The organism is Plectonema radiosum NIES-515 (genome assembly GCF_025753815.1).
GTDB classification, from domain to species: Bacteria; Cyanobacteriota; Cyanobacteriia; order Cyanobacteriales; family Nostocaceae; genus Hassallia; species Hassallia radiosum_A.
Genome location: NZ_JAOWRF010000250.1, coordinates 1 through 115,343 on the forward strand (window position 1 = coordinate 1; position 115,343 = coordinate 115,343).

Annotated in this window: 100 protein-coding genes, 2 tRNA genes and 1 pseudogene (1 of these 103 running past the window's edge); 51 read left to right on the forward strand and 52 right to left on the reverse strand. The window is 41.3% G+C overall.

Annotation, left to right across the window (positions count from 1 at the left end; genetic code table 11):
* The 11 genes from OGM63_RS16875 to cpcG4 form a co-directional block, all read left to right on the forward strand.
* Positions 1-786: HEAT repeat domain-containing protein (locus OGM63_RS16875; RefSeq protein ID WP_263746760.1), on the forward strand; the 786-nt coding region annotated here is incomplete at its 5' end.
* Between the two features lie 118 nt (positions 787-904).
* Entirely contained in the window at positions 905-1,540 is a 636-nt protein-coding gene (locus OGM63_RS16880; RefSeq protein ID WP_263746761.1) for a HEAT repeat domain-containing protein, read from the forward strand.
* 683 nt (positions 1,541-2,223) lie between these two features.
* The gene (cpcB, locus tag OGM63_RS16885; RefSeq protein ID WP_263746762.1) at positions 2,224-2,742 is read left to right on the forward strand and encodes a C-phycocyanin subunit beta; all 519 of its coding nucleotides are present in this window, start codon (positions 2,224-2,226) and stop codon (positions 2,740-2,742) included.
* 79 nt (positions 2,743-2,821) lie between these two features.
* Entirely contained in the window at positions 2,822-3,310 is a 489-nt protein-coding gene (cpcA, locus tag OGM63_RS16890) for a C-phycocyanin subunit alpha (protein WP_263746763.1), read from the forward strand.
* Positions 3,311-3,470: 160 nt separating this feature from the next.
* Entirely contained in the window at positions 3,471-4,331 is an 861-nt protein-coding gene (locus tag OGM63_RS16895) for a phycobilisome linker polypeptide (protein ID WP_263746764.1), read from the forward strand.
* A 142-nt stretch (positions 4,332-4,473) separates the two neighbouring features.
* Positions 4,474-4,737, forward strand: coding sequence for a rod-capping linker protein CpcD (cpcD, locus tag OGM63_RS16900; RefSeq protein WP_263746765.1), 264 nt, complete (start codon positions 4,474-4,476; stop codon positions 4,735-4,737).
* 23 nt (positions 4,738-4,760) lie between these two features.
* Positions 4,761-5,591, forward strand: a complete 831-nt coding sequence (gene cpcE / locus OGM63_RS16905) for a C-phycocyanin alpha-cysteine-84 phycocyanobilin lyase subunit CpcE (protein ID WP_263746766.1) — start codon at positions 4,761-4,763, stop codon at positions 5,589-5,591.
* A gap of 79 nt (positions 5,592-5,670) precedes the next feature.
* A complete protein-coding gene (cpcF, locus tag OGM63_RS16910) occupies positions 5,671-6,276 on the forward strand; it encodes a C-phycocyanin alpha-cysteine-84 phycocyanobilin lyase subunit CpcF (RefSeq protein ID WP_263746767.1) in 606 nt (201 codons plus the stop codon).
* Positions 6,277-6,355: 79 nt separating this feature from the next.
* Positions 6,356-7,189: a phycobilisome rod-core linker protein CpcG1 gene (gene cpcG1 / locus OGM63_RS16915; protein WP_263746768.1), complete on the forward strand. Its 834-nt coding sequence runs from the start codon at positions 6,356-6,358 to the stop codon at positions 7,187-7,189.
* A 95-nt stretch (positions 7,190-7,284) separates the two neighbouring features.
* Complete coding sequence (gene cpcG2, locus OGM63_RS16920) at positions 7,285-8,028, forward strand: phycobilisome rod-core linker protein CpcG2 (RefSeq protein WP_263746769.1); 744 nt, start codon at positions 7,285-7,287, stop codon at positions 8,026-8,028.
* A gap of 149 nt (positions 8,029-8,177) precedes the next feature.
* Positions 8,178-8,942, forward strand: coding sequence for a phycobilisome rod-core linker protein CpcG4 (gene cpcG4, locus OGM63_RS16925; protein ID WP_263746770.1), 765 nt, complete (start codon positions 8,178-8,180; stop codon positions 8,940-8,942).
* Positions 8,943-9,267: 325 nt separating this feature from the next.
* Here cpcG4 and OGM63_RS16930 read toward each other — a convergent pair whose 3' ends face one another.
* The 5 genes from OGM63_RS16930 to tnpA (OGM63_RS16950) all read right to left on the reverse strand — a co-directional run bounded on the left by OGM63_RS16930 (position 9,268) and on the right by tnpA (OGM63_RS16950) (position 12,327).
* Positions 9,268-9,420, reverse strand: coding sequence for a hypothetical protein (locus tag OGM63_RS16930; RefSeq protein WP_263746771.1), 153 nt, complete (start codon positions 9,418-9,420; stop codon positions 9,268-9,270).
* A gap of 10 nt (positions 9,421-9,430) precedes the next feature.
* Complete coding sequence (locus OGM63_RS16935) at positions 9,431-9,748, reverse strand: hypothetical protein (protein WP_263746772.1); 318 nt, start codon at positions 9,746-9,748, stop codon at positions 9,431-9,433.
* A gap of 484 nt (positions 9,749-10,232) precedes the next feature.
* Entirely contained in the window at positions 10,233-10,862 is a 630-nt protein-coding gene (locus tag OGM63_RS16940) for an HD domain-containing protein (RefSeq protein ID WP_263746773.1), read from the reverse strand.
* 107 nt (positions 10,863-10,969) lie between these two features.
* Positions 10,970-11,671 carry a GAF domain-containing protein gene (locus OGM63_RS16945; RefSeq protein WP_263746774.1) on the reverse strand — a complete coding sequence of 234 codons (702 nt, stop codon included), beginning with the start codon at positions 11,669-11,671 and terminating at the stop codon, positions 10,970-10,972.
* A 248-nt stretch (positions 11,672-11,919) separates the two neighbouring features.
* A complete protein-coding gene (gene tnpA / locus OGM63_RS16950; RefSeq protein WP_263746775.1) occupies positions 11,920-12,327 on the reverse strand; it encodes an IS200/IS605 family transposase in 408 nt (135 codons plus the stop codon).
* A 76-nt stretch (positions 12,328-12,403) separates the two neighbouring features.
* On the opposite strand from tnpA (OGM63_RS16950), the gene OGM63_RS16955 reads away from it, so the two are divergent.
* The 7 genes from OGM63_RS16955 (at position 12,404) to OGM63_RS16985 (ending at position 18,301) form a co-directional block, all read left to right on the forward strand.
* On the forward strand, positions 12,404-13,921 hold the full coding sequence (locus OGM63_RS16955) for a transposase (RefSeq protein WP_263746776.1): 1,518 nt from the start codon (positions 12,404-12,406) through the stop codon (positions 13,919-13,921).
* Between the two features lie 162 nt (positions 13,922-14,083).
* A protein-coding gene (prfB, locus tag OGM63_RS16960; protein WP_263746777.1) for a peptide chain release factor 2 occupies positions 14,084-15,200 on the forward strand; the annotation gives its coding sequence in 2 pieces (ribosomal slippage) (positions 14,084-14,155 and positions 14,157-15,200; 1,116 coding nt in all).
* Positions 15,201-15,404: 204 nt separating this feature from the next.
* Positions 15,405-15,560 (forward strand): DUF3285 domain-containing protein, encoded by a 156-nt coding sequence (locus tag OGM63_RS16965; protein ID WP_263746778.1) that lies wholly within the window; start codon positions 15,405-15,407, stop codon positions 15,558-15,560.
* A 42-nt stretch (positions 15,561-15,602) separates the two neighbouring features.
* Positions 15,603-16,130, forward strand: coding sequence for an rRNA maturation RNase YbeY (gene ybeY, locus OGM63_RS16970; RefSeq protein ID WP_263746780.1), 528 nt, complete (start codon positions 15,603-15,605; stop codon positions 16,128-16,130).
* A 142-nt stretch (positions 16,131-16,272) separates the two neighbouring features.
* The gene (locus OGM63_RS16975; protein WP_263746781.1) at positions 16,273-16,734 is read left to right on the forward strand and encodes a diacylglycerol kinase family protein; all 462 of its coding nucleotides are present in this window, start codon (positions 16,273-16,275) and stop codon (positions 16,732-16,734) included.
* Positions 16,735-16,928: 194 nt separating this feature from the next.
* Positions 16,929-17,531 (forward strand): anthranilate synthase component II, encoded by a 603-nt coding sequence (locus OGM63_RS16980; RefSeq protein WP_318528479.1) that lies wholly within the window; start codon positions 16,929-16,931, stop codon positions 17,529-17,531.
* The gene (locus OGM63_RS16985) at positions 17,531-18,301 is read left to right on the forward strand and encodes an MBL fold metallo-hydrolase (protein WP_263746782.1); all 771 of its coding nucleotides are present in this window, start codon (positions 17,531-17,533) and stop codon (positions 18,299-18,301) included. The genes OGM63_RS16980 and OGM63_RS16985 overlap by 1 nt, the downstream gene beginning before the upstream one ends.
* A 222-nt stretch (positions 18,302-18,523) precedes the next feature.
* On the opposite strand, the gene OGM63_RS16990 is transcribed toward OGM63_RS16985, so the two are convergent.
* The 4 genes and pseudogenes from OGM63_RS16990 to OGM63_RS17005 form a co-directional block, all read right to left on the reverse strand.
* Positions 18,524-19,702, reverse strand: coding sequence for an FG-GAP repeat domain-containing protein (locus OGM63_RS16990; protein ID WP_263746783.1), 1,179 nt, complete (start codon positions 19,700-19,702; stop codon positions 18,524-18,526).
* A gap of 230 nt (positions 19,703-19,932) precedes the next feature.
* Positions 19,933-21,114: an FG-GAP repeat domain-containing protein gene (locus tag OGM63_RS16995; RefSeq protein WP_263746784.1), complete on the reverse strand. Its 1,182-nt coding sequence runs from the start codon at positions 21,112-21,114 to the stop codon at positions 19,933-19,935.
* Positions 21,115-21,792: 678 nt separating this feature from the next.
* A pseudogene (locus OGM63_RS29850) lies at positions 21,793-22,257 on the reverse strand (KGK domain-containing protein).
* Between the two features lie 545 nt (positions 22,258-22,802).
* Positions 22,803-25,265, reverse strand: a complete 2,463-nt coding sequence (locus OGM63_RS17005; RefSeq protein ID WP_263746787.1) for a dynamin family protein — start codon at positions 25,263-25,265, stop codon at positions 22,803-22,805.
* Between the two features lie 101 nt (positions 25,266-25,366).
* Here OGM63_RS17005 and OGM63_RS17010 point away from each other — a divergent pair, with 101 nt between their 5' ends.
* The 3 genes from OGM63_RS17010 to OGM63_RS17020 all read left to right on the forward strand — a co-directional run bounded on the left by OGM63_RS17010 (position 25,367) and on the right by OGM63_RS17020 (position 28,520).
* Positions 25,367-25,768: a PPC domain-containing DNA-binding protein gene (locus OGM63_RS17010; RefSeq protein ID WP_263746788.1), complete on the forward strand. Its 402-nt coding sequence runs from the start codon at positions 25,367-25,369 to the stop codon at positions 25,766-25,768.
* A gap of 343 nt (positions 25,769-26,111) precedes the next feature.
* Positions 26,112-27,527 carry a DUF2157 domain-containing protein gene (locus OGM63_RS17015; protein WP_263746789.1) on the forward strand — a complete coding sequence of 472 codons (1,416 nt, stop codon included), beginning with the start codon at positions 26,112-26,114 and terminating at the stop codon, positions 27,525-27,527.
* Positions 27,528-27,800: 273 nt separating this feature from the next.
* Positions 27,801-28,520 carry a GDYXXLXY domain-containing protein gene (locus tag OGM63_RS17020; protein WP_263746790.1) on the forward strand — a complete coding sequence of 240 codons (720 nt, stop codon included), beginning with the start codon at positions 27,801-27,803 and terminating at the stop codon, positions 28,518-28,520.
* Here the strand turns inward: OGM63_RS17020 and OGM63_RS17025 are convergent.
* Complete coding sequence (locus tag OGM63_RS17025; RefSeq protein ID WP_263746791.1) at positions 28,517-28,756, reverse strand: hypothetical protein; 240 nt, start codon at positions 28,754-28,756, stop codon at positions 28,517-28,519. The genes OGM63_RS17020 and OGM63_RS17025 overlap by 4 nt on opposite strands.
* A 694-nt stretch (positions 28,757-29,450) precedes the next feature.
* Between OGM63_RS17025 and OGM63_RS17030 the strand changes: the two genes are divergently transcribed.
* From OGM63_RS17030 to OGM63_RS17050, 5 genes are all read left to right on the forward strand, one after another.
* Complete coding sequence (locus OGM63_RS17030; protein ID WP_263746792.1) at positions 29,451-30,614, forward strand: helix-turn-helix domain-containing protein; 1,164 nt, start codon at positions 29,451-29,453, stop codon at positions 30,612-30,614.
* 50 nt (positions 30,615-30,664) lie between these two features.
* Positions 30,665-30,796, forward strand: a complete 132-nt coding sequence (locus OGM63_RS17035) for a hypothetical protein (RefSeq protein WP_263746793.1) — start codon at positions 30,665-30,667, stop codon at positions 30,794-30,796.
* Positions 30,797-30,800: 4 nt separating this feature from the next.
* Positions 30,801-31,082, forward strand: coding sequence for a glutaredoxin family protein (locus OGM63_RS17040; protein WP_263746794.1), 282 nt, complete (start codon positions 30,801-30,803; stop codon positions 31,080-31,082).
* Between the two features lie 65 nt (positions 31,083-31,147).
* Positions 31,148-32,653, forward strand: coding sequence for a UDP-N-acetylmuramoyl-L-alanyl-D-glutamate--2,6-diaminopimelate ligase (locus tag OGM63_RS17045; protein ID WP_263746795.1), 1,506 nt, complete (start codon positions 31,148-31,150; stop codon positions 32,651-32,653).
* Between the two features lie 251 nt (positions 32,654-32,904).
* Positions 32,905-33,780: a DUF928 domain-containing protein gene (locus OGM63_RS17050; protein ID WP_263746796.1), complete on the forward strand. Its 876-nt coding sequence runs from the start codon at positions 32,905-32,907 to the stop codon at positions 33,778-33,780.
* Positions 33,781-34,031: 251 nt separating this feature from the next.
* On the opposite strand, the gene OGM63_RS17055 is transcribed toward OGM63_RS17050, so the two are convergent.
* From OGM63_RS17055 to OGM63_RS17070, 4 genes are all read right to left on the reverse strand, one after another.
* The gene (locus OGM63_RS17055) at positions 34,032-34,367 is read right to left on the reverse strand and encodes a XisI protein (RefSeq protein WP_263746797.1); all 336 of its coding nucleotides are present in this window, start codon (positions 34,365-34,367) and stop codon (positions 34,032-34,034) included.
* On the reverse strand, positions 34,355-34,771 hold the full coding sequence (locus OGM63_RS17060; RefSeq protein ID WP_263746798.1) for a XisH family protein: 417 nt from the start codon (positions 34,769-34,771) through the stop codon (positions 34,355-34,357). Before OGM63_RS17060 ends, OGM63_RS17055 begins: the two co-directional genes overlap by 13 nt.
* Before the next feature lie 173 nt (positions 34,772-34,944).
* Positions 34,945-37,101: a CHASE2 domain-containing protein gene (locus OGM63_RS17065; protein ID WP_263746799.1), complete on the reverse strand. Its 2,157-nt coding sequence runs from the start codon at positions 37,099-37,101 to the stop codon at positions 34,945-34,947.
* A gap of 86 nt (positions 37,102-37,187) precedes the next feature.
* Entirely contained in the window at positions 37,188-42,200 is a 5,013-nt protein-coding gene (locus OGM63_RS17070) for a CHAT domain-containing protein (protein ID WP_263746800.1), read from the reverse strand.
* Between the two features lie 145 nt (positions 42,201-42,345).
* On the opposite strand from OGM63_RS17070, the gene OGM63_RS17075 reads away from it, so the two are divergent.
* The 6 genes from OGM63_RS17075 (at position 42,346) to ctpC (ending at position 51,493) form a co-directional block, all read left to right on the forward strand.
* Positions 42,346-44,070 carry a ShlB/FhaC/HecB family hemolysin secretion/activation protein gene (locus tag OGM63_RS17075; protein WP_263746801.1) on the forward strand — a complete coding sequence of 575 codons (1,725 nt, stop codon included), beginning with the start codon at positions 42,346-42,348 and terminating at the stop codon, positions 44,068-44,070.
* Between the two features lie 81 nt (positions 44,071-44,151).
* Complete coding sequence (gene fni / locus OGM63_RS17080; protein WP_263746802.1) at positions 44,152-45,198, forward strand: type 2 isopentenyl-diphosphate Delta-isomerase; 1,047 nt, start codon at positions 44,152-44,154, stop codon at positions 45,196-45,198.
* A gap of 265 nt (positions 45,199-45,463) precedes the next feature.
* Positions 45,464-47,302, forward strand: a complete 1,839-nt coding sequence (gene sppA / locus OGM63_RS17085) for a signal peptide peptidase SppA (protein ID WP_263746803.1) — start codon at positions 45,464-45,466, stop codon at positions 47,300-47,302.
* Positions 47,303-47,438: 136 nt separating this feature from the next.
* Positions 47,439-48,413, forward strand: coding sequence for a 7,8-didemethyl-8-hydroxy-5-deazariboflavin synthase subunit CofG (gene cofG / locus OGM63_RS17090; RefSeq protein WP_263746804.1), 975 nt, complete (start codon positions 47,439-47,441; stop codon positions 48,411-48,413).
* Positions 48,414-48,637: 224 nt separating this feature from the next.
* Positions 48,638-49,864, forward strand: coding sequence for a (E)-4-hydroxy-3-methylbut-2-enyl-diphosphate synthase (ispG, locus tag OGM63_RS17095; protein WP_263746805.1), 1,227 nt, complete (start codon positions 48,638-48,640; stop codon positions 49,862-49,864).
* A 345-nt stretch (positions 49,865-50,209) separates the two neighbouring features.
* A complete protein-coding gene (gene ctpC / locus OGM63_RS17100; protein ID WP_263746806.1) occupies positions 50,210-51,493 on the forward strand; it encodes a carboxyl-terminal processing protease CtpC in 1,284 nt (427 codons plus the stop codon).
* A gap of 56 nt (positions 51,494-51,549) precedes the next feature.
* On the opposite strand, the gene OGM63_RS17105 is transcribed toward ctpC, so the two are convergent.
* Together OGM63_RS17105 and tnpA (OGM63_RS17110) are read right to left on the reverse strand one after the other, a co-directional pair.
* Positions 51,550-51,738 carry a DDE transposase family protein gene (locus tag OGM63_RS17105; RefSeq protein WP_263746807.1) on the reverse strand — a complete coding sequence of 63 codons (189 nt, stop codon included), beginning with the start codon at positions 51,736-51,738 and terminating at the stop codon, positions 51,550-51,552.
* A 150-nt stretch (positions 51,739-51,888) separates the two neighbouring features.
* Entirely contained in the window at positions 51,889-52,323 is a 435-nt protein-coding gene (gene tnpA / locus OGM63_RS17110; RefSeq protein ID WP_263746808.1) for an IS200/IS605 family transposase, read from the reverse strand.
* 52 nt (positions 52,324-52,375) lie between these two features.
* Between tnpA (OGM63_RS17110) and OGM63_RS17115 the strand changes: the two genes are divergently transcribed.
* On the forward strand, positions 52,376-53,536 hold the full coding sequence (locus OGM63_RS17115) for an RNA-guided endonuclease InsQ/TnpB family protein (protein WP_263746810.1): 1,161 nt from the start codon (positions 52,376-52,378) through the stop codon (positions 53,534-53,536).
* A 364-nt stretch (positions 53,537-53,900) separates the two neighbouring features.
* Here the strand turns inward: OGM63_RS17115 and OGM63_RS17120 are convergent, their stop codons facing one another.
* The 3 genes from OGM63_RS17120 to OGM63_RS17130 all read right to left on the reverse strand — a co-directional run bounded on the left by OGM63_RS17120 (position 53,901) and on the right by OGM63_RS17130 (position 55,348).
* Positions 53,901-54,077, reverse strand: a complete 177-nt coding sequence (locus OGM63_RS17120) for a hypothetical protein (RefSeq protein WP_263746811.1) — start codon at positions 54,075-54,077, stop codon at positions 53,901-53,903.
* A gap of 103 nt (positions 54,078-54,180) precedes the next feature.
* Positions 54,181-54,918: a sensor histidine kinase gene (locus OGM63_RS17125; RefSeq protein ID WP_263746812.1), complete on the reverse strand. Its 738-nt coding sequence runs from the start codon at positions 54,916-54,918 to the stop codon at positions 54,181-54,183.
* A 10-nt stretch (positions 54,919-54,928) separates the two neighbouring features.
* Positions 54,929-55,348, reverse strand: a complete 420-nt coding sequence (locus tag OGM63_RS17130; protein ID WP_263746813.1) for a sensor histidine kinase — start codon at positions 55,346-55,348, stop codon at positions 54,929-54,931.
* Positions 55,349-55,521: 173 nt separating this feature from the next.
* Between OGM63_RS17130 and OGM63_RS17135 the strand changes: the two genes are divergently transcribed.
* The 4 genes from OGM63_RS17135 (at position 55,522) to OGM63_RS17150 (ending at position 60,613) form a co-directional block, all read left to right on the forward strand.
* Positions 55,522-55,674, forward strand: a complete 153-nt coding sequence (locus OGM63_RS17135; RefSeq protein ID WP_263746814.1) for a hypothetical protein — start codon at positions 55,522-55,524, stop codon at positions 55,672-55,674.
* Positions 55,675-56,295: 621 nt separating this feature from the next.
* Positions 56,296-57,441 (forward strand): SpoIID/LytB domain-containing protein, encoded by a 1,146-nt coding sequence (locus OGM63_RS17140; protein ID WP_263746815.1) that lies wholly within the window; start codon positions 56,296-56,298, stop codon positions 57,439-57,441.
* A gap of 393 nt (positions 57,442-57,834) precedes the next feature.
* Positions 57,835-59,349 (forward strand): radical SAM protein, encoded by a 1,515-nt coding sequence (locus OGM63_RS17145; protein WP_263746816.1) that lies wholly within the window; start codon positions 57,835-57,837, stop codon positions 59,347-59,349.
* Positions 59,350-59,752: 403 nt separating this feature from the next.
* The gene (locus tag OGM63_RS17150; RefSeq protein ID WP_263746817.1) at positions 59,753-60,613 is read left to right on the forward strand and encodes a sterol desaturase family protein; all 861 of its coding nucleotides are present in this window, start codon (positions 59,753-59,755) and stop codon (positions 60,611-60,613) included.
* A gap of 415 nt (positions 60,614-61,028) precedes the next feature.
* Here OGM63_RS17150 and OGM63_RS17155 read toward each other — a convergent pair whose 3' ends face one another.
* Positions 61,029-62,294 carry a hypothetical protein gene (locus tag OGM63_RS17155; RefSeq protein ID WP_263746818.1) on the reverse strand — a complete coding sequence of 422 codons (1,266 nt, stop codon included), beginning with the start codon at positions 62,292-62,294 and terminating at the stop codon, positions 61,029-61,031.
* A gap of 207 nt (positions 62,295-62,501) precedes the next feature.
* On the opposite strand from OGM63_RS17155, the gene OGM63_RS17160 reads away from it, so the two are divergent.
* A complete protein-coding gene (locus tag OGM63_RS17160; RefSeq protein WP_263746819.1) occupies positions 62,502-62,981 on the forward strand; it encodes a hypothetical protein in 480 nt (159 codons plus the stop codon).
* A gap of 81 nt (positions 62,982-63,062) precedes the next feature.
* On the opposite strand, the gene OGM63_RS17165 is transcribed toward OGM63_RS17160, so the two are convergent.
* Positions 63,063-65,261: a GumC family protein gene (locus OGM63_RS17165; RefSeq protein WP_263746820.1), complete on the reverse strand. Its 2,199-nt coding sequence runs from the start codon at positions 65,259-65,261 to the stop codon at positions 63,063-63,065.
* 1,111 nt (positions 65,262-66,372) lie between these two features.
* Positions 66,373-66,444 (reverse strand) — tRNA-Gln (locus tag OGM63_RS17170).
* 224 nt (positions 66,445-66,668) lie between these two features.
* Here OGM63_RS17170 and OGM63_RS17175 point away from each other — a divergent pair.
* The 10 genes from OGM63_RS17175 to OGM63_RS17220 all read left to right on the forward strand — a co-directional run bounded on the left by OGM63_RS17175 (position 66,669) and on the right by OGM63_RS17220 (position 76,605).
* Positions 66,669-66,992 carry a hypothetical protein gene (locus OGM63_RS17175; RefSeq protein ID WP_263746821.1) on the forward strand — a complete coding sequence of 108 codons (324 nt, stop codon included), beginning with the start codon at positions 66,669-66,671 and terminating at the stop codon, positions 66,990-66,992.
* Between the two features lie 45 nt (positions 66,993-67,037).
* Positions 67,038-67,166, forward strand: coding sequence for a hypothetical protein (locus tag OGM63_RS17180; RefSeq protein ID WP_263746822.1), 129 nt, complete (start codon positions 67,038-67,040; stop codon positions 67,164-67,166).
* Between the two features lie 764 nt (positions 67,167-67,930).
* Positions 67,931-68,245 (forward strand): PqqD family peptide modification chaperone, encoded by a 315-nt coding sequence (locus OGM63_RS17185; RefSeq protein WP_263746823.1) that lies wholly within the window; start codon positions 67,931-67,933, stop codon positions 68,243-68,245.
* Positions 68,220-68,666, forward strand: coding sequence for a lasso peptide biosynthesis B2 protein (locus OGM63_RS17190; RefSeq protein ID WP_263746824.1), 447 nt, complete (start codon positions 68,220-68,222; stop codon positions 68,664-68,666). Before OGM63_RS17185 ends, OGM63_RS17190 begins: the two co-directional genes overlap by 26 nt.
* Positions 68,663-70,684, forward strand: a complete 2,022-nt coding sequence (locus tag OGM63_RS17195) for a lasso peptide isopeptide bond-forming cyclase (protein WP_263746825.1) — start codon at positions 68,663-68,665, stop codon at positions 70,682-70,684. The genes OGM63_RS17190 and OGM63_RS17195 overlap by 4 nt, the downstream gene beginning before the upstream one ends.
* A gap of 138 nt (positions 70,685-70,822) precedes the next feature.
* Positions 70,823-71,038, forward strand: coding sequence for a lasso peptide (locus tag OGM63_RS17200; RefSeq protein WP_263746826.1), 216 nt, complete (start codon positions 70,823-70,825; stop codon positions 71,036-71,038).
* 685 nt (positions 71,039-71,723) lie between these two features.
* Positions 71,724-71,918, forward strand: coding sequence for a lasso peptide (locus OGM63_RS17205; RefSeq protein WP_263746827.1), 195 nt, complete (start codon positions 71,724-71,726; stop codon positions 71,916-71,918).
* A 430-nt stretch (positions 71,919-72,348) separates the two neighbouring features.
* Positions 72,349-73,299 carry a phosphoenolpyruvate carboxykinase (ATP) gene (locus OGM63_RS17210; RefSeq protein WP_263746828.1) on the forward strand — a complete coding sequence of 317 codons (951 nt, stop codon included), beginning with the start codon at positions 72,349-72,351 and terminating at the stop codon, positions 73,297-73,299.
* A gap of 181 nt (positions 73,300-73,480) precedes the next feature.
* A complete protein-coding gene (locus tag OGM63_RS17215) occupies positions 73,481-75,328 on the forward strand; it encodes an ABC transporter ATP-binding protein (RefSeq protein WP_263746829.1) in 1,848 nt (615 codons plus the stop codon).
* Between the two features lie 29 nt (positions 75,329-75,357).
* Positions 75,358-76,605, forward strand: coding sequence for a nucleotidyltransferase domain-containing protein (locus OGM63_RS17220; protein ID WP_263746830.1), 1,248 nt, complete (start codon positions 75,358-75,360; stop codon positions 76,603-76,605).
* Here the strand turns inward: OGM63_RS17220 and OGM63_RS17225 are convergent.
* The 5 genes from OGM63_RS17225 to OGM63_RS17245 all read right to left on the reverse strand — a co-directional run bounded on the left by OGM63_RS17225 (position 76,564) and on the right by OGM63_RS17245 (position 83,254).
* Positions 76,564-77,844, reverse strand: a complete 1,281-nt coding sequence (locus OGM63_RS17225; protein ID WP_263746831.1) for a glycosyltransferase family 4 protein — start codon at positions 77,842-77,844, stop codon at positions 76,564-76,566. The two genes, OGM63_RS17220 and OGM63_RS17225, sit on opposite strands and share 42 nt — an antisense overlap.
* Positions 77,845-78,141: 297 nt before the next feature.
* Complete coding sequence (locus tag OGM63_RS17230) at positions 78,142-79,488, reverse strand: hypothetical protein (protein WP_263746833.1); 1,347 nt, start codon at positions 79,486-79,488, stop codon at positions 78,142-78,144.
* Positions 79,485-80,720 carry a glycosyltransferase family 4 protein gene (locus tag OGM63_RS17235; protein WP_263746835.1) on the reverse strand — a complete coding sequence of 412 codons (1,236 nt, stop codon included), beginning with the start codon at positions 80,718-80,720 and terminating at the stop codon, positions 79,485-79,487. Before OGM63_RS17235 ends, OGM63_RS17230 begins: the two co-directional genes overlap by 4 nt.
* Positions 80,721-80,735: 15 nt before the next feature.
* Positions 80,736-81,869: a glycosyltransferase gene (locus OGM63_RS17240; RefSeq protein ID WP_263746836.1), complete on the reverse strand. Its 1,134-nt coding sequence runs from the start codon at positions 81,867-81,869 to the stop codon at positions 80,736-80,738.
* 269 nt (positions 81,870-82,138) lie between these two features.
* Positions 82,139-83,254, reverse strand: a complete 1,116-nt coding sequence (locus OGM63_RS17245; protein WP_263746837.1) for a glycosyltransferase — start codon at positions 83,252-83,254, stop codon at positions 82,139-82,141.
* A 655-nt stretch (positions 83,255-83,909) separates the two neighbouring features.
* Here OGM63_RS17245 and OGM63_RS17250 point away from each other — a divergent pair.
* Positions 83,910-85,946 (forward strand): glycosyl hydrolase family 28-related protein, encoded by a 2,037-nt coding sequence (locus OGM63_RS17250; RefSeq protein WP_263746838.1) that lies wholly within the window; start codon positions 83,910-83,912, stop codon positions 85,944-85,946.
* Between the two features lie 710 nt (positions 85,947-86,656).
* Here OGM63_RS17250 and OGM63_RS17255 read toward each other — a convergent pair.
* Positions 86,657-87,112: a hypothetical protein gene (locus tag OGM63_RS17255; protein WP_263746839.1), complete on the reverse strand. Its 456-nt coding sequence runs from the start codon at positions 87,110-87,112 to the stop codon at positions 86,657-86,659.
* 28 nt (positions 87,113-87,140) lie between these two features.
* Here OGM63_RS17255 and OGM63_RS17260 point away from each other — a divergent pair, with 28 nt between their 5' ends.
* Complete coding sequence (locus tag OGM63_RS17260) at positions 87,141-89,075, forward strand: glycosyl hydrolase family 28-related protein (RefSeq protein WP_263746840.1); 1,935 nt, start codon at positions 87,141-87,143, stop codon at positions 89,073-89,075.
* 444 nt (positions 89,076-89,519) lie between these two features.
* Here the strand turns inward: OGM63_RS17260 and glf are convergent, their stop codons facing one another.
* From glf to OGM63_RS17285, 5 genes are all read right to left on the reverse strand, one after another.
* On the reverse strand, positions 89,520-90,641 hold the full coding sequence (gene glf, locus OGM63_RS17265) for a UDP-galactopyranose mutase (RefSeq protein WP_263746841.1): 1,122 nt from the start codon (positions 90,639-90,641) through the stop codon (positions 89,520-89,522).
* A gap of 6 nt (positions 90,642-90,647) precedes the next feature.
* Complete coding sequence (locus OGM63_RS17270; protein ID WP_263746842.1) at positions 90,648-91,562, reverse strand: hypothetical protein; 915 nt, start codon at positions 91,560-91,562, stop codon at positions 90,648-90,650.
* 105 nt (positions 91,563-91,667) lie between these two features.
* Complete coding sequence (locus tag OGM63_RS17275) at positions 91,668-93,011, reverse strand: glycosyltransferase (RefSeq protein ID WP_263746843.1); 1,344 nt, start codon at positions 93,009-93,011, stop codon at positions 91,668-91,670.
* Between the two features lie 37 nt (positions 93,012-93,048).
* The gene (locus tag OGM63_RS17280) at positions 93,049-93,903 is read right to left on the reverse strand and encodes a glycosyltransferase family 2 protein (RefSeq protein ID WP_263746844.1); all 855 of its coding nucleotides are present in this window, start codon (positions 93,901-93,903) and stop codon (positions 93,049-93,051) included.
* Positions 93,904-93,997: 94 nt separating this feature from the next.
* A complete protein-coding gene (locus tag OGM63_RS17285; protein WP_263746845.1) occupies positions 93,998-94,402 on the reverse strand; it encodes an acyltransferase in 405 nt (134 codons plus the stop codon).
* Between the two features lie 415 nt (positions 94,403-94,817).
* Here OGM63_RS17285 and OGM63_RS17290 point away from each other — a divergent pair, with 415 nt between their 5' ends.
* The gene (locus tag OGM63_RS17290; RefSeq protein WP_263746862.1) at positions 94,818-95,024 is read left to right on the forward strand and encodes a type II toxin-antitoxin system HicB family antitoxin; all 207 of its coding nucleotides are present in this window, start codon (positions 94,818-94,820) and stop codon (positions 95,022-95,024) included.
* Positions 95,025-95,219: 195 nt separating this feature from the next.
* On the opposite strand, the gene OGM63_RS17295 is transcribed toward OGM63_RS17290, so the two are convergent.
* From OGM63_RS17295 to murA, 19 genes are all read right to left on the reverse strand, one after another.
* Entirely contained in the window at positions 95,220-96,152 is a 933-nt protein-coding gene (locus tag OGM63_RS17295) for a class I SAM-dependent methyltransferase (protein WP_263746846.1), read from the reverse strand.
* Positions 96,153-96,347: 195 nt separating this feature from the next.
* Positions 96,348-97,295: a glycosyltransferase gene (locus OGM63_RS17300; protein WP_263746847.1), complete on the reverse strand. Its 948-nt coding sequence runs from the start codon at positions 97,293-97,295 to the stop codon at positions 96,348-96,350.
* A gap of 75 nt (positions 97,296-97,370) precedes the next feature.
* Positions 97,371-98,390, reverse strand: a complete 1,020-nt coding sequence (locus OGM63_RS17305; protein ID WP_263746848.1) for a glycosyltransferase family 2 protein — start codon at positions 98,388-98,390, stop codon at positions 97,371-97,373.
* A gap of 31 nt (positions 98,391-98,421) precedes the next feature.
* A complete protein-coding gene (locus tag OGM63_RS17310) occupies positions 98,422-99,495 on the reverse strand; it encodes an acyltransferase family protein (RefSeq protein WP_263746850.1) in 1,074 nt (357 codons plus the stop codon).
* A gap of 122 nt (positions 99,496-99,617) precedes the next feature.
* Positions 99,618-99,989, reverse strand: a complete 372-nt coding sequence (locus OGM63_RS17315; protein ID WP_263746851.1) for a glycosyltransferase family 2 protein — start codon at positions 99,987-99,989, stop codon at positions 99,618-99,620.
* Between the two features lie 5 nt (positions 99,990-99,994).
* Positions 99,995-100,780 carry a glycosyltransferase family 4 protein gene (locus OGM63_RS17320; RefSeq protein ID WP_263746852.1) on the reverse strand — a complete coding sequence of 262 codons (786 nt, stop codon included), beginning with the start codon at positions 100,778-100,780 and terminating at the stop codon, positions 99,995-99,997.
* 640 nt (positions 100,781-101,420) lie between these two features.
* Positions 101,421-102,485, reverse strand: a complete 1,065-nt coding sequence (locus tag OGM63_RS17325) for a glycosyltransferase family 2 protein (protein WP_263746853.1) — start codon at positions 102,483-102,485, stop codon at positions 101,421-101,423.
* 40 nt (positions 102,486-102,525) lie between these two features.
* Positions 102,526-103,833, reverse strand: a complete 1,308-nt coding sequence (locus OGM63_RS17330; protein WP_263746854.1) for an ABC transporter ATP-binding protein — start codon at positions 103,831-103,833, stop codon at positions 102,526-102,528.
* A 16-nt stretch (positions 103,834-103,849) separates the two neighbouring features.
* On the reverse strand, positions 103,850-104,038 hold the full coding sequence (locus tag OGM63_RS17335) for a hypothetical protein (RefSeq protein WP_318528480.1): 189 nt from the start codon (positions 104,036-104,038) through the stop codon (positions 103,850-103,852).
* Between the two features lie 186 nt (positions 104,039-104,224).
* Positions 104,225-105,319 (reverse strand): glycosyltransferase family 4 protein, encoded by a 1,095-nt coding sequence (locus tag OGM63_RS17340; protein ID WP_263746855.1) that lies wholly within the window; start codon positions 105,317-105,319, stop codon positions 104,225-104,227.
* A gap of 62 nt (positions 105,320-105,381) precedes the next feature.
* On the reverse strand, positions 105,382-106,335 hold the full coding sequence (locus OGM63_RS17345; RefSeq protein WP_263746856.1) for a GDP-mannose 4,6-dehydratase: 954 nt from the start codon (positions 106,333-106,335) through the stop codon (positions 105,382-105,384).
* A gap of 134 nt (positions 106,336-106,469) precedes the next feature.
* On the reverse strand, positions 106,470-107,321 hold the full coding sequence (locus OGM63_RS17350; RefSeq protein WP_263746857.1) for a class I SAM-dependent methyltransferase: 852 nt from the start codon (positions 107,319-107,321) through the stop codon (positions 106,470-106,472).
* A gap of 332 nt (positions 107,322-107,653) precedes the next feature.
* The gene (locus tag OGM63_RS29590) at positions 107,654-108,931 is read right to left on the reverse strand and encodes an ABC transporter ATP-binding protein (protein WP_318528481.1); all 1,278 of its coding nucleotides are present in this window, start codon (positions 108,929-108,931) and stop codon (positions 107,654-107,656) included.
* 16 nt (positions 108,932-108,947) lie between these two features.
* Positions 108,948-109,775 (reverse strand): ABC transporter permease, encoded by an 828-nt coding sequence (locus tag OGM63_RS17365; RefSeq protein WP_263746858.1) that lies wholly within the window; start codon positions 109,773-109,775, stop codon positions 108,948-108,950.
* Between the two features lie 831 nt (positions 109,776-110,606).
* Entirely contained in the window at positions 110,607-111,416 is an 810-nt protein-coding gene (locus OGM63_RS17370; protein WP_263746859.1) for a WecB/TagA/CpsF family glycosyltransferase, read from the reverse strand.
* Between the two features lie 459 nt (positions 111,417-111,875).
* Positions 111,876-112,103, reverse strand: coding sequence for a hypothetical protein (locus OGM63_RS17375; RefSeq protein ID WP_318528482.1), 228 nt, complete (start codon positions 112,101-112,103; stop codon positions 111,876-111,878).
* A gap of 1,020 nt (positions 112,104-113,123) precedes the next feature.
* A tRNA-Leu gene (locus OGM63_RS17380) sits at positions 113,124-113,207 on the reverse strand.
* Positions 113,186-114,061 carry a M48 family metallopeptidase gene (locus tag OGM63_RS17385; RefSeq protein ID WP_263746860.1) on the reverse strand — a complete coding sequence of 292 codons (876 nt, stop codon included), beginning with the start codon at positions 114,059-114,061 and terminating at the stop codon, positions 113,186-113,188. The genes OGM63_RS17380 and OGM63_RS17385 overlap by 22 nt, the downstream gene beginning before the upstream one ends.
* A gap of 218 nt (positions 114,062-114,279) precedes the next feature.
* On the reverse strand, positions 114,280-115,343 hold the 3' portion of the coding sequence (gene murA / locus OGM63_RS17390; protein ID WP_318528483.1) for a UDP-N-acetylglucosamine 1-carboxyvinyltransferase. Its footprint extends 289 nt past the window's final position; the window shows 1,064 of its 1,353 coding nt (coding positions 290-1,353); its start codon lies off the right edge, out of view — the gene reads right to left on this strand; it ends in the stop codon at positions 114,280-114,282.

Sequence of the window (115,343 nt, forward strand, 5' to 3'; positions counted from 1 at the left end):
CCCCCACTCCCCACTATGACTACTCAACACCCCGAACCAATTTTGTCTCCGTCTTCAGCGATCGCCGCTCTGTCTTGCGAAGATAATCAAATCCGTTATTATGCTGCTTGGTGGCTGGGGAAGCATCGCGTCCAATCCGGCTGTGAGGCTCTGTGTGCTGCCCTTTTGGATGTAACCTATCGCATCCCCTCAGGCGGGTATCCCCTGCGCCGTCAAGCCGCACGAGCGCTGGGACAACTGCAAAATCCCCAAGCCGTTAGCGCGTTAATTGGAGCGTTAGAATGTGACACGGATTTACGTCTGCGGGAAGCCGCAATTCAAGCTTTAGCCGCTATTGGTGACGAAAAAGCGGCTACACCTTTGCTTGAACTTTTGCAATCTAGCCTTGAGCAACCTTATGAAGCCCTAATAGAAGCCCTAGCCACTTTGCAAGTTTGGTCAGCTCGAAAGTTAGTTGAGCCTTTTCTTCATCATTCTTCTGAACGGGTACAATGTGCAGCAGCGCGGTATATGTATCTTTTGACTCAACAGCCACAGTACATTGAACGTATTGTTAAAAATCTCAACCATGAGAATATGTATTTGCGCTGGGCAGCGATTTTTGATTTAGGATCTGTTGGTCATCAACAAGCTGTAGAGGCGATTTTGACGGCTAAGGTTCCTAACAGTTTGAAGCTGTTAAATTTGAAGCGAATTTTAGAAGCAGTTTTGGATAATCAGCACTCACAAAAGGAAACATCGCAGTTAATTTTCAAAGCAGTTGATGATTTGTTATTTCAGCTTTGAGATTAGGGACTAGGAATTAGGGATAGGAATTAGTTTTTAATTCAAAACTTCTAACTCTCTAACCTCCAGTCCTTTTTTTAATGGAATTTTGATATCAGTAATTCAGTAATATTTAACCATGAATAGAATCAATGACGATATTGACGGCTTGATAAAGCAATTAAACCACGCCTCGACCCCAACGGATGCGATCGCTTCAATTTCTGCCATCGCTGCTACTGGTATAAAAGAACAACCAATTATCAAGGCGTTAATTTCCGCTTTGAGTCATCACCATCCTTCTGTTGGTGCTGCTGCTGTTGAGCTTTTGGTACAGTTAGCACCTGCATCAGTCAAACCATTAATTGCTGCTTTTGATACTTCTAGCGATCAAGGGTTGCAAGCTCATATTATTCAGGCTTTAGCCCAAATTGGCGACCCGGAAGCAATTGAACTATTAGCTGAAGTTATCGGTACATCAGTTGCCAATCACTGTCAGGGAAATGTCCGTCGCATCGCTGCACGAGGACTGGGACGAATCGGTAGCATTTCTAACAACCCAGAAAACATCCGCCGTACTCTCGACAAGCTAACTTGGGCGTTGTCCTCTCCCGAAGATTGGGGACTCCGTTACGCTGCTGTAGTTTCTCTGGCAGAAATTGCAACACCAGAGGCTCTAGTAGCCCTAGAACAAGCTTTAACCCAAGAAACCGATAAAGTTGTCCTTCATCGCATTACAACCGCCTTAGAGGCGCTAGAGGTTGGCGTAGGGTAGGGGCAGGGTGACAAGGGGGACAAGGGAGACAAGGGGGACAAGGGGGACAAGGGAGACAAGGGAGACAATGAGAATAATTCTTTCCCCCCCTGTCCCCCTGTTCCCCTCCCCCCCTCCCCCTTGGGACAAAGAATCCAAAAAATTTCCAACCAACTTGAGAAAGGTAAATTTAACTTTTTGTAATAAATCTGCCCAGAGCAGCAAAGACTATATGAGACTGTAATATGTGCCTTGTAAGGGTTTTTGCCAAACTTAAGAAAATATTAAAACAGTGATATCTTGCCTAAATATCCCCTGAAAATTAAGTTTTGTTACTGAAAATATTTGCTTTTCTCAGTTGCAAGCCTTGTATGTAAAGGATTTGAGGCTTTTCTTATCTGTGCAACTTATTTCTTCACAATTTGTAACAAATAATGGATCTATGGCGTTGTATAAACATAAGCTGGAGGGGTTAAAGAACAGACAAAAGTTAAACGAGGCAATCAATTCATAAAGGTTGCTGGTTTCTCATAAAATCACCCCAGTTTCTCATAATTTTTCTTTCAGACAGTGAAAGAGGAATGTGAGAGGAGTTGAGAAACAGTTTTATTTTAAGTCAGTTGTTTAGCAGTTCCGCATTGATAAAACATTGCCAGTTTTAGTCAAGACAGCACTCAAATTACGGAATTAGGAGAAAACAGTCCATGTTAGACGCATTTGCAAAGGTAGTTGCTCAAGCTGATTCTCGTGGAGAATTCCTAAGCACCGAGCAACTCGATGCTCTCACCAAGTTGGTAAAAGACGGTAACTCCCGTTTGGATACCGTCAACCGCATCACCAGCAATGCTTCGGCGATCGTTACCAACGCAGCTCGTTCTTTGTTTGAAGAACAGCCTGGATTAATTGCTCCTGGTGGTAATGCTTACACCAATCGTCGCATGGCAGCTTGCCTACGCGACATGGAAATCATCTTACGTTATGTAACCTACGCGGTGATGGCTGGTGATGCTAGCGTGCTTGATGACCGCTGCTTGAACGGCTTGCGCGAAACATACCAAGCTTTGGGTACACCTGGTTCTTCCGTGGCAGTTGGTGTTCAAAAAATGAAGGACGCAGCAATCAAGATTGCTAACGATCCTAACGGTATCACCAAAGGCGATTGCAGCCAATTGATGTCTGAAGTAGCTAGCTACTTTGATCGCGCGGCTGCTGCGGTTGGTTAATTTAAAACAAAAAAAGTCCGAAGCCTAAAGATTTAGGTTGATAGACAAAAGCTACGAAAAAAGAAGGAGATTATACATCATGAAAACACCAATTACCGAAGCGATCGCAGCTGCTGATACCCAAGGACGTTTCTTGGGCAACACGGAACTCCAAGCCGTTAACGGTCGTTTTGAACGCGCAGCGGCGAGCATGGAAGCGGCTCGTGGATTGACCTCCAACGCTCAACGCTTAATTGATGGTGCAGCTCAAGCTGTTTATCAGAAGTTCCCCTACACCACCCAAATGAGCGGTCCTCAATTCGCTGCTGATTCTCGTGGTAAGTCGAAGTGCGCCCGTGACATCGGTCACTACCTGCGGATGGTAACCTACTGTTTGGTAGCTGGTGGCACCGGTCCAATGGATGAATACCTAATTGCTGGTTTGGATGAAATCAACCGCTCCTTCGACTTGTCCCCCAGCTGGTACGTAGAAGCTCTGAAGAACATCAAATCAAATCATGGTTTGAGTGGTCAAGCAGGTAACGAAGCCAACACCTACATCGATTACGCAATCAACGCATTAAGCTAGATAGCGATCGGGCCCGGAGAGGGATGCAAGTGCTAGATGAAATCACCTAGCAGTTGGATCTCGCTCCGGGCATCGTTTTATCTGGAATATAGATAAAAAATACTTATCACGCGCCCGGAGCAACAGCAGCCGACGTAGTGCTTTCAAGGGGGAAATAAAAATGGCGATTACAGCAGCAGCATCCAGGCTAGGAACAGAAGCTTACAGTGAAACAGGACGAGTTGAATTGCGTCCCTATGCTACGAAAGAAGACATCGAAGGAGTGATTCGTGCCGTGTATCGGCAAGTGTTGGGAAATGACTATTTGATGGCATCAGAACGCCTCAAAAGTGCAGAATCACTTCTGCGAGATGGCAACCTGACAGTGCGGGAATTTGTGCGTAGCGTTGCTAAATCCGAACTTTACAAAAACAAGTTTTTCTACAATAGTTTCCAAACCAGAGTCATCGAACTCAACTACAAGCATTTGTTGGGTCGCGCTCCCTATGATGAGTCAGAAGTGGTTTATCACTTAGACTTATACGAAACCCAAGGATACGACGCGGAAATAGACTCATACATAGATTCAGCCGAGTACCAAAGCAGCTTTGGCGAGAATATTGTGCCTTACTATCGCGGCTTTGCCACCCAACCAGGGCAAAAAACCGTAGGCTTCAACCGGATGTTTAGGTTATACCGAGGTTACGCCAACAGCGATACCTCCCAAGTAGAAGGCACTAAATCTCGTCTAGCACGGGAATTAGGCAATAATAGCGCTTCCTCAATTGTGGGACCATCAGGTAGCAACGAAAACTGGAATTTCCGCGCCACTGCGGATGTAACACCCAGAAGAAATATGGGTAACGCAGTCGGTGTAGGCGATCGCGTTTACCGCATCGAAGTAACCGGACAGCTAAGTCCTGGGTATCCCCGCGTGCGTCGCAGCAGCTACGCAATCGTCGTCCCCTACGAACGCCTTTCCGAAAAGATGCAGCAAATTCAAAAGCAAGGTGGCAAAATCGTCAGCGTGTCACCAGCTTAAGAAAGTTAGGAGTGATGAGTTAAAAGTGATGAGTTAAGGGTTATGAGTTAAGAGTAGTGAAGTGATAAATTCCGCTCCTCCGCTCTTTTGCTCCTCCGCTCTTTTGCTCCTACTAATTCATACTAAAGGAGAAATTAATCATATGTTCGGTCAAACCACAGTTGGTACAGGTGGCATTTCTACTGCCAGTAGCCGGATGTTCCGTTACGAAGTCACAGGCTTGCGGCAGAACTCCGAAAACGACAAAAATAGCTATGAAATCCGTAACAGTGGCAGCGTGTATGTCACAGTTCCATACAACCGGATGAACGAAGAAATGCAGCGGATTACCCGTATGGGCGGCACCATTGTCAAAATTGAGCCGTTGACAGCTCAATCAGCACTAGGTGCAGATAGCGAATCTTAAGGGCATAACTAAGACTCTTGGCAATGAGAGAAAATGGCGCGGAAGAATATCTAGCAGAAAACGCACCACCGCTAAACTCTGAACAAGCGATCGCTAATCTGACATCACCAGATATAAGTCTTCGCTATTACGCCGCTTGGTGGTTGGGCAAATTCCGCGTTAATTCCTCTTCTGCTGTAAATGCTTTAATTGCAGCGTTAGAGGACGAAGCCGACAGAACAGAACTCGGAGGCTATCCTCTGCGACGCAATGCGGCAAGAGCGTTGGGGAAATTAGGCGATACACAAGCCGTTGATGGGTTAATTAAGTCCTTGGAATGCTCCGACTTCTACGTGCGCGAAGCATCTGCCCAGTCTCTGGAAATGTTGCGCTCACCAGTTGCCGTACCAGCACTGGTTTTACTGTTAGAAGGGGGTGTTGCCGCAGCCGTCCAAGTACCCGGACGCCCGCACTTAATCCAACCCTATGAAGCAGTATTAGAAGCTTTGGGAGCGATTGGGGCAAAAGAAGCTATTCCCCTAATTCAACCGTTCCTAGAGCATCCACTACCACGAGTGCAATGCGCCGCAACTAGAGCAATGTACCAACTAACACAAGATCCCAGCTATGGCGATCGCTTAGTTCTCGTATTGGACAGCGACGATTTGAAATTGCGCCGCGTTGCCCTGGGCGATTTGGGTGCAATCGGGTATCTAGCAGCAGCAGATGCGATCGCTCAGGCAAAAGTGGAAAATAGCTTCAAACTCATCGCCCTCAAAGGATTGTTAGAGCATCAACTGCCATCAGAGTTAGATGCACTTTCCCTTTGGGAGGATACCATCCGCGTAATGAACCTGATGGATGCGCTGTTGTAAATGAGGAGCGGAGGCGCGAAATTATGAGTTTTAACTCCTCACTCATAACTTATAACTCCTAACTCCTGACTTGTGACCAATGACTAAAGAACTAATTCGCGCGGTCGAGTCGGCTGATTCACCTGCTTTGATGGTGGCAGCAGTGCAAAAGTTGGCAAGAGCGAAAGATGAAGCGGCAATTCCTACCTTAATTGCGGTGTTTGGTTATAACAACCCAACCGCAGCAGTAGCCGCAGTTGCCGGACTGGTGGAATTAGGCTACTTAGCAGTACCACAGCTGCTCTCTCAAATTGATGATTATAACTATGGCGCACGGGCTTACTCGATTCGTGCTTTGAGTGCGATCGCTGACCCCCGCGCAATAGAAATATTACTCAGCGCTGCTGCCACCGACTTTGCCCCAAGTGTCCGCCGTGCCGCTGCCAAAGGGCTAGGAAACTTACACTGGCATCAACTGAACGATCAAGATCGCCCATCTGCCCTGTCTCGATGTTTGGAAACATTACTTAATATTTCTACAGACTCAGACTGGTCAATTCGTTATGCCGCTGTCGTCGGGTTGCAAGCATTGGCGAAAATTCCTGATTTGCGATCGCCTATTCAGGCTAGATTCAAAGAAATGCTCTTCACCGACACCCAGAAAGCAGTTTGTGCCCGCGTACAACTAGCGCAATTAAAAGTGTAGAGACGCGATAAATCGCGTGTTGTAGAGACGCTATTTATCGCGTCATGGATTTATATCATAAAAAAAGGCAAAAGTCAAGATGTCAATCCCACTACTTGAATATACTCCCAACTCGCAAAATCAGCGTGTTGAAGGGTACGAAGTACCTAGCGAAGACACCCCACAACCTTATCGGTTAACACCAACCTCTGAATATGCAGATATTGATGCGATAATTTGGGCAGCATATCGGCAAATATTCAGCGAACACTTAATTTTAAAAAAACATCGCCAACCCTTTTTAGAATCACAACTACGAAATCGGGCGATTACCGTTCGCGATTTGATTCGCGGATTAGGTAAAACTGACGTTTATTGGGAGCTAGTTGGAGAAACCAACTCTAACTACCGTCTAGTTGACATCACCTTAAAGCGGTTTTTAGGACGTGCTAGCTACGGCAAAGACGAAGAAATTGCTTGGTCAATTGTAATTGCCACCAAAGGCTTGCACGGTTTCATCGACACCTTGCTTGACTCCCAAGAGTATCTAAACAACTTTGGCAGCGACATTGTACCCTTCCAACGCCGCCGCTTCAAAGATAGACCCTTCAACTTAGTTAACCCCCGGTACGATGGAGATTATCGCAATCGCCTATTGGGACAATACTTAGAGGGACGTTCCTTTTATCAAGCGGTACGTACAGGCGAATCTGGACAACGCGGAGTTCGTCAAGCAATTCCGGACACATTCTTGTCAATGGCAGCGAGTGTATCACCAGGCGGGATGGAATACCAGCGATCGAGCGATCGCGCCAGAAATTACATCTCAAATCTCAAGCTGCCTGAAATGTCAAAACAAGTTACAGAAACTACCGTCAAACCTACGGAAGTTGCTTTGCCTTACCGTTACATCCCAGGAAACAAAACAACCTGACTACGAGTTAAGAGTTAGGAGTGAGAAGTTAGGAATTAACAACTTATGACTCATAACTCATGAAGGAATAACTCATAACTCAACACTTATTAACTATGTCAATCCCTTTACTACAATACAAACCCAGTTCTCAAAACCAGCGCGTAGCCGGTTACGAAGTCGGTAACGAAGACACCCCCAGAACTTACCGCATAGAAAACACTGGTAATGATGGCGAAATCCAAGACTTAATTTGGGCTGCTTATCGGCAGATTTTCAGCGAACACGAAACCCTGAAATTTCATCGCCAAAAAAATCTCGAATCTCAGTTGAAGAACCGCGCAATTACCGTGCGCGACTTCATTCGAGGTTTGGCAAAATCTGAGGCGTTTCGGCGTTTGGTAGTAGAGACAAACTCTAACTACCGCATCGTCGAAGTTTGTCTCAAACGGCTTTTGGGGCGCACGTCTTATAATAAAGACGAAGAAATCGCTTGGTCAATCAAGATAGCAACCCTCGGTTGGGGTGGCTTTGTCGATGCATTGCTAGATAGCGAAGAGTATCAGACCAACTTTGGCGAGAATACAGTTCCCTATCAACGACGTCGCTTCAAAGACAGACCCTTTAACTTGGTGACACCTCGCTACGGTAATTACTGGCGCGATAAGGAAGAAAATGAACGTTACAAGTCTGGCGATATCAGTAACTTCCTAGATATGGCGAGTGGAATTCAGATTAGGACTGTTAAATCTACACCAGTTAACACTGCTAATATCCAAATTCCTGACATGACGAGGAATACCTTGCCCCAGGGTATTCCCGTTTCTGTTAGTCCCAGCGCTAGTTTTCCCGTGCGGTAAATCGATTTGAGATTTTAGATTCAATCCCAAATCCAAATAAGGGACAATAAACAAAGAATCAGGATTTTGAGCAATCAAGCCTCTTTCAGTTTTCAGTTTCTCTTGGAATGACGTTTAATTCATTAATAAATTACGAGGAAGATTGCAGCATGGCACTGCCATTACTTCAATACAAACCCAGCAGTCAAAATCAACGAGTCAAAAGCTTTGGCAAAGCTGATTTAGATGAAGATACACCATACATCTACAGAATAGAAGATGTCAGCAGCTATACTGACATGCAAAATATCATTTGGGCGGGCTATCGCCAAGTTTTCTCAGAACATGAGATTCTCACCTTTAACCGTCAGAAAAATCTCGAATCTCAACTGAAAAATGGCTCCCTAACTGTACGCGACTTCATCCGTGGTTTAGCCAAATCTGAGGCTTTCTACCGTTTGGTTGTCTCAGTTAACAACAACTACCGCTTAGTAGACATTTGCCTCAAGCGCTTTTTAGGTCGTTCTTCTTACAACAAACAAGAAGAAATTGCTTGGTCAATTGTGATTGGTACTAAAGGCTTTAGCGGCTTTGTAGATGCCTTAGTTGACAGCGCAGAATACACCAGCGCATTTGGTGAGAACACCGTGCCTTACCAACGCAAGCGCATGGAAGGACGCCCCTACAACTTGGTAACACCTCGCTACGGCGAAGACTTCCAAGAAAGAGAAGGCACCGTTCAAACAGACTGGCGCTTCACACTGGACAAATACTACAGCAGCAAGTCCAAAGAACGCCGATTGGCAGAAGGCGACCCCCGCAAATATGCGGATATGGCAGCCTCCATCGATACTTCAAATAATTACGCGCAAAAGATTTCTTCTTTTGACCTCGGCGATTTTCTCAGCCTCGTGCCATCTCGTGGTAGACGCTAGGATTTTAACTAGAAATACCTAAAATTTTATACTGGGTCTGGTTTCTGTGTTGATGTGACAATTAGCTGATAGTTTCTCTGTTAGCTCGGCGTTGCGTTAAGTGGAGACTAGACCCAGTAGTTTTTTTGGTGTTGAATATTTTACCCTTATTTTTTCTCTGTTATCTAAAGTACGCTTATAAAGCGCACAACAAAATTACCAAGTAACTTTGTAAAATTATAAATTTGGATTAGTACAAAAAGAAGCCCTACACCTGACCTGAAAGGCAGTGTGGGATGAATTTTTGTATTAGCTAAAATGTATCCAATTTTCTCTCTCCTCATCTCTAGTCAGACGTTTTCCTCAATGGTGGTAATGGAACAAACACATCTTTTGGAAAATCAACTGGCATCCGGTCTAACGGAACATCAAAATCGGCAAAGGCATAAATCATACCGTCGGGTTCGGTTGCAGCTAACATTTCGGCATACCACTGCACATATTCGGGGTCATCTAACTTGCCGGCGTTGCGCTAGTTCCTGAAAGCGAGCAATAAATTTTTCGGCAATTTGTTGGGGTGTGTCGGATTCAACCGTGCCTAATTCAAAATAGTTATAACCATTTCCACTAGTATAAGTTGGGATACCCGAATGTCTAGAAAGGTAGATAGACCTTGCTCCATGTTTGGGACTAATATATTCTACTGGAACGATTTGGGCACGCCAATACATCCCAGAGGGAGCTAGGTATGGGGCAAGTCGCAATCCTTCGTACTCCATCACGTGAAGTTCACGGACAACCAACATCAGTTTGCGGGGGGGATTCATCTATTGATTGAAGATTTGAATAAGTGCGATCGCTCTTGTAAAATATAAAGATATGGGCGTACAGCCGAGCTATGCAAGAGAATATACAGGTTATGGTATACCGTAGCATTGAGAAATTTTGGTCAGTTGTTGCGCGAACTGACTTCTAAAATAATTCATTCATCATCGTCCATCCATTTAATCGCACTGATTCCACTTTTATTTGTACATTAGCAGAAATTAAAGTCATAAGTCAGTAATAAGCGCGATACAAACAAATTGCTTCCACTTACTAAAATTATGGCGTTGCAGAATCTGGAGATGAATCCTAGAGACGTACAGAAAGGAACGTCTCTACAAAATGTCGAATTTATCGAGGTGTATTGTCAAATCATCCCGCTTTCTCTGCAACGCCAAAATTATTCAGCTATTCTACAAAATGTCGAATTTATCGAGGTGTATTGTCAAATCATCCCGCTTTCTCTGCAACGCCAAAATTATTCAGCTATAAAGATTGAATTTCTGCATTAAGATTGCGACGAGCAGCTTTTTCCCCAACCTCGAACATCAAAGTTGTGAAGTAAATACGCTGATGCAAAAAGCTCTCTAAAACATGAGCGCGACCCACAATATATTCTGCTTCTGACACCCAAGCATATTCCTTGCGAATGCTATTAGCATATTCTCGATATTGGACTGGGTTAGCAGCCAAAATTGCCAAATCAGCATCAAGTAGGACTTGACTATCAAAGTCATCTGCCGCAGCTTGATGATTTTTGGTATTTATAATCAGACGAGTTACAGCACTAATATTACTGGGGGGAATGCCCAAACTACTCAGCAATTCACAAGCATAATCAGCGCTTCTTTCTTCATTATTTTGAGCTTTAGTGTCATAAACTACATCGTGAAACCAGGCAGCAAGTTGAACCGCAGCTAGGTTTCTCGTATGTGCTTGCAAATTGTCAATAATTTTGAGAACGTGGTAAATGTGTTTTAGGGTATGGTAATAGCGATCGCTACTAGAGTAAGCCTCAACTAAAAGATTAAATGCGTTGCACTTTTGCACTTGGTCTACTTCAAAACCTTGGAGTGTGTGCTGCCACTGACAAAATAATAATGAGTCAAGTTTCATTTAGACAGTATATCTGTCACAAAAGGTTTAATTGCCGACCCAATGCGATCGCCTAAAAGTTGCAGTCGCTATAGATCATCTTTGGTGAATTCACACTTACGAAACGATTAGATGAAGCCAAATACATAAATATATATCTGAATAGATGAATTAGAGAAAGTTTTAACGAGGCTTTTGAATTTAATAATTTGCTTTCTCAAGGCAGATAAATTCAGCAAAAATTCCCGATGAATAATATTAATGTAAGATATAAATTTTCCGACATTGTGATGCCTCGCGCACTCGAAATTTAACACATCTCCCGAAGCGATCATCAACTTCAAACGATGTGCAATTAATTCCAGTTGCTGTACATCGCGTTCGTTAAAGTCATGAAAATCAAACGTACCGACGTGTATAACCCCAACCAATTGTTCATTGATCGGTATTGGGATACCGACAAGCGATCGCAGACCTTTGTGACGGAGAATTGGACTGAACACTTCCACCGCCGACGACATATCATCAATTATCATCGGCTGCATACTAAGAGCAATGCGACCAGCAATTCCTTCCCCAATGGGGATACGGATCTCTTGTTCAATCTCCTCCTCTAGTCCCAAAGTTGCGTATACCAACAGATGCTGTTGATTTTCCACAGGAAGCAGGAGCGTTACTGTATCTACCGATATATACTCTTGCAGCCACTTAAGTAGCTTGTTAATAGAGGCAGCAAATTTAGCTTTTGTGTTAATTTGCCTGTCACCTACAATTACATTCCAGCCTCTATAAGGCATCGGTTGACCAGTGTGATTTCCCCAAAATATCATATTTAACAAAGAGTCTTTTTCAGCAAATTATAACTTTTTCATCCAGAAAAATCGGCGGAAATCCCACCAAATCAAGTTGTCAGGCAAAGCGATCGCTTTTAGCGTCGTCAAAATAATGAAGCAGAAAGAATCACACGCAAAAATACCGGGAGCTTGGTAGCCCCTGAGGTACAGGTGCGTAGCACCGCTTACCGTGCAATAGCTGCGGGGTGGAAAAGCGACACGAGCAGATTTATCTGCCTTTAATATTAATGTCGTTCGTGATGTGGGTCATTAATATAAGCCATAACATTGCTAGTGCTTACTTTACCAGAAGTATCGTAAAAATAACTTCTAGTCCAGAGAGACGGAAGTTTTTTTAATTCTGGGAATTCATCTCTCAATAACTTAGAGCTACGTCCTTTAAAAGCTTTGACGACATCTATTGAGGTTTTTTCATCATACTCGACAAGTAGATGAACATGATCTGACGCTATTTCTTTAGCTTTGATAATCCAATTCTTGTCATGTGCAACAGAATCTAAGATTTCAGACAGACGTAACTTAATATCACCTTTTAATACAGGCTTTCTGCGTTTAAGTATCCAAACTAAATGTAATGTAGCGAAACCAACAGAATGCTCACTGTGTCTATAACCGATAGAATCTTTTCTCATTCCTTTAGTTGATGGGTTGTCATCTATCAACCAATACTATATATTTAAATAGTTGAGATGTAAAGGAGTTCTTTTAATGCCACGGGCTACCACGCCATCATTCATTACTACGATTCCATTAGTTGTTACCAGTCAGAATGAAGCTGAATTACTGTCTCGTTTTCAAGCGGGGCGTCAACTTTATAACGCGCTGCTTAACGAATCAATGGTTCGGTTGAATTTGGTGTGTTGCTCAGAATTATTCCAAGCCGCAAAAAAATTGCCTAAAGGTAAAATCCGTAATGATGCTTTCGATGCTGCAAAAAAAGAATATCGCTATTCTGAATACGATATTCAAGCTTATGCAACGATTGTCTCTAACCGAGCAAAATGGATTGCACAAAAAATTGATTCTAATACTCAACAAACTTTAGCTAAAAGGGCTTTCCAAGCTAGTCAAAAGGTAATGTTAGGACGTGCTAAAAAAGTACGTTTAAAAGTACCTAATCGATTTAATAGCGTAGAAGGTAAAACCAACAAGCAAGGTATTCGCTGGGTTGTAAATCAACTTGTTTGGGGTAAACTTAAGTTTAATGCCATGATTGACTCTACAAACCCAGTGACGAGTCACGGTTTAGAGTCTAGGATTAAATATGTCAGGCTACTGAGAAAAGAGATTCGCGGCAAACAAAGATGGTTTGCTCAGTTGATTTGTGAAGGTATCCCTTTTCAAAAAACTGCAAACTTTACAGAACAAGGTATTGTCGGGCTTGATTTGAACATTTCTAACGTTGCTTACGTTGCGAATAACAGCGCTGGGTTGTTACCATTTGCTGAGAAAGTTTCTACTTTTGAGCGTCAAATTAAAGCGTCTCAACGCCAAATGCAACGTTCTCAAAGAGCATCTAACCCAAACAATTACGAACCTGATTTTAATGGTCGCAAAGGTCGTAAAACGGTAGTCAAAAAAGGAAAAGCAAAGAAAGGTTGTCGCAAGTGGAATAAAACTAAGCGGTATTTAAAAATTACTTCTAAAAAGCGAGAATTGGAACGGCGTAAAGCTGCTTATTCTAAGTCGCAAAATAGAAAATTGGTAAACGATATTCTTCGGAATGGAAACCAAATTAAAACCGAAAACGTATCGGTCAAGGGTTGGCAAAAGCGTTATGGTAAAGCCATATCAGCTAAGTCACCTGGATATTTTCAAAGCGAATTGAAACGCAAGGCTGAAAGTGCTGGCGGTTCATTTACAAAGTTTTCTACTCAGAAAACAGCATTGTCTCAAACTCATCTGACAGGTAAACGCATCAAGAAAACTTTGTCAGAACGCGTTCATTATGATGAAACAGGAATTGTAATGGATAGAGATTTGTTCAGTGCGTATCTGGCTAGATATGTTGATGAGAATCAGTTGTCATTGCAGGATGCGGTTAAATCGTATCCGGGGATGGAATCATTCTTGCTAGAGGCATGGCAACGTCATAAAACAAACCGCAAGCAAGTAAGCATTGCTGAAAACAGGAAGGCTCATCCTCCCTCAGAGCGGTTCTCTAGTAACTCAGAAAAGATTAACCAGATAGACGATTTTAACGAATCAGGTCGAAAAGTTAATTAAAGGTTCTGTGGAATCCCCCGCGCTTCAGCCGGGGGAGGATTCAACGCTTTTCATTTATCATGAAAGCAACGCTTGGGTGATTGTGTCGTAAACTATACTAAAATCAAGAGAATAAAGGCGCGATCGCCTAAAATGTAAAGCACTCTATTTTCATTGAAGCCTATGGAAGTTTTAGAACTCAAACGCGAAATCGAAACGTTGTATAATCGCCTGGGTAAAACTCAGGACTATCTTTGACATTCCTGCACTGACAGCGAAAATTCAAGATTTAGAACAAATATCCGCTCAACCAGAATTTTGGGACGACCAAACCCAGGCTCAAGAAACTTTACAAGAACTCGACAACCTGAAAGTACATTTATCGCAGTATCATCAGTGGCAAGCCAGCTTAGAAGATACGAAAGCAGTTTTTGAGCTTTTGGAGTTAGAAACCGATGAGGGACTACTCACTGAAGCACAAATCACCGTCACCAAGCTGAATCGCGAACTCGACCAATGGGAGTTACAACAGTTACTTTCCGGTCAATTCGACGAAAAAGGTGCGGTACTGACGATTAACGCCGGCGCTGGTGGAACAGATGCCCAAGACTGGACAGAAATGCTGTTGCGGATGTACACTCGTTGGGCAGAAAGGCAAGGTTATAAAGTCACCTCCAGCGAACTTTCTGAAGGTGATGAAGCGGGGATCAAATCAGTAACCATAGAAATTACAGGTCGCTATGCCTACGGCTACTTGCGATCAGAAACAGGCACTCATCGCTTAGTGCGAATTTCACCCTTCAATGCCAACGGCAAACGCCAAACTAGTTTTGCCGGGGTGGAGGTGATGCCGCAAATAGATAATACCGTCAAACTAGATATTCCAGATAAGGATTTGGAAATTACCACATCTAGAGCCGGTGGTAAAGGTGGGCAAAATGTCAACAAAGTCGAAACAGCAGTCCGAGTTGTTCATCTTCCCACAGGTCTTGCCGTCCGCTGTACAGAAGAACGCAGCCAACTGCAAAATAAAGAGAAGGCTCTTGCCCGTTTGAAAGCAAGGCTGTTAGTTATTGCCAAAGAGCAACACGCTCAAGAAGTTGCCCAAATTCGGGGTGATATGGTCGAAGCTTCTTGGGGAAACCAAATTCGGAACTATGTGTTTCACCCTTACCAAATGGTGAAAGACTTGCGTACTAATGTGGAAACGACGGCGATCAGCGATATAATGAACGGCGAAATTGACATGTTCATCCAAAGCTATCTGCGGCAAGAAAACCAGTTGGTAGAAAGTAAATAGGAATTGGGCAATGGGCAATGGGCAATGGGCATAGGGCATAGGGCAATGCAAATTAAAGACGCTCGATTTTTGATGTGCGTTCTAATAGGATTCTTTCCATGCCCCATGCCCCATGCCCAATTCCCCATTCCCAATCTGCGATCGCTGGCAACTGTCGCCTCACCAAACTGTTACATTTATAAATGAGTTTGTGATCAAATCATCATGAGCAACTCTCATAAAACCGAAACGAAACCAAGCTACGTCAAACTCGCCATGCGAAACATGGTGCGTAAGGGTGGCACTTCTGTGAAACATTTTGCCCTAACCGCAGTCGGACTTGTGGCTGTCTTGGTGGGTCTTGCTTATCTGACTCACTGACGATACCGAAGCCGATCGCACCGTCTTACTTTATGGAGAAAAGTGCAAGTCGAATTATATGTAGAAAATTGTTTTGATGAGTCTCCCCCTTACCTACCTCTAAATCTTGGGGAGGCTGAGATTCCAATTGCAGCTGAAACTTGGTCAACCTGGTTTCGTCGCTGGTTGGAAATATTACAAGCTGAACTTTACCAAAAATCAATTTATGAAATCGGCTTACGTTTGACAGACGATGCAGAAATTCAGGCTTTAAATGCCCAGTATCGTCACCAAGACAAGCCCACAGATGTTTTATCTTTTGCAACATTAGAGGTGGACTTTCCTCAAAGTCAGGAAATAAGTGGAGCAATGCCTTTATATCTAGGTGATATAGTTATTTCTGTAGATATGGCTAAACGTCAAGCTCAACAGCAGGGACATAGTTTAGCAACGGAATTAGCATGGTTAGCGGCTCACGGTTTATTGCATCTACTAGGCTGGGATCATCCTGATGAAGAAACAGAAATGCGAATGCTGAAACAGCAAGGGATATTACTGAAGGCAATTGGTATTCTCATTGACATAGAATAACACTTGCCTGCGTGACCGTAAGTGTTAAGTTTTAGTCATTGTTTATATAAGACTTCTATATAAAATTACCGAAAAATTGATTGGGCGATTAAAATCAGCTAAGATTCCCACTTTATTTAATCTGCTGTTATATTTTCAGCCTATGTCCAAACAAGTTTCTTCATCACCCACGCCAAACCACTTAGAAACAATTGTGACCAACGATCGGGAACTCTCCTGGCGCGTTGCCTCTAATTTATTTGTTAGTTTTAAGTATGCCTGGGCTGGAATCAGTTACGCTTTTCAAAGTCAACGCAACTTTCGCATTCATGTAGGTGTTGGTGCCTTAGCAATCGGCTTGAGCCTTTTTTTACATCTACAACCAGTGGAAATAGCGGTGATTGCCTTAACTAGCGGTTTAGTTTTGGCGTTAGAGTTGCTAAATACAGCGCTCGAATCTCTAGTAGATTTAACAGTCAAGCAAACGTATCATGATTTGGCAAAAATTGCTAAAGACTGTGCTGCTGGTGCTGTGCTAATTGCTGCTTTAGTTGCGGTGCTGGTTGCTGGTATACTTTTACTTCCGCCAATGTATACCTTAATTTTGTTGGCATTGAAATCCTGACAAGCGATCGCCCTTTATATCGGAGGTGACTGCGTTGCCCAGATAACCTCCCAATAAATCTGATATAATATTAAATCTTATATTAATTAGGCACGATTAATCGTGTTTTATATTGACGTGTCTAAACAACTATTAAAATCTGGCTAAAAAAAAGCTCATTATATTTCACTTATAAAAACCAGGAGTTAATCGCTGTGCTTATAGTCATCGATAATTACGACAGCTTTACCTATAACTTGGTGCAGTATTTGGGAGAACTAGCAGCACAGTTTCCAGTCGCAGCCGATATTAAAGTTTTTCGTAACGATAAGATATCAGTTTGCGAAATTCAATCACTAAAGCCGGATGCAGTCGTGATTTCCCCCGGACCTGGACGACCAGAAAATGCGGGAATTTCTCTAGATTTGATTGAAAATCTCGGATATAACTTGCCTATTTTGGGCGTATGTTTAGGACATCAAAGCATTGGTCAAGTATTCGGTGGTAAAATCGTTTCTGCCCCTGAATTGATGCATGGCAAAACTTCTCTTGTATCTCACGCAGGAGTAGGAGTTTTTCGGAGTTTAGAGAATCCTATGACCGCAACCAGATATCATAGTTTAGTGATTGACCGCGAAACTTGCCCGGAGGTGTTAGAAATCACTGCTTGGGTAGAAGACGGAACCATTATGGGAGTGCGACACCGGAACTATCCTCACATTGAAGGCGTCCAGTTTCACCCAGAGAGTGTCCTGACATCTTCAGGTAAGCAGTTATTGCGAAACTTTCTGGAACAATTACAGTCGAGAAGTAATTAATGAAACGACGACAATTGATAAGCTCTGCTGGGGCAGGGTTACTAACAGCCTTGGTTACTGAATTTAGTTCACACCTTCAAGCAGAAGCACAATCTAGCGGTTCATTATCAGTTCAGTGGTTGGGTCATTCTTGCTTTCTGTTTACTGGTGGTGGGACAAAAATTCTCGTAAATCCGTTTCGGTCGGTGGGTTGTACTGCTAAATATCGTCCTCCCCAAGTCACCGCAGATTTAGTACTGATTAGTAGTCAACTGCTGGATGAAGGTGCGGTGGAAGGATTACCGGGAAATCCAAAACTAATCTACGAACCGGGAGTTTACGAATTTAAAGGCATAAAATTCCAGGGAATTGCCATAGACCACGATCGCAAAGGTGGTAAGCAGTTTGGCATTAACACAGCTTGGCGTTGGAAGCAAGGCGGAATTAATATCTTACACTTAGGAGGAGCCGCCGCACCGATTTCAATTGAACAAAAAATCCTTATGGGGCGTCCTGATGTGGCATTCATCCCCGTAGGAGGTGGTGCTAAAGCTTACAATCCCCAAGAAGCCAAGCAAGCAGTTCAGGTGTTAAATCCCAAGCTGATAATTCCTACCCAATACCGTACACAAGCTGCCGATACTGCTACCTGCGATATTTCGACACTTGATGATTTTTTAACTTTGATGGAGGGCGTGAATGTACTTCGTAGCAATAGTGACACTCTTGCTATTAGCTCTGGTAGTTTACCAGAAAAAGGCGCGATTCAACTTTTAAGTTACAAATATTAAGATGATTGATGTAAAACGAGTTTCTGAAGTGAGAATTTAGCTATTATATATAGCAGCCTATCGCGATAAGATCGAATATACGTAGAGACGTAGCATTGCTACGTCTTAGAGCGGGTTTTGGGTTTTACGCATGTACCTCCGAAACCTGAAATTTGCTGTATGAGTTAAGAGTAAACAACTCCTAACTCCTAGTTAGACAGATACCATCACGACCAAATTGGATTAAGAATACCACTCTAAAGGAACTTGGTCTAGATTGGTGGGAGTAGCTATGGTATCATTCATTTGCCAAATGGTATTATCGCCGGTTTGAGTATTGCGCCAGAAGATGTCGGTCTTGCCATCACCGTTAAAATCGCCAATACTAGAACTCCAGGCTGGGTCAACTTTCGGCATAAAAGCAGAAGTATCAATGTTTGTACCATTCATCAGCCAAGCAGTGTTTTCCCCTGTTACAGAATTGCGCCAAAAAATGTCAGTCTTGCCATCACCGTTAAAATCGCCAATACTAGGATTCCAGTTAGCATCAAGTGTTGTGAGAGTACCTTCATTGATGAGGATGCCATTCATCGTCCAAACTTTGTTTTCTCCGGTTTGAGCATTGCGCCAGAGTATGTCAGTATTAGAATCTCCGTTGAAATCCCCAAGGGTATAATTCCAGGATGGGTCGAGTTGGGATAAAGAATACTCACTTTCTTTCGTCCCATCCATAAACCAAACTTTATTCTCACCAGTTAGATTATTACGCCAAAAGACATCAGTCTTGCGATCGCCATTAAAATCAACAATACTACGAGTCCAGTTGGCATCAGATGTCGGTAAAAAAGCCGCAGTAGTAACTGTTGTGCCATCCATCACCCAAGCGGCATTTTCACCAGTTTGAGCATTACGCCATAAAATGTCTGTTTTGCCATCTCCATTGAAATCGCCAATGTCACTATTCCAAGATGGGTCAACTTGCAACACGGAAGTATTAGAGGCAATTTTTGTGCCATCCATCAACCAAATAACATTGTCACCAGTTTGACTATTACGCCATAATAGATCGCTTTTACCATCGCCATTGAAATCAGCAGTCTTAAAATTCCAGGCTGGGTCAACTTTATCCAAATTACTTGTTTCGGCAACTCTTGTGCCATCCATCAGCCAAATTGAGGTATCACCAGTTTGAGAGTTGCGCCATAATTTATCTGTCTTACCATCACCGTTGAAATCAGCAAGAATTGCCGGACTGTTGAAAATTGAATTCGGATTTTCTGCTGCTTGTGCTGAATCTGAGGATTTACCCAAACCTAAATAATTAGTATTTAAATTAAGGTTGTCTCCCAAATCTTTTACAGATTCAAATGAATTTAAGGCACTATCTGTAGAAACAATTAAGGAATTTTTAGATTCAAACATCGATTTTCTTTTTCGCGAATTCTCATAACTATTTTTAACTTTTTATTTTGGAGTTTTCTGTTACTTTATGACATCCAATATTTTTGTTTTGTTAAACCGTATGCCATTTTTATATTTTATATATATATGGTAAAAAATATGACTTGTGTATCCATCTGGATATACAAGTCATATTAGATCGTAGTCAGGACTTCAGTCCTTAATTTAAGCGTTAAAACGCTGACTACGAATTAGAAGGTATACCACTCAGGAGAAAGTGCATCCGTAGGAGTTTCAGTTGCATTCGTTCCATCCATTGTCCAAATGGTGTTGTCACCTGTTTGGTAATTGCGCCAGAACACGTCACTCTTGCCATCGCCGTTGTAATCGCCAATGCTAGCTACTGAAGATGGATTAGATTGCGCTAGAACAGCTTCGCTGCTAACTGTAGTGCCATCCATCAACCAAGCAGTGTTCTCACCGGTTTGCTTATTGTGCCACAAGACATCAGTCTTGCCATCACCGTTGAAATCGCCAATGCTAGAAGTCCAGTTGGCATCAAGGGTTGTTAGAGCACCCTCATTAACGAGGACACCATTCATCGTCCAAACTTTATTTTCTCCGGTTTGAGTATTGCGCCACAAGATGTCAGTCTTGAAGTCACCGTTGAAATCACCAAGGCTAGCAGTCCAAGCTGCATCCTGTGATTGAAGATCAAACGGACTCGCTTGAGTGCCATCCATAAACCAAACTTTGTTTTCTCCGGTTGTCGCGTTACGCAAGAAGATATCGCTCTTACCGTTGCCATCAAAATCAACAATGGTAGGAGTGAACGCTGGGTCTGACTTATCTAAAGCAGTAGAAGAAGTGACTGTTGAACCATCCATCAGCCAAATGGTATTTTCACCGGTTTGGGCATTGTGCCACAAGATATCGGTTTTGCGATCGCCATTGAAATCCCCAATGCTAGAAGTCAACGCTGGGTCAACCTTTTCTAAAGAAGCTGAACTCGCAACTTTTGTCCCATCCATTAGCGCTAGGACATTTTCACCCGTATTCTTGTTGTGTAACAAAAAGTCGGTCTTACCATCACCATTGAAATCGGCAATATTATAAGTCCATGAGGATACGTCATAAGTCCCCAGAGAACCCTTTTCGGTAACTGTTGAACCATCCATCAGCCAAACTTGAGTTTCACCAGTGGCACTATTCACCCAGACTTTATCCGCTTTACCATCACCGTTGAAATCAGGAACAATCGCTGCACTGGTTAAGTAAGGATTGGGATTGGGGTTTGCTGTTGCCAACGGTGATTCTGAGGCTTGCGACTGGTAAGAAGAAGTATCTAAAGGATTTTTGCTCGAAGTATTTGAAGTTATGTCTGTTGTTAATGCACTAGTTGTCGCACTTTGGGGATTTTTCGCTTCAAACATGTTGTTTGTTTATCACGCCGTTTCATCAAGTTTTAGCTGGTTTTTTCAAGTGAATTCAAGTGTTATTTAAACACTTTTATCGTTGTTTAATGTTTTCTTTAGGACTGTTATGTTTTTGGGATAAATATCTAACAATTAAAGCTCAGTTTTTCCGTCAAATATGAACAAATTTTGTATCCGTTGAGGGGGGGCGATCGTCAGAAAAACCCCTGTCTGAATTTTTGGTGTGCGATCGCTCCTCTGTAGGAGATCGTTAGAAAAACTCCTGTCTCAATTTTTGAGCCAGTTCACAGGAGTTGAAACGCTACTGTGAAAAATAGGTATATGTAGATGGTAGATTAAGAGGCATGGATGAAAACTGCCTCGCCTACGGAATTGAAATTTCCGACTCAGATTGGGAAAAAACTCTCTTACTGTGTCAAACAACTGGTGAAGAAAATGGGGGTTCCAAAAAGTCAGACAAAAAAGGATGCGCCTTGTTTTAAAGATCCGCGATACCCAACGATACCCTCGATAGAAGGCTGTCCAATTTTGTCCAGTTTTAGTGCAGGGCCATGACTCGCGAGTGGCTCAATCTTTTTTGGGTGTTTTTGCTCGCGATTACCCCAGACGATAGCGAAGCACTGACAAGTCAGTTCGCGCACCAAAAATTTAGACAGCGGTTTTTATAACGATCTCCTACAGAGGAGCGATCGCACACCAAAAATTCAGACAGGGGTTTTTCTGACGATCGCCCCCCCTCAACGGATACTCTAAATCTTCCTCTTCTAGATAAAATTCAACGCTGATTTTAAATCTTAGTTTTCCTTTTTTCCAACCTTTAGAGCCAAGGTTGAGAACTTCACAATAGACCTCTTGCATAAATATTTTTTTCTCACGCAAAGGCGCAAAGGCGCAAAGAAGATAATGAAAATAAGGACTTTTGCAAGAGGTCTAATCTATACCTTCTTTCAAACAATTATCATAAGTAGCATAACAACCATCAGGATGCATTTTATCCGGATTAATATTCAGACCTTTAGACTTTAATTCATTAATAAATTTTTCTGCTACTGAGCGATTAGATGATTCATTTACTGCTTTTCTGAGTCTCCCAATTTTGAATGTATGTATCATCTCCAAAAGCCAAAACATCTTCATCATGGCAGTTTACGAGTTTAGATACATCTTTCATATTAATCTCCATTATTGAAAATAATCTGACAACTATACTCAACAATTGTATTCGCATCAAATATAAATTGTCAGTATATAAGTATTCCAATAAATAAATGATCCAAAGCTTGTCCGAAGCGAGCGTAACGTAGTGAAGAGAAGCAATCGCAGGGACTTTGAGATTGCTTCTCCTGTCGGAGATGCTGCGCGAACATTCCGCTTCGCTCCATTCGCTTCGGACAATTGGGCATTTTTTTTACTTGGAGTACTCTATAGACAAAACGCCCTCAGAATAGAATTCTGGGGCTATACAAACAAAGTCCGCATGACAAGGACTTAAAACTCAAAATAACTCTTATATTTGCGTGATAAAAAAAGATATTTAACCGCAGATGAACACAGACAAACACAGATAATTACCTGTGTTTATCTAAGCGCATAAACAAAATATTAACGAATTAAATTCCGAAAAACCTCTGCGCTTACTTTGCGTTCCTCTGCGCTTAAAAACGCTACAAATTCACCCTTAAATTCTAACCCTCCTCTACAACATCCGATACCAGAAAACCATTACTCAAAATAGCATCCGAAACCTCATAAATTTTCAGCGAATCATCAACTAAAGGTAACAAACAATCATATAATCGCATCGCTTGCAAACAACTATTAATTGCCGAAACCGCTGAATTATACCCCTCAATCTTTTGTTCAACAGCAGATAGTAACCGTCGATTATTTAATATTTTATTCTCAGCTTCTTGTGCAAGGGTTTCTTCCAAATAAGCACGCGCATGAGAGTATTGTTGCAAAATTTCATCTGCTTGCTTATCTGCCATTGGTAACAAATGACTTTTGATAGTTTGGTTCACAGTCTGGCGGAAATTTTTGCGGATGGTTTCGGATACTTTCGGCTCAAAATCTAACTTCAATAATTGCCTAATTGCGGGTTCAGCTTCAACCATGCTTTCGCAGTCGTAACCTTGAGAAGTTTGCAGCAATGTTTGCCGAAACTGATATATTGAAAAAGTGCCTTCATCGTAAAATCTGGGACTTTCTCTGACAAAGCGATCGCATTCAACCCGTGCTGCATTTACAAGAGCTTCAGAGACGGCTTTTTCTAACGCTTTTAACTCAACTTCAATTCCGCCATCATTACCTAATAAGCGATACAATTGACGGTAATATTCAGATTTACGAATTCTTTCCATCAACCCTTGAAATAGATTAGCTATTACTTCCTGTGAAGACTCTACTAAAATATCTTCCAACTGATTCGCCAAATAATAAAAAGCCTCTACTAAAATAGCAATTAATGGTGCAGTCGCATTACGAGGATGAGTCAAAGTTGCGCGTCGATAAGCATTACTCACAGAAAAGGTATGTAACAACTCATCTAAACGGTGAGTCATGCGTAATTGCAAGTGACGAAAATCATCTTCAAAAGCATCACAAGCGTTATTAATGACGTTGTTTACTTCTTCTGTCATATGCTGGCGAAAATCATTGCCAACTTGCTGTAATTGCTGATTGAGGCGTTGTAATTCCTGCGTTTTCATCGCTTCAATTTCTCGCGGTTGACTATCTAATTCTCGCTGTATAGATTGGTAATGTTTTTTGATTTGGATACAAACATCTTCCAAATCGTCGGCGAGATTTTTGAATAGTAACGGACGCTTTTCTTCGGTAAGATAGCGAGTAATGGCTGTTCTAAATCCTTCAATACCGCTATCTTGAATTAGTTGATTAATTAATGGCATTCCCTGTTCAGCAATAATTCTCACATAATTCTCATTCGGAGTTTCAAAACTGTTAACCGAAATTCTAAATTGACTAGGTGATAACTTACCAGAGTTTGCACAATAACGATTGAACTCATTCACAAATTGCGGCGTTTGTTCGTTATCATTCTGTGAGGGCAGATAAACCCCGTTCCTACTAGCCAAAATCGAATCTAAACCAAATCTATCTTGTAGGCTTGTCTGTTTAATTTGACTGCCGTAAAATCCTAGTAAAGCACTAGTTTTATAAACTCTAGTTGTATCTCGAAACTGCCCATTAATCAAATCATCCAATCTTTGTCTTAGCTGGTTGTTGTACCAAGTTTCATCAATGCGGTTGAAAATATAAAATACGCGATCGCGAATTCCCCCATTCCCTCGCATCGTTTCCAAAAGTTCCGTTTCTTCCTTCGTCATATCACCCGCTGAAGCCGGTTTCAGCACACACACCACCGCAGATGTATCAGAATGTTGAATTTTCGCGTAAGTTAACTGTGCATCTTTTTCAACTGGTGCATCAATTCCTGGTGTGTCGATAATCACATTTCCATCCTGCAACAAAGGATGATGACAGTAATATTCAATGCGTTTTAAAACAGCACTGTTGCTACCACGACGTGCATATCCAGCAGCTTCCTTCAAATTAGAAAAATTAAATTGCTCCATCGAATATATGGCATTATTAACTGTATGAATGCGTTCTCTATTTGCCACATATCCATCAAGCAATAAAATTAACGCTTTCGCTTGTTTCGCACGTTCCGATTTATTCTCACCACCCTCTTGCTGAATAATTGCTTCACATCCTTGATGCAACAAATCAATCACTTCAACTTGATTTATATTGACTCCTACCTTAAATCCCAACAGTTGACATAAACAAGTTGCTTGTTCTCGAATTTCAACTTCACTTAAAAACGTTAAAACAACTCGTTCTTTATTAACTTCCGCATACTCAATTTTGCATTCCGTGCCAGTAGCATGTCCCTCTGCACTATATAACAATTCCCGCTCCAACAGCGCATTAATTAGCATCGACTTACCTGCGCTAAATGCACCCGCAAACACAATTTCAAACTTCGGAGAAATCGCTTTACCCAAAGAAGTTTGCACTGATGTAATATCATGCGATCGCAAACTTGCTTCTTGCTGTAAAAGTTTTAATATAAACTCAACTTGTTCTTTCAGATTTTTACACTGAAGCGGTAGATATGACATCTTCGACACCTAAAAATATATTAATATAGTTTAAGAATATTTCTCTACTTAATGGTTCAGTAAAATTACTAGCTTAATTTCTCATTCCTAACCGCACAAAAATGAAAATCTATCCCCTCAGACTCAAACCCAACCAAGATTTAAGACAAAGTTTAAAAAACTTCGCCAATCAAGAAAATATCAAAGCAGGTTTTATATTAAGCGCTATTGGTAGCCTCAAACAAGCAAAAATCCGCTTTGCAAATCAATCAGATAGCATATTATTAATAGAAAAATTTGAAATTCTTTCCCTCAACGGAACAATAGCAACTTCCGGCGTACATTTACATATTGCTATTTCCGATAAACAAGGTAAAATTATCGGTGGACATCTTGACAATGAATGCATCATTTACACAACCGCCGAAATAATAATTGGTACAACAGAACAATTCATCTTCAATAGAACTATCGACGAACAAACAGGCTATAAAGAACTAGAAATCATCCCCAATAACTCTTAACCTCTCTTCCCTCCTTCTCTGCGTCCTTGGCGCCTCTGCGGTTCGTATTCTTATCAGTAGTAAGCGATTTATCGCTTATTATGAGCACTCTTCGTGCTCACTACGAATTAAAATTTACATTTCCTTTTCACAACACCATCAGTCAAAGTGTCACATAAGAACAATTTAATAAAACTGTTGGCATCATACTAATAATATTATGACCGCCATAGCAATCCACATAGTGATTCGTGAACGGTGGTAGGTGGGGATTGTCTTCTGCGTTACATCCATCTCTGCTCACCCTGTCAAGTCACAACATAAAATGGAGTATTGCTATGACTAAACGGCATTGGAGATTGTCATGGTATTAGACAATTTTCGCCGAAAATTACGCCAAGAAGCACAAAAATGGCGGGATGAAGGAATTATTAGTTCTTCATGTTACCAAGACCTGGGAAAACGTTATCAATTTGATAACCTGGAAATAGCTGCACGCGATCGCTTCGTTTTTCTTGTCATTGCGATCGGCAGCATTTTGTTAAGCTTAGGCATAATTACCTTTGTAGCCGCAAACTGGCAGGCATGGTCACGAGATGTCAAATTTGTGATTTTGATCAGTTTGTTTTTCGCAACTACCATCACAGGTTTTTACTCTTTTAGAGAACCTACATTTAATGCCGAAGGAAAAAAGCAACCACGCAGCAAACAACTATTAGGAGAAAGTTTGCTAATTTTAGCTGCTTTGATATTAGGTGCAAATATTGCGTTGATGGCGCAAATGTTTAATATCAGCGGTTCAACTTCCCAACTATTTCTTTGGTGGGGGTTGGGTGTTTTAATCATGGCATATGGACTTAATTTGACTTCCTTGGGAGTCCTATCAATCATCCTCATCCAAATAGGATATTGGACGGGATTAGGAGAATTGTCTTACTCTGCAACTGACTTCAGTTGGTCGCGATTATTGGTGCAACACATGCCATTATTTATTTGGTTACTGTTTGTACCCTTAGCTTATTTATGTCGATCGCGTTGGATATTTGCACTCGCAGCGATCGCCTTTACCATCTCCTTACAATTCAACCTCAATCCTCTACAACGTTTAGCTTACTCTAATAATTCAGCTCCTTGGGTTGCATCTTTTGCTTTTGCACTTCCAGCCGCACTATTTTGGAGTTACGATGACCTACTATTCCCCACAATCAATTTTAGGTTATTTCAACCCCTCGCCCAAAGTCTCTCGCTATGGTTTTTCGGAACCCTATTTTACGTCCTTTCCTTTTATTGGGTTTGGCAATATCCATCTTCCGGATTTTATCCCCTAACAACCAACTCACAAATTCAGTCATTTCCCCTAATTGATTTAGGAATCCTCAGCGGTTTAGTAGTATTGCAATGGCTGTTTATGCTGCGTTATCGCAACAGCCTAACCCGTAGAGGAATGGATATTACCAATGTCTTTATTACCAGCTTTATTGTCATCGTCGCTTTGATACCTTTTTGGCATCAAGCTGTTACTCGTATTCCCGGTTTAGCAGTTTTTATCTTCAATATTCTTCTGGGAATATTTGCCTTTGGACTAATGCGGCACGGCATAGAATACGGTGATAGACGCACATTTTGGGGCGGAATGCTGTTATTAACCCTGCAAATTATTAGCCGCATGTGGGAATATGACACCGACTTAATTTTCAAATCATTTGTCTTTGCTATGTGCGGTGTCGGTATAATTAGCGCCGGACTTTGGTTTGAACGGCGTTTAACAGTTAGGAGTTAGGAGTTAGGAGTTGGGAGTTGGGAGTTTGGAGTTGGGAGTTGGGAGTTGGGAGTTTGGAGTTAGGAGTTAGGAGTTAGGAGTTAGGAGTTAGGAGTTAGGAGTTGGGAGTTTGGAGTTGTAGAGACGCGATATATCGCGTCTCTACGAGTTAGTAGTTATACCATTTATTGCACGAAGATGCGCCTAATTAGCCTGGGTCGGCAATAGCCCCACCCTTCGCTTGGTGAGGGCAATGTAGAGCAACCATCAACCATCAACCATCAACCATCAAAAATGAAAAGCAATTCCAACGAATCTAACAAATCTTTGACACCGGAAATGGAATTTTCCAAAAAGGTGACTTTTGACGATTACATTCAGGCAAATGAACAAAAATCAACAAAGCCTTTACCATTTTTGCGGCTGATAGTTCCGCTGCTGATTCAAACAGCATTGATTATGGCAATACCATTTCAAGCGATGTTTACTCATTTCACTGGTAAAACAGTAATCTTGCAAACTGTACCAGTCAACCCTAACAATGCGCTACAGGGAAATTCGGTGAACCTTGATTACAACATCGCTCGTTACGACACTTTGAGAAGATTACCAGGATGGCAAGAATTAGTTAGACGCCGTTCTAATAGAAACAGACAATACGTTTCTTTAGCTGAGGGAACCAATTTTTATGTGACTTTGCAAGAGCAAGAATTTCCAGATTCTCGTAATCCTAGGGCTTGGAAGCCGGTGCGGGTTAGTGCTAATCCCCCTAGAACTTTAGCGGCAAATCAGGTAGCTTTAAAGGGTGTTTATGAGAATAAAGCTATTAACTATGGTATAGAATCATATTCCATCCCAGAAGACCAAAGGCAGCAAATTAACAATAATCTGTTTCAGGCAGAGCAAACCCAACAAAGACGGCAACAACCGATTTTAGTTGAAGTTAAAGTAGATGCAGAGGGTAACGCTGTCCCCGTTAGTATGTGGGTACGCGATCGCAACTACCGCTTTTAATCTTCACGTTTTAACTGCCATGCGGCACCAAAAGCTGCCCCAGCCCCAGCTAGCAAACCAGTACTCATTCCTTCTATAGTTTTGTTAATGGGGTTTCGGGTCAAGCATTCACTCGTCACGGTGTCGGCTTGCAAGCAAATAGTGCTTTCTGCCCAACTTGCCGTACCTCCTAAAACTACACCGGTGACACTACAGGAAACAATTAGCAGTAAAAGGCGTTTGATTTTTCTATCCATAGAGGGTTGTGGAAAATCTTCTTGATGGTATAGGACTCTCAACTACTTTACACATACGTGGAAATAATGTCAGCTGTTCGTGTCTAAAAAAAGCGATCGCAATCCATAATACCGTTTCGGCTTTTGCTTACCCAGCCGCAACCAAAACCCATACCCAAGCCCGCTGAGTGCTCATTACCGCTTCTCGCTTTTTCTGGGAGAAGTTAGGTTTTTCCTTGGGACGTTGCCAGATGAAGATTACCCTGGTCTGATCCCTGACCTAGAGTTCATTTAAACCCCAATCAAACAAGTTCTCTAGAAACATAGATTTATGCTCATCTTCGCCTGAATATGCATAGAGCGATCGCGCCACTTGCAAACAGTAACCCAATAGTAGTAAAATTACACCATAAAGATTACGGCTGTACCTCTGTTTATTGTGCTCAAAGCTAGTTAAATAGAAGAGTTTTCCCGAAAATACAGACCTAAATTATACACAGTAGTTCATCTCAGATGTGTCCGTAATACCTGTATAAATCTTGCTAGTTGCTTGATCCTAAACCCAAACTATTTATCAAGTTGCAACCGAAAGCTACCTTAGGGGTAGAAGTCAAAAAACATTATAATATTTAGTCTGTTCATTAAGAGGCAATAGCCTGAACAAGAAATATATCTATACATTTTGTTGGTGAATTGTCTAAGGTGTAAATTTCAGGTGAACATAGAAAAGTTTATTCAACGGACAGAAGCATTCCACAGGCGTTTAGCAGATTTGAACCAAACTGCCAATGCATTGCCTTGGATAACGTCGGACATGTTACCCCAAGCTTTTAAGGAACTCGGTAGCAACTCCAGAATGTTGCAGTTGGCAGCGGAGGAATTATATTTACAAAATGAGGAATTAATCCGTACACGAGGTTTGCTAGAAGCAGAATGCCAACGCTACCAGAACTTATTTGAGTTTGCACCAAACGCCTATTTATTAACTAATATTGAAGGCATAATTCAAGAAGCTAACGGTCTTGCCACTAGATTGCTTAACGTTCCCAAACATTATCTAATAGGCAAACCATTAATTAACTTTGTTCCTTTAGAAGAACGTCGGCGCTTTCGCAATGAATTAAGTGAAGTATTTCGCTCAGACAGCAGTAGAGAATTATTAGTGCGCTTGCAGCAGCGCGATGGCAAATCTTTTCATTCAGCTTTGACAATAGCCGCTGTTCGCAACGAGTACGGTAAACCGATAAACTTACTTTGGGTGTTACGTGAAATTCCTGAGAGCGAGCAACCCCAATTACCTAATAATGAATTTAACTTCAGCAAAAACCGCTCTAGATATGAACATTGTAAAGGAGAAACTATAAGCCTCAACCCATCACAAATTTTTTATGTTTGTCAGGGTTTAGTTAAACTTAGTACATTTTGTGAAACTGGCGAAGAAGTGCTGACAGGATTAGCAAGTGAAAAAATGGTTTTTGGCTCTAGTTTAACTTCTTTACAAACTTACGAAGCAACAGCCCTGACGGAAGTTGAGTTAGTTTCAATTGATGTTGCAGAAATAGCACAGTCTCCGGCATTGAGTCATGCGCTTTTACCAAAATTTAATCAAAGATTGCGGCAGACAGAATCTTTTTTAGCTATTTCCGGAAGGCAACGAGTGCAAGATCGTTTACATTATTTATTCCGACTTTTGAAACAAGAAATCGGTCAATCTATCCCGGAAGGATATCGCTTAAATGTTCGTCTCACCCACGAAGAACTTGCTAGCGCTTGTTGTACTACCAGAGTGACAATTACGCGATTGATGGGGAAGTTACAACAAGAAGGTGTAATTAGCTTTGATTCAAAAAAGCATATAATTTTACAAAATTTGAGTTAGGGTAATGGGCATGAATGTGAAAAATTAAAAATTCACGCATTGAAGAAAGTTTGACTATTATCTCAAGCCCCACCGAAACTGAAGCTACGTGTAGACTGCTGCGATCGCCTATTTCTTTGGGAGAAGGGATTTTAAATCCTTTAATTGAAGATAAAGAGGTTTTTTTAACTAATTGGTATTGAAGAAATGCGATTAATTTTATACAGCAAACCAGGTTGCCATTTATGCGAAGGGTTGCAAGAAAAGTTAGAACAAATCCTACAGACGCGAAATACGAAGTCTGTACAACTGGAAATTCGCGATATTATGACTCGTGATGATTGGTTTGCTGCATATCAGTATGAGGTGCCGGTGCTTTATGTAACGAACCGCAGAGACACAGAGGAAGCAGAGGAGCAGATGATACCGCGTCCTTCGCCGCGTGCAACCGTGTCACAATTGGAAAAAATGCTCCGGAAGTATTTATAGGTGTTTGATAAACTGAAAAATAGTGCAAAATAGGCGCAATGTTAGCGGGTGACGAGGTTAGTAAAATGAAGCTGCGTGAATTATTAACGGGTGTAGAGGGGATTGGACAATTACCTGGAGATTCAGCGATGGATGTAGAGGTAAAGGGTTTGAAGACGAATTCTCATGCTTGTGGTGTGGGAGATTTGTTTATTGGTATGCCAGGAACACGGGTTGATGGTGGGGAGTTTTGGGAAAGTGCGATCGCATCCGGTGCTGTTGCTGCTATTATCTCACCTGAAGCGGCAGAAAAAAATCCTCCCACGACTGACGTTTGTGTGATTGTTGCTCTTGATATCACTAAGGCTTGTGCTCAAATTGCAGCAGCCTTTTACAATTATCCTGGGCAAAAACTCAAACTGGTGGGGATGACGGGTACGAATGGCAAAACTACTACTACTCATTTGATTGAATATTTGCTGCACAAGGCAAATAAAAATACGGCTTTGATGGGAACTCTCTACACTCGTTGGGCAGGTTTTGAGCAAACTGCTGTCCACACTACCCCATTTGCGGTCGAGTTGCAGCAGCAGCTGGCATCGGCTTTAAATGCTGGCAATGAGTTCGGGGTGATGGAAGTTAGTTCTCACGCTTTGGCGCAGGGTAGGGTGATGGGTTGTCAGTTTGAGGTGGGGGTGTTTAGTAATCTAACTCTTGACCATCTTGACTATCACCGCGATATGGAGGATTATTTTGCGGCGAAGGCACTACTTTTCAATTCTGATTATCTCACGGGACGGGCGATAATTAACAGCGATGATGTTTATGGAAAGCGATTAATTTCGTCTTTGAATTCAGATAAAGTTTGGAGTTACAGTGTTAACGATTCTACGGCTGATTTGTGGATGAGTGATTTAAATTACGAGCCGAATGGTGTAAGTGGTACAATGCATACACCTCATGGTGAAGTTGCTTTTCAATCGCCTCTAGTCGGTCAATATAATTTAGAAAATCTCCTAGCAGCAGTAGGGGCTGTTTTACATTTAGGAGTCGAAGTGGAGTTAATTGCTTCTGTGATACCTGAGTTTCCGGGAGTTCCCGGACGAATGGAACGAGTGCAAATTAGTTCCAAGCAGGAAATTAGCGTGATTGTGGATTATGCTCACACTCCCGATAGTTTGGAAAATTTGCTGAAAGCCGCACGTCCGTTTATACCTGGAAAGATGATTTGCGTGTTTGGTTGTGGAGGCGATCGCGATCGCACTAAACGTCCGAAAATGGGTAAGATAGCTGCTGATTTAGCTGATGTAGCTGTGGTGACATCAGATAATCCGAGAACTGAAGACCCAGAACGAATTTTAGCAGATGTTTTGGCGGGAATTCCTGATACAATTAATCCTACAGTTATATGCGATCGCGCTACTGCCATTCGCACCGCAATTTTACAAGCTCAACCCGGAGACGGTGTGTTACTCGCCGGTAAAGGTCACGAAGACTATCAAATTCTCGGTACCGAAAAAATCCACTTTGACGACCGTGAACATGCTCGCAACGCTTTAGAAGAAAGAATCAAGACCTTGGGTAATATCTAATAGACATCTCCAGAAAAGAATGTAGAGACTCCGGACGATCGCGTCTCTTGGGGTTTGGTTTACGCATATTAAAAGAGCGTTCGATGTCTATTAGACACACAAAGTGAAAATGAATGTAGAGACGTAGCACTGCTACGTCTTGTAGGGGTTCTGGATAACTCCTAATCCCCATTACCTATTCCCATTTATTTGCGGAATTAACTTTAATTTAACTGTAGTAAATAATATAATATAAATATCCGGGAAGAATCATGAAAAAAATATTCTTTAGGAGATATCTGTCTGTATTCTTGGCATTAGGGCTATCTGTTAGCTGTAGCAAAGTTTTGCTTGCTCAAACACAGTCAGCTTACGACCAGTATATGCAACTTGGTTACGCCGCAACTGCTCAAAGAAATTATTCAGGTGCTTTCAATTATTTCCAGCAAGCATTACAGCAACGTCCTGGAGATATATACGCAAGTACAGCAGTAAATAACATTCAAAGTTATATTAAAAATCGTCGTCAAGCTACTTTAGGCTTTGTTTCTAGCATAGGGCGTCCTGGTAGACGCCAATCAGCAGCATCACGGGCAGGATCTTGTGTGGAAACCGGACAATCTCTTACACCCCTGACACCAAAAACAGATCCGCAACTAACAACAGCAGCGTATCCAAGTTTCTTTGTTTATGTTCCGCAAAACTCTGCACAAGCGTTAGAGTTTGTTTTACAAGATAATACCACCAACCGGGAATTATACAAAACAACCTTAAAGCCCAATAAACAATCTGGTGTTGTTCGTGTTAATTTCCCGAATAATGCAAATTTACCATCTTTACAAAATGGCAAAGAGTACGCTTGGAGTTTTTCGGTAGTTTGCGATACTCAAAGTCGTGATAAAGATATAGAAGTAACAGGCTCAATTCAACGCATTCAAGCTGACCCTAATTTAGCGATTCAGCTAGAAAAAGCACAACCCAGACAGCGTGCTGCTTTATATGCAACATCAGGGATTTGGCAAGATACTTTAACAACTATAGCAGATTTACGACGTACCAATCCTAACGATTTAGGAATTAAAACTGATTGGGAAGATTTGTTGAAATCAGTCGGTTTAGAAAAAATTGCTTCATCACCTTTACTATAGTGTTTCTTATAACCGTTATAAGAATGCTCGCTGAAAACCCTTGAAAAAGTGGCACGTGACATCTCTACAGCCTAGGACAAGGGTAGCTTCCCAACCTTAATGCCCACCTTATCTGCGACGCGCACTCGCGTTCGTGGGCTAATTAGGTGCATCTTCATAAAGAAATGATGCCGTACTCAAAGCAGCTACACATCCTTGTATATTGAAAGAACATTTCAAGGCAGGGCTAAAAGATTAGCAAAAGTCTATAGTTACTCCACAGCATAGGCTGTAAATTGACGTTTAAACGGTGAATGAAAACCAACCACAATATCAGAAGGAGGCACACCCAACTCAACTAATCTATCCGCAACGAGTTCCTCCGTACCGTTATATTGAATCCATATTTTCCCATTTACAATATCAAAATGCATCACCGGACCGAATACACGTTTATCTCCCTGCCACCCAACATAAGCTAATTGATAATGATCGTGCTCCAAATCAAAAATTAATTCAGGCTTGACAGTATCTTTCCCCGAACTAATTTGTGCATGTTCCGTCAAAATTTGTTTAATATGCTGCCGATATAAATCTATTTTATCCATTGTCTTATTTCCTCCTGCTTTGGGTCATAAATTATCAACTTCACTTGATAACGCTGAATAGCACGTTGGATAAAAGGAAGCTGAAAAAAGTCGAAGTAAGTTTCGGATGGAACTGCTAAGAAAAGGATTCTATCTGGTTCATTTTCCTCCAATGCTTGACAATAATTAAGGTATTGACCGAGTGCTGTGTGAAATTCGTTAATATCAGAGCTTGCTATAAAACTTTTAATTTCAACCGCTATTTTTTCTGTATTTCGTTCCGCAGCAATAGCGCTTTCTGCCGCTAAATCTATATGTACTTTTACTGCTTCGCTAATACGAATTATCAATGGGTCATTTGTAATTATCCACCCATCTTTAATTAAGGCATTTTTCACTTGTTGATGAAAAGCATCTTTAGCCATTTAATATTATATATTATTAATAGCAGCTTTTTTATCTCAAAAGGCTTTTATTGACAGCATGATAACACATGAGGCATGGGTGTAGCGAGGCTGTTGACTTTGTGATAAATCCCACGATAAATTTCAATACCCTCAGATATGAATCCTTACCGCAAGGAAATTGCGTTACTACTTCACAACGGCAATAAAACACTTTCCAAACTCTGTAAAACCTCTTCGGCTGACTGATATCTTTGGATATAGTCGTAAGCTATCATCTTATCTAACACAGTAGCTAATTTTTCACTAATATTATCTAGCTTGCACCAAATTACTGCATCGGCATGTAAGTCACCTTTGAAAATTAATGCTCCATGCGGATTTCTTTGAAATTGTCTTGGAGGTATTCCAGTTAGCGCTTCAATTCCAATCATTCCCAAAGCATAAATATCACTATTTAGTCTGGGATGCCCTAATAGTTGTTCTGGAGGAGCATAACCAGCAGTACCAATTGCAATCGATTGATTATCTTCAATTTGTTGAGATTGAATTTGCTTGACAGCACCGAAATCAATTAAAACTAAGCGATTATCTTGTTGTCGTCTAATCAGATTAGCCGGCTTGATATCTCGATGGATCACATGATGACTGTGAACGAAAATTAGCACCCGCAAAACATCTTGGAGTAAATCAATCACTTGCGCTTCTGATAGACGTTTACCAGATTTAATTTCTTCGCTGAGAGAATGTCCGGGAATAAATTGTTGCACTAAATAAAATTGTTGATTTTCTTCAAAATAAGCTAACAATTGGGGAATGCGATCGCTCTTACCCAAAAGTTCTAAAATTTCTCCTTCCGTTTTAAATAAACGTCTAGCGACTTCTAAAAATTCTTCATCTTGACGAGCGGGTTGCAAGTGCTTAACTACACATTCTGGATTGCCTGGACGCTGAGTATCTGAGGCTAAATAAGTTTTCCCAAATCCTCCAGAACCCAGAGGTTCAGTAACTTTGTAGCGTCGGTTGAGTAAAGTGTCTTTTTCAAACAGAGGAATTGCTGTCACATCATTATCTGTGTTTCCATCCCCCTGCAAAAGTGCTTGCAATAACTTGATGGTTCTTTCTTGCTCTCGAATTTGTCGTGCGATTTTTTCTTGCTCTCGTTTGTTGCAAAATGCGCTATAGGCAACGACACTTCCTGTCGCTACGATCAAACCTAATGCGGGAGAGACAACCGGAATCCATCCGGCTTGGGTAAATATGATATAATTGATTAGTAACAATAAAGTTAAAGTGACTCCACTCCCAAGAGTCAAACGCAGTGGATGTTGAATTCTCCATGCGATAATTCCTCCTGCTAAACTCCACACCCATATCCAAACAACTTCACCCCACTCAGGGAAAAACCAAAATAAAGGTTGTTTGTTGACGACAGCGCTGAGAATCTGACTCACCATTTGCGCTTGGACAACAACTCCAGGCATTTTTTGGTTATCTTGTTGATTGGCGCTATAAGGTGTGTTAAAAATATCTTTGATGCTGGGTGCAGTTGAGCCAATGAGAACGATTTTATCTTTGACTAAAGCTGGATCGATTTGATTTGCCAGCACTTCGCTAACAGTAACAAGTTTGACAGGGTTAAGAGAACGGTAATTCAGCAGAATTTGAAAGCCATTTGTATCTACTTTCTGATAACCTCCAGAGTCACTCTGTAACGGTTTAAATATAGTATTACCAATTTGCAGTTCTTTCTTGGCAGAAAATTTGGGTTGAATGTTTCCCAAATAGCGCAGTGCTAGTTGTAAGCTTAGAGAGTAAGGAGTTGCACAAGCTGAGGTGGATTCTGGTTGGATCAGTAGTAGATTTCGACGAATAATATCATCTGTGTCTGCAACGACATCGCTAAATCCGACTTGCTCTATTTGTGTTCCTGCTGGCGGTGGTGTGGGAGAATTAAGAGAATCAGAATGTTTGCAGACAGAAATAATGCGATCGCTCTTCTGGAAATGTTGCAGTAGTTTATCATGACCTGGCTCGACTCGCAAATCGCGAAAGATATCCAAACCAATTACTCGTGGTTGATATTGTTCTATTTTGGTAAACAGCTTATCGATAATTTCTCCTGATAATGGCCATTTTTGGAAGTTTTGTAAATCTTTTTCAGTTACTCCCACAACCAAGATGCGAGGATCTAAACCAGGATTGCCCCGCATTTGAATCATCCGGTCAAAAACCTTCAATTCTATTGGTTCTAGTATTCCCAAGCGCTGAATCCCAAAGAGCAAGATTGTCGCGATCGCACTAGAAATAATCGCCGGCTGGATGAGGAAACTTTTCACTTTTGCCAGCATAGTTTAGCACCTTTTGAGCTAACAGTTTTAGATTTGGTCTCACGCACTCGGAGCAAAGACGCAAAGTAAGAAATCCAGAAATCGAATCACCAAGGATTGCCAACCATTGTAAATGCTGCCCAATAATAAGGATGGGATAATGGTCCATCAGGTTGCTGGATACTATCAGCGGGTAAAGGTAAATTTCCAACTTCTCCTAAACCTTGTATTTGTCCGTTTTTTAAGTAAATCTCTCCTTTTGCCATCGCTACTTGAGCTTCTCTTAAAGCTTCTGCCCGAATTCTAGAGGTTTTCAAGCTTTGGTAAAATTTTGTCATCAAAGCGGCAGAACCAGCATCGTTGACTGCCCACAAACTCGCAACACTCGTTTTTACACCTGCGAGCACTGCTAATCCAGCAAATCCAATTTCTGCCTCTTCGTCTCCTAAAGCTGTTCTACAAGCACTTAGTACTAGCATTTCTACTTGAGGTTCATTAAAACCTAATTTCCGAATTTGGTTTAAGCGTAATTTGTCTTCCCAGAGTTGAATATATGAATTACTCAGCGTACCCGTGTTAAAATCAGCATGGGTTGCCATGTGAATAATTCCGAAAGGTTGTTGACGACGGATAGCTCTAAGATTATCTAAAGTCGCTTGCTTATTGAGAAATAATTTCCCTTGCCAAAGCTTAAACACCAATGTAGATAATTCAACGGGAACTGCTGGTAAAGGTGTTTGTCCTTGAGTTGTTTGAGAAACTCCCATCGCTAAAAGTTGAGATTTTTTAATGTCGGTGTAGAGTGTGTTGGTTAAGGTGAGACTGGGCATCAAGCCAATACTGTATTTTTCTACCAAAAATCCTTTACCATTGTGTAAGGCAGCCATCGGGGTAGAACGTAGACCAACATCAGGCAGAAAAACTAGATTGTCGATACCTCGTGCTTCTAAATCTGCTTCTAATGGGGAAATTATCCAGCGATAAAGTTGTTGAGAGAAAGGTAAATAACCGTCACTGCGACGATTTCGCGGAATCACGATTTGGTTGCGAAATTCTTCAGCAATTTTGAGAACTTCGGCTTTTGTCGCTTCGGGAATCCGTTTGCGTACAGGATTTCCTGTTCCTGTCACCATGACTAATTCGAGTTGTTGGCTGTTTTGCTCTGCTATAGTATTTAACTGTTTATTACCCAAAACAGATAAAGGAGTAATTTCTACAGGAACAAAACTGATGTAGATAAATGCAGGTTTGACACCAGTAGCTTTTTCAATCTTTTGAGCAATTGCTTTACCATCATCCAATGTTTTCAGGTTGGGAATCGGTATACCTAACTGAGTCGCAATCCTACTGGTAAACTTATCCTCAGGAGTGGGATTAGTATCCAGCAGTGCTCGATTACCATCAGTTGGGATGGTGATAGAAACAGGATTATCCCGCTTAACGGGATTATTATCGCATTGAACTGTGCAGGGGGGAGGAGTTGGAGTTGGAGGTGGAGGTGGAGGTGGAGGTGGAGTTGCAGGTGGAGTAATATTAAGTCCTACTTGTTGAGGTGCAGAAAAAGAAACGCGATCGCTTGCTCTAACTGTGAAAGCATTAATTCCTCCATTGGCATTACTTGGTGATGTATAATTAAGAGTCTCGCCAGGAATTAAGGCATCTCCTGGATTTAAAACGGTTTGCGATCGCCTTAATGTTCCAGCAGTAATCGCATCAAGGACGATAGAGGTGTTATCAAGATTGATATCGCTGGTGTTTGCTGTAAAAGTAAAAGGAAAAGATTGACCAGCTTGAGCATTATTTGAGAGTGTGGGGTTTGTCGTTAGTGTTGGTGCGCTGTTGACAGAATTAATTGTAATCCCCGCAGGAGTACCAATAGCAGTTCCACCATTAGACAAAACTGGAAAACTACCCGCAGAGATAATTGAGGTTCCACCCGCATTAATACTTCCTGTTGTACCATTGAGAGTTGTCAGAGGTGGAGCACCCACGATAAATGGTACATTATCTGCTCCGCCATCATGTTGAATTCTAACAGTTCCTCCACCAGTGGCGATGGTGTCCCTACTTTCCCCAATCGTTCCTGTACCTTGAACAAGTCCGTTTGTGAGCACTTGCACATTACCATTTTGAATAGTAATACCAGCTTCTGCGCCACCTTGGTCAGTTATAGCTTGAGAGTTAATGCTATCAAAACGAATCGTGCTACCAGCTGCATTAGTTGTTTGTAAGGTGACATCACCACCTGTAGCAGTTCCACCACGTTGGTTAGTATTGACGTTTGCGGAAGAGTTTATTGCTCCTGTAGTAATATTACCACCGCTGGTCGTGGCTATAACAGCGCCACCTGTACCCAAACCAAAACCATTATTGGAAGAAGAATCAATCGTATTAGTCTGGATGTCACCTGCGGCAGTTAAAGTTATTGTTCCTGCCGCATTCCCATTAGTAAAGCCGTTATTATTGCTTGTATTTAGTTGATCAAGAGTTATTCCGCCGCTGGTGGTGGTAACATTAATATTGCCAGAGCCATAGCCGTTTCCGCTAGCAATTATATTCCCTGCATTAATATTGCCGCTTGCAGACAAAGTTACATTACCGCTATTGGTGAAATTACCAGTTGTGCTGAGATTACCCAAAGATAAACTCGCTCCGGAAATATTGATGTTTCCCCCAGCATTTCTGATAGTGTCAGTGGGATTAGCAAAGATGACTCCACCGCTTTGAGAAGACAAGCTGAAATTTCCACCGTTCAATGTCGCTGTACCGGGGGTAGTTACTCCGGGGGTATCTCCGTTAATGGAATTGATGGTAATATTTCCAGTAGCCTGTAAATTGATATTGGTAGCTAAACTTAAGGTTCCCCAAGAAATTGTATTCGCACCATTATCAGGTAATGCAAAAGGAATATTACCAGCCGTACTATCAAAACTACCATTACCTGAAGGCGCATCGATAATCGTTAATGTGCTGGGGTCTAATAATAAAGTGCCAAAATTACCGCTGTTCGCTGAAGTATCGACAGAACCTCGAAAAGTTAAGAAATTTTTCCCCGATACTTCCACAAAGCCACCATTCCCAGAATTTAACCCACCGCGAGCAGATATATTACCAAAAAACTGAGTGCGATCGCTACCCCAAACAATAACACGTCCGCCATTGCCATTCAACTTACCCTGAGCATTAATCACAGAGTTGGAATCAACATAAGTCTGACTAGCATTATAGACCGTTCCCTTACCCTGATAATCGCCACCAATTAAGACTGTACCACCATTATTACTGCCAGAGGCGTTAATATTCGCGCCAATCACCGCAACTTGCTGACCCAAAACATTGACTGTACCCCCGGTGGAACCAGATACATCAACTTTGCCAGATATAATAGTTGTACCTGGGGAAGTTGGAATTTTCAGGTTTGAATTTGTTAGTTGTACAGTACCATCAGAATTAGCAGTTAAGCCAGTATTCCCCACAGTGAGCAACTCTGGTAAAGAAGCGACAGGAATAGTCGAGTTTGATTGATTGCTCAAAGGCTGAATTTCCAAACTTAAAATATTTCCCGGTTGACTCAAACGCACCCAACTTTGTCCAGGAACCGATGAAACGACGATTTGCCCCCCAGGAGCGGAAATCTGCCCAGTATTAATTACCGTACCACCTAATAAAGTTAAATTTTGACCAGCCCCCACCCCTAAATTACCAGCATTAATAATTCCACCTGGTTGATTGGTTGTAAAAGCGAATCCGTTGGGTTTCCCTACCAACGCAGTATAGTTATTTGTGGCGATCGCATCAAACCAAACATTCCCAAACCCAATACCATTTGCCGTCGTCGCCGTAAAAGCACCAGGAACATTTAAACTAGCATTTGCACCAAATACAAATCCTGCTGGATTCAGCAAAAATAAATTAGGACTTCCACCCGTTACCTGAATCAAACCATTGATAATGGAAGGATTACCCCCCGTCACTCGACCGAGAATATTTTGCAAAACTGGATTAGCCTGAAAATTAGCTATTTGTTCTCGTGAAATGCCAAACTCTTGAAAGCTGTGAAATAAGTTTGCCCCATCACCAGAAATCTTACCACCACTAATATCAAGTCTATTGCCGTTAGGCGTCACAACCGTATTTGTTCCGTCCGCAGCGGGAATAATTTGTTGCGCTGAAGCTAATCCCGCATTCACAGTTGCGATGAAGGGAACAATACCTAAGCAAGCATACCTGATAAAATTTTGGCATATTTTTAAGATGATTATTTCACTTCTAGACCCAGAGGCACAGAGACAAAAATTGACTTTCCGTAATTCAAAACTTTGAGCGTGTTCTTTATCCCTTTGCGTCTTTGCGCCTTTGCGTGAGCTTTCCCTTAACAAAAGCCTACCCGTACCGAATTCTACATCAATTTGATATTTATCAACAAGTCCCCGCCGCTTTAACGCTTCAGCAATTACCCCCTGGGATAATAGAAGCATTTCCAATCTACGCTCTTGGGTAATATTCCCTGGATGAGTCCGATAATAGTAAAGTGGCTTTTTCACCCGTCCAACAGAAGCAACTTCAGAGAGTCGCAGACATAAATCGTAATCTTCAACGACATCCGGTGAACCCTCAAAACCCTTCACTTGCTCGAAAAGCGATCGCCGAACTAAGCGAAAATGAAAAGTCATAAAGTCTACCAATAGCCGTTCTGGAGAGTAGGGAATCGAACAGCGATGACCATAACTAGTAACTTTACCACTTTCATTTATCTCATAATAATCAGTATAAACAAAACCCATTTCTGGCTCGCGTATAAGTACAGCAGCCGTTTCGGCTATTGCGGTAGGAGCCAAAAAATCGTCGCTATCTAACCAGCCGATGTAGTCTCCCGTCGTCTGGTTAGCTGCTGCTTGACGGGCTAATGCGATACCTAAGTGAGGTGCTTTTACTACCCGTAAACGCTTATCTTGTTGAGCAAACTTGTTCGCGATCGCCACTGATTCATCTATAGAGCCATCATCCCAAATTAGCAACTCAAAGTCTTGCCATGTCTGCGCTAAGACGCTAGCGATCGCTTCCCACAGGTAATCTTGACGATTGTAGTTGACGATGATAATTGAGATTAATGGCGACATGGAACTCCTCCCAATTCAAGGGTGTAATCACAATATAATCCTCATGTGAACCATCTCAGTGAAATCACTAACAAATGTAACTATTTAAAGATAATTTTCTTGCAGATATGACATACTCAAATATCTGGCAAAGGTAAATCTAATTATGAAGACCTTAATTTCTCTTAGAGACGTTCCGCCGCAACCTCTCTACCATAGCACCAAAAATATACGTGTCAGATATGCTTTGTTAATTCTCCACTCTGTCTGCATTCTCTGCATAGCACTAAAAGCTACGGCTGATGATGTCAATACAAATAACGTAACATTTCCCGCAATTGCACAGACATCAGATATTGACCCACCCCTCAAACCAGAAACAAGCGATCGCCTGATTGTACGTAAAATCAAAGTTGTCCATAGCACTGTCTTTAGCGAAAAAGACTTTAACCCTATTTTACAGCCGTATGTGGGACGAGAATTAACTCTTGAAGAAATTAGACAAGCCGCAGATAAAATTACTCAGCTTTATTTAAATCAAAAATATATCAATTCCAGAGCGATTCCGGTAACTGAGCAGACTCCAGACGGTGTGGTGGTAATTCGTGTGATTGAAGGACGTTTAGCAGAGATTGAAGTTCAAGGAACAAAGCGATTAAATCCCAATTATATTCGCGATCGCATCAAACTTGGTGCTGGTATCCCTCTGAATACTATACAACTTGAAGACCAACTAAAGTTACTGCGAATCGATCCACTTTTCACCAATGTGGAAGCTAGTTTACGTCCTACAGGTAAGGTTGGTCAAAGTATTCTCATTGTCAGAGTGCAAGAAGCAAACCCCATCACCGCTGTTCTTGGTGTAGATAACTATTCATCACCTAGCGTTGGGGGAGAAAGATTGGGTATTGAATTGCGCGATCGCAATTTAATCGGAATTGGTGATGAGTTGGCAGGCTCATATTACCATACTCTATCAGGTGGTTCGGATGTTTTTGATTTTAGTTATCAAATTCCCGTTAACGCCATGAATGGCAAGGTACAATTAAGAGCTGCCCCCAATCGGAACGAAATTACCGAAGCTCCATTTAATAGATTGGGTATTCGGGCAGATCAAGATTTATATGAAGTTAATTATCGTCAGCCGTTAGTGCGATCGCCAAGAGAAGAATTTGCTCTTTCCTTCGGATTTACCTATCAAGATGGTCAAACCTTTCTTTTTGATCGACTTCCCACCCCTTTTGGGATTGGTCCCGATGAAAATGGAGTTAGTCGTACCAGCGTAATTAAGTTTAGCCAAGATTATGTCAAACGCGATCCGCAAGGAGCTACTTTCGTGCGATCGCAATTTAATTTTGGCACTGGTTTATTAGATGCTACGATAAATAATGCACCCATCCCTGACGGTCGTTTTTTCAGTTGGTTGGCGCAAGTACAGCGCGTACAACAACTGAATAACGATAACTTGTTGCTGATTCAAGCCGACTTACAACTAACACCAGACAGCTTATTACCTTCCCAACAATTTGTAATTGGTGGTGGACAGTCTGTCAGAGGATATCGGCAAAATATTCGTTCTGGCGATAATGGCTTTCGTTTAGCGATCGAAGATCGATTCACTTGCATACGCAACGAATCAGGATTATCCACTATTCAGCTTATACCATTTCTCGACTTAGGAGCCATCTGGAATCAATCTGATAATCCTAACAAACTACCCAGCCAAAGATTTCTAGCAAGTGCAGGTTTAGGGCTATTGTGGAATCAAGCATTAGGAATCGATCGCCTAACTTTACGACTCGATTATGGAATACCCTTCATCGATTTAAACGATAAAGGTAATAATGCCCAAGATCAAGGCTTTTACTTCAGCCTGCGTTTTCAACCGTAGTGAGGACTGAAGTCCTCAAAAAAATAAAGCGCTTCAGCGCTCACTACATTATAATCAACACAAATTTCAGTTAATTTACCCGTGAATGTTCCCACCAGCTTTTCTACCCAAACTCGCAAAGCAGATCACATCCGTATCTGTCTAGAGGAAGACGTTCAGTGTCAGCAAATCACTAATGGACTCGAACGCTATCGCTTTATCCATTGTTGCTTACCCGAATTAGACCGTCAGGACATTGACATCAGCACAACGTTTTTAGGGAAAACTCTCTTGGCACCGTTGTTAATTTCTTCCATGACTGGTGGTACAGAACAAGCGGGCATCATTAACCGTCGTTTGGCAGAAGTCGCACAACATTATAAAATAGCAATGGGCGTTGGTTCTCAGCGCGTAGCAGTAGAAAAACCCTCAGTTGCTGATACCTTTGCCCTGCGAAAGTACGCACCAGACGTTTTGCTACTTGCGAATTTGGGCGCTGTGCAATTGAATTATAAATACGGTGTAGATGAGTGTCTGCGCGTAGTCGATATTTTGGAAGCCGATGCTTTAATTTTACACCTCAACCCGTTGCAAGAATGCATCCAAGGGCAGGGCGATACAAATTTTGGCGGATTGCTTGACAAAATCGCCGACTTATGTAATAAAGTAAAATTACCTATAATTGTTAAAGAAGTTGGAAATGGTATTTCTGCAAAAATGGCAGAGAAACTGATTGCTGCGGGAGTGACAGCGATTGATGTAGCAGGTGCGGGTGGTACGTCTTGGGCAAAGGTAGAAAGCGAAAGAGCAGAAAATGCTTTACAAAGACGTTTAGGAGAAACCTTTGCTGATTGGGGTTTACCGACAGCAGAGTGCATAACGAGTATTCGGGCTGTAGCACCAAAAGTGCCATTAATCGCTTCTGGGGGATTGCGTCACGGACTAGATGCAGCAAAAGCGATCGCACTCAAAGCAGATATCGCAGGTTTCGCAATGCCATTTTTGCAAGCAGCAGCGGTGGGAGAATCAGCAATCTATGAGCTAGCTGATGTTTTAATCGCCGAAATCACCACAGTATTATTCTGCACTGGTAATTCTAACTTATATCAGTTGCAAAATTCTGGAAGCTTACAAAAAATAGAAACCTAATCCCCTACCCCCTTTTCGATTCCGGGAAGGAAAGAAGATGCCTTGCACCTGAACGAAGATTGTCTGCCCCTCTCGTTGTAGGAGAGGTTCTTCTCGTTCCTATGCTTTGCGATCTGTGAGAGGTTCATCGAACTTCACGTTAATATAAGTTGCAGCAGCTTTAAGCCGTTTAAATGTTAGGTGTGAGATATTCGGTGGAATTATAAACAAACAAGTCAATCGTCCAAGGTTTTTGACTATTGACTAAAGACTAATAACTAAAAAAATGCATAATTTTCTCAAACAAACTTTTGCTAGCTTAGTTGGCAGCTTACTCGGACTAATTATTTTTTGTGGTGTCGGCACCAGCACACTGTTCTTTCTATTTCTGATCGCTGCTACCTCGAAAGACAATGGACCACAAGTTAAGGATAAGTCAGTGTTGGTTTTTGACTTAGCGACGAAAATCACTGACAGCGAACCAAGTTCTAACGAAGTTTTTCGGCAAGCACTATCAGGTGAAGATGACAATAGAATGTCACTCCGCAGGGTGATCGATGCTTTAGAAAAAGCGCGTCGCGACAAGCGGATTGTCGCTATCTACTTAGATGCAACTCACAGCGGAGCTGGTAGTAGCGTTGCGGGTTTTGCCACTCTCAAAGAAGTGCGTCAGGAGTTCGAGAAGTTCCGCGCCTCCGGCAAGAAGATTATAGCATACGGCATGGAATTCGGTAAACGCGAATATTACTTAAGTTCGGTTGCAGACACCGTTATCCTCAATCCCTTGGGAGCGATGGAAGTTAACGGTTTGAGTACACAAACAATGTTTCTGACGGGAGCATTGCAAAAGTATGGTATAGGTGTTCAAGTTGTGCGCGTTGGTAAATTTAAAGGCGCGGTGGAACCGTATATACTGCCAAAATTGAGTCCAGAGAACCGCGAACAAACTCAAAAATTGTTGGATGATGTTTGGTCAGAATGGCGTACTGCGGTGGGTAAAAGTCGTAAACTTACTCCTCAAAAATTGCAGGCGATCGCCGATAATCAAGCAGTCTTAATGGCTGACGAAGCCAAAGCTAGCGGTTTGGTAGATCGGGTAGACTATTTCGATGAAGTAGTTAGCAATTTGAAAAAGTTAACTGATAGCGACAAGGAAGATAAAACATTCCGTCAAATCGACCTAGCAGAATACGCTGGAGTTTCTGGGAAGCAGTTTGGTATAGAGCGCGACTCTATAAATAAAATTGCTGTGGTTTATGCGGAAGGCGAAATTGTCGATGGTCAAGGTAATGATAGCGAAGTAGGAGGCGATCGCTTTGCCAAAACCTTCCGCAAACTACGACAAGATAAAAATGTGAAAGCCGTTGTCTTGCGGATCAACAGTCCCGGTGGTAGCGCGACTGCCGCTGAGGTGATGCAGCGAGAAATACGACTAACTCACCAAATCAAACCAGTAGTTGTCTCAATGGGCGATCTTGCTGCCTCTGGTGGTTACTGGATCGCTAGCGATTCCAACCGCATTTTTGCCGAACCAAACACCATCACAGGCTCAATCGGTGTCTTTGGCTTGCTATTGAATGGGCAAAAACTGGCGAATGATAACGGCATCACCTGGGATTCCGTCAAAACCGGACGCTATGCTGATAGTCAAACCGTTTCTCGTCCCAAATCACCCGAAGAATTAGCTGTTTATCAGCGCAGTGTTAACCACATTTACAATCTATTCCTCAACAAAGTTTCTCAAGGACGCAAACTCCCACAACAAAAGGTAGCAGAAATCGCTCAAGGACGAGTTTGGTCTGGGGTAGCTGCAAAGCAAATCGGTTTAGTTGATGAACTTGGTGGCATTGATGCTGCTATAGATTATGCCGCTAAAACCGCCAATTTAGGAAACGATTGGGAATTACAAGAACATCCCAGACACAGCACCTTTGAAGAACGCTTTTTTGGTGGGGTAACTCAAGAAGCGCGGACTATTTTGGGAATTGAGAAAGTAACAACTAAATCACCCGATTTACTAACCGCTGAATTCCAGAAACTACAAAAAGAATTAGCGATTATGCAAAAAATGAACGATCCCCTCGGTGTTTATGCTCGTTTGCCATTCAACTTCACGATTAAATGAGCCACACCCGCTCAGAATTTAGTCTAAGTGCAGAATGGGAGCGGAATCCTCTTAAAAAAACTCTGCGTACCTCTGCGCTACCTGGTGCGTCTCTCTGCGTTTAAAAACGCCCTCGTATTAATGCGTCGTATTTTCTATGGAAATTTCTCATTCACGCACAGTTACTTACAGCCCTGCTTATACAATTGTTCCGACATACGAGTGCTTTAATCGCTGTACCTACTGCAACTTTCGCACAGACTCGCTGATTAGTCCCTGGATGGCTGTATCAGCCGCAGAAAGTCTTTTAAAACAACTTCAAAGCAAAAATGTCTGTGAAATCCTCATACTAAGTGGTGAAGTGCATCCCTCATCGTCACGGCGTCAAGCCTGGTTTCAGCGGATTTATGATTTATCTAAATTGGCACTTTCAATGGGGTTTCTGCCCCACACCAATGCGGGAGTGTTGAGTTATGAAGAAATGGAAAAATTAAAGACAGTTAATGTATCTATGGGGTTGATGTTAGAGCAATTAAACCCAATATTGTTAAATACAGTACATAAATACGCACCAAGTAAAGTACCATTCGTGCGATCGCAACAATTAGAGTTAGCGGGTAAGTTACAAATTCCTTTTACAACAGGGTTACTACTGGGAATCGGGGAAACTGAGGATGATTGGTGGGAAACATTAGAAGCTATAACTCGCTTGCATCAGCGTTACCATCACATTCAAGAAGTCATCTTGCAACCTCATAGTCCTGGATATCAGCAAACCTTTGATGCACCTGGTTTTGACCTGTATAAATTACCAGCAGTCGTTTTTCAGGCACGTCAAATTCTCTCACCAGATATAAGCATCCAAATTCCACCGAATTTAGTCAAAGATGACCAATGGTTACTCGCTTGTATAGAAGCTGGTGCCAGGGATTTAGGGGGAATTGGACCAAAAGATGAAGTAAATCCCGATTATCTGCATCTTCAAGTAGAGGCGTTGCAAGAAATTTTACAGCAAGCTGGCTGGGAAATTGTGCCGAGGTTGCCAATTTATCCGCAGTTTGATGATTGGTTATCGGTGGAATTGCAAGCAGCGGTGAAGCGGTGGCGTCAGCTACAAGAACACAGTCTTTGACCAAAAAACGATGAAAAAAAAATGTAGAGACGCGACCGGTCGCGTCTCTACAAGGGTTTCGGTTAACCCATATTTAAATTCGGTCGATGTCTAAAGTATATTTTTTCTTTTTTCATGCTTTTTTTCCACTAAATACTCCAAAAAATGCCTCATCTGTGGCAATCTGGGAAACAGAGATTTTTTTAATCTGATATTTTAGCTACAGCAAATTTACCTAAGAGGTTATGCAAACCTTACCAACACTTACTATTTCAAACACCGCATCCAGTGAAGCCACTTTTGACACAACTATTAAACGGCGCAAAACCCGTCCTGTGAGAGTTGGCAATGTCACTATTGGGGGCAGCTTCCCCGTGGTGGTGCAGTCGATGATTAATGAAGACACACTTGATATTGATGGTTCTGTAGCAGGAATTCGGCGTTTGCACGAAATTGGCTGTGAAATTGTCCGAGTCACAGTACCAAGTATGGCTCATGCCAAAGCATTGGCAGAAATTAAACAAAAATTAATTAAAATTTACCAAGACGTACCCATCGTTGCTGATGTGCATCACAATGGCATGAAAATTGCCTTGGAAGTCGCCAAACACATAGAAAAAGTGCGAATTAATCCGGGTTTATATGTGTTTGAAAAGCCAAACGCTAATAGAAGCGAATTCACCAAAACGGAATTTGATGAAATCGGCGAAAAAGTGCGTGAAACTTTAGAACCTCTAGTAGTTTCTTTGCGCGATCAAGGTAAATCAATGCGAATCGGCGTAAATCACGGTTCCCTAGCCGAAAGGATGCTATTTACCTACGGCGACACGCCAGAAGGAATGGTAGAATCTGCTTTGGAATTCATTCGCATCTGTGAATCTTTGGATTTTCATAATTTAGTTATTTCCATGAAAGCTTCACGAGTGCCGGTGATGGTAGCTGCGTATCGCTTGATGGCAAAGCGCATGGACGAACTCGGTATGGATTATCCTTTACATTTGGGCGTCACAGAAGCTGGTGATGGCGAGTACGGACGGATTAAATCCACTGCGGGTATTGCCACCTTGCTAGCTGATGGCATTGGCGATACAATTCGAGTATCTCTGACTGAAGCACCAGAAAAAGAAATTCCCGTCTGTTACAGCATTTTGCAAGCTTTAGGGTTGCGGAAGACGATGGTGGAGTACGTCGCTTGTCCTTCCTGCGGACGTACTTTGTTTAATTTAGAAGAAGTGCTGCACAAAGTCCGAGAAGCAACAAAACACCTCACTGGGCTAGATATCGCAGTTATGGGTTGTATTGTCAATGGTCCAGGAGAAATGGCTGATGCTGACTATGGTTATGTCGGCAAAACTCCTGGGTATATTTCTCTCTATCGAGGGAGAGAAGAAATCAAAAAAGTACCAGAAGATAAAGGTGTAGAAGAGTTAATTAATTTGATTAAAGCAGACGATCGCTGGGTAGAACCATGAGAAAATAGATACTCATACCAGTAGAGACAAAGAAAGTGGAAATTAATTATGCGTTATCTGAAACCCTTGTAGAGACGTTACATGTAACGTCTCTACATTCTTCATGTAACGTCTCTACATTCTTCATGTAACGTCTCTACATTCTTCATGTAACGTCTCTACATTCTTTTCCACTTTCTTTGTCTAGTTACCCAATCCAAGCGTCCAAGCGTCCCTAATCGCCAGAAAAACCGGATTCCAAATCATTTTTCTGAAAGAAGAATACATGTCCGGTCTTTACAGTGATACCCTGTGTTAGATTGAGCATACTGAATATATTTTTTCCTTAGCCGCGCAGCTGTCATTATGGTGATTACAAGAAATGGACTTGTTTTGGGTGCTACGGCAGTAACGTTAACCACAATTGCTGTTACTAGTCTTGGCATTCACTCCCAAGGACAGGCTTTATTTAAAGAAAGTCCCAAAGAATTGGTAGACCAGGTTTGGCAAATTGTTCAACGCCAATACGTAGACGGTACTTTTAATCAATTAGATTGGCAGGCTGTTCGTCGTGAGTACTTGAGCAAGTCCTACACCAACAAGCAACAAGCTTACAAATCTATCCGGGAAATGCTGAAAAAGCTGGACGATCCCTATACCCGGTTTATGGACCCTGAGGAGTTCAAAAATATGCAAGTGGACACCTCTGGGGAATTGATCGGCATAGGCATCACAATTAGTCAAGATGAAAAAACGAAGCAGTTGGTTGTAATTGCTCCCATTGAGGATACACCAGCTTTTAAGGCTGGAATTCTGGCAAAGGATAAGATCCTCAAAATTGACGGGAAATCGACTAAGGGAATGGATACCAATCAGGCTGTATCCTTAATTCGCGGTGAACCAAATACTTCGGTAAATTTAAGTATTGAGCGTAACGGTCAGCAAAAAGATTTTCAAATTAAACGCGCACGGATTGAAATCCATCCGGTGAAGTATTCCCAAAAGCAAACACCAGCAGGGAACACTGGATATATTCGCTTGAACCAGTTCAGCGCTAATGCGGCTAAGGAAATGCAAAGCGCAATTAAAGATTTAGAAAGCAAAAAGGTTGCTGGCTATGTTCTGGATATGCGCGGAAACCCAGGTGGTTTATTATTCGCTAGTGTGGACATTGCCCGAATGTTTATTAATAGCGGTACGATTGTCTCAACTATTCCTCGCCAAGGTGAGGTAGAAAAAGAAGTGGCAAACGGACGTGCTTTGACAAATAAACCCCTGGTGGTGTTAGTAGATAAAGGTTCCGCTAGTGCTAGTGAAATCCTCTCCGGCGCATTGCAGGATAATAAGCGTGCTGTTATAGTTGGTACTCAAACCTTTGGTAAAGGTTTAGTACAATCGGTACGTCCTCTTGACGATGGTTCAGGATTAGCAGTAACGATCGCCAGATATCATACTCCTAGTGGTAGAGATATTCACAAGCATGGCATAGACCCAGATGTCAAGGTAGATTTGACTGATGCCCAAAAACAGCAATTGTGGCTGCGCGAGCGTGATAAACTCGCTACACTAGCTGACCCGCAATTCGCTAAAGCAGTAGAAGTTTTGGGTAAAGAAATTGCTGCCAAAGGTACTACAAGGGCAGAAAAATGAAGAGTTAGGAATTTGGAGTCAGGAGTTAGGAAATGATAACTCTACAACTCATAACTTTACACTGGTTGACATTTGCCTGAGCGAATCAGCCCTACGCGGCGGGCGATCGCTTCTCCTTCTGAGATAAATGGTCCCCATTGTTCTATAATTTCTGGATTATCGTCTTCGGTTATTTCTTGGCTGGGGACGATTTCGCAATTTCCGGCAGGGCGCTTGACTATATGACAAGATTGTGTACTATTCATAGGTCATACAAAAATTTTGTTTCTCATACCAATTCTTGATAAAACAGCGCTAAATTAGGACTTACGCATTGACATAAATTTTATCATATGCATAAGCCATTACTTGATTTGCACCAACAGAAGTTAAGTATTTTTGTGTTCGTGGATAGTTTACCAAGAAAATGGGTAAAAGCCCCGTCCTTCGCTTGACGGCTTTAATTGATTTTGTATATACTTTTTTAGCACTTCTAGGGGTGCGCCGCCAACTGTTGAGGCAAAGTAAGAGGGACTCCACAAAGCCTCTTTTCCTAACGGCTTTTTAAATCCTTCCTGTCCATATCGACGGCTTGATACTCCTTTAAGTGCATTCACTATTTGAGAGATAGAAAGCTTGGGAGGATATTCTATTAATACGTGTACATGGTCTACCTCCCCATTAAATTCCTGTACCAAGAAATTCATTTTTTCAGCTACTTCTTTGAAAGATTTTTCAATCAATGCAAGGCTCTTAACTGTGAAAACAGGTTTTCGATATTTTGTCACACAGACCAAGTGAATCTTTAAGTCCGTAACACTGTGCCTTTCTCTACGAAGATGACTTGACATTTTGTACAGACCAATATAATGTAAACATACAGACCAACTATAGCACAAAGGGATGAAAGCAAGATATCAATACCGATTCTATCCAACAGACCAACAACGAACGAGCCTCGCTCAGTTGTTTGGTTGTGTTCGTGTAGTCTGGAACGATGCCTTGGCTTTGTGCAAACAATCCCAAAAACTTCCTAGTAACGGAGACTTGCAAAAATTAGTATTAACCCAAGCAAAAAAGACTGAGAGTCGAGAATGGCTTAGTGGTGTAGCTAGCATTGCTTTGCAGCAATCAGTCGCGGATTTGGGAACCGCCTACAAAAACTACTTTGACTCTTTAAAAGGCAAAAGAAAAGGCAAGAAACTAGGTAGCCCTAGATTCAAAAAGAAAACTAATCAACAGTCAGCGAGGTTAACTCGTGGCGGCTTCTCAATACAAAAAGAAACGGTTTATTTAGCCAAGATTGGCAACGTAACACCGATATGGTCAAGAGAGTTGCCATACCTTGCTAGCTCTGTGACTATCATCAAAGACTGCGCTAATCGCTACTTTTTAAGTTTTGTGGTTGATATTGAGCCTGTCAGCCTTGACACTAAAAACCAAAATATCGGAATTGATTTAGGTATAAAGACTTTTGCGGTAATGAGTAATGGTGAAAAAGCTGAAAGTCCTAGCTATAAAAAGCTTGACAGGAAAGTTCGCAAACTACAAAAGAAATTAGCACGGCAACAGAAAGAGTCTAAACGTCGGAATAAGACACGTTTAAAAATAGCTAAAAAGCATAACGAGATTGCGGATATCCGTAAAGATTTCTTGCATAAACTATCTACTAAAGTCGTTAGCGAAAATCAAACTATCGTCTTAGAAGATTTGAACGTGTCGGGAATGGTCAAAAATCGTAAACTCTCTAGGGTAATTAGCTTTCAGGGGTGGCGAGAATTTAGGACTCAATGCACGGCTAAATCCCAAAAGTACGGACGTGAGTTTGTTGTTATAAATAGGTGGGAGCCAACTAGCCAAGTTTGTTCTGAATGCGGATACAAATGGGGCAAGCTAGATTTAAAAATTCGGTCGGTTCAATGTTTAAATTGTAGAACTGAACACGATCGAGATGAAAATGCGGCTAAAAATATAAACAAAGTCGGGATAGGGCATTGCCACGACTCTAAATGCACGTCGAGACGGAGTAAAACCATTCCGGTGGTATCTGTCAACGAAGCGTGAAGAATCCCCGTGCGCAGATCGCCGGGGAGTATGTCAAACAAACAACTCAAATAGACATCTCCAGGGACTAAGAATCAACCACGATTTCACTTCTGTTTTCCGGCTGATTTTTGGAGATGTCTAATAGACAACCTATTTGAAAAAGAATTATTGTGACGTTAAATTTAACGTCTCTTGGGGTTTGGGCAACGCATAGTTCATTTTTGGAGATGTCTAATACTCGATTAGGGCATTCAAGGTTGTTAGCTGACTGAATGTTTGCCAGCACTCCACCAAGAGAAGGAACTAGAAACCATGTCAAAAGGTGGTTTTTCTATATTCGTAGCGATCGCATCATTCCACTTGTTGTAGACATCATGGCAATTTAGCTGACAATCTCAGCGATCGCTGTACTCAGTCGATTATTGTTTGGATTGAAACCCTTGGTAGAGACATCAGGAACATCTGCTTTCATGCGATCGCTCAACAAGCAGGTGTAAGTGAAGCATAAGTTATTCGCTTTTGCATTGACCTTTATCTTCGTGGAATAACCGCACCCCAAATTAATCTTGCAGCGTGGGAAGCGGAAAAAGAATTTATCAAAAAAATTAAAACTCGACCTGCTCTAGTTGCAGGTCCCGATTGCCAACGTGAACACCTCACCCTCAGAGATTTTCTGAAGACATTGATTTATGTACATCAACACGAATAATTGGAATTTCAATTATAAATTCTGCTCCTTTACCTGGTGCTGAAATACACTTCATATGTCCTCTATGTTGGTTGACAATGATTTGATAGCTAATAAATAACCCCAACCCGATTCCCTCCCCCACTGATTTTGTTGTAAAGAAAGGCTCAAATAACTGCGACTTAATTTGGTCGTCGATTCCTATTCCATTATCCTTAATACTAATTTTTACCCAGTTTTTATTGATAAAATCAGTACAAATTATAATCACACGAGCATCATTTATAATTGGAGAAATATCACAGTTTTTGTGAGATTTATTTAACACATCAATAGCATTGATTATCAGATTCATAAAAACTTGATTTAATTGACTTGGATAACATTCCACATGGGGCAAATTCCCATATTCTTTAACTATTTCAATGTTAGAAGTTCCTAGCTCCGATTTTAACTGATGAGAAATAAGTAATAACGTACTATCAATGCCATCATGAATGTTAACAGATTTTATCTGGGCTTCATCTAAGCGGGAAAAATTACGTAATGCTAGTATAATCTGTTCAATACGTCTTGTTCCTGCCTCCATTGATGACAAAAGCATTGGTAAATCTTTAATTACAAAATCCGTCTCAGATTTTTCAATCAGGACTTCAATTTCCGCATCAGCATCAGGATAGAGTTGACGGTAAAGGTTAATTAAATCTACCAATGCAAGAGGTCTATTGATTTAGATGAAATAGATTGACATGAATAAAATTTACAGGATTATTAATCTCATGAGCAATGCCAGCGACTAATCGTCCAAGACTAGACATTTTTTCAGCCTGAAGCAATTGGGGAGCTAGCTGGAGCTTTTTCATTGTTTTTTCCAGCTGTTCAGCTTTTTGTTTTAAATCTGCTTCCGATAGTCTTAATTCTTTCTCCATTAGTAAGCGTTCTTTATATTGGTGATTAAAAGGACGGTATAAGAAAAAATATAGTGCTGGTGAAATCAATATTGATAGCAGAGTAGAATCAAGAAAAACCTCAACTAATTGAGGCATATTTGGTAAGAGCGGGAAGAGTAGCATTATGAATGTCTCAGCACAGAATACTGAAATTGCGATTCTGCTGACAAAAAACCAAGGAGAATTTCGCATTTTGCAGATATTTTATAAATAAATGGATTTAGTTCTATATAGTATTCCCAAAAATTTCTTTAAGTTTGTTTCACAAGGCAGCTATGCTGGAGGTATTCGTGACCTGACTTTTCTCGTGAAGTCTGTCTAGCAAGCTGCCAACCTTCACCGTTGCCGTATTCTTGTTTACATCTATGACCCATTTGATACTGCTCCCGCAAGAACGTGCGATCGCAGTTGTTGATCGATTAATTAGTTCTGGAAAAGCGGTAATTAATACCCAGGTGATCGAAGAATTTTTGATGGCAACCACCTGCTTGCTTGCGATCGCGATAGTTTGGCTATGAATTCAGAAGTGAATGGCTCAATTGCGCTTAAAAAGTCACTTTGATAAACATACTGACAGAAAAGCACATCGCAAAATATCCGTTGACACAGACTAAAGTCAGACAATCAAAATCCGAAAGACCCTGAGTATACAGATATAAGCTATTTATATTCTTAAATAAAATAAATCTCAATGTAAATCAAAGGTAAACACCAATATATGAGAAAGTGTAAAGAAGCTAGTACCGCTTTCTGGGAATTTGCATTCTCTTGATTCAAAAACCTTTAGTTATAGGCTTTTGAGCTTTTGCGGTAGAAAATTTATTTATGCTTATCTGTGATACCGACTGAGGGCATAAGCAAAATGCATAATTAATAATCGAGGATGCTGACATTCTTGAGAAGGAAAGGGAAAAGGGAAGAAAATATTGTTCCTTATTCCTTTAACCTTTTCCCCTGATAAAATTACCCTTCCCCTTCTTCATTTTTTGAGCAATATCCATCCACACTAAAAACCGCAGCCAAAGAAACTTGATAGTCTAAGGTAGTTCATTTATATTTAGTGAGGTAGCGATGCAATCTCCGGGGAATTACTGTCAAGCAGAACTGTAAACGTATATAAATGTGAATAAATTATCAGCATGAAGTTACAATTGTTATTAGGGTCTTTATTTTCCCAGATTAAAGTCCGCCATTGGTGGATAAGCATTCTGTTTTGGATTGTTTTGGTTGCACCAGCTCAAGCATCTGTAATATTGCGTGTGGCAATTGAAAGAGGTGTTAATCAGGTAAAAGTCGGCAGTTCTACAACTGCGATCGTTAAAGATGGTTCTGGTCGCACTTTAGGACAATTACCGTCTATGAGTTCCTATTATGCCCAAGCGATTTCTGGGGGAGTTGCTTTGGATAGATGGCGATCTGGTTTATTTTGGATTGAGCCAACAGGTAAGGGATTTGTTTATATAGGCGATCGCTGGTATCGAGGCAGAACTCTGGTTATTCCTACAGACAAAGGTTTAACCGCCGTTAATTGGGTTGATATCGAAGAATATCTCTACAGCGTCATCGGTGGCGAAATGGATGCCAACTGGCCCCAAGAAGCGCTACAAGCACAGGCGATCGCAGCTCGTACCTATGCCCTCTACGAACGCGAAAAACAGCGCAGCAATCCCATTTACGATGTCGGCGATACCCCCGACCGCTGGCAAATTTACAAAGGCGTAATTAGTGAATCCGGTGGCATTTATAAAGCAGTCGATGCCACATCTGGGCAAGTATTAACTTATAAAAATCAAATTATTCTTTCAGTTTTTCACGCTTGTTCTGGTGGACACACTGAAAACGTCGAAGATGTTTGGGGAAACACCCTGCCTTACCTGCGTGCAGTTCAAGACTTCGACCAAAATATTAGCGAGTGCAGTTGGGTGAAAACCTTCTCAAGCGCACAAATCAGCGCCATGATTCCTTCTGTGGGCAATGTCAAAGATATGCTTACAGAGGCGTTTTCCCCTTTCGGCAGCGTTAAAACCTTGAAAATTGTCGGTGACAAAGGTACTAAAGTGTTACAAGGCGAAGAAGTGCGTACAGCACTAAAGTTGAAAAGTACTCGCTTTCGGGTCAGCAAGGGAACAGGTGGTAGTTTTGTACTCCAAGGACTCGGCTACGGTCATGCTTTGGGTATGAGTCAATGGGGAGCGTATAATTTAGCTCGGCGAGGAGCAAACCATCTACAAATTTTGGGGCATTATTACCAAGGTGTAGCCCTAACCCCAATTCGAGTCAAGTAGTTAGTAGACACGCGAAAGTGAAAATGAATGTAGAGACTATTCTGTGCTACGTCTGTTGGGGTTCTGGATAACGCATATTTAATTTCTACTCCTATGTCTAGTGGTTAGTTGATAGTGGTTCAGGACTTAGTACAGGATTTCACAAATTCCTAGCGTTTTTAAATGCACACGAGCAAAAAAGATAAGCGATTCGATAAGTGTGGTCATACCCCCATGAACAACTTTTCAAGACAGAGTGACGCAGAGTTTTTGTAATAAATTTTCGTCATAATTTATGCAATATTGTAGATAGCGCAGTCTTTGGCTGCGCCCTGACCATACAATTTTCATTACGACAATATTATGGCGCATCAAAAAGCCCCTGCTCTTATCCCACATTCGGCACCGTCGAATATGGTAGCTAACAAGTATCCAACAGTTGGATTGATTGAAGTTCCAGCAACCGGACTATACGATGCAGAAGGCAATAATTGGACTTCTTTATATAGACATCGTTCTTTAATCAGCAAGCAAGTTTTGATAGCTGACTTGCAAGCAGGAGGATTTGATGCGCGATTGGTCAACCTCAGAGATGGGGATTATAGTCAAGAATTTGGGCAGATTTTCTGGAAAGGGATGACCTTGCGGAAAACTTATGTAGGTGGAGAAATTTTCGCTCTCGATCCTCACGCTTATGATGCTTGGGGAATTACAGTGAATTTCTCCCAAGATCGTCAAGTAAGCTGTATGATTGTTGAGCATCTTGCCAAAGGTGGTCGTCCCATTATCGTTGGGGGATCTGATGCTGTCGCAGAACCGCAACACTACTTGCAGGCAGGAGCAGTAGCAGTAGTTCAGGATAAATCCGGTGCAGCTAATTGGGCTATTCTCGACTATGTACTCGGAAAAACCCCACGGGAAGAACTGACGGGGGTAATTCTCGCAGATGGTAGACAATTTGCCAGGAAGACTAAAGCTAAAAGTCCAGAAGATTGGACTCTACCCTCTGTGGAGGTGGCTACCGAATGTTTAGGGATGCTACCAAATGTACAGGGAGTTGTGCCGATTGGTTCATTAGTGGCTGACATTGGTTGCGATCGCACCTGCGATTTTTGCATGACACCCACCTACGGCACTGGCTATCGCCGAATGACCCCAAAAACCGCCCTCAAATGGCTGGCTATTCAGAAAGAAGCGGGAGCTCGTTCGATCAATATCGGTTCCGATCAATTCCTAGCCCGTGGACTCTTTCCTGGGGGACGAGAAGAGATCCTCGAAATTACCAATGGGGCGCGGGAGATGGGAATATCTCTCATGTGGCCTAATGGTTTAGAACTGCGGAAAGCCACGGTGGGACACGGACGCAACTACGACAATACCGATCTCAGCCCTGACGAAGAAGTTATTCAAGCACTGTTTGGCTGGGATGGCAAAGTCGGTTGTCCTTTAGCTTATATCCCTGCTGAACGTCCCGTTTTTGGGCGAGAATCATACAGCAAGTTGTTGCCGTGGCAAGAGCATTGTACGTTGATGAAATCTGTCGTCAGAACTGGTATACCTGTTATTGCTTATGGCATTATTATCGGGCTACCAGATGATGACGATGATAGCTTGTTACGTCTTGAGGAAGCGATCTCAGGACTCGTTGATGAACTCATAGAGATTAACCCTGAATTGGAATTTCAGATTGCTGTCTACAGCATTGCCCCCTTGCCAGGAACTCCCCAATCCCAGAACTTACGCAAGTTAGGTCTGTTGCAGTTTGAAGACCCCTGTGTTTGGGGAGGGCTATGGACACCTACTTGCAATACTCATCACCTTACCTACGAGCAGGTTTCCGATTGGCAAATTCGTCTATCTAAGATTCGCAGAACAAACACTGAATTTACCAACTACAACGGGGAATATTCAGCGCTAGTTAATAACTAACTATCCGGTGGCTGATGATTGGCTTGTGGAAGTCAATCATCACCGTGGTTTTCGGATTGTTCAAAACCCGGAAATCCGCGCGAATAATTAACTGGACAGGGATACCTGTAAAACATAGTCAGTTGACTAGGAAATACTCACATTTTATGCAATTAGGTGATCTGGCAAGATGCTTGTGCTAAGTAGGGAGGCACAATTAAATATAAGATAAAGCCTCACCCGAAATCCCTCTCCTTAAGAAGGAGAGGGAAGCGGTCGGCTCTTTGAGGTTTTATATTTAATTTGACCCACTTACTTACAGTTGCCTGATGATCAAGAACGACTTTAAACAGAGCAAAACTAGGGTTCGTCTCAATTTCTCTCAAAACGCCGATTTTAGTCAATTAAAATAAAGGGTAAAGAGGTGCAAAATTTTTTTAATTTCTGTTTTGAAATCGAATTTTATCTAAAGATTGCTATTAGTTGCACGATTGTTCAGCAGGTATTTTATTGGCTTTTGCACGATACCAAACTCAACTTGATAACAGAGGTGCTATTGTACTGGCTCGTTGGTTCTATCTCATTTTATATTCTTGGCATTTTCATTGAGAAAGGAATCAAAAGCAACGATGTTTTTCGGGAAAAACTGACGGCAAGAGTTAAAAAAGTCAAAAAACAAGCATTTCCTTCATTTACCGTAAAAGGCATCATTACAGGGGAAATCAAAGCTTTGATAGCAGCGTTAATAATTCTATATCTAGCTCCAGAGGTTCATAGAGGAAATAGCTTACTCCTAAATCTGGGATGGTTTTTGATGAGAATAGTTGCTGCTGATTTCTGTTTTTACGTTTCCCATTGGCTCTTGCATAAAAAATTCTTGCAGAAAATCCATCTTAAACATCATGATTTTCAAGATTCATCAAGTTTTGTCGCTGGACATAAGAGCCTTATTGAATACATTATTGTCACCATCACAGACGTTTTGCCTATCTTTATATTTGGATATGACATCACCCAACTCTGTGCCTGGACTTTTATAGGCAATGCTTACAATTTAGAAGGTCATAGTTCTTTGTCAATATTTTTCATTCCCTCAGATTTTCACGATCTTCATCACACTGATTTTAAGGGAAACTATGGCATTCACGGATTTTGGGACAGGGTATTCAACACACTGAATCCTCCTACAAAGAAGCCGGGAATTATGTTCCCTGTGAGTCTTATTGAGAATAGAATCATCAAGTCGTCTATTACTTTGGATAGATCTATTAAGTCTATAGAGTAATGATCTCAACCCTGAGAGCCTATTTATAAAGTAAATATAAAGATGGGTGTGTTATATCATGTCCGCTTGAACACTTACGATAAAAATGACGCTGAGATTTTGGAATATAACAACTCTGCAAATTTTATATCGTAACTAATTACCCGGACATGATATTACGGCTATGTAGGAATTTGAGGGTTTGAGCAAGTTTAAATTTAGCCGTAACGCACCCTACAAATTAAGATTTACTTTATAAATCAATACGCGGGCATGTTAAGGATTTTTGGTACTGATTTTAGACCTGTAGAGACGCGAAATACGAAGTCTCTACACTCGTATTTTGCGCTTAACACCAAGCGTATTGCTATATATGTGCCAATTGACATTATTTTGTGACGCTTGCGTAAGTCCTGTGGTTAAAGAATACCAACCACTAACTCCCCGAATCAAGACGCCGTTGCCATTCAGCATCCTCTTGTTCTATTAAGTCAGTTTCTGTGGTGTATGCTAAATCTTCATGTCCAATGACTTTTTCAGCCGCAAACTGATGAGCATAGTCAATTTTATTTTGCAAAGAAGCATCAGCCGAAGCTAATAGTCGGGCACGCTCAAGGCGATCGCCATTACGTGCGACAATTTTACTATTGTGCCATTGAATCCAAAAATAACGCACTAGCGGTATCCCCAAGAAACCGATTCCGTAAGCCAACAGCAACCAGTAAATTCCTTGGACAAAAGCCACAAGTCCACCCAGTTTTGCCGCAACAATACCACCTCGCAACAAACTTCCCAACACCAAAGCACCAACCAAATTTACTCCACCCAACCCAGCACTGAGCAGAATTTGTCCGGAAGTTGCCGCACTAAACTGCCAACGAAATTCCTCCAGGTACACCGATTCTGACTGAGGACGTTTTTTCCCAGCACTCACTTGCAACTCTGGGAAGTAATAAACAATCTCCCCTTGGGGACTTACCGCTGGTTGCCCATTAAAGCGAGTGAGAACAGGCAACATATAGTCTTCATATTCTTGTTGATATTTCTCACCGATATTATCTAGATAGGGAGAAATTTGTTCAGCTACCACTGCACCACGGTTGTTGCGAATTACACTTGCAATTTCTCGCCAGCGGCGTTGATCTAATTTGGTGTTAGGATTGCCATCACCAAACAAAAATGAAAAAACAGCTTCAAAGAAATTTAGCTCGCTTTTCGTTCGTCGCCGTTCTTGGTAGTGAGTGCGGTAGTCTGGGCTAAAATACCAGAATAAATCGGGAAAATAGAAAAAGCCGATACCCCCACTACCAGAATTACCTCCACCGTTACTATCGCGATCTGAGTTGATCGCAGTAATAATGATGATCGTGGCGATCGCGATCAAGGCGATGGAAGCAATTAAGAAAATTGCAAAGGAAATGCGAATTAGGTAAAATAGGATACTCCAGACCTTTTTCCACCATTGCTGCAATCGCAACTGCCAATACTTATTGCGTAAAATTACCCGAAAGTTTTTTGGAAAAAGGTAAACAATATCACCTGTTTCCGCTACCTGCAAATGTGCGCCGGCTTCAGATGCAAAAGCTAATAAGCCCTGATTCGCCTCCGCAACATTTAATCCTGCCTGGGTTGCCACATCACCTACGGTGACACGATAACCCAATTGTTCCACAGCTTGCATAATGGTGGGATTGGGAGCCATTGCTCTTCCCTCCTATGAAAATTTATTCTCCCTTTATTTAGTATAAAGTTTTATTTTTGTTGCTTTGTAAACTCTGCTGGGCGACTGCCTCAACTTGAACGGAAAATCTAAAATTATTTTGGGAATTTTTAATTAACTTGCCGTGACTCACTTCATGTTAAAATGATTTCCCTCGGCTTGGTTAACCAGCAACTTTTTTGCTTAGATATGGTTCAGTACACTCTTGCTCAAAGCCCAGAAATAATTCTCACTGTTCCTGGTAAAGATTCAGCTAAAGCCCGTGAGAAAGCGATGGATCAGCTGATGGAACTAATGGAAGCAGGCAACCTACCTACCGAATTAGAAGAGGGGTTTGGTGCTCAACAATTAATTGAGGTGAAAGAAGCATCAATTGACACTGGTAGTGGTGAGGATGCAATTACACAAGCTGTCCAAGTTTTGAGCAATCTTGCTACACTCAAGCTCAAAGTTCAAGATTCTCGCGCTGAAGCATTGGAAATTCGCAAAGCAGTTGATGTGCTGTTTAGCGATCAGTCAGTGACTGAGGAGGAAATTACCCGTCTCAAGGAAGGTTTTAAAGTTCTCAAAAATTTTGCCCAAGCTAATATGCGTTATCAAGAAGCCCGAGCTAAAGCAGAACAAGCAAGGCTTATTCTCGATCAGGCTCTCAAATCACCGGAAAAATAGGGAATGGGGCATAGGGCAATGGGCATAGGGCATAGGAAAGAATTTGCCTTTATTCCCAATTCTCAATGCCCATTGCCCATGCTAACGTCCTTTTATGTTTGTCATTGAGGTAGAATTAGCGGTGTCGTCATCGGTATCGGCACCAACTCGTTCAGCACTCATGCTCTGTCTGTAATACTGCTGATAGTGGCTATAAGACGATAATGTGGAATCTTTAGATTTATTGGCGATTAACCCTAAAATCGGAGTGCCAGAAACTTGAATTTCTTCTAATGCTTGTTGGAGTAAAGTACGTTTGAGCTTACCCAAACCAGCAACTAGCACCATACCGTTGGTGTTAGCCGCTAGTAAATAGGCATCTGCAAAGCCCAAAAGTGGTGGTGTGTCATAGATTACCAAATCGAAACTGGCTTGCAGATCGTCCATTAAATCTTGCATTTTCTGAGAAGCGAGTAACCTTACCGAGTCTGGTGGAATGGGACCAGCACTCATAACAAACAGATTTTCTTCGTCATGCGATCGCTCAATTACATTACTCCACTCTAAATCTTGGGAAATTACATCGGTCAATCCTTGAATATTCATCAGCCCTACTCGATTGTGCAAAGTCGGACAACGTAGATTGGCATCTACTAATAATACTCGTTGCCCCATCGCTGCTGCTGCCTGGGCTAACTGTATAGCCACAGTAGATTTACCGTCTCCCTGTCCTGCCGAACTGATTACTAGTGAGCGAATTGGTGTATCCGAACCCAAAAGAAGAATATTTGTATAGAGAGAGCGAAATACTTCAAAAAAGGAAATGCTACTTACTGCTTGCACTCCTTTAGCTACATTTTCTGGCTTCGCCAATGCGGCTATTTCTTTTCTTAACGGAACTACACCTAACAAAGGCAGTCTAGTAGCATCTTTAAGTTCCTTAGAAGTATAAAAGACATTGCTAAGTTTATCTACAACTAAAGCTGCCCCTACACCCAACAGCAAACCTAACATTCCCCCCAATGCTAAGTTTTTCTTAGCACTTTCTGAAACAGCATCAGGTTTCGTGACTTTGGTAAGCTGAGGATCGAGTAACTGCCAAGGTTGTTGCTTTTGGGCTTTCTCGAGCTGCAACGCTTGTTCTTTGGTTGTAAATTGAGTCAGACCTTGAGTCGCAACTTGTAATTCCCGCTGAATGTTATCGTATTGACGGGTAATAATTGCCAATTTTTTGACATCATTATTTAAATTATTTATTTTTACATCGAATGCTCTATCTTTGGCTTGCAGTTCCCGGATGCGGCTTTGAAAATCTCTCTGAACCCGGTCTTCTTCCGCTAAAAGCAATGGAAGTAAGTTGTCTTTCTTATCCCGTAAAGTCCCTATACTAGGGTTCAAATCCGTAAATTTGGCTGACTGTTTTTTAATCTCAATATCCACTTCCTGGATCTGATCGAGTATCTTTTGGTAGCGAGGATTTTCACTCAGCACTAAATTACCAGCCCTCTCACCCGGTTGTTCGGCTAACTCTGTTTGCAAATTCTGATACTTAGCTACCATTTGTGCTAGCTGCACCCGATTTTCGAGTTGTTGTTGCGTCAAAGTGGCAATATGATTAGATAGCTCTCCAGCTTTCTGGGTTGGGTCAATTAAGTTATTTTTCAGTCGCAGGTTTCCCAGTTCGTTTTGCCATGATATAACCCGTCGCTCTATGGGCAGTTTTTCTTGCTTAACAAACTTAATTGCCTGAGCTACGTCTCCTTGACGCTCTGCCAAACTATACTGCAAAAAAGTTTTAGCAAGTGCTTTGGAAACTTCGATCACTTCCTTTTGATCTGCATCTAGATATTGGACTTGTAAAATATTGTCCTGTTCGGGTTCAATAGTTAAGTTGTTAGTAAGTACCTCGTAAGTCAGCTTTGGATATTTAGCCTGAAGCTCTTCGACAACTGGAGCTAGGACTTTACGACTTTTTAAAACTGCGATCGTGGTTTTTATTGACTCCGGATCTGCTATCTTCAGTTGGGAACCCAGAGTTTGAGGAACATCAGCTAGAGCCTTATTCTCACCAGTTAAAGGCTTAGTTAAAATCTCAAACTCACCTTGATACGCTGGAGGATCTTGTTCTGCCTTCAACACCGCTGCGGTTGCTACTATGCCTGTTAAACCAACAATCAAAAATGCTCTGCGACGCAGAGCAGCTCCAACTTGACCGAGGTTCAATCCACCTTCTTCAACATCATTTAACTTGGCTGTATTCGCTTGTGACAAAGGGTGAGGATATTTTTCTGACTTCAGCATGGCAATGGTAAATTAAATTACTAGCAGTAATTACGCAAGTTTATGTGTTGATTAAAATTTGGCATCCGGAGTTTCACTTCTCCTAGGCTGCCCTACCTTTCGGCACACCCTGGTTAATTACTGAATCAACTGACTAATCTCATAGTCCAAAGAATCTCAAGCCGAACTTGAGTATTGCTTCATACCAACCTGATAGACCCATTACCCTGGAAGACAGTATTTACAATCAGACCTGATTTGGAGTGATGCACTACAACTACGGTAACATTACTCAGGATAAATTGGTTTGTTAATCCAACAGTACGAATTAAAATATAGATATTTGTTATACAAAAAATTGCTAGAAATATAAATGCTAATTAATTCTCCACAAAGCTAAAAAGCTTGGTCTTTAAATCCCAATCTTGGAAGTCGGACTGGGTTTAGTCTTTTCTCAAGCAGTAGAATTTACTTTGTTGCTCTATGATGTTTAGTATTACTAATTAACTTGAAACTTCTCCGGATAAAATCTGATGATAAAAATTTGAGTATATTTTCTTAGCTGAATACTGGTATTGTTAGGCACGAAAAACCATTTGTTCTTTTTTCTCAGGCTAATCATCGGTAGAAGTTTCTACTATTTAACATTACTCTATTCAGGACAACAGTCAACGTCAGGGCAAATTACAATTGTAATTTCGGTACTGTCCCACAAAAAATATACTCCCTGTCTGATAAATAATGCTGAGGAATATGAAGCTCTAAATCAGATATATAAATTATAGTAATAGTACTTATAATCCAATAGACATCTCCAGAATTTAATTATGCGTTGCCCGAACCCCAAGAGACGTAAAGAGTGGAACGTCTCTACGTTTTTTATGGAGATGTCTAATACCCTTGGTGTTAAGCCCCAAATACGAGGGTAAAGACGTTCGGTGTGGAACGTCTCTACATACATCAAATCAATACCAAAAATCCTTAACACGCCCGCGTATTGACTTATAATCTGATTTTGGATTGCTTAAATTCAGAGAGTAGCTAGTAAATCTCACTATCTCACTTATATGCGCTTTACTTGTTGCTTCAATCGCAGTTAACCTGCAAGAACTAGAACTTTTACTTGAATAAACTGGGGCGCTAGGATTCGAACCTAGGAATGGCGGGACCAAAACCCGCTGCCTTACCACTTGGCTACGCCCCAAAGATTTAACTTCAACTATTATAGCAGTCACTCATAGCCTACTGTCAAGTACTTTCAAATCTAATTTTCGACAAATTATATTATTTACCTTTGACTACAAGTAGATAATGACTATCTTACAGCATTGCGTTTTGAACCGTAAAATCGTATTGCAGGATAGATCGGCAACAAGAGTGCCTATTTATTTCAAGCTTAGTGTTAACATTATTGTTTTCAACTTACTTATGTCTTCTACCAAGTCAGGCATTAACCTTCGGGTGATTTTTTCATCGCTGTTTAGCCTTTTATCAAATAAAGCAAAACAGCCGCAGACCAAGACTTATGATTATAGCGAATACGTTTGCGGACGTGACTATGTATTTGAACTTGCAGTAGATGACTTGAATAAAGGTTACATGACAGGACAGGGCAGAGGTATTAAATGTGGTGATTACATCATTTTCAAAAATGGCTCTAACTCTTGTCGATATCAAGTTGAGGAAATTGATTACTACTCCCAACCACGAGACATGTGGATAGCTTTACTGAACAAAGTAATCGTTGAGTAACCTCAGTTGTGACTAGAATAGCACTTCCTGACATGATTAAGCAATATGTCTTTACTTGGTAAGATACTAGACATCGATCGCTATGCTTATTATGCGTTGCGCGAAACCCTTGTAGAGACGTTGCATGTGCTACGTCTCTACGTCTTTTATCGAGATGTCTACTGCTTTCTCTAAAAGCCCACAAACCATTACTCTTTCCTGGACTTTCTTTTCCAAAACGCTCAAATACCTGCCAAGCGCAACATTTTTTCTCCACTCAATAGATTTGCAGCTCTTTTTACCAAACTACAAATTAGGCGATCGCACAACACCTTGAAAGGGTTAGTTCTATATATCTATATTAGATGCGTCTTTAGTTATAAGCTCCCAAATTGACGCAACTATAAGCGATCGCACCAGGGGAAAATTCACAATCATTATTTTTCTTTACATTTAACATGGTCATATTTTTTATCAACCTTAAATCCAAAGAAAAATAGCATATCTATTTATACTGCTATAATAAAGACTAGCTAAGTATGTGCCAAATACGTCTCCCAAGCAGCTCGTTTTAGTAAAATCACCCTTGGGAAAATTGTCGCCAGTTATACTTTTATATATTTTATACCAGGACTAATTACAGCTATCCAACCGATGCCATCACTGACTTTAAAGGCTTTGTGACGATTTTTGCATTTATTATTGTCTAGCTGTTAAGGGTAGTGATTTTGTCGAATAACTTCTGCTTGCAAATATCCACCTAGGCAGATAGGTTCTACTAAATTGTGTATGAATATACTCTACAAAACGTAAATTCGCTGACGAATATTTACCTAAATTTGAAAAATATCTTGGATTTTGAGAAAATTTCTCCGGATAAATACGCAACAAAATGATAGGATAATTATACAAGCAGCAAATAGATCATTAATCAAATAGCCAATGAAAATTGAGAAAATATGAACTTAAAACAACTAGATGAGAAAATATCAGAGTCTTCCATAGTTGAGGCAAATCAAGAACAAATTTCTTCCGATCTAGGTGGGGAGGCTGTGATTCTCAATCTCAAAACTGGAATTTATCACGGATTAAATGAGGTGGGAGCGCTGATTTGGACTTTGATTCAGAAACCAAAAGCTGTGAGAGATATTAAGCAGATCCTTCTGCAAGAGTATGAAGTAGAACATCAACAGTGCGATCGCGACCTCAAAACATTGCTTGAAGCCCTTCTGGCAGCGGGACTAATCGATGTCAAAAATAATACGACTGTTTAATTTTTTTCGGATGGGAGTAGGCGATCGCCACCTTTTAATCATGACTTTAGTAATACTAGCAACCATGAGGTTAGGGCTGTGGTTAATGCCCTTCCGCACACTTTTAAAAGTCTTAGCAAAAATCAGTCGCGATCGCTCACAGACTACAAACCAAGTTTCCGTCGGTAAAATTGCCTGGGCTGTAAACGCGGTTAGCCGCTATATGCCTGGTGTAAAATGTCTGGCTCGCGCTTTGACTACTCAAGTGCTAATCAGTCGCTACGGTCACTCTTGTGAACTGCGAATCGGTGTTGCTAAAGGAGAAAAAGGAACTCTAGAAGCTCACGCTTGGGTTGAATATCAGGGACGAGTTGCTATGGGTTATCTCCCAGACCTTTGCCGCTTTATCCCACTACCATCTCTTGAAGGACTGAAATTATGAGTGGCATCATGGGAATTTACTATTTAGGCGATCGCTCTGTAGACCGGGAAGACCTGGGAATGATGGTGGAAACCCTCGCACACCGAGGACCGGATGATGCAGACATCTGGATAGATGGGGCGATCGGTTTTGGGCATCGGATGCTGTGGACTACTCCTGAATCCTTGCTAGAAAAGTTACCTTTTACTAACTCCACTGGCGATTTGATTATTACGTCAGATGCTCGCATAGATAACCGTGATGAACTTATCAGTGTGTTACAATTAGAGAAGTGTGCAACTGACAAAATTACGGATAGCCAGTTGATATTGGCAGCTTATGAAAAGTGGCGGGAGTATTGTCCAGAACATCTTTTAGGTGATTTTGCCTTTACCATCTGGGACAAACGCCAGCAATCTCTGTTTTGTGCTAGAGACCATCTCGGAGTCAAGCCTTTCTATTACTACCACCAACCAGGTAAAGCCTTTATATTTGCCTCAGAAATAAAAGCGCTACTATGTTTGCAACAAGTTCCGCGTCAACTCAACGAAGTGAGAATCGCCGATTACTTGACGTTGACGATGGAAGACAGAGCCATCACTAGTTATCAAGATATTCTGCGGCTTCCCCCGGCTCACAGTATGGTTATCAGTCAGTCAGGAATGGAGATAAAGTCTTACTGGGAACTCGACCTCCATCGTGAGATTAAAATGGATTCTGATGAGGCTTATGCAGAGAAGTTTCGGGAAATTTTTACCGAGGCAGTACGTTGCCGCTTACGTAGTGCCTTCCCCATTGCCAGCCAGTTGAGCGGTGGATTAGATTCTTCGGCTGTTACCTGTGTAGCGCGGGATTTACTTGCAAAAGAAAATAAATATTTACTACACACAATCTCCACTATTTTTGATATAATTACTGAGTGTGACGAGCGCCCTTTTATGAATGCGGTGCTAGAACAGGGAGGATTCATTCCCCATTACGTCCACGGTGACAAGTTTGGTCCGTTATCTAACCTGGATAGCATTTTCCGGTACGAAGATGAAGGTCTTTTGGGTCCGAGTCATTTTTATCCTTGGATTGTAAACCGCGCTGTTAAAGAACTAGGACTGCGGATTTCTCTAGATGGTTTTGATGGGGACACTACAGTTTGCCACGGTGGAAGTAGGCTTACCGAATTAGCACGTCAGGGAAATTGGAAAACATGTATACAGGAAGTTAAAGCATTTTCACCACACTTTAATGTTTTACCTTACGCTGCTTTTCGGAGTTATGGACTGCCATACCTGAAGGATTTGGCTCTTAAGTTCCGTTGGATAGCATTCTTCGAGGGAGTAAGGCTAATCCACAAACATTTTGGTATTTCGCGCAAACTGTTGATCGTAAATCACGGAATTAAACCTGTTGTAGAACAACTACGGCAACTTTGGCAGCGCAAACAAATAAAAGTTGCAAATCCTTTTGTTTCCAAGACTCCCCTTGTCAAAGGTAAGTTTGCAAAACGTGTTGGTTTAGATGAGCGAATCCAGAAGTTTGGTGCATCGAGTCAAGAACCCCTCACCGCAAAAGAACAACATTGGCGAGGTCTTACTCAAGGTGTATTGCCCTATACCTTAGAACGAGCGGATCAATATGCGGCAATGTTTTCTTTAGAAGCGCGTCATCCATTCATGGATAAGCGACTAATTGAATTTTGTCTAGCATTGCCTGCCGATCAGAAGTTATACCAAGGATGGGGAAGGATGGTGATGCGTCGTGGCTTAGAAGGAATTCTACCGGAAAAAGTTCAATGGCGTGGGGGAAAAGCAGATTTATCAGCCAATTTCGACGATGGACTGTTGAATCGCGATCGCCAAATTCTGGATGAAGTGATGTCTAATCAGATTGGATACTTGGAAAAGTACATTGATTCAGATTTCCTCCAAGCAGCTTATCAACGATTGATATCAACACCAAACGAAGTCAGAGATGAGGATATTACACCAATTTGGCAGGCAGTTACTTTAGCTTTGTGGTTCGACTACAAGCAAATAACGCGGTAACTTCAGTAGTATTGGCAGGTTCTGGCTGGTAATATTGTCTGTCGTATTTACGACAACCATGCCACACCGTAAGTCCAATTATGGGGCACTACCTTCAACAACTAGTAAATCAACAGACTCAAAACAAGGAAATAGATCATGAAAAGTTCTTACACCGTTCCTAAGCTGACTGTTCACGGTAATGTTACTGAGATTACACAAATTCTTGGTCCAACCTCAAGGAGAGATTTTGTGTTTTTAAACGGCAATCCTAGTGATGACGCTGCTGCCTCTCCTGACCAAGGTTCACGAGATGTTTGCTTAGGAAGTCTAGATCCTGCTCAACCACCAGCTAATTGCGATCCTAGGTTCTAGTATTCATGAAGTCTGCATTTAGCGCATAGCACCTGCTCTAAGAGGATGTTTGAAAAGGGTCTCTTTGTGTCATGTTTAATGCAGCGAAGCGAAATAAAACATCGCAGTATGTGTCCGAAACACCTGATTCTACCCTTCAGGAACGCTAAAGCGCGAAGGTTACGCTTCGCTTCACTCAGAATGACATTTTTATTCGTTCTCGGACTTTTCAAACAACCTCTAAGAAACTAGTGGTTCATCTCATTATTTCTGATGGCTCAATAAATTCTGACTCAGGAATTTAGTTTTTGATTTGAGTGCTTAACCACTCAAATCAAATTCCTCAAAATTAATGATGCAAAACACTAATAGCAGTCTGCTCGGTAGAGTGTGAAAAGTTAGATTATCGACTTATTAATAAGTCGGGAATCTAACCCAAACTAATTCTCATGTGGGGTCTATAATCCCTATCAACTAATGCATAAAGTATCAGCTTTTTGCATTAGTTGTAAAAAACGTTGTTTGGTCAACTTCAGTAAAGTAAATAGGGTTTGCTTGGGTTAAAATACTATTTAATCCCACCGAAAACCCTTGACTATTTAAGAGTTTGATTGTCCTATTGACGACAACGAATCACACCATAAGTCCCAGAAATACTACCTTCAACAACTAGTAAATCAACAGACTCAAAACAAGGAAATAGATCATGAAAAGTTCTTACACCGTTCCTAAGCTGACTGTTCACGGTAATGTTGTTGAGATTACACAAGTTCTTGGTAATCCGACAAGGGGAGATTTTGTATTTTTAAACGGCAACGTTATATCTAATAGTAATGACATCGATTCGAGGGATCTAAACTGTACGGGTACGGCAGAAAACTTGAATTGCACTCAAAAATAGTTTTAGCAGTAAAATCTTTGATTTAAAGCTGTAGAGCCTATTTAGTGAGGTAGACACAGAGGCAATACCAAATTTCTGGTTTGTCTCTGTGGCAATTCCACTCTTCTAATGCAGAAAATACCAAATTTTTTGCCTTTTTTTTTGAAAGTTAGATTCCCGACTTATTAAGAAGTCGAGAATCTGAACACCACGAATTCTCATGTGGGTTCTAGAATTACTATCACCTAATGCAGAAAATATCAGCTTTTTTAATTAGTTGTAAAAAACTTTTTTGGGTTAGCTTTAAGAAAGTAAATAGGGTTTGCTTGGGTTTAAATATCATTTAATCTAACCTAAAATTCTTGACTATCTAAGAGCGTAATTGGATAGACACATACTTGGTAAATTTACATTAAATCTCTACTGTCATTGCACTAAATCAAGTTAAAGTATGAAATCTTATAAAGCCTACAACTTGTGCATTGCTTCGGAATTGCAACTTCCAGAATTGACGGAAACTGAGGGTGATCCAGATGTAATTGTGCGGTTTGGCAAAGTAGATAATGCAACCGCAATGCAACATGATGGTGGTCAAAATTTTCTGGGAGAAATACCAGAAGTAGCTGAGTGTTTTATTCGCAATGGACGGGAAATTACGATCAATCCTCTAGCGGGTGTGGACGAGGCTCTTGTTCGCACTGTACTTCTAGGACCCATATTATGCGTACTGTTGCGACAAAGGGGTCTGTTAGTTCTACATGCTAGTTGTATTAACATTAATGACAAGGGTGTAGCGTTCATGGGTGGTTCCGGTTGGGGAAAATCAACTTTGGCAACTGCTTTTCACAATCGCGGATACGATGTTTTAACAGATGATGTACTGCCGATCCAAATTAAGACAGGTCAACCGATTGTTTTTCCCAGCTATCCCCAATTTAAACTTTGCCCCGACGCGGCAACTTCTTTAGGACACGATACTAAAAGCTTATTGCCTGTTTCGCAAAATTCATTCAAAGTAGCCTACAAACTCTCTGGTGGTTTCCAACAAACTCCCCTTCCATTACATAATATTTATGTATTGGATAAGGGAAGTGAACACAAAATTACCAGAATTGAACCTCAAGAAGCATTCGTTGAATTGGTGCGTCATACTCGCGCTATTAGCTCAATCTCTGAACATGAATTTATGGCAAATCATTTACATTTATGTAGTGAACTTATCAAAAATGTCAGATTTTCTCGCTTTACGCGCAAACCTTCTCTAGGAGATTTACCTGAGCTTGTGAAGCTAGTTGAGGATGACTTGGCAGAACTAAACGAACAAGATGAATGTTCTGCGTTAAAAGCCCCTCAGACTGGAAGTCTGGGGCTATACGAACAAAGCCCACCTGCGTGGGCTTAAATTGTGTAGCTAGCATCACTTACATTTTCAGTATTTATACGTCGATAATGAAGATGCGCCTTATTAGCCTGCGTGTGCCTGCTTTGTTTCTGTAGCCCCAGGCTTCCAGCCTGAGGGGCTTTTAACGCAGCATCACATCATGTTCGATTGATTATTTTTGAATTCACAGGGTTTTAATATCTTGATTAGCAAACTCCGTAGCGCAAACACCATATTCTTCCATTTAAGAAAAACTCTCAGTTTGGTGTGGGCAGCGTCTCGCTATTGGACTGTGGCTTGGATGATTTTGCTGTTGGTTCAAGGATTGATTCCCGCAGCTTCGATTTCCCTCACCCCACGGGCAATCAATGCTTTGGTGTCAGTAACTGGATCTGGGATTTCTGCGGCAAACGTCCAGAAGGTAATTGTGCCAGTGGGGTTGATGGCAGGCATTATGTTAGTGGGGGAGGTTTTGAATAGTGCTGCTGAATGGATTCGCACGGCTCAGGCAGAATTGGTACAGGATTACATCACTGGTTTGATTCAAAAACAGTCAGTGGCTGTGGATTATGGCTTTTATGAATGCTCTGAGTATAACGACAAACTTGACAGAGCGCGGGAGGGTGCAAGTGGGCGATCGCTTGCTTTACTAGAAAATACTGGCAGGTTATTACAAAACACCGTTACTTTGTTTGCGATGGCTGCGATCTTGGCTCCTTATGGTTTTGGGCTACCCATCACTTTAGTAGTCAGTGCTTTTCCTGCTTTCTATGTTTTGACATATTTAAATAAAATTCAGTATCAATGGTCACAACGTACAACAACCGATCGCCGATGGCTTGCATATTATGACTACTTGCTGACAAACAATGCCACGGCAGCGGAAGTGCGATTGTTTGATTATGCTGATTACTTCCAGTCCTCTTACCATAATCTGCGTCGGCGCCTCAGACACGAACAATTCCATCTATTGAAACTGCAAACATTAGGTCGCTTTGTTGCTACCATAATCGCATTGATAATTTCTGGTGGAGCTATAGCCTGGATAGGACGGCAGGTATTGCTAGGAATTTTGAGTTTAGGAGATTTAGCTCTGTTTTTTCAGGCATTCAGTCAGGGACAAAGCATTGTTAGGGATCTATTAAACAACCTAGGACAAATTTATCGTAATAGCTTGTTTCTTGGTAACTTATTTGAATTCTTACAAATACAGCCCAAAATTATAGATCCGCTTAATCCTGTCCCCGTACCGTCAACACCTAAAAAGGGAATTCGTTTTCGGCAAGTCACCTTCCGCTACCCTGGTAGTGAGGAACCAGTGTTAAATAATTTTAACTTGACACTGCCAGCTGGCAAAATTGTGGCGATCGTCGGTGATAATGGTGCTGGCAAAAGTACATTAATTAAGCTTTTATGCCGCTTTTATGACCCTCAGTCGGGAAGCATTGAACTAGACGGTATTGATTTGCGTAACTTTTCGGTGAAAGCATTCCGCAGGTTAATTACTGTTTTGTTTCAGTCACCAATTCCCTACAACACCACCGCTGGGGAAAACATTGGTTTGGGTGACATATCAGCAGCATCAAATTACTCAGAAATTCAAGCAGCTGCCAAAGCGTCAGGTATTCACGATAAGATTGACCGCTTGCCTCTAGGTTATAACGCTATGTTGGGTAAGTTGTTTCCTGAAGGAACTGATTTAAGCGGTGGTCAATGGCAACGTTTGGCATTAGCTAGGGCATTTTTTAGACGTGCCCAAATCATTATTTTAGATGAACCAACTAGTGCTATGGACCCTTGGGCAGAACATGATTGGTTAGAGAGATTTCGCACATTAGCAAGCGATCGCACTGCGGTGGTGATTACTCACCGCTTCACCTTAGCGATGCGAGCTGACATCATTCACGTCATGCGTGCTGGGCAAATTGTGGAGTCAGGTACTCATGATGAATTGCTGGCTCAGAGTGGTTTTTATGCCCAGTCTTGGAAAGACCAAATGGAGTCGAGTGCAAGTGCCATAGTTACTGAGCGGAACTCATTGACAAAGTAAAATTAATTAAATTAAATTAATTACCAAAAATGCAAATTATCTCTAAACAAAACACCAGGATTTTAGAAAAAAAAATCAGTTTGGAAATAGAGTTACTTCTTGATAGCATTCGTCCACAAATTGATGATGCTATTAGCGATCGCATTAAAGCTTTGGTTCAAGAAAATATTGACTGGCAATACCTAATCCAAACAGCATATGGACACGGTGTAATACCGCTCCTTTACAGCAATCTCAGTAATATATGCCCAGAATTAATTCCTGCAAGTTTCCAACAGCAGCTTCAACGTAACCAGTATGCGAGAACTCAGCGCAACCTTATGTTAACAAGCAAGCTGCTCAAGCTATTGGAGCTTTTTGAGGCGAATGAGATACCTGTGATTCCATTCAAAGGTCCTATCTTAGCTATATCAGCTTATGGCGATCTCTCACGTCGAGATTTCTTTGATTTAGATATTTTAGTTCGCAAAGAAGATTTTTTGAAGACAAAAGAACTACTGACTACTCAAGGATACCAACCATACTCTAACAATAGTGAGAAAGAGGCAGCTTACCTTAGTTCTCTCAAAGACAAACAACAAAAAGCTTACCTTCAATCCCATTGGGAACTGCATATGGTTGATGAGCGCGATCGCGTTACTATAGATCTCCATCACGGGATGTTACCAAAGCAATTCTCATTTTTGTTTGATACCGAATGGCTATGGGAGTATGCTCAACTAAAGCCTTTTGCGAATAGAATGGTTCTCAATCTTTCCCCGGAGGATTCAATCTTAATCCTCTGTTCTCAAGGGGGTAAGGACTGTTGGCAACAGTTGAACCGGATTTGCGATATTGCTCAAGTGCTTTGTACCTGTGGTGAGATAAATTGGCAGCAGGTTTGCGATCGCGCTATTAAGTTACGTATGACGCGAATGCTCTTACTTGGTCTTTTACTAACCCATGAACTTCTGGAAGTAAAGCTTCCAAAAATCATCTTGCAGCAAATACAAGCTGACCCACTACTGAAGTCCCTCGCTTCCCAGATTTACACGCAGCTTTTCTATCAAACTGAAAGTTTAATTCCAAACCAGAAAGTTAATAGCTCATTTTTTCACTTAAGCATGATAGAACACCCATTGGATAAAATTTGGTACTGTTTTGAGCATTTAGTTGTTCCAACAGTAGCAGACGAAGTGTTTCTGCCGCTACCTCAATTTCTATCTTTCTTGTACTACCCGCTCCGACTTATTCGCTTAATTAGAATGTATGGACTGAAGCGAAGATTTAGAGAATGAGATACTAGCAAGTTTGGACATATTTTTGTTAATAACCTGTTGATAAATTTCTATCAACAGGTGGTAATTTGCTTCAGGAGTATACCTGGTTTGATACATAGAATGGGCATATTTTCTCATTGCAATCATCGCTTCAGCATGAGTAGTCGTCCATCTGATTTTTGCTGCCAAATCTACTGAATTTCCCGCTTCAAAATGTAAACCAGTTACCCCATTCTCTACAATCTCTGCCATACTACCTAATTTTGCTGCAATTACAGGTAGACCACAGGCAAATGCCTCCGCAATTGTTAAGGGGAAACCTTCATACCAGATAGAGGGAAAGACTAAAAACTGGGCATTACGCATTAAATTCAACACAACTGACTTATTTTGCTGCCCAAGAAAGGTAATCATATTCTCTAACCCCAAGGTCTGTACCTGCTGCTGTAGGACGTCGTTTAATGGACCATCACCAACAATTTTTAGAGGAATACTTAGACTACCTTGTTTGTAAGCATCAATCAGGGTAGCAACGCCTTTTTCTTCTGAAAGTCGCCCGACAAAAAGTGCGTAATCACCATCATAGCTGGTTTTTGCTATGGTATCTGGCGTAAATACAAAATTAGGTTTAATGTAAATCTTCTCACTAGGAAGTCCGGCTTGCACTAGTTTATCTTTCTGAAACTGGGTCAGAGCAATGTAACCATCTACCCGTTCTTGCCAAGTTTGCCTGAAGCGATGCACCGCTAACATGCTTGCTACCACTGCACTTTCAACGCGGGAACCTCGGTAACAACCATGTATTACACCAGGCAGAGGTAAGGCTTTGCCAATACAGTCTTCGCAAACTCGACCCTCCCGAAAGAGCATAGCTTTTGGGCAACCCAATCGATAATTGTGTAGTGTCTGCACAACAGGCACAACCGCATCTCGACAAGCATCGTATATAGATGGGGAGAGTAGTGGAAAAAAGTTGTGTATGTGAACAACTTCAATATTGTGTTGAGCGATCGCATTACTCACCAAGTTTCTTGAGGAAAAAGAGTAAATTGCTGAAAAGGCTGCTTTTGCTTTACCCCATACTCCTATAATGCTGTCGTTGTCTACTTCTAAAACTGAAACATCGTGTCCGTAAGACTTTAACAATTCCGCTTCAGCCTGCACAACTGCATCCTCACCCCCAGCAAATTGATAGCGATTATGGATAATTAAAATGTTCATTTCTGTGATAGTTTTCAACTTAAAAAAATTAGGCATTATAGCGTTTCCTAATAAGCGTAAGGTACAACTTAACCTCACCCCGATAAAGCTGTGCTTTATCTCCCCTCTCCTTACGCTCGTAGAGGGGTTGGGGGTGAGGTTTTGTTCTGCACTTCATGCACCTGGGAACCGCTATATATGATTCCATATAACACAATACGTTTGGTGTTCAGGATTTTTTGGACTGATTTAAGACCTGTAGAGACGCGAAATTTCGCGTCTCTACCATCGTATTTTAGGCTTATCTGAACGGTATTGCCATATAACTTATTATGCATTTGATTAAACCTCAAATTAGGCTTTTTCTCCTAATGGTTTTTGCTCAACAAAATAGTCTTGCATGTGCTGCCATAATTTATGAGATTTATCAGCTTGATGTTTTTGCCATTGCAGCCCAATTAAACTAACAACAAAAAGCATAAAAGCCGGCTCTTCCATCCAGGAAAATATTAGACCAGCAACAAACACAGTAATTAGGAAAAACTTGGAAACTTTATCTAAACAGATATACTTCCAGACCAAGAACCAGAGATACAAATATACTCCCAATCCTAGAAACCCTAAATCTCCCCAAATACCTGCCCAAGAGAATAATAAAGAATACATACTAGAGCCAGTAACACTATTAGACCAGTAGTAGCTCTCTTGAGCCTTAAATACTGTCTCAAAAATAGAAGTGCCAGTAATACCTAATGGTTGCAAAATTTGTATATAATCTTTCATTAGCCAACCCAACCGGCTAATAGTATGACCTGGCCCAAGTCCAAATAACCAATTTATATCTGACTTATAAAAGGAGGTAATAATAGAAAATACAGATAATTTATATTGAAAAGCTTCTGTAACTACCTCCATATCAGATATATAGCGTATTCCAGAGTACAGGGTATTGATTATTTTCAGAACTCCAATAGTAATTGGAATAGCAATTACCAAATACATTATTGCCTTCACTATCTCCTTCAACTGCGTAAGTATCAAGATAAACCAGGAAACTAGAAATGCAATGACTACCTGTTTCACATCAGCATAAAGAATATTTCCCAGACATAGAATAAATACAAATATGCGTAACCATAGTGAACGAACTCCAGAAGCCAGAAGGAAATAAATGCCAAAAGTTAGGGCAACATCACCTCCTACATGATGTCCGGCTCCCATTTTCAAAAAAATTCCCTTTATATCATCTGGAGAGTCTGGATTGATAATAAACTTCTGAAAATATACAAAAGCTAGATGAATATAGACAAATGAAAATATCCAAAATTGAAATTTTTTAATACTAGATTGAGGGATTTTTGTACTGACAATTGCTATCAACATCAAAAAAGGTTCCGCAAGCATCAAAAAGCTGAGAATGACATTGATAACCCCTGCTTTATTGAACATAGCACTAGATATAATTATTCCCAGAAAAATCATCAGTCCAACCAGGAGTTTTCCAGCAATTTGGCTACGAATTTTAGGTACTACCCATACAAATAAGACTATGACCAAAGCAAAATGCAAAAAGTTAACAACTGATGGGACTTTTAGTGCTGTTAAAACACGTGGGAACATAACAGAAGCGAGAAATATCACGATTAAGCTAGACCTTGTGATAGTTCCTGCTTGAGGTTGAAGTGATGTTGCTGAACTCATGAATTTCCTGCTACGGTTTGATATATTTGAGCTAAGTATTTACCCTTAACTTCCCAGTTGTATACTTCCCGTACCCTTTCTCTTCCAGCCTCTCCCATCTTAAGTCTCAGTTCTGGCTCTTTTGCTAAACGCATCATTGCTGTAGCAATGTCATTAACCGCTTGTTCGGGTGAGTCAGCAGGAACCTTAAATCCTGTTTCCTTTGTCACCTGGATACCAGGTCCGCCCAAGTTTAAGCAAATTACAGGCTGACCGGCAGCCATTGCCTCTAGCACTACCCACCCCCCAGAGTCATGCAAGCTAGGGTGAATTAAAACATCACACTCACCCAACTTAGACAGAGTTTCCTGACGAGACAATGTACCCCAAAAATTTACTCTGTCTGCAATCCCCAGTTCCTGAGCTAAAGATTCTAGGAATTCTCGCTCTGGTCCATCTCCTATTATCCAATACTCAGCATCAGGCAAGTTGGTTTGGGCAAAAGCCCGCAGTCCAAAATGAAAGCCTTTCCAGTGCAAGAGTCTTCCAGTGGAAATAAAACGGAAAGGTCGGCATTGGGTGGAGGAAATTTGGATTAGTTGCTCAATATCTGCTTTGGGAATGCCAACGGCACCGTAGACTTCAATCTTCTTACAGCCTAGTGCTGCAAAACGTTGTGCGGTTTCTTCAGTAGCCGCGATCGCCACAACACTTTTCTTGGCAGTTAGATGCACAAAGGGGTCACTCTCCCCAAAGCGACGTAAAAGATTACGGAGATTTTCGTAAACTCTCGCTCGCAGGCTATGTTTTTGCCAGAAAGCTTTTGGTGCAGATTCTGCACCTCCAACTGGACCCCAAACAAAGGGAACAGAAAGGAATACTAGGAAACTGGGACTTGAATATCTGCCGTAGGTGATATGGTGAACGACATCAAAGTTAATTTTTTGATGGAGAGGTCTGGCTACAAAGTAAGCCATAATCTGCCATAGATAGTAGTGAAGGTAAACTGACATTTGCGATCGCTTACCTTCATAAGACCAGTCATAAACCCAGCCAAAGGGGTCAAGATACACAAAGTTGAGATTGGGCACTTTATTGCGTGCCAATTCATCTTCAATTGCTAAACGATGAGTATTTGATGTGAGAACCCAAACTTGATGGTAGTTAGCAATCTCTCGTGCCACATTCCAACCGATTCCCGGTTCCGAGCCTTTACCGGGTTCACAAGCATAGCTAGATAATAGGATTTTCATGTAGTGCTGATGTAGTTACACTTTTTCTAGAAATGAGAGCCATTGCTGGGCGATCGCTTCTGGCTTAAACGCTTCACTCTGACGATGGCTTGCTGTAATCAATTGACTGCGCCATTCATTTGAGGTTAACACTTTGTAAATTGCTGTCCCTAGAGCTTCTGGATCATTTATTGGCACTAAATTTCCATATTTGCCATCTTCTAAGATGCTGCGAGGACCCCCACCAATGGCATCCGTAGAGATAACGGGTACTCCACAAGCCATTGCCTCTACTAGTGCTAGGCAAAACGCTTCATCCAAGGACGACATTACAAAAACATCGGCTTTGGCAATGTTACTCCAAGGATTAGCCACATGACCAGGTAAGCTGACACACTCCTGCAAACCTAGTTTAGCAATCACTTCCTCTAAGTGTTTTCTTTCTGGACCTTCTCCCAAAATAATCAACTTGACTTTGAGCTGGCTTCGGACTATTGCAAGCGCTTGCAATAGCAGGGGATAGTTTTTCCGCTTCACTAAACGTCCAAGGCTAACAATCACTGGTTCGTCTTTGTGCTGGAGCCAGGGATGTTCCGGTGCTGCTTGGCTGCGGATTAAAAAATCATCCACATCTACAGGATTCGGAATTACTGCCACACGATTGGAGGGAATCGGGATACGATCTTGCTTGAGGATGTCAAGGACACCTTGGCTCACAGTGGTTAACCCATTGGCTGTGGGATACAACAGCCTTGCTAGCCAAGGCATAATTTGCATCCGCAGGTCATGCTTGTGGTCGATAGCAATATCAGAGGTGAGAGTATCTCCTTGGTAAATCACAAATTTTGTCTGTCGCTGACCTGCTAACAGCCATCCCATAATCGCAGGGATGCTAATGATTGTCGGCATAGAGATGAGTACATCTGGCTTGACGGCTCTCAAAAACTTGGATAGAGCAATGGGAGATGCCATAGACCGCTCAACACCCAACCGCACTAATTTGACACCTTCTGGAAAAGTGATATCCTCTGCTGGTTCTTTTGAGAGGTACAGCACGTATAAGTCTCTCACTCCCAAGTTCCAAAACCCTTTAGTCAGAGCTACTGGAAGATTTGTGAATGCTCCACCGTCTAAACCCCAGGTAAAGATAGCAATTGATCTCTGACTCATCTATTGTCCTCTATGAGATTTTTTAACAAAATTTGTGTTGCAAAATATTGATCGAGGCTGCCCACAAGATTAATTTTAAATTGCTTTCAACGATAACACTGGTAACACTTGAATACCCTGTGTGCATGTTTATTGATGAGTTATAATACCAGTGAAATTACTAAGTTCGGCGTTGTTTGATTACTTTTACTGTGAAAATGATGCTGGAACGATTTTGCCTGGTTTGAGCCTCTATTTTCAAGGCAGGTCTAATACTTTTCTAAGTTCAATCATCTTTTGATTCCAAACAACCCTAATGTTCCCTGCTGAATTGACCTTGCTATGCGTTTAAGCGTACTCTCGTGGGATATCTGATTAAACAATGCCAAAAAGAGAGCATTTGGCAAACTCTCACCCCATCGCAGTAGCCATTTCAAAGGTTTGTAACTGAAAGCTGCGTGAAACTGTGGATGAGTAACAAGCAGATGATGAACCTTTTTTCTTTCTGACCTGGGTGCACCCTGAAAGCGAGCCAACAAGTAACATTCGTAATAGTGCCAGACATTAGCTTCCAGACCCGCTAGACTTTCTGCCACCTCTACACCATAAATTTTTTTGAGAAACTGCTTCTGTTCTTGGTGTACTCGCTTTGCAGTCTCGTGCTCTCGTACCAATATGTCGGTTGTGATGGAGGTAAAACTCGTGAGATTTGCACCGTGTAAGCGGAACTTACTAAGCACTTCTGACACAGGTACTATTTCAGTGACAAACGGAGCGAGACGGAAAATTAGACTATCAGCATTGCGTCTAAAGGCTTCGTTCATTGGGAAGATTAAGTCCCCGACCTCGCGACGGATACAAAGTGCAGAAGCAGGGGGTATGTTTTCAAAGCGTCCGCCATGTTCTAATCCAGATAATGCCACCCAGCCTGATGCTAAATTTTTTATCATGGGGGTCGGTTTGATCAATTGTCCTTGACCATCAATTTGATAGACATCGTGAATGACAAAGCCACCCTTGAGGTCAGATTGAAACGCTTCAACAACTTTTTGTACCTTATCGGGCATCCATACATCATCCGCATCCAACAGACAGACAATTTCACCGTTGCTTTTGCTGTAAGTTGTATTTAATGCAGAAGCTACACCGCCATTCTGCTGACGTATCAGCTTGATTCGGGAGTCTTTTTTGACATAAGTTTCGATGACTTGACAGGAGTTATCTTTGGAACCGTCATCACAAACGATCGCTTCCCAATTAGAGTAGGTCTGAGAAAGTACACTCTCCAAAGTTTCCCCAATGTACTTTTCATAGTTGTAGTTGGCAATCAGTATTGAAACTAAAGGCAATTCTTTTAGCTCGGAAAGTTCGATTGGTTCTAGCTTTTCAATTTTTAGTTCTTGCATACACTCATCCCTCCGACTTAGTGTTATGAATTTATGGTTGATTACCTTTTTTAACTCACCTACCATTCTGCTTAAAATACTAACTATCGCTTAAATTTTCAGTTTAAAAATAAGTCATCTCATTTACACAAAAATACCTAAAAACGTGTTCTACCAAAAAATTAAATCTTGTCTACAAGCATTTTTACTCAAAAAAGTAGCAATTATGGGATTCTAACTTAGTAGTTACCCTTAAAGGATTCTGTCATACTTTTTCGGCACGTTGGCACACATTCCGGAAATTTTAATTAGCATATGTACTGAGGAACGTCATTAATTTAATTATGAAGCGCTGTAATAGTTGTGTAGTCGAACTTTGAGCTATGTAAAAAAAAATGAAATACTTGGTAAATAATATAACTAATTTATAAATATTTGATTTTTTCCGGATATAGTTGCGTAGGTTTGAATAATATATGCAGAATTTTTTTACCAATTAAGTTCAGCGCTAAGTGCAGTTACCAAAGGCTGCAAAATGTAAGTTTAACGTGCGTAGATTCCGCAAAAATCACCCGTCTTTAGTTACAGTGGAGACGGGGGACAATCAAACAGAACTTCTGTAGCAAGAAACGAGGTAGTTATGATAAAGATTAAGCGCAGAAGGAGAGTCTCCTCTATGCTTGCCATCATCTGTGGGATAATACTACTTTCTTTTGTGTTTGCTGTCACAAACCCCAGACTTTCTTCTGTGTCAGGGATTTTTGCAGACAAGTCTCTCACTCAAGCCAAGAATCCATGCATCATTGGTACTAGCTCAACACAGGATAAGCTCTTTCCCGATAATTTAGTGGTTAATGTTAAGACCCGCTATGCAGCAAAGGGAGATGGTGTTACAGATGATACTCAAGCAATCCAGAAGGCAATGCGGGAGAATGTGGGGAAAAACAAAATTCTCTACTTTCCTCAAGGGACATATTTGGTGAGCGATCGCCTAGAGTGGAAAGACACAAACGGTAAATGGCAATCGCAGCTATGGCTCCAAGGACAGAACCGTGCCACCACTATTATTCGGTTGAAGAACAATGCACCTGGTTACAACTCTACCAGTAACCCTAGAGCAGTAGTCTACACCGCGTCAGGACTCTACATAGAACAGCCTAACGGCGGCGGAAAGGACTATCCAGCTAAGGGAGAGGGGAACGAGGCGTTTGCCAACTACATCGAAGACCTGACAATTGACACTGGTAATAACCGTGGAGCGATCGCACTCGATTATTTAGCTAACAACATCGGTGCGGTTCGCAATGTCACACTTCAAGGGAGAGGACTCGTCGGTCTTGACATGACTCGCAAATGGATTGGTCCTGCTCTAATCAAGAACGTCTTTGTCGAAGGCTTTGATTATGGTATTCGTATTGCCGGCGAGGTCAATGGTATTACTCTTGAGCATATTAATCTTTGCAATCAAAAAACTGTTGGTCTAGAGAATTTAGGAAATGTTGTAGCTATCCGAAACCTCTCAAGCAGCAATAGTGTCCCAGCGGTACGCAACACCAACAGCACGAGCCTTATTACCCTTCTCGACGCGGATCTTCGTGGCAGCAGTCACTCGGTAAGTGCTATTGAGAATAATAGCCGTATGTTTGCTCGGAATGTCCGCTCATCTGGTTATCGGTCAGCAATTATGCAAGATAATAAGGTCGTAAAGGGGACAAAGATTAGGGAGTTTACCTCCAACGCTCCTTTTACTTTGTTTAAATCTTCCGCAAACACCTCTCTCAATCTTCCGATTAAGGAGTCGCCAAGCTTCCATGATAATAATCTCTCAAATTGGGCAAACGTTGAGGATTTTGGTGCAAAAGGGAAAAACCCCGATGGAAGCGATGAATGGGGGGACGATACAGTTGCGATTCAAAAGGCACTTGATTCTCGAAAATCCACTATTTATATTCCACCAGGTCGCTATTTTGTGAGTGATACCCTACATGTTAGGGGAAATGTTCGCAAAATCTTTGCGATGGGTGCTACGTTTTCTCCTGGTGGGACAGCTTTTGGAGATATAAATAATCCGAAACCGTTCTTTCGGATTGAGGATGGAACAGCAACTGACGTCACCATTGAACATGTTAGTGTTCTAAATCTTGTTCAACAAGCCCCACCACAAGCTGGACTTATTGGTTTTGAACAAGCCACCTCCCGAACATTATTTTTGAAGGATGTGACTTGCTGCTCATTGAGACCGAACGATCAAAAGTATGTATTTCGGAACAAGCCAGGAGCCGGAAAGCTCTTTATTGAAGATGTATCCGCTGAAGGTTGGCAATTTGAGCATCCTCAACAGGTATGGGCACGTCAGCTTAACCCTGAAGGTAGTAGTGAGAAGATATTTAATAACGGCGGAAAACTCTGGGTGTTAGGTTTGAAGACTGAAGGAGGTAATGTCAACACTGTTATCCATACTAAAGGAGGTGGTGTCAGCGAGTTATTTGGAGCGCTCTTGTACGTGACGGGGAACGTTTCACCAAATCAAATCGCTTTTATCAATGACAACTCTCAAGTTACACTCTCTTATGCCACTATTAGCTACGGAGCCAACGACTTCCAGATTCATGTTCAAGAAACACGGGGGTTTAAGCGTTCTCAACTCACTCGCAATCGGCTCCTTGGACACGGTAATGGACGTGCGGTGCCGCTTTATGTAGGAGGGCAGTAAACTACCCACACTCTACCGTCAGGTCTGTGTGGGCTTTTAGTAGCCCTGAACTGTCTCTAGTGAGATCGCAATACAAACAATTCGAGCCTCTGGGCTGGTTTACAAAAAAAACGCCGAATCCCAGTATGAATCTGAATGTAGAGATGCAAGGGTATCGCGTCTCTACAACGGTTCTGATACTAGGCAAAATCATTTTTATACATGAAATCAGCAACGCCACCCAATCTAAAATAGATTGGCGATCGCCAAAAAAGCACCTTAATAGTAGATCCCACAACAGAATTGACGCGATTTCTGTTACTTTTTCTAATAGCTGTTGCTTTTATTCAGCGGTCATTAACTCGATCGAAGTTAGTACTGTGTATTTATCATCCTGCAACTATTCAGTAGTTTTGCAGAAGTGAGATGTTCCCGCTCTATGCTTTAATCTTAGTTTAGGTGCAAAAAACGAGTCTACCAAAAAAAAAGCAAGTATTCAGGCTGAATACTTTGGTTTACCGTGGAGCCCACACAAATATTCCCAGTCATCCTCAAATTTTTGCCGACATTAAACTCTATCGTCTATCTAAGATAGGCTCAATATTTTGTTTCATTGGATGGATATTTGGTTTAGTGACTGCCTCCCAGAAATGAACAGTTCTAATGGACATCGACCGTTGTTTTATTATGCGTTGCCCGAAACCCTTGTAGAGAAGTGAAATTTCACGTCTTTACATCTTTTGCAGCAGATGTCTAATGTCCGGTGATGGACGAATCCCCACCTCTAGCGAAACTAAGAGACGGGGAAGCGTCAAAATAAGTTCCCTATTAAGAAGCGAGGTAGTTGTGACAAAGTTTAAACGCAGAAAGAAGATATTGTCTAAACTTTCCATCATGTGTGGAATAACAGAACTTTCTTCTGTTGCTGACGTTAATGAACCTACACCTAGCAAAATAGTTGCGACAAAGTTTAAACGCAGAAAGAAGATATTGTCTAAACTTTCCATCATGTGTGGGATAGCAGAACTTTCTTCTGTTGCTGAGGTTAACGAACCGACACCTAGCAAAATAGTTGCGACAAAGTTTAAGCACAGAAAGAAGACATTTTCTAAACTTTCCATCATGTGTGGGATAGCAGTACTTTCTCCTGCTGCTTTCGTTAACGAACCGACACTTAGTGCAAACATCCCCTCTCAATTAGGGGTTTCTGAGAAGGTGGCTGTCAACCCAGGAGAAAATAGATGTGTCAGTGCCAATAGTTCGGAGGATAAGCTTTTTCCCGAAAATATGGTGATTAATGTTAAGACTCAATATGGAGCCAGAGGTGATGGTGTCACAGATGATACTCAGGCAATCCTAAAAGCGATTCGGGAGAACGTGGGTACAAATAGAGTTGTCTATTTCCCTGAAGGAACTTATCTTGTGAGCGATCGCCTAGAATGGAAAGACACGAACGGTAAATGGCAATCGCAGCTAAGGCTCCAAGGACAAAACCGCACCAAAACTATTATTCGGTTGAAGGACAATGCACCTAGTTATAACGATCCTAGCAACCCTAGAGCATTAGTCTATACCGCATCGGGACTCTATACCACAGATGCTTACGCCGGAGGAAAGGACTATTCGGGTAAGGGAGAGGGGAACGAGGCTTTTGCAAACTACATTGAAGACCTGACCATTGACACTGGTAATAACCGTGGAGCGATCGCACTCGATTATTTAGGCAACAACATGGGTGCGGTTCGCAATGTCACACTTCAAGGGAGAGGACTTGTCGGGCTTGAGATAACTCGAAAGTGGATTGGTCCTGCTCTGGTCAAAAACCTCGTTGTAGAAGGCTTTGATCGTGGTATTCGTATTGCCGGCGAGGTCAACGGTATGACTCTCGAACACATTAGTCTTTGCAATCAGAAAACTGTCGGTTTAGAGAATTCGGGAAATATTGTCGCAATACGAGACCTCTGGAGCAGCAATAGTGTGCCGGCGATACGTAGCACAGGCATGACGGGTCTTATAACCCTTCTTGATGCCGAGCTTTATGGCAATAATCCGTTAGTAAGTGCTATCGAGAGCAATAGCCCTATGTTTGCCCGCAATGTCAGTTCGTCAGGTTATTTGTCTGCAATTATGCAAGATAACAAGGTCTTGCCGGAAACTACGGTCAAGGAATATACCTCAAACACTCCTTTTAGTTTGTTTACATCTTCGGCAAAGACCTCTCTCAATCTTCCAGTTGAGGAGCCTCCAAGCTTTCATGATAATAATCTCTCAAACTGGGCAAACATTGAGGATTTTGGTGCAAGAGGGAAAGCAGCAGATGGTGGCGAAGAATGGGGCGATGATACGGCTGCAATTCAAAACGCCCTTGATTCAGGAAAATCCACCGTTTACATTCCACCTGGTCGCTACTATGTGAGTGATACCTTACACGTCAGGGGTAATGTTCGCAAAATCATTGCAACGAATGCTACGCTTTCTCCTGGTGGAAGAGCTTTTGGGGATGCAAACAATCCGAAACCATTCTTTCGGATTGAGGATGGAACAGCACCTGATGTGACCATTGAACGTGTTGGTATCACAAATATTACTCCAGATGCCTCACCTGGATTGATTGGTTTTGAACATGCCAGTTCCCGAACACTGTTTTTGAAAGATATGGGCTGCTGCTCATGGAGAACTACCGACCAGAAGTATGTGTTTCGGAACACGCCAGGAGCCGGAAAGCTCTTTGTTGAGAATGTATCCGGAGAAACTTGGCGCTTTGAGCATCCGCAACAGGTATGGGCGCGTCAACTTAACCCTGAAGGTACTAATCAGAAGATATTCAATAATGGCGGGAAGCTCTGGGTATTAGGTCTTAAGACCGAAGGAGGTAATGTCAACACTGTGATCCATACCAAAGGAGGTGGTGCAACCGAGTTATTGGGAGCGCTCTTGTACGTCACTCAAAGCGTGTCATCTAATGCGATCGCTTTTATCAATGACAATTCTCAGGTTACACTCTCTTATGCCACAAGAAAGTATGGAACTAACGATTTCCAGATTCAGGTTCAAGAAACACAGGGATCTCAAAGCCGTCAACTCACTGGCGATCAGGTTTTCCAATACACTAATGGTAGTACAGTGCCGCTCTACGTAGGAGGGCAGTAAAGGAGAAAATTAGAGGTTTGAGAGTCGTAGTTTTAATCACAAATTCTCGTTAAAAACCTCTTTCTCGCCAGTCTAGTAGTCTGTCAAATTCATTTTGACTGATGGGTAGTGGGAGCATCTTGCTCGCACTACCAATCAATTTAACCTTGACAGACTACTAGAAGACTGGAGCTACAAACAAAGCCCGCGATTAGTCGCGGGCTTTGAATCAGGTGCATTAAAAGCTGGGTTCTCGTGTGTAAATCCTGATTGACCTATTTGAAAACCGCTATATGCGTCAACCAAACCCTTGTAGAGACGCGAAATTTCGCGTCTCTACATTCTTTTCCACGACGTTTGTCTATTAGACATAGGTGTGAAAATGAATGTAGAGACGTAGCACTTGGTAGTCTCTTGGGGTTTGGATAACGCATATAGCGGTTTTCACTTTCTATGTCTATTGACTCACTGCGCCACTTCTTTCTCAAACAAGCCTAATGCTCGCAGTACTGCTTGATCCATGTCGTAATACTTGTAATCTGCAAGTCGCCCTGCAAACAGTACAGTACCGTTGAGTTTCTCTATTTCTTTGAGGTAAAGGTCTAGACGCCCACGGTTATCCTCATTCAGGATGGGGTAATAGGGGTCGTTTTTCCCTGGTACATAAGCTTGGGGATATTCCATCACCAAAGTAGTTTTGGGTGAGGTTTGTCCTGACAGGTATTTCTGCTCGGTGATGCGGGTGATGTCGTAATCGTTAGGATAGTTAACTGTACCAACTTCTTGATAGTGCTCTTGATCTAAAGTCTCAAATTGAAAGCGCAAGCTACGATAGGGCAATTCACCATACATATAATCGAAGAAGGTATCAATCGGACCAGTGCAGAGTATCCGGTTAAACTTGATGTCGTTAATGACTTCACGGTAATCTGTGTTCAAGAGCACCTTTATGTTGGGGTGATCCAGCATTTTACCGAACATTTCGGTGTAGCCAAGCTTGGGCATAGCTTGGTAGGGGTCTTGAAAATAACGGTCATCCCGACTGATGTAGACTGGAACACGTCCTGTAACTCCCCGGTCTAGCTCTTCTGGTTTCACTCCCCACTGCTTCATGGTGTAGCGGAGAAAGACATTTTCATAAATGTAATCAGCCAGGAAGGTTAAGTCACCACTCGCGCTTTCACGCAGTTTTAGAATGGGTACTTTGACCCCAAAACCAAAGTTTTCTAGGAGTAAATTTTCTAGCTTCTCTGCATAGCGGGGTGGAAAAAGGGCGTATAGAGAATTTAGATTAAAGGGGATGGGGACTTTTTTGCCTTCAACTACTCCTAGAACATGGTGATAGTAATGTCTCCACTCGGTAAATTGAGATAGGTAATCCCAAACTTTTTTAGATTTGGTGTGGAAGATATGGGGACCGTATTTGTGGACTAAAATTCCATGCTCGTTGTAGTAGTCGTAAGCATTGCCACCAATGTGGTTTCGCTGTTCTACAATTAGCACTCTTTGTCCTAGCTGATTAGCAATTCGTTCAGCCATAACACAAGCTGAATAGCCTGCTCCAATAATTAACCAATCAAATTTCATGACTTATTACTCCTTGAGGCAAAGTTGAGGATATATTTCTGGTAAATACTCTGTCATGGCAGATGTTTGAGGTCCAAATGAAAAATGTCCAGCAAACAAATTTTGAATAACAACTATGACTCTGGACATCTCAGTACAGTCTTTACAGAGATATTCTTCATCTATACCAAGGCAACCTTCTTGAAGGGAAACTCTAAGACCACCTATTGCTTCCCAAAACTCTCTTTCAAAAAGAATGGCTCCAATACTAAACCGATGAGGTGATGCTGAGTATTTAAAAGGTTGAGAAGCAATATATTGAGCCACTTCATCAAATGGGAGGCTTTTTTCCCACAACCATTTAGCAGCTTCACCATCATAAAAAGCTTTAATTCCGTTAACTGCGTGTTTGAATTCGCCAAATTTAGCTTTGTATTCATCATCAGCATTGATACTTCTAAGAAAGCTAATGTATGAATAGCCGTTAATGTTAAGTAAGGGGGCACAAAAGCCTGGGTTATATAAACCCTCCTTCTTGACGTATAAATATCCCTCTAATAGTTTTTCACAAAAGTTTTCGGAGATGAAAATATCTTCGTCCAATTTGTATATCCATTGGGCTTTTGTATGTTTGGCGATCGCTAGGTTTTGAACTAGTGAAACCTTGTTAGCTTTTGTGTAGAGGTAAGACCAGCCATGCTCTGCTGCCATTTGTGCTAGCGGTTCAGAATACAATCCAGAGGAAAGGATACAGATATCAACATCTGACGGGACAAATTTAGCAATTCTACTCAAAGTTAGGGGCCAGAGAAAACTTTTGTAACCAGCAAGCACTATCAAAAGACGTTCAGACCCTTTGCTTCTATCGATGAATGTATGAGAACCCCTAAAATTTAGCCACTGAATCAACTTTTGATTCAACTTGCGGACTACTCTAGTCATGAGCCAAAGTGGCCAATTATGCTGGTTCAGCAGCCTTTTTAATCTCACATGAAGTTTGTCTGCCATATTTATTTTACTGTTTTTATTGTTATGTTTATCAAGGTCTTAACTGACTTTCGCAATTTCAGTTATTTGCAATTCTGTAGCCTGCTGGTATAAATGTTGATGGATTCGCTCTACGAAAGGTTGATATACTGACTCAGGGGACAGTCTGTTAATAACGTAAGCTTGAGCTTGCTCTTCCATAAATCTGCGTTTGTCAGGGTTTGTCAGGATCTGATGTATGGCTGCGGCAAAGTCATTAGGTGTGTCTGCCAGTAAGATAGCTTTGTCTACAATTTCCTGAAGTCCCTGAGCACCAATAGTAGTTGCAACACAGGCACGACTATAAGAAAGTGCCTCTACGAGCTTAATTTTAAGACCACTACCAGCTAATAATGGGACTAGACAAACTTCAGCCACACCATATTCAGCACTGAGATCGTCAACCTTGCCAAGAAACTTCACGTTGGGAAATGTGCCTTGAATCTTTTCACCTACTGCTCCACAAACGTGCAGATTACTGTGAGGATTTAGTTCCAGAACTAAATGCCACACTTTTTCTAGAAACCACTGGAGACCATGTACATTGTGGGGGGAATCACTGCCTACGAATAAGCAGCGACCTCTTACTTGGCTGGAGGGGTAAGTCTTGCAAGTGGCAGACATTGGCATACAAATCACGTCAGACAGAGGAGCCATTTCCTTAAAGGTCTTAGCTTCTTCTGATTGAATTGCAAGCAGTATATGAGCCTTGCGGAGTTGAATTGCTTCGTTTTCCCAATCCCAGTTTGAATGACGTGAGGCTGTTCCTACTTGCTTAAAATGTGCTACTCGTTGATGAAGTACATCATGAGTTAGTATTACTTTGACAACCGAGGTCTTCGCGGGAAGAACATCTAAGACAGAACCTAACCAAGCATAATTGGCAATTACAACGTCTGGTTTAACTCTATTAAATTCTGATTTAACAAATGCTAATTCTTCTGGAGTTGGCAGCGTATCTACAGCTTCTATCTGGTTATTATTTATGGTAGCAATTGTGTGTAACTTCTCTTGTTGTTGTCTTTTTTTTATAGCGCGGTAAATACTCTTGACAAAATTTGGTAACAGATAATTGTAGAGCAGTCGTGGTGGGACAAAAATCCAGTCCAAAAATGGTCTGAATCTCAATAAAATAAATTTAATGGGAAAATTACCGCTGGCAGACATATTAACAAATTCTCTGAAGGAAGAGGGAATGACATACCAGGGAGTTTTGCCACCAGGTGTTGAACTAATTATTGTGTATTCAATTTGAAAGCCTTTTTTGTGTAAGTAGCGTATGAAGTCCAGCAGATATGCAGTGCCACCAAAGTGGCTATATGGTGGAGTTCTACTAATTATTTGGATCTTTAAAGATTTATGCATATCTAGTTTTTTACTCTTTTAAGGTTACTTACAGGTATTAAGTTTTTGAAGCTAAATTCAGCGCTTGAAAAAGCCTAAGTTTAACGTTTGGTAGTAACTTATCAGGATTATTTAAAAAATACTTACAGCTTTGCCAAAGTTTGGTATTATATAATTGGTATTTAAAAGTTATTTGGCACTTTTGAAATAAAGGTAATTTTTGTCTATACGCTTTTAATAATTGTTCTGCGCGGAAGCCACTTTGTCCGCTTTTTATATCATTGACGGTTTTAGTACCCTCAATTTGCTGATAATTTCCCCAAGTTTCATCTACATAGTTTACTTTTGCAGATTGGACTGCTTTAAGTAAAAAATCTAAGTCCATTAGATAGTGTTCATCAACTTTGTAGAGTCCGATATTTTGATGTAGTGAAGTGTGGTAAAAATAAGCTGACGGATTCATGGGATGAGGATTTACTTTAAAACCTAAAAGTAGGTCTGTCAGTTTTAGCTTGGCTGGTTTATTGATATACATAAGGTTATGATTATCATCCCAAATTTTACAATTACCAACTAGCAGGCTTGGTTCTGGTAGAGTTTTAAATATGTCTGATACCCGATTTAAAACATTTAGTTCATAATAATCATCAACATTGAGGATTGCTAAAATTTCTCCTTTTGCCATTGCAATTCCCTTGTTCATTGCATCAGACTGTCCCTTATCTTTTTCACATATCCAACGGATATGTGAAAAATTTTCTACATATTGTTTGATGATTTCTACAGTGCGGTCTGTTGAACCACCATCTACAATTATGTGTTCAACGTCAGGGCAGTTTTGTTCAATGACAACCTTGATGCAGGCTTCAATGAATCTTTCTCCGTTGTAAACTGGTGTGATGATGCTGATCATAGTGTTGTTTACCTAAGATAATGGACGCTTTATTAATAATTTAGAAATTTACTCCTTTCATCTGTATAATATTAGTTATGGTAATTTAATATTTTTATACAAACCAAATTGCCCCTTGGTTTCCCAATGTATACTCTAGATTTTCATTCCGTTTGCCGATAGGCTTTGCAGGAACACCGCCAACAATCGTATGTGGTTCAACTGATTTTGTAACGACTGCTCCTGCTGCGACAATAGAGCCTTTGCCAACAGTTACTCCTGGCAAAATAACAGAGCGACAACTAATCCAGGCGTAATCTTCAATCACAACAGGACTTGACTCAATTCCGAAATTGGAACACTGTGGATCGTGTTGCATTGTCCAGATCATGACCTCAGAGGAAAAGTTGACGTTGTTACCAATTTGTAAACCTCCTCGTCCATCTAAAGTGCAGTTATGTCCGATTGTTGTTTTTGTTCCGATTGTTATGTTATGCGGGTCACGTATCTCGGCACCCATATAAATAAGACTTCCAGCGCCCAATTTCATTCCCCATGACCGGATAAGGTGATGCCTAATGGTTTGTGAAGGAAATCTCATGAGACAATATGAGAGCAAAAATTTCAACCCAGCTTTCATTTCATTGAATTTACTCATAGCAAATTTTGAATGACAGAACAGCTTTGTTACTTTATACACTTTCTGTTAACTAAAACCGGATAAATACTGAAAAAATGCACTTAAGTTTGTAATGTTGACGGTATAACTCTTATGTATCGCGGAACTTGTAGTTTTGATGGATATTCCAATCGGGCGATCGCTCGACATTTTTAACTCAGGTGTAGATGCACCTGCCATTCCAGGCTAGAGGAGGTTTTTGACGCTGGCGATCGCTGATAGCATAGAGTTGAAGTTTTTAATAGAAACATTCGGCATGAAGTTTAAGGCAATTGTTCACCAAGCTGAAGAAGGTGGATATTGGGCGGAGGTTCCTGCTCTACCTGGTTGTATTACTGAGGGTGATACTTGGGAAGAGTTAATGGCTAATCTCAAGGATGCGATTGAAGGATGGCTTGAGGTCGTTAATAGACCTAGAAAAAGAAAATTAAATATGCGTTGTCCAAAACCCCAACAGACGTAGCACAGAATAGTCTCTACGCTGAAGAAGATTTGTAATAAAAAGCGATCGCCCACCTCTAAATCAACACGAATAAGCTAATTTTCGTTCCTGTTTCTCTAAAATCTGGCGATACAAATCAAGGTATCGCTGTGCCTGAAGTTCTAGGGTGTACTCTGAGAGAGCGATCGCTTGACAATTTTGACTGGTACGTAGATTTTATACAGCTTTCTTCATCCACAAGCTACCACCAGTATTGCGTAAACATAAAGGCATATTGCGCTCAAGCTTATCCCGATGAAACTCTCCCATGAATGAGTTGAAGTATAAGATGTGAAATACTGGATTGTATTGAAGAAAAGCTCTTAAAAAGTAATCTTCATTCCACGCTCTTCCCTCTTTAACCCACTCTTTTGGATACTCGAAAGAATAAAAAACATCGTGGAAGTGTATAATTACTCCAGGCTTAAGCCGTGGCAGGATCTCAAAGATGATATGTGCAACATCACTGCCAATTTTAACTACGTGTGACGAATCCACAAACAAGATGTCACCTGCATCTAGCGTTTGAAATAACTCAAGTTCAACTTCTTGAACTGGTTTCTCAATTACTTTATGCTGGCGCTTATCCTTTTCGTTTAATAAGCTGTAAAGTCGTTCAGGATATGGTTCGATGAACGCGAAATTTGTAGCACTACCCAAAAAGGCATCATTAGTATCCAGCATCACTGCTGAGGAAAAGCCAGACCCTATCTCAATCACTTTTTTTGGCTTAAAATGACGCAGCATACCATATAGGATGATAGCATCTGAGTAGCAGAAAAAAGTATTTTGGTAGTAATATCGGCTAGACGTGCTTTGTAGTTCTGGAAAAGGTAATTCCTCATAGTAGAGTGCAAGCTCCTCAAGTATTTTGAGTTGGTCTTCCTCTCTTAAGTCTACGCCTGGACACTCTTTCTCCCGCCTAAAAATTAAATTTTCTCTGCTATTTATATCATTAAGACTAGGAATAGGCGAATAGAAATGACCAGGTGGAAAAATGCGTAGAAATGGAGAGGAGTATAACTTATCAAAGTCGTAACCATGTTGTAATAAACGATACAAGTTACGAAATCCAGGAATACTACTAACTAATGTTTTAAGTTGGCTCATGATTATTTGTTTTAGTTACTATATTGGTTTGAAATTGCTTTTGTATGTAGATAGCGATCGCCCACCTCTAAATCAACACTTATTAGCCAATGTTCGTCCCTGTTTCTCTAAAATCTGGCGATACAAATCAAGGTATCGCTGTGCCTGAAGTTCTAGGGTGTACTCTGCCTCGTGCGATCACTTGACAATTTTAACTCATGCGATCGCAGATTTATTAAATTTCAAAATTTCTTGAATCGCTAAAGCTTCTCCTCTTTTTCTTGCCTGATAAAAGCGGCGATCCTTCGGATTCATCTTCCAACTTTTCAAATATGCAAGTATTTTTTGCTGCCACGACGTAATCGGTGGGGTTGGAGTTTTACCTCGAAAGGAATCTAAGATTAGGAGAGAATATGCTCCCCCTTCAACTAATCTAATTAGATATTCTTCAGTCAAACGACTGGCTGGCATTAAATGTATCAGCTTCAAAGCCGTAAACTGTCCCGTGCCTAAACCAATGTCACAGGATGTAAATGCTAAATCCGAATCTCCACAAGAGAGTAATATTTCACCCTGACGAGCTACACCTTTTCGATCTAAACCTAACCTAACCGAATCATGTTTTAGTAAATCAGCATACTTCTGTGCGACAACTTTTCGTAGACACATTCCAGCCCCACAAGGAGTTGTTTCATGCTGGTGCAGCAAGTTTGACCATTTATCTACCTCAAATTCTCGAATAGCCAAAAGTGGTAAATATGGTTTAGCCCAGTCAGGGGGTGTTTTCTCAAATTCACCCTTAATTTGCCCACCCCAAGCACCAAGGAATGGGAAGTCTTTACTGATTTGTAACGTTACTTCAAGATAGTCGGAATCGAGAACATTATCATCGTCAACAAAAACCAGTATTTCGGCTTGGGCTTCCCGAATTCCACGCAACCGGGCAGGTGTAAGACCTAATTGGTCTTCTCGAACATGACGAGCGTTAGGATGCCAACTGAGGTCAATTTCTGAAGAAAGTATTTTTTCACCCGCATTGTCAATAAGCAACAGTTCCCACCGTTCATAAAACAATGTTTGAGACTTCAACGCTGCTAATACTTTATCGAGATAATCACGTTTAGGATTGTGGGTGCAGACGATGACACTTATAGCTGGTTCCATGACATAATTCCTAATTCTTCGTTCAAGAATAAACTTCTAAATTTTCTCCAGAGAAAGCAGTAAAATTGTCTATGATTATAAATTTACAGGCTGCGCCCAACCTAGCTTCAATAGCACCTTAATAAAAAAGATTTTTATACCTAACTTTAGTGAAGAGCTAACTACCGACGGTGATGAATGACATAGTAAAGCTTCTCTAAGTTGGTTTTTGGCAGCATAACGATCGCCTACACTAAAAAATTCATTTGCAGTATTAAGTGCATAAAATGCATAGTTCCTTAATGCTGTTTGTGTAAGTTTATCAGCACACTCAGTTGGCAAATATTCCCGCACTATATCAACTGCTTTACGAAAGTCTTGAATGTTCTTACCAGTTCGTACAGATTGTCCAGTTAATGAAGCTGAACCTGTGCGGTATAAAGCTAGTGGCTCAACTTCGTACCACACTGGGTAGCAAGCAGCAATACGAACCCACATTTCCCAGTCTTCACCCCAACATGACATGCGACGGTCATACCCGCCAAGTTTTTCGTATACATCACGTCGTACCACAATTGATGGAGTTTGAATACGCTGCCGCACAGCAATTTGCTCTAGCCAATTACTCAGAATACCGCTTTCTGGCTCTTCTAAGGAAGAAATATATGTCCAGTGTCCATGCTCATCCATATGAAGATGACGACAAAAAGCAGCTCCAACTTCAGGGTTTTCTTCAAAACCTCGTTGCAGCTTGCGATAAAAGCCATCTCTGACGCAATCATCACCGTGTAGAAGATGAATCAACTTACCACGCGATCGCTGCAAACAAGTTTCAAAATTTCTGATATAACCTACGTTCTCAGGTTGTCGATAAAAACTAACGCGACCATGACCTAATTCTTCAACTACTGCCGCTGGATCATCTTTGGTGGAGTGATCGTCAACCACCTCAATCTGCATGACATCATATCCTGGATCTTGGGCTAATACGCTAGCCAGTGTCTCGCGCAGATAATTTGCACAATTATAAGTGGGAATCATGACAGACCACAAAGTCCGTGGAGTGCCCTCTGGCACGGGTGGAATAGTAGCTCGATAGGGGTATTGTTGACTCATAACTATTATATTGCGCTTGTCTCTGCCTAATTTAATTGGCTACTTTATGGGTGTACTCAAAGAATTTCTTGAAGTCATTGATTGGTTTTTCTAAAAAGTGCCATGAAATGGTAGCTAAAATGATAGTGGCGACAGTAGAGAATAGTGCTATGACTAACTGTGAGTTATAGCTTGATAGTCCAAAGACATCAAATGCTTTACGAACCACGTATGGCATAAAGTTATGTATGACGTAAATACCATAACTAATTTTACCTATATAAATCAAAGGTTTAGACTCCATAATATCTCCTATAATGCCTTTGAAACCTCTCGATGCTTGTGCAATTAGCCATGTAAAAATTAATCCTAATGCAGTATCATGCAAGATATTTGCTATCAATATAGGGCTATGTATACGATTTATTATATTAATTAATAACCACAGAGGAAGACCAATTAGGACGAATACATTTACTAGTTTTTTAGTAGAGATATTAAACAACTCTTCTTGATGCCTTAAATAAGCAAGCAATGAGCCTAATCCAAGAGTATCTAAGGAACTTGGCATTAATACCCAAATTGCAACCTGATTTAAGCCAACTATGGGACCTGCTAACCTAAACAAAGGTCCAACTAAAATTAAAATAATGATTGTGGGTAATAATGATTTTTTAGGTAGAAACAAGATTAGCCACGGCAATAGCAAGTAAAACTGTTCTTCTACTGCCAAAGACCAGAAATGACTAACTGAGTCATAAAAGTCCCCCCGTATTGCAAAGTAAACATTAGACAGATATGGAATATGCCAAGCAATTGTTTCTCTCACTGGGGGAATATTTACAAGAGCGGCTAAAGCTAAAGTTGCATAGTAAAGAGGGAAGAGCCGCAAAAAGCGACGGATGTAAAATTGACGTAGGGTAAAGAATCGTGTTTGTTTCCCTGAAGCAATATACTGTCGGCACTTTAACAAGATGCTGGTAATCAGAAAGCCGCTTAATACAAAAAATAGTTTTACTCCCAATTCTCCCCAATAAATACCAAATATCCAGTAATTTTTAGGCAGATAGTGGGTATAAAGCACTGCGAAGACAGCAATAGCACGAAGGCCATCAAGCTGTTTCATGTATTTTAACGCACTACTATTTTTGGATATAGACATCAGGATTTTAGTGAAATTTTTCTTCAAACGAGGTAAAGGCTACGACAGAAGGCAACACCCATTTCTGAATTCTGCTCAAAGGCTTGTTAGAGCTTACGAGAGAAATCTTCTCGCACGCAATCATCACCGTGTAGAAGATGAATTAAATGCCCGCGCGATCGCTGCAAACAGGTTTCAAAGTTTCTGATATGACCTACGTTCTCAGGTTGTCGATAAAAACTAACGCGACCATGACCTAATTCTTCAACTACTGCCGCTGGATCATCTTTGGTGGAGTGATCGTCAACCACCTCAATCTGCATGACATCATATCCTGGATCTTGGGCTAATACGCTAGCCAGTGTCTCGCGCAGATAATTTGCACAATTATAAGTGGGAATCATGACAGACCACAAAGGTCGTGGAGTGCCCTCTGGCACGGGTGGAATTGTTGCCCGGTAAGGATGTTGTTCATTCATAATGATTAGCCGATCACTGGCTTGTCAAGGTTGGAAAGTTGTAAAGAAGTACCGCTTTGGGTCTTCTGGCAAAAGAGAAAGTCACGCATTTGCTTGCCAACCACCTCAAGGGAAAAGTACTCTTGTGCGCGACTGCGGGCACGCTTGCCCAACTCTTGTCCCCAAGCTTCATCATCCAAAATCCGACCGAGTGCCAACGCCAGCGCGGTCGGGTTCTCGCGTGGCACTACTACCCCACCTGAAGCCTCGCCCCTCTCAAGGATGTCGGGCACACCGGGAGCATCGGCTGCTACCACGGGCAGTCCGCAAGCCATTGCCTCAATCGGTGCTACTGGAAAACCCTCGTGTCGGGATGGGAGGGTATAAACGTCGGCAGCCGAGAGGTATTGCCAAAGCGCGGTGCGATCGCGCACATATTTGTCTACCCATAACACACCTCGCAGTTCCATAGTTGCAATGCGCTGGCGCAGTTCCTTGGCATCGCTACCCGTTCCTACCAGCAGCAACCGCAGGTCTCGCTCAGGGCGATCGCAGCAGATCCGATTCCAAGCCTCTAGCAGAATATCCAACCCCTTCTGGTGTATATCAATTCGTCCGTGACACACCACCACCCGAGCATCGATTGGGATACCGAGTGCAGCCCGTGCCTCGTTCCGGTCAATAGCGTGCCATGTCGTCACGTCCATTGGGTTGAAAATAGGTGCCAGCTTGGCAGGGGGCATCCCATAGCATTCACTTACCCGCTGTCTCTCGGTTTGTGTAGCGATGAGTAAGCCTGCACATACTTGCAACGCAAGTGGGCGTATGGCGCGTTCCAGGCGGCTTCCCTGCCCGTTACCCCCCTGAAAACTAGCGAATACCGGCAAACCCATCAACTGCCCCAACAGCACGCCCATGTCAAAGCTAGGGTACTCGTAGTCTTGAAACAAAATGGCATCGCAACTCTCGCGTCTGAGTTCGCAGGCAAGCAACCCCAAGGGCATAATTAGGTAAGAGTTTAGGCTCTTGATCACTGCTCGCTTTGAGAAAAAGTTCCAACGGGTAATGTAGCTAAAGGCACGGTGTATCTTTGGCACAGGCAGCACGCATACTGTAGCGCCAGTAGGTAAATGCGTAAAGCGTAACGTCTTAGAAACACGGGCTGAAACGAAGATTAATACTGTTCGCACGCCAGCTTGTCGGAGAGCATCGATGTAGTTAAACATCCACCCGCCCGTCAGCTCCGTGCGTAAAGTCTCTAACGAAACTCCGATGGTGTCAAAAAAGTCCTCAAATAGGTAGTGACAAGATAGCAAAGCTATCGTTGGCTCAGACTGGGTACTCATCGGGTGAAGTCTTCCACCCACATCGCATTCATTTTGCATCTTGATACCTCTTTTTTTACTATAAAATACCGTGCCTACTGTCCGCAGCCATCAAACTTTGTTTTCATCACTCAGACTCATTTTTGCTATGTTTCTTAGCCCATTGCATATAATCTTCAGATACAACTAAAAAATTCTTCTTTACTAAAGAGTTCACATCTTCTAGTTGGCAAGCTGTCTCTTGCTTAATGTTAAGAGCTGGGTCTTCTTCCAATCTCTTCCAATACATTTCATATTCATGGCTGGCAGACATAGCGTATCTATCTGTTTTTACAGCATCTTTAACCTTGTCATAAAATGAACTTAGAAAGGGGTAGTGTAGCAAGACGCAGGTAAAATCAGCTATGTTTGCATTATGAACTTGATGACAATTGGCAAAAAGACTAATTTTTTGGTCAACAAAAACCAAAGCTGCCTTTGTTAAGCAATTATTAGAGCCAAACAGAGTTTTGCGAATCCCGCCCCAATGCCAGTTTACATCCTTGTTTGATGCAGTTCCATAAGGATACCTTTCCTTATTAATATTAGAAATATCATAATAAGTATAGATATCTTGAAGAGAATCCTCCTTTTTACTTTTCAAGCTAGCCAAACTTTGATCTGAAAATAAATCTAACATTTGCGTCACAACGGCAGTGTAGCAATTATTGTTGAGATGGGTTAGAAGTGAGCTTATGCTAATAACATTAGAGCAAGGATAGTCAAATAGTTCATCAATATCGGAAAAAATATTCCATTTATTCTTTGAAAATCTATTGACTAGATAAAATTTCATTAAATCTTCATACTTTCTGTAAGGACATTTAGTTTGAAGAATAGTCACTTGGTCATAATTACGTGCTATGGCGATAGTGTCATCCGTTGAATTATTATCTAGAAAGACTATATGCTTAACTCCTAATGAAAGATAATGCTCAATAAATGACTTGATGTACAATTGTCCATTTCTAACCACACAAAGCACTATCAGCTCGTCGATTGCATAATCTATTTTCTTTGAACCATAAATATGTCTTATGCTAGTTTTTAGAATCAGAGGACGAATATAATGCTCCATAACCCTTGAAGGGTTGCGGCAGAGTGAGATTACCGCGCGTATTTTCCTCCAAAACCAAGGATGTTGCTCGTTCATAGTAAACTCCTTAAAGTGATTGGCTTGCTATGATTTCCTCTTACCTAATTAACTCAGTCATTTGGAAAAGCTCAAAATCACATGTCACAAAACCGTCAGCGGACGATCTAATGCCAAGCCCTTCAACTTGAAGATTAATTACCTCAATTTCAAATGCTGATTCAGTATAATCAAAGACAATGCCTCTTAAAGGGTCGGCAAGCCACAATCCAAGTACATAAATTCCCGGATTTAAATATAATTTTTCTATTTTGATTTTGACTATATTTTTTCCCTTTTGAAGGGTTATAATTTCACCAAGCGAAAGAGAATCAGCATTAACCAGCTTGGTTCCAAACTTTTCATAGAGACAAACAGCAATGCTTCCAATCTGTTTAACTGAGTCTGACTCAATAGCTAATAAAAATTCGAGCGATCCATTTGAATAGGGTTGAAACGCAGCAGCTTCGTTAAGGCTACTATATTGGACTGCCCCAAAATAAGCTTCTTTTGTTCCCATCTCTCGCCTAACTTGTGATACATCAATCCATTCATTAGGCGAAGCTTGTATCGTGGAATTATTAGACATATAGCGCACCACAATACTGTTCGTGTCACCTTGGGCGGTTACTCGACCACGTTCAAGCATTACACATTGGGAGCATAAGCGTTGAATGGCATCCATATTATGGCTAACAAATAGAACAGTGCGACCTTGATCGCGAGATACGTCCTGCATCTTGCCAAGGCATTTTTTTTGGAACTGTGCATCACCCACTGCCAAGACTTCATCCACAATCAAAATCTCTGGATCTAAGTGTGCAGCGACCGCAAAGGCTAATCGCACATACATCCCTGATGAGTAACGCTTCACTGGCGTATCTAAAAACTTTTCAACTTCCGCAAACGCCACAATTTCATCAAAATTTCGCGTAATTTCAGCTTTGCTCATCCCCAGAATCGCACCATTGAGGAATATATTCTCTCTACCAGTCAACTCTGGGTGAAAACCGGTTCCCACTTCCAATAAACTAGCAACTCGCCCCTTAATCCGGATAGATCCGCTTGTTGGTTCCGTAATTCTGCTGAGAACTTTCAGTAGCGTTGACTTACCAGCACCATTACGCCCAAGAAAGCCAACTCTGTCGCCTTGCTTAATCTCAAACGATACATCCTTCAGCGCCCAAAACTCTTCACTGCTTGGGTTCAAGTCTTTTTTACCACCGGGTTTGAGAACTTTTTTTCCCAGCGACTTTGCCCCGTCACTCATAGATTCGCGCAGAGACTTGTATCTACTACTGCCTTCTTTTTGCTGACCCAGAATGTACTTTTTACTTAAATTTTCAACTCTAATAACTGTATCAGACATGTCAATCTACTCCTACCTATACGACGTCAGCAAATGTGCGTCCCATCTTGCGGAAGTACCAAATTCCGCTAGCAAGCATTAGAACAACTAAACCTACAGACAATACAAAACCAGGTAAGTATATCTGGGATTCACCGCCTAAAATTGCCCATCGAAAACCGTTAATTACTCCTACCATTGGGTTAAGCGAATACAGCAGCCGCACTTGTTCAGAATACCTTTGAGCAATAATTTTCCTACTAAACCCGATAGGGGTGCCTCTATATCAATACGAGTAAGGGAGCGTTCGTCGCTCCTGTTTCTGTAAGACCTAACGGTACAACTGAATGTATCGTTGTGCCTGAAGTTCTAGGGTGTACTCTGCCTCGTGCGATCGCTCGACAATTTTGACTCATGCAACAGAACGATAAACATCAAGGGTTTGCGATACCGTTTTATCCCAACTAAACATTTTGGCTCTTTGATATCCTTTTGCAATCAAACGATCGCGCTCTTGAGAATTATCAACAAGAGAGAGCAAAATATCTGCTAGATCGCCAGTTGCTTTTGGCTCAAAAAGTATGCCTGCATCGCCGACAACTTCAGGAATACTAGAGGAATTGGAAGCAAGTACAACTGTTCCGCAAGCCATTGCCTCTAATGGAGGAATGCCGAAACCTTCGTAGAGGGAGGGGTAAATAAAAGCAACGCTACAACGATACAACTTTGCTATATGAGAGTCGCTAGCATATCCATAATGCTCAATATGTTTGGTTAACTTTAGTTCATCAATCAGCTTTAATTCTGCATCATTAAAAGGATAACCTACAACACTGAGGGCAATTTCAGGATTCACAGAAACAGCTTTAGAAAAAGCTAGTAGCAAGCCATCAAAGTTTTTATAACTGCTTGTACGACTGCCTACATAAAGATAATAAGGTCGGGATGGTACTGATTCAGCCCCATGAGAAAGACTCGCATCTATTTCGGAAGCCAAATACGTTACTGATATTTTATCCTCAACCATAGGATATAGTTCAAGCAAATCTTTTTTAGTATTTTCCGAAATACAGATAATTGCCTGAGCTGCAAGTATTGCTTTTCGTTTTGCCTCGGCAGTATAACCCTCTGGTTCAATCTCAGCAGCAAAAAGCTCGTGAATCATATCGTAAACAGTTATCACTACTGGGGAAGAATATTCTTTTATCCCTTTTTGTGTCAGTAATGAGTAATAAGTAGGGTGAGCAATATCAAATTTTTTAATCCCAGTTAAATATCTAAAATAAAATTTTTCAATTTTAGAAGAAAGTTTAATTGGGCGGAATCTTTTATATTTATAAACTTCCAACATTGGGTGAACTGGATAGTTTAGCTTAGAAGCTTGATGAATTGCTGTAAGTGTAGGATTATAACTTTCTGGTAATTTGCTGATTATATTTGCAAAATATCGATTAATCCCGCCAGCGGTTTGCAGAGCGTATATTTGACCATCGTATATAATTCGCATAGTTTATACTCCTCCTGTTAAAGTTAAGTATTGCTTTGCGCTCGATTGCTCAAAGCAATAAACTATTTAGCCTTTGCTTGTATCATCATTCGGACAACATGAGCCATCTGGTACTTAGCTTTCCACCCTAACTTTTGATGAGCCTTAGTTGGATTACCCTTTCCTAGTGCAATATCTGTTGGTCGAAATAAATTTTTATCACTTACCACGTGTTCGCGCCAATCTAATTTAAATTCAGCAAAAGCAGTGGCTACGAAGTCTTCTAATTTATGTGAGATGCCAGTGGCGATCGCGTAGTCATCAGGTTTATCTTGTTGCAGCATCAAATACATTGCTTCAACGTATTCAGGTGCCCAGCCCCAGTCACGTTCGATGTCAATATTGCCCAAAAGTAGCTTTTCTTGGCTTCCCGCAGCAATACGACAGGCAGCTGAGACAATTTTTTGTGTGACGAATCTTTGTGGTCGCAAGGGAGACTCATGATTAAACAAAATGCCAGAACAGGCAAACAGGTTATAGGCTTCGCGATAGTTGGCAACTTCCCAAAAGGCGGCGGCTTTGGCTACACCATAAGGGCTTCGGGGACGAAATGGTGTGCTTTCGTCAGCAGCTTGTTCTCCTGTGTCGCCAAAGCATTCACTAGAGCCAGCGTTGTAAAATTTGATTGGTTTACCTAGAAAACGAATGGCTTCTAGCAGATTTAAAGTACCTGTAGTAATGCTTTCAAGGGTTTCAACGGGCTGCTCAAAGGAAAGACCAACTGAACTTTGCCCTGCTAGGTTGTAAATCTCATCCGGCTCAATTTTGGTAAGGACTTGCAAAACGCTGCGAAAGTCATTGAGGGCAACTGATTCTAATTTTATTTGCTCGCGGATGCCCAGGCGAACCAGGTTTTGAAAGGTGGACATTTGGGCGTCGCGAGAAGTGCCGCAAACGGTATAGCCTTTGTTTAACAGTAGCTGCGCTAAATAGGCTCCATCTTGACCAGAGACACCACATATGATAACTGTTTTCATAGTTTTCTTAGTATTTTTGTAGACTTCTTCCATTGGCAGGTGGTAAGGGCAGGGATAAAGTCTTTACATAGCCTGACCATCAGGCAAAATACTTAACAACGTCTTCAGCCGATTAATTTGCATAACTAGCTTTCCTACTTAAGGCAAAGGAAGGAATAGAGTCTACCCGGAAAGTTACAGCTACGAGATAGATGTTGTCGATAGTAATTTTCAAGAGGTGGAAGTTTTATCAAAATCGAAACAATGACCTTCCCTAACTTTTTTTGCAATGATTGGTACAATCTACCTTTTACATCAGCATTAGATTCAGGAAAGTGATTGATAACATTGTCGAAAGGAGCAAAAGTTTTTATGTTCCTAAAGCTAGCATGTTGGAGTGCTGAGATGTAATTTTTCAAAGTATGTGCATTCTCACCTCCGTGTAGCTGATGCAAAATATGGTTATCCAGAAATTCTTTAAGCTGGTTTTCATCACTGATAACATGTTCTCTAGTTGCCAGTAGTAAACCATTAGCCTTTAGTACTCTTGAACACTCCGAAAGACCTTTATACAAGTCAGAAAAGTGGTGGAGTGCCTGACGCGCATATACAATATCAAATGTTGAGTCTGCGAAAGGTAGGTTTTCAGCAAAGGCTTCAACAGTTGAAATAGAGCCATTATGAACCACATAACTTAGTCTACTAGTAGCTCCAAGTCCCACATCTTCGCTTTGATCGGGATCTACAGCAGTAACTTCATGTCCTAAAGATGCAAAAGCATAAGACGCTATACCACTTCCGCAACCAAGATCAAGTATTTTTAATTGCTTAGATGAGTTTTTTAATTTCAAGAGCCTTATGATCTCTGCAAATTCTTCACTTGATGTAAAACGCTTGGCAGCTACAAGATTATCAGTATCAAGGTAGCATAGTTCGACTAACTCAGAGTGTTCTGGTTGGCTACGCATCCAATGAAGAGATTCTTCGTATGTATATTTATATTTCATGTCTATGAAACTCCTAAAATTTTTTACCACTAACAACAAGTTTGTTTTTGAGATTTTGCCATAATATACTTATCTGCCGTTTATTTTCTATCTTTTTCAGGATTCTATGATTCTCATCTACTTTACAGAGTTTTTGCCAACGTTACGCTTTCTCGCTAGATAAATATTTAGTATACTGGTAAACTTGTTTGTGACACCTTGAAGCAGAGATTTTATTTTTACACCCAAATAATTTAGTGAGTAATTTCTACTTTGAATCATAATTTAAGTATTTGCTTGAAGTCAGGGATTTAATTATTAAGATGATTAACTAAAATAATAAATTAACTCTATTACATAATTAAGTATTTTTCTTTCCAAGGAATATTTGCAAATACAACGCCAAAAGCAGTGCCTTTATACAAAGCCATATCACTACCTGTTTCCTCAATTTCAAAGGTTATTAGAGATTGATGCTGACACAGAATCTCTACGTTAGGCACATGGGCTGCAATATCAATGGTGTAGGTTCCAGATACCAGAAAAAGAGCGGGAATTTCAATTTCCGAAATGTAATTTCCCCCTGAAACCCCGGAAGCAAGAGATGAAGAACGATTGGTTGTAAATATTGGAATTCCAGAAGAATTGTCAACTCGCATAGATACTTCCAAATCTTTGATAGTTTGAGTAGCAGAGTACTCTAAGCGAATTATAATTGGCTCTCGTATATCAAAATAAGAGGTTATATTTTCCTCTAAGTTGAGTAAAGAAACTCGCTTAAAGCAAAACCGCTGATTTGGCTTGTTGCTACTATTAAGAACTACTTCTCCAGAATGTTCGGCTCCGTAGGTCAAAAACTTGCTGGTTACCTGCTCTGCATCTCCATCCATATGTACCTGACCACCGATCAACCAAATGCCTCTCTGACACAGAGTTGTCACAGTAGCCATATTGTGACTCACAAATAAAACTGTTCTTCCCTCTTTACCCACATCCTCCATCTTGCCCAAACATTTCTTCTGAAACTGAGCATCTCCTACAGCCAGCACTTCATCTACAATCAAAATCTCTGGCTCCAAATGTGCTGCTACTGCAAACGCTAACCGCACGTACATTCCAGAAGAATATCTTTTAACAGGCGTATCTAAAAACTTTTCAACTTCCGCAAATGCGACAATCTCATCAAACTTACGGGTAATCTCTACCTTGCTCATCCCTAGAATTGCACCGTTGAGGAATATATTCTCTCTACCCGTCAACTCTGGATGAAAACCCGTACCTACTTCTAATAAACTAGCAACTCTCCCTTTAATCCGGATAGAGCCAGAAGTTGGTTCCGTAATTCTGCTGAGAACTTTTAGTAGCGTAGATTTTCCTGCGCCATTACGCCCAATGAACCCAACTCTGTCGCCTTGCTTAATCTCAAAAGACACATCCTTCAGCGCCCAAAACTCTTGCTCGCTTGGGTTCAAGTCTTTTTGACTTCCTGGTTTGAGAAGTTTTTTTCCAACAGACTTTGCCCCGTCACTCATAGATTCGCGCAGAGACTTGTATCTACTACTGCCTTCTTTCTGCTGACCCAGAATGTACTTCTTACTTAAATTTTCAACTCTAATAACTGTATCAGACATGTCAATCTACTCCTTGCTATACCACGTCAGCAAATGTGCGTTCCATCTTGCGGAAGTACCAAATTCCGCTAGCAAGCATTAGAATTACTAAACCTACAGACAATGCAAAGCCAGGTAAGTATATCTGCGATTCGCCGCCTAAAATTGCCCATCGAAAACCGTTAATTACTCCTACCATTGGGTTGAGTGAATACAACAGCTGCCATTCTTCCGGTATTCTACTGGCAGTAAAACCTACAGGAGAAATGTACAAACCAAATTGCACTATAAACGGCACAATATAGCGGAAATCGCGATATTCCACAGTCAAAGCTGCTAACCACAATCCTGCACCTATGGATGCTGCAAAGGCAATCAAAATAAATAGCGGCAGTGTCAAAATGCGCCAATCAGGTACAAAGTTGTAGTACGCCATCAACCCTAGTAAAATGATACCGGAAATCATGAAGTCTACAAAGCTAACAATGACTGCACTAGTGGGGACAATCAAACGCGGAAAGTAAACTTTAGAAAGCAGGTTGGCATTGGAAACTAAACTGTTGCTGCATTCAGTCAGGGCACCAGAGAAAAACTGCCAGGGTAGCAAACCAGCAAAAACCAGAATCGGGTAAGGGGTATTTCCTACCGAGGGTAGTTTTGCCACTCCTTGAAAGACAAAGGTGAACACCACCATAGTTAAGAAGGGACGAATCAATGCCCATACCATCCCGATCGCAGTTTGTTTGTAGCGCACCAAAATATCGCGCCATGCCAGAAAGTAAAATAGCTCTCTGTATTTCCACAGGTCTTTCCAATACTGACTCTCAGTTCTACCTGCCTCGATGATGAGTTCTTTGCTTTCCATCTACTTACCTGTATGTTGCATTCCCTTAGAGAACGTGTGATTGTTTTGCGGTCAATATTTGAATCCCCGAAAAAATACTGCCTTTGTTATCCCTTTAGTATTTCCTTCGGTAATCTTCATATCAGGAAATATTTGTAATTTTGTCTAAGCTTTAAATCAACTGGAGTTTTTGGCAAAAAGTATTAAGTCAAGATGGAAACTTGAGCTTTAAAACTCCGGAAGGCTTACACAAAGCTACTTTAGGTGACATAGACAGCTACAAAATTATCGGAATTATTTGTTGATAATTTATGGTCAAATGCTTGACGAAAAATGAATACATTAGTATTTACTCGGAGAACATTCTGTAATATACTTCTAAGTGCTTAACTGGTGTTCCGGATATTTTCCTCAGAAAATCTACTGGTACTAGTGGTCTGTCAAGATAAAAATGACAGGTTGTAGAGACGTAGCAATGCTACGTCTTTGAGCGGGTTTTGCATGTACACATACCCTCAAAATAAAATTGACAGACTACTAGTTTGAATTTGAGGCAAAAACTAAATGTAGGTCGAACTCACGTTAATATAGCAATCCGATTTGTTTTTGAACAAAATTAGGTATTTGTAGGGTGCCGTACTTTCGTCGCTAACGTACTAAACCCTTAAGAATGGTGCGTTAGGCAACGCTTTCACACCCTACGTGTATTTCAAAAATCAAAACTGAATAAGAGTGCAAAAGGATGATTAAATGGTAGTAAATTAGACTCCGACCGAATCCGAATTTAAACATGCGTTATCTAGAAGCCAGAGACGTAGCACTGCTACGTCTCTACATTCTTTTTTACAATTACTAATCCCTCCATCCCAAATACCGTTCGCGTATACGAAATGGAGTACTAAAAGAACTCGACATCAACAGTTGCTTCAAAGCCAACAATATAAAAGCTGGAATGGTCTGTGTATAACGATTCCAGAGACGTCGAGGTTCTTGCAACCACCGATATAGCCATTCAAAACCCAAGTCTCGTATCATGCGGGGTGCGCGTTTATGGATTCCTGCGTATACAGGGAAAACTCCACCCAACCCAATCATTACCGACTGGATTTTATCTTTATGTTGAGCTATCCAATTTTCTTGTTTGGGACACCCCAGAGATACGAACACCAAACCAGCACCACTGTTGTTAATCATCTTAATCAGAGCTTTGTCTTCAGTTTCAGTCATGGGACGAAAGGGCAGAGGTTCCATTCCTGCAATTTTCAACTTCGGAAATTCCTGCTCTAACCTTTTTTGCATTAAAGAAAGAATGTCGAGTTGAGAACCCGCAAAGAAAACACTGACGTTTTGTGTTTGCGCTAGCTTACACAATGCTAATAAAACATCCATCCCCGCTACACGGTCTTGGTAACGCGCTCCCAAAAGCCTCATCATCCATACTAAAGGCATTCCATCAGGAGTGATTATATCTGCGTCCTTTAAAACAGTAGCGAACTCTGGATTCCAATGCGCTTCCATCAGCATATGTACGTTGGCTACGCAAACAGTTTTACTTTCGCGAGCGATCGCCCACCTCAGTATTGTTTGTATCTGATCCTCAAAGCGTAAAGCTGTAATCGGAAAATCAAGCACTCTTTGTTTCGGTAGAAAAATTCCTACCATAAGTTACTCCTTGTGTCAAATGGGAACTCAAAACAACGACTAACCATTTCAAATATTGAAAATGTCAAATTTGATTACTCTCGACTTTTTTCAAGGATTGAAGCATGGTTGAAGTTAACACATGGAGATGCAATAGCTTTTACTGTAAATTCTTGGCTTCCCTGGTAATAATTATTTCTTTTTAGCCTGTATAGAATTTACCCTAAAAAAAAGCCAATTTAGTCATTTGTCGGCAAACTTTATTTTAACTTTATATTTTCTTGATGATTTGTTTACGGAAGCATTACATTCGCTTTAAAAATCGGAAAATCAATATCTAATTAACACAAAAATTCAGTAATTTTAGCCAAATATTAAACAGTTAAACAGGCAAACCCTAATACTTGAGGATTGCAAATGAGAAGTATAGTTTATATTTTAAAATTTTATGAATTAACAAACAATCTGCTGTTATGTAGCTTAAATAACATTAATATTCTTAATTTTAAAACCAGCCCAAAAAAATAGGGGGAAGATTAACTTTTCTTCCCCCTGCTTCTTATTGTTGTTGTCTAGGATGTTGCCTTCTTTCAGCCTTTTTCGCAGCATCTGTCGTTGTTTTTTAAGTTGTCGCTGTCTTGCAGAACCACCTCTGCCTTTATCGTTTCTGCCTTCACGACGGGGAGATTCCCATCTCTTTAATCGCATAATTATTAACCTCTCTGTGGAGTAAGATAACTGGACTTTTCTGACTGGTAAGTCGTTGATAATTTATTTTTTCGTCATTCATATATACATTTTAGATCATAATTCTCCCATCGTCAAATCAAAATAGTGCAGGGGAACAAATATCATGATGAAAAGCGGCTAGAATGAGGTTAATTTCGTGTTGTTTGATGAGCGCTTACCCATGCAATATGGCGAATTAAAAAAGTAAATCCCCATTGAGATTTATAATTCTCAATAGAAACAACCCTTGGGATACTTGGCAAGTTTATTTCTCAATTACATCGGGTAGCAAGAACTATCCAGGCTATTTTATTGGGTCAATTAAAACTATACTTTGAGAACTGATCCTGTAAGCGATCGCCATAAAGCCATAAATAAGCCCTTGCTAGTTTCTTTATATTTCTTCATGAATTTTCCATCGCAATCCGGAATTAAGTTTATAAATCGCAAAGAAAATTTATAAATTTATTTAATATCCAGATTAAGCAAAAAAATGGTGAAAATTATTGATAGGCAAATGTTACAGCCTAATTTAACCCTTGTAACAGGTATATCTTTTTCCTATAACCTAATTTCTGCTTGATATAGTGCTTCTATTCAATAGACAACCTATTTGAAAATTAGGCGTTGCTGATTTAAAATATGAATTTGTCTCACGCAAAGGCGCAAAGGCGCAAAGGTACAAAGAAAAAGAAAGGTAATTTTGGCATTTCATATTCTGATTCAGCAACGCCGAAAATTAAATATGCATTGTCCAAAACCCCAAGAGACGTAGCACAGAATAGTCTCTACATTGTGCACAGAATCGTCTAATAGAAAACAAAGCTAAAAATATAGGGTTCCAGATCGCTTGGCTGAAACCCTACATTTATCTATATTTTTCCAGTAGACATCTCCATAAATGAACTATGCGTTGTTTATAACCCTTGTAGAGACGCGAAATTTCGCTGTAGAGACGCGAAATTTCGCGTCTCTACATTGTTTTCTGGAGATGTCTAGTGGGCAGGAGGAGAATCGAACTCCTATGATCTCACGATCGTCACATTTTGAGTGTGATGCGTCTACCAATTTCGCCACCCGCCCTTGGGTGCAACTTCACTATTATACACTTTTTCTGACGAATGCAACAACTTTTGATATTCTTTGCTGCTTGCCCAGCGATCAATTTCTCGCGCCCGCAGTACTGGCACTGGATGGGATAATTGAGAGGTGCGGGCTACTTTGACCATTTCACCCAATTCAGTCTTGCTAATATCATCGTAAGCGCGAGCTTGAGCGACAAAGGCATCGAGGTTGAGTTGGGGTGCTAATGTTGGGGAACCACCGGCAAGCTTCATTAAGACTGACATGACAACTTTGGGATCTTGGGTGGCTAATAATGCAGCGCGATCGCATGTAAACTCAGCACAGCGTACCCATTCTAAAAGTTGTGCTTGTATGCTTTGTGCTAGCATTGCTCCTATATTTGGTAGACTTGCGGCTGCTAATACCAATAAATTTACCGGAGTCAGGTAAACGCTGTGATCGCACTTGAGATGTCCTAACTCGTGGGCAATCACTGCCTGAATCTCTAGGGGGGTGAGTAGATCAATCAGGGAAGTGTGTACGACAATAAAAGGCTGCTTCCCCCGCATGGCAAAAGTATAAGCGTTGGGAGCGGGATGTTGGCGGATATACAGTTGGGGAGGCTCCATATCCAATATTTTACAAGCTTCTAACAACAGCTTGTGTAAATCAGGTAGTTGTAGTTCACCAACCAAAACGCTGGAAGCGATATTTTCTACATAAAAAACTTGCTCTGCCAATGGTCCGAGCAAATTTCGCACGAGCATGTCTAATCCGGGTATCTGCTTGAGAGCAAGAGTTGCTTCCAAGTCTAAAGGATGACGAAAAGAATCTGCTTTGATACCAATGAGCTGAGTCTTAAAAAAGGACATAGCAATCGAAACGAAAAGAAATTAAGAAATGGTGGGATGTAACTGCTGATATATACAGCCTCCCACCGCTAGTATAACGACAATTAGGCAGGGCAGATGCCCTACTTATGACTCGTAGCGAGCGATTTATCGCTCAATTTTAAGCGCTTAAGCGCTGACTACGAACTTTCAAAGCTAATGACGTAAACTACTACGTTGAAATCGACGTTTGAGGATTACTAGCTATTGCGGGTAATTGGTGCATCCGTCGGTGTTTCGTTCACGCGGAGAATTTTTGCTCCCAATTGTTGTAACTTCAGATCAAGGCGATCGTAGCCGCGATCTAAATGGTGCAATCCCTGAATTGTCGTTTTGCCTTCAGCTGCCAGTCCTGCCAAGACTAAGGCTGCTGATGCCCGCAAGTCTGTACCTAATACAGGTGCGCCAGATAACATCGGTACTCCCCGAACGAAAGCTGCGTTGCCTTTAACGCGAATGTCTGCTCCTAAGCGATTCAACTCGGAAGCGTGACGCAAGCGATTTTCAAACACAGATTCGTTGATTATGCTGTCGCCCTCTGCTACGGTTAGCAAAGCCATAAATAATGCTTGCATATCCGTGGGAAAGCCTGGATGCGGCAAGGTTTCAATATCCGTCGCTCTCAGGGTTTGAGCGGGTAAAATGCGTAAGCAATCAGGTGCTTCTTCAATTATGGAGACACCAATATCCCGCAGTTTGGCAAGTACTGGAATCAAATGCTCTGGTATCACTGGTGAGAGGGTGATTTCCGATCGCGTGATCGCTCCAGCAACCAATAATGTACCTGTTTCAATGCGATCGGGAATAATAGAGTAGTCTACAGAATGCAACTTGGGGACACCGACGACGGTAATCGTACTAGTGCCCGCACCTTGAATCTTTGCTCCCATCGCGTTACAAAAATTCGCCAAATCGACTACTTCTGGCTCCCGTGCCGCATTTTCTAAGGTAGTTTCCCCCGAAGCCAGAGTAGCTGCCATCATCAAGGTTTCCGTTGCACCAACGCTGGGGCTGTCGAGGTAAATCTTGGCTCCTTTGAGCCTAGCATTACTACCTGGGACATAAGCATTACAAATGCCATGTTCTATCTGCACTTCGGCTCCCATCGCTTGTAGTCCCCGGACATGCAGATCAACCGGTCTTGCCCCAATTGCACAACCACCTGGTAATGGCATCTGTGCTACTCCCAGTCGTGCCAGAATTGCACCAATGGCAAAAAAACTTGCCCGCAACTGGGTAACTAGTTCGTAAGGAGCTTTGGACG

Excerpts from the sequence above, each read along its gene's own strand:
- OGM63_RS16880 (WP_263746761.1), top strand. The coding sequence starts at position 905 with ATGAATAGAATCAATGACGATATTGACGGCTTGATAAAGCAATTAAAC.
- cpcB (WP_263746762.1), top strand. The coding sequence starts at position 2,224 with ATGTTAGACGCATTTGCAAAGGTAGTTGCTCAAGCTGATTCTCGTGGA.
- cpcA (WP_263746763.1), top strand. The coding sequence starts at position 2,822 with ATGAAAACACCAATTACCGAAGCGATCGCAGCTGCTGATACCCAAGGA.
- OGM63_RS16895 (WP_263746764.1), top strand. The coding sequence starts at position 3,471 with ATGGCGATTACAGCAGCAGCATCCAGGCTAGGAACAGAAGCTTACAGT.
- cpcD (WP_263746765.1), top strand. The coding sequence starts at position 4,474 with ATGTTCGGTCAAACCACAGTTGGTACAGGTGGCATTTCTACTGCCAGT.
- cpcE (WP_263746766.1), top strand. The coding sequence starts at position 4,761 with ATGAGAGAAAATGGCGCGGAAGAATATCTAGCAGAAAACGCACCACCG.
- cpcF (WP_263746767.1), top strand. The coding sequence starts at position 5,671 with ATGACTAAAGAACTAATTCGCGCGGTCGAGTCGGCTGATTCACCTGCT.
- cpcG1 (WP_263746768.1), top strand. The coding sequence starts at position 6,356 with ATGTCAATCCCACTACTTGAATATACTCCCAACTCGCAAAATCAGCGT.
- cpcG2 (WP_263746769.1), top strand. The coding sequence starts at position 7,285 with ATGTCAATCCCTTTACTACAATACAAACCCAGTTCTCAAAACCAGCGC.
- cpcG4 (WP_263746770.1), top strand. The coding sequence starts at position 8,178 with ATGGCACTGCCATTACTTCAATACAAACCCAGCAGTCAAAATCAACGA.
- OGM63_RS16935 (WP_263746772.1), bottom strand. The coding sequence starts at position 9,748 with ATGAATCCCCCCCGCAAACTGATGTTGGTTGTCCGTGAACTTCACGTG.
- OGM63_RS16940 (WP_263746773.1), bottom strand. The coding sequence starts at position 10,862 with ATGAAACTTGACTCATTATTATTTTGTCAGTGGCAGCACACACTCCAA.
- OGM63_RS16945 (WP_263746774.1), bottom strand. The coding sequence starts at position 11,671 with ATGATATTTTGGGGAAATCACACTGGTCAACCGATGCCTTATAGAGGC.
- tnpA (WP_263746775.1), bottom strand. The coding sequence starts at position 12,327 with ATGAGAAAAGATTCTATCGGTTATAGACACAGTGAGCATTCTGTTGGT.
- OGM63_RS16955 (WP_263746776.1), top strand. The coding sequence starts at position 12,404 with ATGCCACGGGCTACCACGCCATCATTCATTACTACGATTCCATTAGTT.
- OGM63_RS16965 (WP_263746778.1), top strand. The coding sequence starts at position 15,405 with ATGAGCAACTCTCATAAAACCGAAACGAAACCAAGCTACGTCAAACTC.
- OGM63_RS16975 (WP_263746781.1), top strand. The coding sequence starts at position 16,273 with ATGTCCAAACAAGTTTCTTCATCACCCACGCCAAACCACTTAGAAACA.
- OGM63_RS16985 (WP_263746782.1), top strand. The coding sequence starts at position 17,531 with ATGAAACGACGACAATTGATAAGCTCTGCTGGGGCAGGGTTACTAACA.
- OGM63_RS16990 (WP_263746783.1), bottom strand. The coding sequence starts at position 19,702 with ATGTTTGAATCTAAAAATTCCTTAATTGTTTCTACAGATAGTGCCTTA.
- OGM63_RS16995 (WP_263746784.1), bottom strand. The coding sequence starts at position 21,114 with ATGTTTGAAGCGAAAAATCCCCAAAGTGCGACAACTAGTGCATTAACA.
- OGM63_RS17005 (WP_263746787.1), bottom strand. The coding sequence starts at position 25,265 with ATGTCATATCTACCGCTTCAGTGTAAAAATCTGAAAGAACAAGTTGAG.
- OGM63_RS17010 (WP_263746788.1), top strand. The coding sequence starts at position 25,367 with ATGAAAATCTATCCCCTCAGACTCAAACCCAACCAAGATTTAAGACAA.
- OGM63_RS17015 (WP_263746789.1), top strand. The coding sequence starts at position 26,112 with ATGGTATTAGACAATTTTCGCCGAAAATTACGCCAAGAAGCACAAAAA.
- OGM63_RS17020 (WP_263746790.1), top strand. The coding sequence starts at position 27,801 with ATGAAAAGCAATTCCAACGAATCTAACAAATCTTTGACACCGGAAATG.
- OGM63_RS17025 (WP_263746791.1), bottom strand. The coding sequence starts at position 28,756 with ATGGATAGAAAAATCAAACGCCTTTTACTGCTAATTGTTTCCTGTAGT.
- OGM63_RS17040 (WP_263746794.1), top strand. The coding sequence starts at position 30,801 with ATGCGATTAATTTTATACAGCAAACCAGGTTGCCATTTATGCGAAGGG.
- OGM63_RS17045 (WP_263746795.1), top strand. The coding sequence starts at position 31,148 with ATGAAGCTGCGTGAATTATTAACGGGTGTAGAGGGGATTGGACAATTA.
- OGM63_RS17050 (WP_263746796.1), top strand. The coding sequence starts at position 32,905 with ATGAAAAAAATATTCTTTAGGAGATATCTGTCTGTATTCTTGGCATTA.
- OGM63_RS17055 (WP_263746797.1), bottom strand. The coding sequence starts at position 34,367 with ATGGATAAAATAGATTTATATCGGCAGCATATTAAACAAATTTTGACG.
- OGM63_RS17060 (WP_263746798.1), bottom strand. The coding sequence starts at position 34,771 with ATGGCTAAAGATGCTTTTCATCAACAAGTGAAAAATGCCTTAATTAAA.
- OGM63_RS17065 (WP_263746799.1), bottom strand. The coding sequence starts at position 37,101 with ATGCTGGCAAAAGTGAAAAGTTTCCTCATCCAGCCGGCGATTATTTCT.
- OGM63_RS17070 (WP_263746800.1), bottom strand. The coding sequence starts at position 42,200 with ATGTCGCCATTAATCTCAATTATCATCGTCAACTACAATCGTCAAGAT.
- OGM63_RS17075 (WP_263746801.1), top strand. The coding sequence starts at position 42,346 with ATGAAGACCTTAATTTCTCTTAGAGACGTTCCGCCGCAACCTCTCTAC.
- sppA (WP_263746803.1), top strand. The coding sequence starts at position 45,464 with ATGCATAATTTTCTCAAACAAACTTTTGCTAGCTTAGTTGGCAGCTTA.
- cofG (WP_263746804.1), top strand. The coding sequence starts at position 47,439 with ATGGAAATTTCTCATTCACGCACAGTTACTTACAGCCCTGCTTATACA.
- ispG (WP_263746805.1), top strand. The coding sequence starts at position 48,638 with ATGCAAACCTTACCAACACTTACTATTTCAAACACCGCATCCAGTGAA.
- ctpC (WP_263746806.1), top strand. The coding sequence starts at position 50,210 with ATGGTGATTACAAGAAATGGACTTGTTTTGGGTGCTACGGCAGTAACG.
- OGM63_RS17105 (WP_263746807.1), bottom strand. The coding sequence starts at position 51,738 with ATGAATAGTACACAATCTTGTCATATAGTCAAGCGCCCTGCCGGAAAT.
- tnpA (WP_263746808.1), bottom strand. The coding sequence starts at position 52,323 with ATGTCAAGTCATCTTCGTAGAGAAAGGCACAGTGTTACGGACTTAAAG.
- OGM63_RS17115 (WP_263746810.1), top strand. The coding sequence starts at position 52,376 with ATGAAAGCAAGATATCAATACCGATTCTATCCAACAGACCAACAACGA.
- OGM63_RS17130 (WP_263746813.1), bottom strand. The coding sequence starts at position 55,348 with ATGCGAAATTCTCCTTGGTTTTTTGTCAGCAGAATCGCAATTTCAGTA.
- OGM63_RS17135 (WP_263746814.1), top strand. The coding sequence starts at position 55,522 with ATGACCCATTTGATACTGCTCCCGCAAGAACGTGCGATCGCAGTTGTT.
- OGM63_RS17140 (WP_263746815.1), top strand. The coding sequence starts at position 56,296 with ATGAAGTTACAATTGTTATTAGGGTCTTTATTTTCCCAGATTAAAGTC.
- OGM63_RS17145 (WP_263746816.1), top strand. The coding sequence starts at position 57,835 with ATGGTAGCTAACAAGTATCCAACAGTTGGATTGATTGAAGTTCCAGCA.
- OGM63_RS17155 (WP_263746818.1), bottom strand. The coding sequence starts at position 62,294 with ATGGCTCCCAATCCCACCATTATGCAAGCTGTGGAACAATTGGGTTAT.
- OGM63_RS17160 (WP_263746819.1), top strand. The coding sequence starts at position 62,502 with ATGGTTCAGTACACTCTTGCTCAAAGCCCAGAAATAATTCTCACTGTT.
- OGM63_RS17165 (WP_263746820.1), bottom strand. The coding sequence starts at position 65,261 with ATGCTGAAGTCAGAAAAATATCCTCACCCTTTGTCACAAGCGAATACA.
- OGM63_RS17175 (WP_263746821.1), top strand. The coding sequence starts at position 66,669 with ATGTCTTCTACCAAGTCAGGCATTAACCTTCGGGTGATTTTTTCATCG.
- OGM63_RS17180 (WP_263746822.1), top strand. The coding sequence starts at position 67,038 with ATGTCTTTACTTGGTAAGATACTAGACATCGATCGCTATGCTTATTAT.
- OGM63_RS17185 (WP_263746823.1), top strand. The coding sequence starts at position 67,931 with ATGAACTTAAAACAACTAGATGAGAAAATATCAGAGTCTTCCATAGTT.
- OGM63_RS17190 (WP_263746824.1), top strand. The coding sequence starts at position 68,220 with ATGTCAAAAATAATACGACTGTTTAATTTTTTTCGGATGGGAGTAGGC.
- OGM63_RS17195 (WP_263746825.1), top strand. The coding sequence starts at position 68,663 with ATGAGTGGCATCATGGGAATTTACTATTTAGGCGATCGCTCTGTAGAC.
- OGM63_RS17200 (WP_263746826.1), top strand. The coding sequence starts at position 70,823 with ATGAAAAGTTCTTACACCGTTCCTAAGCTGACTGTTCACGGTAATGTT.
- OGM63_RS17205 (WP_263746827.1), top strand. The coding sequence starts at position 71,724 with ATGAAAAGTTCTTACACCGTTCCTAAGCTGACTGTTCACGGTAATGTT.
- OGM63_RS17210 (WP_263746828.1), top strand. The coding sequence starts at position 72,349 with ATGAAATCTTATAAAGCCTACAACTTGTGCATTGCTTCGGAATTGCAA.
- OGM63_RS17220 (WP_263746830.1), top strand. The coding sequence starts at position 75,358 with ATGCAAATTATCTCTAAACAAAACACCAGGATTTTAGAAAAAAAAATC.
- OGM63_RS17225 (WP_263746831.1), bottom strand. The coding sequence starts at position 77,844 with ATGCCTAATTTTTTTAAGTTGAAAACTATCACAGAAATGAACATTTTA.
- OGM63_RS17230 (WP_263746833.1), bottom strand. The coding sequence starts at position 79,488 with ATGAGTTCAGCAACATCACTTCAACCTCAAGCAGGAACTATCACAAGG.
- OGM63_RS17235 (WP_263746835.1), bottom strand. The coding sequence starts at position 80,720 with ATGAAAATCCTATTATCTAGCTATGCTTGTGAACCCGGTAAAGGCTCG.
- OGM63_RS17240 (WP_263746836.1), bottom strand. The coding sequence starts at position 81,869 with ATGAGTCAGAGATCAATTGCTATCTTTACCTGGGGTTTAGACGGTGGA.
- OGM63_RS17245 (WP_263746837.1), bottom strand. The coding sequence starts at position 83,254 with ATGCAAGAACTAAAAATTGAAAAGCTAGAACCAATCGAACTTTCCGAG.
- OGM63_RS17250 (WP_263746838.1), top strand. The coding sequence starts at position 83,910 with ATGCTTGCCATCATCTGTGGGATAATACTACTTTCTTTTGTGTTTGCT.
- OGM63_RS17255 (WP_263746839.1), bottom strand. The coding sequence starts at position 87,112 with ATGTTTGCACTAAGTGTCGGTTCGTTAACGAAAGCAGCAGGAGAAAGT.
- glf (WP_263746841.1), bottom strand. The coding sequence starts at position 90,641 with ATGAAATTTGATTGGTTAATTATTGGAGCAGGCTATTCAGCTTGTGTT.
- OGM63_RS17270 (WP_263746842.1), bottom strand. The coding sequence starts at position 91,562 with ATGACTAGAGTAGTCCGCAAGTTGAATCAAAAGTTGATTCAGTGGCTA.
- OGM63_RS17275 (WP_263746843.1), bottom strand. The coding sequence starts at position 93,011 with ATGCATAAATCTTTAAAGATCCAAATAATTAGTAGAACTCCACCATAT.
- OGM63_RS17280 (WP_263746844.1), bottom strand. The coding sequence starts at position 93,903 with ATGATCAGCATCATCACACCAGTTTACAACGGAGAAAGATTCATTGAA.
- OGM63_RS17285 (WP_263746845.1), bottom strand. The coding sequence starts at position 94,402 with ATGGGTGCCGAGATACGTGACCCGCATAACATAACAATCGGAACAAAA.
- OGM63_RS17290 (WP_263746862.1), top strand. The coding sequence starts at position 94,818 with ATGAAGTTTAAGGCAATTGTTCACCAAGCTGAAGAAGGTGGATATTGG.
- OGM63_RS17295 (WP_263746846.1), bottom strand. The coding sequence starts at position 96,152 with ATGAGCCAACTTAAAACATTAGTTAGTAGTATTCCTGGATTTCGTAAC.
- OGM63_RS17300 (WP_263746847.1), bottom strand. The coding sequence starts at position 97,295 with ATGGAACCAGCTATAAGTGTCATCGTCTGCACCCACAATCCTAAACGT.
- OGM63_RS17305 (WP_263746848.1), bottom strand. The coding sequence starts at position 98,390 with ATGAGTCAACAATACCCCTATCGAGCTACTATTCCACCCGTGCCAGAG.
- OGM63_RS17310 (WP_263746850.1), bottom strand. The coding sequence starts at position 99,495 with ATGAAACAGCTTGATGGCCTTCGTGCTATTGCTGTCTTCGCAGTGCTT.
- OGM63_RS17315 (WP_263746851.1), bottom strand. The coding sequence starts at position 99,989 with ATGAATGAACAACATCCTTACCGGGCAACAATTCCACCCGTGCCAGAG.
- OGM63_RS17325 (WP_263746853.1), bottom strand. The coding sequence starts at position 102,485 with ATGAACGAGCAACATCCTTGGTTTTGGAGGAAAATACGCGCGGTAATC.
- OGM63_RS17330 (WP_263746854.1), bottom strand. The coding sequence starts at position 103,833 with ATGTCTGATACAGTTATTAGAGTTGAAAATTTAAGTAAAAAGTACATT.
- OGM63_RS17340 (WP_263746855.1), bottom strand. The coding sequence starts at position 105,319 with ATGCGAATTATATACGATGGTCAAATATACGCTCTGCAAACCGCTGGC.
- OGM63_RS17345 (WP_263746856.1), bottom strand. The coding sequence starts at position 106,335 with ATGAAAACAGTTATCATATGTGGTGTCTCTGGTCAAGATGGAGCCTAT.
- OGM63_RS17350 (WP_263746857.1), bottom strand. The coding sequence starts at position 107,321 with ATGAAATATAAATATACATACGAAGAATCTCTTCATTGGATGCGTAGC.
- OGM63_RS29590 (WP_318528481.1), bottom strand. The coding sequence starts at position 108,931 with ATGTCTGATACAGTTATTAGAGTTGAAAATTTAAGTAAGAAGTACATT.
- OGM63_RS17365 (WP_263746858.1), bottom strand. The coding sequence starts at position 109,775 with ATGGAAAGCAAAGAACTCATCATCGAGGCAGGTAGAACTGAGAGTCAG.
- OGM63_RS17370 (WP_263746859.1), bottom strand. The coding sequence starts at position 111,416 with ATGGTAGGAATTTTTCTACCGAAACAAAGAGTGCTTGATTTTCCGATT.
- OGM63_RS17375 (WP_318528482.1), bottom strand. The coding sequence starts at position 112,103 with ATGCGATTAAAGAGATGGGAATCTCCCCGTCGTGAAGGCAGAAACGAT.
- OGM63_RS17385 (WP_263746860.1), bottom strand. The coding sequence starts at position 114,061 with ATGTCCTTTTTTAAGACTCAGCTCATTGGTATCAAAGCAGATTCTTTT.